The following is a 115,343-nucleotide window of genomic DNA, read 5'->3' as shown; positions in this document are numbered from 1 at the left end:
ATGGGCGTTTTCACTGGTGACGCCGCCGTGCGTTGCCCAGCGAGTATGACCGATCCCGCAGTGGGACACGACCGGATTTTCCTCGCACACCTTGCGGAGAGCGGCAACTTTTCCGACTTTTTTGATAAAATGGATCTTTGAGTTCTCATCAAACAGGGCGATCCCGGCGCTGTCATAACCACGGTATTCGAGCTGGGTAAGGCCGTCTAGCAATACTGTCTGCGCATCTAAAGGACCGCAGTATCCGATAATTCCACACATATATATCATCTCCATTTCCTGATGGTTGAACCGGTATTGGCAGAATCCTGTTACCGTGCACGGATCATGTGTGCCCGTGTGCGGTAAATTTATTCAAATGAATTTGCTAGGATTATAATAGTAAATGTCCGGAAAGTCAATCGGTGACTGACTTTAATGTCTTTGAGAAAGGAGTGTGACCGTGACGGATACGCCGGTATATGCAAAAAAATGGCAGGTCTCTGCCCGTTTAACTATGGCCGGATCAACGGCTCACATAGCGGCTGCAGAAACCTGTCCGGACACTGTCCCGTTCTACTACGGAAAAGCAAGAGCTTCATCACATAGCGGCCACAATGTCCTTATATTGCTCAGTATATGGGAAAAGATGAAGAATGTCAACAAGGACCGGATCGTGCCATATATTTGCCGAAAAAAATGCCGGAATTCCGGGGCTGTAAGAACCTGCTGATTTTGGAAAATTAAAAAAATCTTAAACAATTTTCCTTCCTCTATATGTTATACTTACACCGTTATATTTACATAATGCAGGAGATGTACGCTCGAAAATGAAGTTCAAAGACCATTTAGATTTTCATAAATTACCTTTCGATAAAGAAAAGATCCGTGAACAGGTCGAAAAGATCGCGGCGGACTGTATGCGCTGGGTGACGCGCAGACAGAATGCAAGACCGCTTCTGGCGATGGCTTTGTGCACCTGTATCGCGTTTTCCGCGATGGTGCCATATATTCCGGTGGCCGCCCCGGCTGAGATCAGTACAGAGAGGATCACAGAACCGGAGACCTTTGATATCCTCGAGGATCCGACGGAGAGAGAGACTGAGGAGACCACAGCGGAGATCGACCCGGATGCTCCGGCCCCGTATAAATTAAATCTCGCAAATATGTACGCAGAGGGATCGGAGACAAGCTATGCGGAGATCCTGATGAAGGAGCTGATCCAGAAGGATTCCAAATGGTTTGCTGCGATCTACGATATGGCAAATACGGCACCGGTAAAGCTGGCGCCTGCCTTTGGACGCAAGGCATCCTCCGTTCTCGGACAGTACAATCCGACATCAAAGACCCAGAATAAAAATGATCCGTCCACCTGGTATGTGGAACATTTTAAGAATGTAAAGATCACGTTCTACAACGGAGACGGAGAGGTCACATCCGCGGTCTCCAATGCCCAGGACATTCTTTCCATGGCGAGTGTATATGCTTATTACAATGGGATCACGGACCTTGATTCGATCCGTGCCTACGTCAATGATCTCTGGACAAAATCACATTCCTACCAGGCAGTTTTGGGAAACGTCTACTACTGTGATGGCTGTGTGGATCCGAACGCGTCCGCGGAAGAGGGAGATTCTGAGCTGGAAGGAGAGGATACATTCGTATCCGGGCGGAATATCGATACCGAGATCCGGACAGATGTGGGAGATGAGGTCATCGACCAGGCCGGAGACACGGTTTCCGTGAACGGGGAGAGCTACAGCGGCAGCTCTTCGTCCGCCTCCTCCGCGCAGGGGGCGTCGGAAGGCACCACAACGGCAGCTGAGACAATAACGGTACCGCCGTCAGCTGCAAACCACACAGAAGGAGCTGAGACAAAGGAGTCGACCACGAGTGCCCTGGATTCCCTGGCTGAGACAGCGGAGAGCGTGATCCAGGAGACGAAGAAGAAGACGACGATCGTCCGTGTGGAAGATTCCACTACAGCGGCTGAGACGACAAAAGCTCCGGAGACAACACCGCAGACAGCGGCACCTTCGGCGCAGGCGGAGACAGCGCCGCAGACAACAGCACCTTCTTCTGAGGCAGCGGAAGAGACCACGGTAAAGGTCATCCGTGTCAGTGACAACGGAGATTCCGATGCAAGCTCCGATTATATCGTCCATGCGGCCGCGGAAACTGCAGCACCTGCGGAGATAACAGCATCCGCGGAAAGTGAGGAGCCGGAAACCGATCCGGAGTTCATCCCTGTTTCTGATGAACAAGCTGAAACAGTGGAGCAGTACACCGTCCATGCGGCCGCCTCCCATGCGCTGATCTGCCCGGGACATGTCGATCTTAAGATCACGGCGATCATCCGGACCCTCAGCGAGAGCGCAAACCTTTACAGCATCGATGATGCGGGAAATGCGGTGGGAGAGACTGCATCAGTAACCGCAGACGGAACCGGCTGGGAAGGCTGGAACCGCAGAATGATGTCCTTTGTAAGCCATATCAACCGCCAGGACTGGACAGAGACATATGGGCTCAATGTAGTCGTGGAGGGCACAAGAGCGCCGCTCTCAACGACGGAGATTGACTCCTACATGAGCAGACTTCCAAAAGATACTTCAGAGACGAGAAAGAATATTATCCGGTACGCCCTTCAATCTGTCGGAAAAGTTCCGTATTACTGGGGTGGAAAGGCCAGCGCCCAGAATTATACTGGCAACAATTTCGGTTCCGTCACGATCCCGGACCACAAGGGACGTATCTTAAAGGGACTCGACTGTTCCGGATGGGTCAACTGGGTATACTGGTCCGTCACAGGAACGCATCTGCCGTATGAGGGCACAGAGGGCTTAAGGACTCTTGGACGGCAGGTAAAACGTCAGGATTTGAAGCCGGGCGATATCGTGGTAATCACGGGATCCACGCCGCATGTTATCATGTTCCTCGGATTTACCTCAAACGGACAGATCCAGTGTGTCCATGAGACGGGTTCCGCGAACAATGTCACAATTGGCGTGATGAACGCGAACTGGCCGTATTATAGAAATCTGCTGGATTAATGGAATGTAGTTCTGGGAATTAACCGATTTGTCTGGTTCTGGGGACTAAAAAGTAATTTTAAATAATTTGATCTGTATGAAATTGATTTGATGATTGTGATGAACATTTTTGTGCGGATCATGTGCAGCACCTTCTTTACAGCACATCAGGGGTCTAGAAAGACTGGAATGTGGCTGGAGAGAAGGTGCTTGCTTTAGTTGCCGATAACGAAAGTGAAGAAAAAGAATTAATAAAAATTGAATCGAGGCAGTTCTGCGCTGATAATTGGATACGCTGAAGATTTTTTGGATGCTTATAAGAGAAAAAATTATAGATAATTAACTAAAATATAAACAATATATTACGAATTATGAAGATATGAAGAAGTGTATTGAAAACAGTACAATTCGATAATATAATTCAAAAAAAGGAAAGAGTAACGCGGACTGCACCAAGACAGGAGGCAGTATGGGCAAGGAGAAAATTAAAATAAGATATATCATTTTCGTGCTGATAACCATGGGCGTAATATTTTTTGGAAAAATAACTAGACTTGATAATTTAAACGCAGAAAAAATCGCCGGGATCATACTCGTGTCCCCACCTTATAAAAAGAGAATAACAGGTCAGCAAAAGATTGAAGAATTTACAATCCTGTTTAATGACAGAAAAAAGAAACCTGTATTCTCAATCACTCCACCCAAATGGCCGGGACAAAGGAGCCATTATATCAATGGAAACATACCAATATAATATTATTTTTTGCGGGAAGAACATTACGGTGAACAGACCAAAATATGTCATGGACAAATCGATAGATTTTGAGTTGGATCAGTTCCTGAAAAATATAATTAATAAAGCCCCATTAAGATGGATGCCTCCCGGATAAGGAGGTCGCTATGATGAATAAATCCGTAAAAACATGGTTTCTGTGGCAAAGAGCTATATGGCAGTAACATATGAATGTGAATAGGAAAGTTTGTTTCATATAACATATGAAAACAAAAGGATTAACGAATATTGAAAAGGAGATGATTCCAATGGATATGTCCCATGTAGATAACTAGCACTGCACACTAAGTAACGAGACATGCTAAACAATGAAAAGGAGAGCACTCTATGAAAAAAAGATTTCTGGTACTCTGCAGCATGACACTATTCCTCTTGTCTGCCTATTCATCCACCTCTTTTGCAGATCAAAAGGCGGGGGAATCTAAAACCTATACGGTAGATGATATCAATAATGGCTTCACCAATTATTTAGTATAAATTAAACATAACTTTGAACTTCACAGCAAGAGGGAAAAATGAAAAAAACAAAGTTTGAGATTTTGATTTTTATATGTATGATACTTTTGGGATTAGGGTGTTTTCTTATTGCCACGAAAAATAACCAATATAATTTTTTCGAGGATATTTTATCACGTTATCCCGAAGAGAATATTGCAGGAACTCTTATGGTAGATTTAACACATGATGGTAATGATGAGTTACTTGTTATAAGCCAGGATGCCTTGGAAATCACATTGGAAATATATGCTATAATAGATGGCAATCCTATTGTAATATATAAAGACAATGCCTCTGATAACCATGCTGGATGGCGTTGGTACTATTTAACTGTTGTTGACCATAAAAACTATATCCTACAGTATACACCTGAGATATGGAATGGCATAGGAAATTACCATTTTGAAATATTTTCCTTTAATCAGAAGGGCCAGAAAGAAATATTAGAGACACGGGAACTGCCATATGATTCGATACATACTTCAGAGGATAATAAGCAGGATTTATTAATCAAAACACAGAATTTTAAAGCTATCTATGAAAAATGGCAAACCAACAGCATACCATTGATTACCATAGGCAGCGATCCGCTAACCGGTGATAATGATAATTATGTCCTGGAGAAAAAAAGTAATATTGAATAATTCCTATATAATTCCGAAAAAATAGTAGAAAAGCGGGATTTCCATGTGATTGTGATAAGTGTCCTACATCTTTGTGACATGTTTACCTACATCGACAATATATTATGGCATTTTTTGTTTTGAAAGCCGGAATATTGACATTGGGGATGGAATAGGGTATGATATGGATAGATTTCCAACTATTCGTGAAAGAACAGTTTATCGAATAGTTCCGCGCAAAAGCACCCATATTTCCAATATATTCCATGAAATGAGGTTTTTTATGAAATTACAACGTCTTTTAAGTCTGGTCCGTCAGGCCGTTGATGACTACGATCTCATCGATGATCAAGACCATATTGCTGTCGGTGTCTCCGGCGGTAAGGACAGTCTGGCTCTTCTCTATGCGCTCCATGAACTGCAGCGCTTTTACCCGAAACATTTTACGCTTCATGCATTCACAGTCGATCTCGGATTCGGAATTCAGGATTTCAGCGGCATAAAGGCCTTTTGCAAAGGTTTTCAGGTACCGCTCACGATAATCCCCACCGAGATCGGGAAAATCGTTTTTGAGACCCGTAAAGAGTCCAATCCATGCTCTCTGTGTGCGAAAATGCGCAAAGGAGCCCTAAACCTTGAGGCAAAGGCCGCCGGATGCAATAAGATCGCTTACGCGCATCATAAGGATGATATTATTGAGACAATGCTGTTGTCTTTAATGTTCGAAGGACGTTTTTATACATTCCCGCCAAAGACATTTTTGGACCGCACAGAGCTTACTGTGATCCGCCCTCTCATGTATGTCTCTGAAGCTGATGTGATCGGATTTAAGAATAAGTATAATCTTCCTGTGTGCAAAAATCCATGCCCTGCGGATGGACATACGAAACGCGAATATGTTAAAAATTTAACCAGGCAGTTAAATAAAGAAAATCCGGGAATTAAGGAACGGCTGTTTCATGCGGTAATTTCCGGAAATATTGAAGGCTGGAATTCTGGGAATATCGGAATGGCTGGAACATCTGATGAGGTGGATGATAAAGCCTGTCGATCGGAGACATCTGTGAAAATGCAGAGAGACCAGACCGGTGCGGAAGAACAACTTTCCGAATCACATAATTGCCATGAAAATGACCGTGAACGCAAGAATAAAAAGGAGGAATTTTGATGGCCACACTCTCCTACCATGAACAGAAAGATATTGAAAATATCAAGAAACTTCGGGAGCTGCAGAAGGAACTCCCTTCGTTCTGTTCCGATTTTTTCCGCGGAATCGAGACAAGCACGTCCACAAGAACCAGGATTGCCTACGCATATGATCTGAAAATATTTTTTCAGTTCTTAAAGACCGCCAATCCCGGCACCTTTGATAATCCGTCCCATACTCTCACACCGTCCGATCTTGAAAAGCTGACGGTGACAGATCTGGAGGAATATATTGATTATCTGAAATGTCATCCGAGTGATACAAATGAAGATGTTATAAATACAGAACGTGGACTCATGCGGAAGGTCTCTTCTCTTCGCAGCTTTTACAGCTATTTCTTCCGAAATGAGCGGATCGAGAAGAACCCCGCCGCCCTCGTGCGCATGCCGAAGCTCCACGAAAAGGAAATTATCCGTCTGGAGATCGATGAGGTGGCAAAGCTCCTCGATGAGGTTGAGGAAGGTGATAAACTGACCGAGAAACAGAAACTTTACCATGAACGAACAAAGGTTCGAGACCTTGCAATGATGTCACTCCTCCTCGGAACCGGTATCCGTGTTTCTGAATGCGTTGGATTAAATATCAATGATATCGACCTTGATACCTGCGGTGCCAGAGTTTACCGGAAAGGCGGAAAGGAATCCGTTATCTACTTCAGTGATGAAGTCCGCGATGTACTGGAAGACTATCTGGATGAGCGTGAAATGATCGATGCCGTCCCGGGAAATGAGGATGCCCTCTTTCTCTCCATGCAGCGGAAACGGATCAATGTGCGCAGCGTGGAAAATCTCGTAAAAAAATACGCGAAACTTGTCACACCGCTGAAAAAGATCACTCCACACAAGCTCCGCAGCACCTACGGTACAAGCCTTTACCGGGAAACCGGAGATATTTACCTCGTCGCCTCCGTCTTAGGCCATAATGATGTCAATACGACAAGAAAACATTATGCTGCCCAAGAGGAAGAACGCAGACGGTCGGCGCGGAATGTTGTAAAGCTGCGCGAAGATTGACATAATTATATTATGTAAACTATCTAAGTAAAAATTTAATTTTCGTACAAAAGTAAAAAAATTTTTTAGGTAAAAAAGGCTAATTTCGTACTTTATTTCCGTGTAAAGTGAAAATAGTATTTTGCTAAAATAAAGTTCAAAATTCATATTTGCCAAGTAAAAAGTAAAACTGTATAAAGTATAAAGATTTTTAAATTATACTTTATAATAGTTTCTAATACATGATTCCCCTTAAATAAAAGATAATATAAAAAGGTCACTTTACCCATTTTGAGGGATGTAAAGTGACCTTCTCTTAGTCTATACGGATTTCCCTTATGTTTTGATTAAGAATGCCCTCTCAATGTATGGAAGGCCGGTTCAATTATATGTGTCTATTTTAATTCTGGAAACAGTTTCTCCAATTCTTCATGCAATGTCCCATTCCTTAATGGTTTGCCGCAGCGTCTCGATGGTCTGCTTTTTCTGCTCATTAATGTTCCGGTTTACAGCCTGTATTTCTTCCTCGGTTGTAGTAGATTCCTGCCAGCCTCTGTTCATGATCATTTTTCTGGATCTTCTGTTGGTTCTGGAAGTCTCCGGCTGCTTTTCCTATAACGGTATGGGTTTCCGCCTGCAACTTCCGTTCCGGATTTTTCTTTGTGGATACAGTAAGCTCTTTTCCATTAATAGAACCGTTTATAACAACATATCTTTCACGCATTTACTCCGATAGTCACTCGGCGATATTTTGTATCTTTCTTTAAATGTTCGGTTAAACGTTCTTTGACTTTCAAATCCACTATCCAGACAAATATTTGTAATAGAATCCCTCGTATTTTCCAGACGATAACATGCGTAGTTTAACCTTGCATCATTAAGATATTGATTGAAATTTCTATGGAATATTTGAGAAAAAAGCCTAGATAAGACATATTTGCTTACCCCCAGATCTTTTGCCATCTCTTCCAGCGAAAACTTTTTTTTGAAATTTGCTGATATATAGGAAACCGTCTGGTAAATCAGATCCCTGCTCCCCACATTACTCTTTTCTACCAAATTCAATTTTCCCATGCAACGTGCTAACACAATCTGAAGATATGCCTGTGCAACAGTTATATCTGGCTGTTCTGTCTCTAAAATTGCATTTATAACTCTATATACCTCTTGTTCAACCTTTTCCGCTCTGATAATCGGATATTCGGGAGCCATGGATTGCATGATATCTGCAAATTTACTAATCACAAATGGCGATGCAATCAGATAAATGGCCGTATTTACACCGGGTGTCAGTACCTGATAGTGATGAATGATATCTGGAAATACAAATCCAATATCTCCTTTTTCCATATGGTAAAGTTCCTGTCCGACACCAAGCTCTAATGCTCCATTTGTTACACATACAATCTCCAGTGCATTATGAAGATGAGGTTCAATATGTTTTGACTTCTTATTGACCGCTATAATTTCCTCTTTTGTGTCAACATATTTTAACTGCATGAAATACTCTCCTTTGCAACATTTGTCTATATCTTCTTTCGATTTGGCAAGCAATCCTTTTTTATCTATCCTATAATCGACTTGTAAACAAGGAAAGGAGGAATTGCAAATGAGCAACCTTAAAAAATACCTGAATGACCTTTTACTATTCTACACAGAATATTTTGCGCATCCATACCATGTATAAATACTAAACAGACTGTTTTGTGAAAACTGAATATTTTGCTTAAGACCATTTCACAAAAGGATGTGGTCTTTTTTATAGACTTTCTATAAATCTTTTGAATACAACTTTTCCTTCCTCTGTTCTCTTATATCTGGATCATCTATTTAATCCACTTTGCAATCCATAAGCGACCAATTCAGGAATCAGCTGATCAATCATTTTACTGCCCTTATATTATGCTTCATAACCATTCGGATGATTTCTATGCCATTTCCATGCAGTTGTAATAATCGTCTCAAGATCATCAAATGTCCTGAAGATATTTATATAGAAAAAGCATTGCCTTATTGAATAATGTTCAAACAATGCTTTTTCCCTGTCAAATGCTAATTCATGTCTGATGCATCTGTTATTTCATCTGCAGCAATTCCTTTTTCTGCTTTCAGTTTTTTATTTGCATCTTCAACATTCATTCTTGAAAGTGCAAACATAATCAATACATCAAAGATTAACGGAAGCCAAAGATACATGAACTGCATCATATCAAGTGCAGACTGTGGCTGAGTTGCATTTTTTCCGACATATCCACTAAGCTCAAGCATCCATCCAACAACAGCGGTTCCAATACCTCCACCGATTTTTACACCAAGAGAAGTACAAGAGTACATCGTTCCATCAATTCTCTTTCCCTGTGTAAGATAAGTGTATTCAGAGCAGGATGCAATAACAGCATTCATATCTCCCTGCCATGGTCCCTGACCTAAAGCTGCAAGAGCTGTAAACGCCATCATCAGCGGAACACTACCCATATATCCGGCAACAACAACAAGTGCTCTACCGATGACTGCTAAGATATAACCTCTCAAGTTCAGTTTATACATACCCTTCCACTTACCAACTAATGTCGGTGTGAAAATCAGGGCAATGATCAGTGGAATGTTTACCGCCCATGCAAATTGTCCAAACAAATTCTTATTTTTCAGTACCCATGTCATGTAATAAATGCCAGCTCCAATCATGGCACCATATAACTGCTGTAAAATATATGTTCCACAAATCATCATGTAATATTTGTTTTTGACAAGAAGCTTGAATGCCTGTACCATTCCGTACTTTTCATTATCATTCTTTACTTCTCCTTCATTAAGTTCCTCCTCCGGAAGTTCCTTAACAGAAAGTGCTGAAATCGTATTTACGACAAGGCCGATAATTGCATAGATAATAGCAACCGTTCTCCATGCCGCAGCATCTCCACCGCATTTATCTACAAATCCAACTGTAATCGCCTGAATCAGAAGACTTGTTGAAAATGCAAAAATAAAACGGTAAGATCCCATCTGTACACGCTCTTTGCTGTTCTTTGTAATCAGTGACGTAAGTGCTGAGTACGCAATATTGTTTGCTGTATAAAACACACCATTTAACAGTGTATAAGAGATAAAGAACCATGCATATTTAGCAGTCGTCCCCAAGCTGACTGGTACCGCAAAACAGCAGACTAATGTAATGGCGCAGCCAATATATCCATACAGCATCCAAGGCTTTGCTTTTCCCATTTTACTGTGTGTTTTGTCGATCATTGATCCAAAAAATATATCCGTGAAACCATCAAATAGTTTTGATACGGCAATCAGGGTACCTACGACACCTGCAGCAAGTCCTACTGAGTCTGTCAGATAGGGCATCATGAAGGATGTCAGGAACGCATAGACTACATTACCTGCAATATCACCCGAACCATATCCAATTTTGTTATACCATTTTAAATACTTTTTTTCTCCCATAAGACAACCATACTCTCCTTCCTTGTTTACAGGTCACCTGAAATTTTATTACCCCTTTACATACGGTACCAGAGTAAACTGGAACCGGAACAATACATCATCAAATCGGTACTGATCCAATACAACCGGGCCACAACTATTAGAGCCAATTCCATTTAATGCATAATCAACACAAAATACTACACTATCTGATTCTGTCAATTCATAATTATGCGTTTTCTTCTCAAGTTCTTCCTGTGTATAATAAGAAGCATTAAATGAGAAAGCGTTTTCCGCAGATACCACAATGCCATATCGGCTGTTGTTAAGTTCTACGTATTCACAATCATAATGACTACCATTTTCCTGTGGGCGGATATAATCCTCATGCAGGTCACCTACATTTGCCCGATACAGGCCATGACTCGCAGCCTGATGCTTATCTCGATAGCTTTCCTGTGGTCCCAATCCAAAGTATCTGGCATCTGTAAGTTTCTTGTCCAGAAACATTCTCACACCAAATCTCGGCAGATCCGGGAACTCATCATCTTTTGTTACTGCAATATCTGCATCAATCCGTCCAATGTCATCAATTTTCCATGCAATCATCACGTCAAGAATCTTCTGTACTGTTTTTGCCACAACAGAAGCATGGCTTATAATCTTTACCCCATGTCTTCCCTGCACGACCTCTGTCGTATAGGCTCTTGTATAAGCCCTATCATAATGTGCTTTCTTCCATTCAGACTTAATGTACATATCGTTATCTGTTGGAGCTCTCCAAATATTTAATTCCATCGGATGGTTCAGGTATTCCCGCCCTGCGAATTTCATCTCTGTAAAGAGTGCAGTACGTTTGTCTATGGTATAAGCAAATTCACGCCCCTTGATATGAATCTGTGTATCATTTTCATTTACCTGTAGTTCAGAGTCCACTGCTGTTTTTTGTAGCCATTTCTCTGCAAGTTTACATTTTGCATCATCTTTGCTTACCTCAATTTCATCAAATCCAAGAATATAGTTTTCATCCAGCAGTGGCAATTTCTTTTTCAGATGGTAAATAAATTTTAAATAACATTTTCCACTCTCTGGCACATTGATTTTAAGGTCTATTTTTCCTTCACTGTGTGGTGCCGCTGAAACCTCTGGAAGTTTACCTTTGCTGATTACAAGCCCGTCCTGTGTCAGTTCATAATTGATCTTCACATAATCTTTCAAGTCATCAAAATCCATGTAGTTATGAAGTACCAGTTCTCCGCTTTCTTTGTTATAGGAAATAACTCTTGCCGGACGATAAACATTCTTGTATTCCAAAAGCCCTGTGTGCACCGTTCTGTCCGGATATACTAATCCATCCATGCAGAAATTACCATCATGGATTTCTTCGCCATGATCACCTCCGTAAGCGTAGATTGCCTTTCCATTCTCAGCAGTCCCATGAGCAATCGCATGGTCACACCATTCCCAAACAAAGCCGCCGCACATTTTATCGTTATTCTGGATCATCTGGAAATAATCTTCAAAATCTCCAGGACCATTTCCCATACTGTGACAGTACTCTACCAAAAGGAATGGTTTGCTTCCATCCTTGTCCAGATATTCCTGAATCTCAGAAAGAGCTGGATACATACGGCTGTACACATCCAGATTGCTGTAATCATATGTTTTATCGTAATTACGATATCTTGCACTCTCATATTGGGTGATACGGTCTGGATCAAATTTTTTTGTCCATTCCAATGCTTTTTCAAAGTTACAACCATATGCGCTCTCATTTCCCATTGACCACATGACAATACAAAAACGGTTTTTATCACGTTCCACCATGAGTTTCACACGATCAACGATTGACTCTTCCCATACCGGGTCATCAGCAATCTTTTCATTCCACCGTTTGAACCGGTTATAATCGGTGTCTTCTTTTCTGTAGAGCATAAATGGTCCATGAGCCTCAATATCTGCTTCATCTATCACCATAAATCCATACTTGTCACACATTTCATAGAAAAATGGTACATTCGGATAGTGGCTGGAACGGATCGCATTAAAATTATGCTGTTTCATTAACGTAAGATCCGTTATAATCTGTTCCCGGCTGATCGTAAACCCAGTAACCGGATCAGAATCATGACGATTGACTCCACGGAATTTAATCTTCTGTCCATTTAAGTAAATAACCTGATCTTTAATCTCTATCTTTCTGAGTGCAATATGATCTACGATTACTTCATTTTCTGTCTCAAGAATCAATTTATACAGATATGGATTTTCTGTATTCCAAAGTTCCGGACTTGCAATTTCTAAAACAGCAGCTCCTTCTTCGGCAATACTTCCTACTGCTACAACTGCTCCGTTTCTGTCTTCTATCGAAATCTTTACATTTATTGGGAAGTAAAACTTCATGTCAAGTTCTACTTTTGCAATCATATCCTCAATTTTTGTTTTTATATGGTAATCGCTGATTGCCTGCTCCGGACGTTTTAAAATGTACACATCCCGGAAAATACCACTCATACGGAATTTGTCCTGGTCTTCCAGATAAGAACCATCACACCACTTCATTACTAAAACTGCCACGGTATTCGTTCCATCCTGAAGTACATCGGTAATATCAAACTCACTGGTCATATGTGAAACCTGACTGTATCCTACGTAAGAGCCATTGATCCATACATAAAAGCAACTGTCTACCCCTTCAAAGTTCAAAAAGGCTCTTGATGCTTTCTCATCTCTGCTGTAATCAAAAGTATGCACATAAGCTCCACACGGAATATCCTGCGGCACGTATGGCGGATCAAATGGAAACGGATACCGGATGTTTGTATACTGATGCATATCATATCCTGCCATCTGCCATACACTCGGAACCTGAATCCCATCAAAGTGTTCCGTATCATAATCCTTTTCAAAGAAAGCATCCTGAATGTCATAAATGCTGTTAAAATACTGGAATTTCCAAGTTCCATTCAATAACTGCATACGATCTGATTCTTCTCTGTGTTCCACCAGGTTATCCATTCTTTTGGATGCCGGAATATAATAGGCTCTGGCTGGCATTGTGTTTTCATGCAATACACTTAAATTCTCATAATAACGCGGTACAATCATAAATAGCTCTCCTCCAATACATATACTTTTTTGCTCTTTGTTCTCCCACAGAAAATCTTATCCTTTTCTTTTATCCTTACGTTTCTTTGTTTTCTAAATATAGATTATCCTAATCCGCAAAATATGTCTATGAATTAGATTGGACAAAATATGCACTAAATGATACAATAATAAAAAGTATGAAAAGAGGTGCCGTCCTATGTATATGAACGCCGGTTATTTGAACCACTCACATATGGATTTTAAAGACAAAAGTCGTCCACTGATTGTAGGAAGCTGTGGTACTTATCGTCTTTCCAGCCTTCCCAAGCTTCCCACCTACCGTCCAAGAGGACGTCTGGATTATCAGATTATATATATCACTGCTGGTTGTGGACATTTCCATTTTGATAATGTAGATAACGAAACGATTGTTCCTGCCGGTAACCTTGTACTTTACAGACCGAAAGAACTTCAGAAATATGAATATTATGGAGAAGATAAGACAGAAGCATACTGGATTCACTTCACAGGAAGCGATGTGAAAAAAATCTTACGCCAATATGGATTTCCAGATAAAGAACGTATCTTTCAAGTTGGTTCATCTAACGAATATGAACGGATTTTCAAACGTATTATCATCGAACTCCAACGCTGTCAGGATAATTATGAGGAAATGCTTGTCCTTTTGCTACGCCATCTTTTAATTAGCTTTCACCGGGAACTGACTAGAGAGCACATATCAAAAAATGAATATCTTGATCATGAGATGGATATCGCTGTTACCTTTTTCAGTGAAAACTACCATCAGAATATCAATATTGACGATTATGCTGCCTCACGAGGGATGAGTGTCAGCTGGTTTATCCGAAATTTCAAAAAATTCACTGGTTCCACACCAATGCAATTTATTGTAGGAATCCGAATCACCAATGCTCAGATTTTACTTGAAACAACAACTTATTCCATCAATGAGATTTCTAAGATTGTCGGGTATGATAACCAGCTTTATTTCAGCCGACTCTTCCACAAGCTAAAAGGATATTCACCTAGAGAATACCAAAAGATAAGAAATAAGTTCTGAAAACCATAATATTATAAGAATCCAATTTATCTAAATTGCTTATCGGGCTTCGGGTGCCGATCAGTTGGCGGACAACAGAAAAATCAATCATTAAAGGAAGGTGTCATCTGCTACGGCAAAGGAACCTTCCTTTTAAATTTGCCAAAATGCAATAGATATAAGGATTTCAATTATGACTAAAAACAGGCAATAGTGATCATTACAAAATGAGCCAAACAGTATCAACATCTTGACATGTTCTGAAATCATCGGCATCTCTATTTTCCACTATTTATGAAATTTCCAAAATGGAGCGATTTGAAAATGTACTTTATTTTCTCCCCTAAAACCACTCCCCCACTACATCCGGACAATAAAAAATGTACTTTATTCTGTTTCGAAATAAAGTACATTCTGAAATAAAGTACATTTTGAAATTTTTGTACTTTATGCTATAATCCTTGTATCTAAGCCATTTATTAACCCCTAACTATAAAGTACAAAATTTTTTACTGTTGACTGACATATCAGCCTCCGTACTGTTCCATCAGCCGGGAAGCTTCTCTCTTCATGGTTTCCACAACATCCTCCGGTCCGAGAATTTTTACATTTGGGCCCAGTGAAAATACCCAGGCCAGGAACTGCCGGCTGACACGGACATCTACATTGGCGGTGACATGATCTGCATCTGCCGGGAACAGCATGATATCTCTCCCAAATCGGTCAATGATAACCCCGACCAGATCATTATGGATCAAAAGCTTAACCTTTTCTTCCTTACCGCCATACATGCCAAAACTTTTTTTGGTATAATCTGCCATATTGAGTTTTGAGAAAGCTTCTTTTCCATCACGGGGCTCTTCTGATAAATTGATTTTCAGCATTTTGTCCACACGGTAATGCTTTATCTTTTGAGCCTCTGAATCAAAACCGATCATATAATAATTCTCATCATCCCACAGGAGTCCCCATGGGCTGATATGATACCATTTCCCATTATGCCGCAATTCCATTTCCTTTTTCGCGTTCCACTGGTAATATTGAAATTTGATCTTCCGGTTTTCAGAAATAGCGGCATGAATCGTATTGACCGAATAATAGATGCTTTCATTCATCGTTTTGATCCGGCCGGATACATAAACCTGACGCTGCAGCTTCTGGGCATCATATTTGCTTACCAGTTTCTCGAGCTTTTTGATCAGAATATTCGTTTTCTTTTCTGTAATAAATTTAGATGATTGAATGGCATCTACAAGCAGCTTCAGTTCCGGCAGTTCAAATGGTCTGCTGACCACATGATAATGGTAACGATTGCCGACAGACTCACCCTCAACCTCGATTCCAAAAGAGGACAGGTCACGCAGATCATTATAAAGGCTTTTTCGATCCGCAGTGATGTCGTATCGTCTTAGCGCCTCCATGATCTCTGCCATCGTGATATAATGCTCGTCATCTGTCTGTTCCAGCATAATTTGAGCCAGACGATATAATTTTAATTTCTGATTGGTTCCTTTTGGCATAATCATACTTCCCTTTTCTTTGCAAGCTATTTCATACTATATAGTGATAGTATACAATAAATTCTTAAATTTGCCAGAATGAAAATCCGACTGGCGGAACTGATACCTGTATCATAGCATAGATGGTGTCCTATAAAATCACCAGCCATCATGAAAAAGCAATTTTCTGCTACTCATTTTCTCAGTTTTATGTTAATATAAGGACAGTGTTTCGGGATGGAGCAGAATCATGGAGGAATGAGCAAATGGAACCAATGTATCTGTCAATCCGGCCAGTAGAAACCGGGAAGCGGATCAAACAGTTACTCTCGGAGCAGAACTATACGATCCGTGAAATCCAGGGAGCTTTTGGTTTTGAAAACCCGCAGGCGATCTATAAATGGATCTCCGGAAAATCTCTGCCGAGCCTGGATAACTTTATCATCCTCAGCAGACTGTTACATACCAGTATCGAAGATATCCTCGTCATTGACGGGGATATTTCTTTTTCACGGATCTTCTTAAACTACAGGTTCAATGACATTCCGGCTCGTCTCTCTTATAATCATACTATAAGAAAACGATACGGAAAAAGTGTAAGGAGAGAAAAAATTATGAAAAATTTTTTGAAACTGGGCGGACTTTCCATCCTCTCTTGCCAGTACATGTACGTCGACCATGAAGACTATCTTGCAGATGCTCTGTTTGCGCAGAATCAGGTTCCCGTACGATTCGGTCATGAATTTAAACGAAATGGTTCTCCGTACTGCATTATTACCTGCCGGGTATGGAAGAAGGACATCGCCGGTTTTGAGAGGACCATGGAATCACTGTATAACAAGATGCTCCTGCTCGGTCATAGCGATTATGCGGAATTCTGTGAAGAACTTATGGGAATGATCGAAAAGGAACGAGGTGCTGCATGATAAAAATTTACGAGTCCTTTTTAATTCTAAAACAATTGTGGATGGACTTTTTTAAAGAAAATATCTCTCAATTTAAGAAAATAGTGTTCTATAGCAAACTTTAAACTGCTTTTTGTATTCGATAGGACTATTTCACAATATTAACTCTACTATTACAATGCAATCGGCTATTTTTCTTTGAATTGACGCTCTATTTCAATAAAAGTATAGTCAACTTGCATCTTCCATTGTTCTGTATCTCTCACCCCATATTATTGCGTAAAACTCGGGTTTTACGAAATAATATGGGCCGTTTCGGCGGGTTCTGAGCCAAATTGTTTTAATTGTGTGCGCACACTTTTGAATTTTCTGACGTTTTATCTGCTTTTTTACACCTTTTCCCTGTATTCAACTCTGTTCTCTCCGCTTTTGCCTGCTTTTTCTCTGACTTTTGTCCCTTAATAGCTATGTATAGCAATATCTATGTATAACATGTATATCATTCGCACGATCAAGTTGACTCCTCTCCCATGCCATGCTATACTAAGAACAATTCAGGAGGCACGGTAAAATGAGCACAGAAAAGAATGAAAAAGAGATCCGGCAGGTCAATTTTCGTATCGACCAGGCATCTGCGGACGCGTTCAGGTCGTTCTGCACTGCAAATGGAATGAATCAGGCACAGGGATTCGATCATCTGATCCAGGTGTTGGAGTTAAATAACGCAAAGGCAGCGACCCCGGGGCGTGCCGTTGAGATAGAAAATTTTGAGCGGTTGACAAAAGATCTTCTTGCCGCATATCTCACAAGTCTTGAACTTGGAAACACGACGGAGGCCCGCGTGGCGGAGCGTTTTAAAACGGATCTGCAGCGGAAAGACCGGACGATCGATGAACTGCGGGAAAAGGCCGATCAGGCTGTGGACGAAAAAGAGAAACTTGCCGGATCGTTTGAGACGTTGACCGAGGAGAAAAAACAAATCGAAGAAAATGCTCTCAGTATGAAACAGGCGATGGAGGCTGCCCGGAAGTCGGCCAATGATCTGGAAGAACTGAACCATGTGCTGAGAGACCAGGTGGAACAGCTTCAGAAAAAGGCGGCCCATTATGACGAGATCGTTAAGATCAGTGCGGCGATCAAATCAGAAAATGAACAGCTGAGCAGGCAGCAGGAAGAACTCTCTCGTCAGCTCGCGAATGAAACTGCGGCAAAAAAGGATTACGAAGAGCAGATCGGGAAACTTACAGCCATGGTCCGGGATCTGGAACATGCGGCTGCTGAAAATAAAATGCAGCTTGCCGGGTTAAACAGCCAGTTAAAGGAACAAGAGACGGACTGCCAGAACCGTTTAAAGCAGGCACAGATGCAGGCGGATCTTGCGATGGAACGGGCTGTTGCAGCCAAAGAACGGGAAATGCAGGAAGAATTCCGCAAGCTTGACCGGGAAAATGCCCGCCTCATCGCGGAACTTGAACATTTCCGGGCATCTGCTGATGCTTCTTCCGGCAAAAATTCAGGGAATATTAAGGAGCAGACAGTATGAGTGAGTCGCAGTACTTTGCACAGCGGGATCAGAAAAATGAAGAAAAGCTGAAGGCAATGCTCTCTGCTCTCCCATCCTGCTGTACAGACTTTTTTCGCGGGATCGAGCCGTCGACATCTTCCATGACCCGGCTGTCCTATGCGTATGATCTGACGATGTTTTTTCATTTTCTGAAGGAGATAAAGGAGGAATGGAAAGAAATTCCGTTGGAGCAGCTGCAGACGGAAGCTCTCTCGCAGATTTCCGTGCAGGATATCGAGCGTTACCTGGAAGATCTCAAATACCGCCCGAATGATCCGGAACACAAGAATATGAACAGGGAACAGGGGATCAAACGGAAGTTCTTTTCACTGAAGAGTTTCTTTGGATATCTTTGCCGCGTGGGACTTTTAACGGTAAATCCGACACTTTCCATGCAGATGCCGCGGACTCATGCCAAAGAGATCGTCCGGCTCAATTCGGAGGAAATGAAGGAGCTGCTGGCGGAAGTTGACAGCGGATCCGGCCTGTCAGGCAGACAGAAAGCGTTTCATGAACGGACCAGACTCCGCGACAGCGCTCTCCTGGCACTGATGCTGGGAACCGGGATCCGCGTATCGGAATGTGTCGGACTGAATCTGGATGATGTGGACATGAAAGAAAGCGGGATCCATATCCGCAGAAAAGGCGGCAAGGAGACGACCGTGTATTTCAATGCGGAGGTGGCAAGGCGCCTGAATGAGTACCTGTCGGTCCGGACCGGCATCGAGACATTGCCGGAACACAAAAATGCCCTGTTTCTCTCCCTGCGCAATCAGCGGATCACGGTGCGGAGCGTGGAATACCTTGTAAAGAAATACGCATCGATCATCGCACCGAAAAAGAAAATAACGCCGCACAAGCTGCGGAGCAGCTATGGCAGCGCTGTTTATAAGGAGACCAACGATATCTACCTGGTTGCAGATATTCTTGGCCATAATGATGTAAATATTACAAGAAAATTCTATGCGGCGATCGAGGAAGACCGGAGAAAGAGTGTGAAGAACCTGGATATTCTGTGAGTATCCGGGTTTTCCGTATTTCTGATCATTACGTCGTCTTTTAGATTTCTGTCTTTTTCGAGACCATTTCAAAAATCGAAAAGCGTCTTCGAGACGCATTTCAGAAATTGAAAAACGTCTTCAAGACGCATTTCAGAAATTGATACCGTTTTTCGGATATTCTCTACGCATCCTATACCAATGCCCCCTGCTTTTTCAAAACCTCCTGAACGTGTTTTATCTCTGCCGTTCCCTCCAGGGCATGACATGCGGCGGCAACTCCGGCAGCGTGTCCGGTTGCAAAGCAGGTTCCCATGACGCGGACTGCCGCAAATGCTGCTTCATCGGAAGAAATCATACGGCCTGCACCGTATAGGTTTTCGATGTTTTCTGACTGCAGTGCACCAAGTGGAATGTCGAAATAGCTTCCTTCCTTCACATCCAGATAAGTTGCCATCTTGTCAACATCTTTATGGATCTCCGGTTTCCACCCACAGCGGGCTACACTGTTCTGGCACTTTTTTCCGGTAAGCACATCATCCACGGTAAGGGTTTCTTTTCCGACCATTCTTCTCGTTTCCCGAAAACCGATGGACGGTCCGATGACCGCTAACTCTGCGTGCTCCATGCCAGGCATGTAGGTTTTTAAGGCCTGTACATAACTGAGCACCTGTTTTCTGGTTTCCCGCTCCATATGGGTAAGGTCTGCGGCTGTCAGTCCCTCCGGAATTACACTTGGAAGAAGAACACTGACAATATCAGAATGCTCTTTTTTCAGGATAAATCCCTTTTCTCTTGTAAGGTTCGGGATTCCTGCCTCCTTGGCCTTTCTTACTGCACGCCCCACAGCTTCAGGTGACATGTCACAGTTCGTGTTGACACCGCTTAACCGGAATGGCATGGTTGCCGCCTGCGGGTGTCCGTCGTCTCCGCCCCATATCAGTTTTGCCCCGGAGCGATGAGCGAGATTCGCATCTCCGGATGCATCCACAAAGTTTTTTGCCATTACGGTAAAGCTTCCCTCATCATCGGAACACTGAATAGAAACAATGGATCCAAGTTCCACCTTCGCACTGGTCATGTATGTATGCAAAAAGTAATCCACATGTTCTTTTTCCAACAGATTGTCCATCGCACATTTTAAGTATTCGGGCTGGAAATTGACATTGTAGTTTCCGGTCGCGGAAATGACATAGTCCACGGTCGGCCCAAGTGCCTCCATCTCATCTAACACGAGCTGCCCTACGCCCTCAACGACACGAACCGGATTCTTTCCGCAGGTAAAAAAGCCGCAGAAGGTGCTGACCCCGGAATGGGTCGCCTCTCCGCCAAGATAAGCATTTCTCTCGATCAAAAGTGTTTTCGCTCCGGTTTTCGCAGCGCCGACCGCAGCAGACACACCGGCTGTCCCGCCTCCAACAACAACGACATCATACTGATATAAACGTTCCATAGTAAACTGTACTCCTTTTTCTGTCAATATCCTAATATTACATTGAAACATGCGATCATGCAGGGATTTGAAATCAGCGGATAAAAAATGTGCCGCAGCACCATGAAAAGGTATCTGCGGCTTTTTTGAGCTGCCGGCGGCAGTTATACGTTTGGGTTCTTTTCTAATAAAAGCCGGTAAAGCGTCGGCTCCGCATGGATCGCCTCCAGGATCGCTTCGATCTCCTTCCTGTTCTCCTTCTTCTTTCCCTGCTTTACAGCCCGGATCAGGAGGTTCTTTGGCGTGTGTTCCATGTCGATGAATTCCAGGATCTGGACCCGGTACCCCATGGCCTCGAGGATCTCCGCGCGCAGGGCGTCTGTGTAGAGGGCGGCCATGCGCTCTTTGATGATCCCGTAGCGGAATACCGGGGCAAAGAGATCGCTCTTCATCTGCTTATTGACCTCATGCTGGCAGCAGGGAACAGATAAGATCACCTTTGCGTTCCAGCGGACTGCCTTTTCCAGCGCGTAGTCCGTCGCTGTGTCACAGGCGTGCAGTGTCACGACCATATCCACCTGGTCAGTGCCCTCGTAGGAAGCGATATCGCCGTGAAGGAATTCCAGGGAGTCATAGCCGAACTTCTTTGCAAGCTGCGAGCAGTGCTCGATCACGTCTGTTTTCAGATCCAGACCGGTGATCCGCACCGGGTATCCCTTTAAGACCTTGAGGTAATAATACATCGCGAACGTCAGATAAGACTTTCCACAGCCGAAATCGATGATCCTCGTCTCTTTATTCTTATCAAGCTTCGGGAGCACGTCCTCGATAAATTCGAGGAAACGGTTGATCTGGCGGAATTTGTCGTACTTCGCATGGACGATCGCCCCGTCCTTCGTCTGGACACCGAGCTCCACGAGGAACGGGACCGGGATCCCCTCTTCGAGGATGTAGCGCTTCTTCCGGTTATGGGAAAGTCCGTTCGCCCAGGCAGCCTGAAGAGCCGCGTCGGAAGCGTCGGAACCATTCGTTCCGGAAGCTGATGCCCCATTTCCGGAGGTATTCCCGGAAACCGGCTTTTTCTTTACCTTAACAGTCACCTTTCCCTTTTTGCTCACAAGAACGGAACCGCTCTTATCTCTCGCCTCGAGCTGGAGCTGGCGGAAACTTGTTTCCATGAGACCTTCCAGATAGGCAGCCGCTTCTTCGGCTGTCAGATTTTTGTGGAAAGCCTGTTTTCCGATAAATTCCTCCGCCTGAAAATGCAGGACGCCCTTTGCCAGTACCGGGCGGATCCGTGCCTTCAGAAAATCATTTTTCTCCGCCTGACCGCTGGCAGTCGCCTGGATCAGGTTTTCATTTAAAAAATCAGTGAGTACACTGTGAAGTTCTCTCTTTTCCATCACTTTTTCTCTCCCCAGCCGCCGCGCAAAAGTTCCGGATGATCCGTCAGATGGGCAAAATCGTTAAAACGGTTTAACAGCATTTCGCCGTCGGATTCCCGGTAATAAAATTCCGTGATGCCGCAGTTTTCCAGATGTCTCGCAAGAAGCGGAACATACGCCCCGTCCATGTGAAGATAGTGGGTCACAAGACTCCGGATCACGCCTCCGTGGGTGACGACAGCGACCGTCTCCGCGCCGGACTTTGCGATTTCGTCCATGACCGGAACGGCACGACGGATCACATCCGCCGCACTCTCTCCGCCCGGATATGGAAGATCCTGTTTCATGGACGCTCTCGCGGCGAAAAAGTCCGCGTAGCGCTCCATGATCACATCGTCCGAAAGTCCCTCAAGATCACCGAAAGAGATCTCGCGGAGTCCTTCCCGGATGATCCTCGGTGCACGGATCTTCTCATTGATGATATCAGCAGTCTCGCGGGCACGGATCAGGTCACTGGACCAGACGGCGTCGATGGATTCCTTTTTCAGTCTCTTGCCGAGGAGCTCGGCCTGCCGCCTTCCTGCATCGGAAAGCGGCACATTTACGTTGCAAAGCGGGCTGTTCTGCCTGCCGTGACGGATCAGATAGATTCTCATAGTTTCTCCTGTTTAGTTCTTAAAGCTGTGGATCGGTGCCGGGATCCTTCCGGTCCTGTTCACAAATTTCTCACAGCTGAATGAGTTGACCGGCATGATCGGCGCATGTCCTAAAAGACCGCCGAACTCGACCGTCTCGCCGACGCCCTTTCCAATCACCGGGATCAGGCGGACTGCTGTCGTTTTCTGGTTGACCATACCGATCGCCGCCTCGTCTGCGATGATGCCGGAGATCGTCGCTGCGCTCGTATCTCCAGGAACTGCGATCATGTCAAGACCTACAGAGCATACGCAGGTCATCGCTTCCAGTTTTTCGATCGTAAGAGCGCCCTCGTTGACCGCATCGATCATTCCCTGGTCCTCGCTGACCGGGATGAAGGCGCCGGAAAGTCCGCCGACGTAGGAGGAAGCCATAACGCCGCCTTTCTTTACCTGGTCATTTAACATGGCGAGAGCGGCTGTTGTACCCGGGGCACCTGCGCGTTCCAGACCGATCTCCTCCAGGATCTCAGCGACAGAATCGCCGACAGCCGGTGTCGGAGCCAGGGACAGGTCGATGATGCCGAACGGGATCCCGAGACGCGCGGATGCCTCTTTCGCTACGAGCTGGCCGACACGGGTGATCTTGAATGCCGTCTTTTTGATCGTCTCACATAAAGTTTCGAAATCAGCGCCGCGAACAGACTGGAGAGCCGTCTTTACAACGCCCGGTCCGGAGACGCCGACGTTGATGATCGCGTCTGCCTCTGTAACGCCGTGGAATGCTCCCGCCATGAACGGGTTGTCGTCCGGTGCGTTGCAGAAAATAACAAGCTTTGCGCAGCCTAAGCAGTCGTTGTCTTTCGTGTACTCTGCGGTTCTTACGACCATCTCGCCCATTAAGCGGACTGCATCCATATTTAAACCGGTCTTTGTGGAGCCGACATTGATGGAGCTGCAGACAAAATCGGTCTCTTTTAACGCCTGCGGGATGGAGCGCATCAGGTTCTCATCAGCTGTTGTCATGCCCTTGGATACAAGAGCGGAATATCCGCCGATAAAGTTGACGCCTACAGTCTTTGCCGCACGGTCCAGGGTCTTTGCAATCGTCACAAAGTCCTCCGGGCTCTTGCAGGCTGCTCCGCCGACAAGGGCGATCGGTGTCACGGAGATCCTCTTGTTGACGATCGGGATCCCGAAATCGCGCTCGATCTGTTTTCCGGTCGGGACCAGGTCCTTTGCGAGTGTCGTGATCTTGTTGTAGATCTTTTCGTTTAATTTTTCGAGATCGGAGTCACAGCAGTCCAAAAGGCTGATGCCAAGAGTGATGGTGCGGACATCCAGGTTCTCGTGCTCGATCATATTGTTAGTCTCGTTGACTTCCAGATGTGTAATCATAATTGTTTCCCTCTCCTCAAGCTGTCATTAGATACGATGCATTTTTGTAAAAATCTCTTCACGCTGGCACTTGATGTTGACGCCTATCCCGGCACCGATCTCATCGAGTCCGGAAGACATTTCATCGAAGGAAACGTTTGCTCCGCTTCCGTCCACGATCATCATCATGTTGAAGTATTCCTGGACGATGGTCTGGGAAATATCAAGGATGTTAATTTTATGGTCCGCAAGATATGTACATACCTTTGCGATGATGCCTACGGTGTCTTTTCCTACTACGGTGATAATAACTTTATCCATGGAAATTTTCCTCCTTGTGTTGTGCCTTCCGCGTATTGTGATCCGGATCCGTCCGGACTGAGATCGTTGCCGGAACATATGGATCCCGGGGAAAGGTAGCTTTATGCAGTGATAAAGCGTAAAATTTTCTTAAAATATATCATTATAGCCGGTATGATGCAAGTGTTTTTTCGCAGCATCAGCAAAATCTGCTACAGACTGATGATCTCCGACATCTCATCTCTCTTTGCGACTGCCAGGTGAAAATCATCCGCATGGTATGGGCAGCCTCCCATGTCGATCTCCAGCCGGACGGTCTCATAGGCCAGCTCCGGCATGTTGTTCTCCTTGCTCAGATGTCCCAGCAGGATGTGCTTTAATCGGCCGCTCAGGATGCAGTTTAAGAGGCGTCCGGCGTTCTCGTTGGAGAGATGGCCGAAATCTCCCATGATCCGGCGTTTTAAGTAGTATGGGTACGGTCCCGTCTCCAGCATCCGAAGGTCATGGTTGGACTCTAAGAGCACCGCGTCGAGATCGAGGAGATGGTCGATCGTGTACTGGTTGAAATGTCCAAGGTCCGTTGCGACTGCCACAGACTTATTTCCCGACTGGATCCGGTAAGCGACCGGGTCGGCCGCATCATGGTCGATGTGGAACGGCTTGATCGTCAGATCCCCGAGGGAAAATTCGGTGTCCGGCAGGATCGGGTGCAGCAGCTCCTCCGGGTATTCGCCGAGGCCTTTGATCTTCCGGATCTCGTCGAGTGTCCCTTCTGTGGCGTAGATCGGGACTTCATATTTTCGCGCAAGGACGCCCAGCCCCTTTACATGGTCGGAATGTTCATGGGTGATGCAGATGCCGTCCAGTTCGCTCGTCTTTAAGCCGACCTCGTTAAGACCCTGCTCGATCCGCTTTGCGCTGATGCCGGCGTCGATCAGGACGTGGCTCTCCTCCGTCCCTGTGTAGATGCAGTTTCCGCTGCTTCCGCTGGCAATACTAACAAATCTCATGGTCAAGGATCTCCTTCAGCTGTCGTTTGATATCGGATTCGTCCCCGTTGTTGTCGATGACACGGCTGCAGAGCGCGCGGTATTCCTCCTCCGACGCCTGCCTTCCGATGATGTCCTCGCATTTTTCACGGCTGTAGCCGCGGTTTTCCATCAGGCGGACGATCCGGTTCTCTTTTGTCGTGTAGACGTACCAGAGCTCGTCAAAGAAGTTCTTCGGTGCAGTGTCAAAGACCGCTGCCTCGATGATCACGAGGTTTTCACTGGCGGCCTCCGCCTCTTCCTTCATCGTCTTCCAGACTAACGGATGGATGATGGAGTTCATCGTCTTTAATGCTTCTTTATCCCGGAAGATCAGGTCCGCCAGCGCTTTTCGGTCCACGGCTCCGTCCGGGGTGAGAAATGACGTTCCAAGCGCCTCTGTGACCTTTCTGAGTCCCAGACTTCCCGGCTCCATGAGATCGTGGGCCACAAGATCCGCGAGAATGATCTTCGCCCCGAAATCGTTCTTCAGTACCGCGAGCACACTGCTCTTTCCGGCTCCGACTCCGCCGGTGATCCCAATAATTTTCTTCTGTTTCATCTATTTCGCCTCAAACCAGTTTTTTCCGTCATGCATGTCGATCTCCAGCTCCACTTTTAAGGATGCCGCATGGTGCATTTCTTCGGAGAGGATCTTCATGACGATCTCTTTTTCGTCCTCCGCCGTCTCGACGAGGAGTTCATCGTGCACCTGCAGGATCAGTCTGGAACGGAGATTTTCCCTTCTTAACCGCTCGTCCACCCGGATCATCGCGATCTTGATGATGTCGGCAGCCGTTCCCTGGATCGGGGAGTTCATGGCTACACGTTCTCCGAAAGAACGCTGCATGAAGTTCGAGGACTTTAATTCCGGTACCGGGCGGCGTCGTCCGAACATCGTGGTGACATATCCCTGCTCCTTCGCGTGGGCAACAAGGCTGTCGAGGAAGGTTTTTACCTGCGGATATGTCTCAAAATAGCGAGCGATGTAATCCATGGCCTCTTTTCTGGAGATGCTCAGGTCCTCGCTGAGTCCGAAGGCGCTGATCCCGTACACGATCCCGAAATTCACGGCCTTCGCGTTGCGTCGCTGTAACGGTGTGACCTCATCAAGCGGGATGTGGAATACCTGGGAAGCTGTGATTGCGTGGATATCCTGGGCGGTCTTATACGCCTCGATCAGGCGCTCATCGCCGGACATGTGGGCAAGGACGCGCAGCTCGATCTGGGAGTAGTCGGCATCCAGGAAGATAAATCCATCGCGCGGGACAAAGACTTTCCGGATCTCTCTTCCGAGTTCCATGCGGATCGGGATGTTCTGGAGATTCGGCTCCGTGCTGGAAATCCGGCCGGTCGCCGTGATCGTCTGGTTGAACCGGCTGTGGATCCGTCCGTCTTCCCGGATATAGGTTCCGAGACCGTCCGCGTAGGTGGAATTCAGCTTTGTATACTGTCTGTAGTCCAGGATCTTCTGAATCACCGGATAATCCGGGGCAAGTTTCTCCAGAACATCGGCCGCTGTGGAGTAGCCGGTCTTCGTCTTCTTTCCACCTTTGATCTGCATTTTTTCGAACAGGATCTCGCCGAGCTGTTTCGGGGAGTTGATGTTAAACTCCTGTCCGGTCATCTCCCAGATCTCCTTCTCGAGGACTGCAATCTGTTTCTTTAACTTTTCTCCGTAAGCGGCAAGTTCTTCCCTGCGGACTGCGATCCCCTCCGCTTCCATATGGAACAGGGTATAGATCAGAGGAAGCTCGATCGTGCGGTACAGCTCTTCCATTCCATCTGCCGTCAGACGCTCCAGGAGCGGTTTCCCGGCCGCAAAGGCTGTGTAGGCCATAAGTCCCGCCATACGGGTGAAATTCTCCGGTTCCTTCGCGTATGCGTCTTCACAGGACAGCTTTTTGATCAGGTCTGCCCTGGACGGGACCGTCATCCCGAGAAGATCTCTCGCAATGTCGTCATAGCCGTAGGAATCCTTTAACGGGTTTAAGAGATATGCCGCAACCCCGGCGTCATAGACCGTGTCCCCGTAGGAAAGATCCGCGAACGGCAGGGAGTGCTTGAGATCCAGGACCCAGGCATGACCCGTTCGGCAGAGTTCCTCATATTTTCCGGCGATATAGCTCTCCGTCATAAAGCCGCCGACCGGGAAGATATAGCTTCCGGTCTCCTCAAAACATAAGGCGAGGGCTGTCACGGAACCGTTTTCTGTAAGAAGTTCCATTCCGATGCGGTCCGCCTTTTTTGCTTTTTCAAAGAGCGCATCCGCCTCGGAAAAATCCTCCACAAGAACAAACTGTTTCTCCGGTCCGCTTTCATGTTTGATCTCCTCGCCGAATCTCGCCGCGATCGACTTGAATTCCAGGCGTTTCATATATTCATACGCTTCCGGCGTGTAGAGATTTTCCAGTTTCGCATCCGCCATGGAAAATTCGATCGGGGCGTCAATGCAGATCCTTGCGAGCTTTAAGGAAAGATCTGCGAGATCCTTATACTCTTCCAGCGCCTTTTTCGCGCGCGGCGGTTTCACTTCGTCGAGATGGGCGTAGATGTTTTCCAGGTTCTGGTACTGGACAATGAGGTTTGTCGCCGTCTTCTCACCGATGGACGGGACGCCCGGGATATTGTCGGACTGGTCGCCCATCAGGGCTTTCACCTCGATAAACTGTTCCGGCGTCACCTGGTACTCCCGGATCACGTCCTCCGGGTAATAATTGTGGACCTCCGTCGTTCCGCGGCTCGTCTTCGGAAGACAGATCCTGATATGGGTGTCGGAAAGCTGCAGAAGGTCCCGGTCTCCGGAGAGGATCGTCACCTCATAGCCCTCTTTCTGCTCCCGCTTTGCGATCGTTCCGAGGATATCATCCGCCTCATAGCCTTCTTTTGTGAGGATCGGGACACCCATGGCGGTCAGGACCTCCTTCATGAGCGGTACCTGTTCATGAAGTTCCTCCGGCATTGGTTTTCTTGTTCCCTTGTAGGCATCAAACATTTTGTGGCGGAACGTCGGGGCTTTCAGGTCAAAAGCCACCGCAAGGTAGTCCGCTTTCTCCTCATCGAGAACTTTAAATAAAATATTTAAAAAGCCATAGACCGCGTTCGTGTGGAGACCTTCCGAATTTGTCAGGTTCGGCACACCGTAGAATGCGCGGTTTAAGATACTGTGACCGTCGATCAATACGAGTTTTTCCATGTTCACTCCTCTAAAATCTATAGATATCCCATCGTTGTCCAGATGCGGAGCTGCAAAAGGATCATGACGATGAGTGCCATTCCGCACAGAGTCGAGATCGCGTAGGATGCGATCTGGAATGTGGAGATATGGCGCAGGGACCGGTAGGATTCCGCTACCTTTCGTTTCAGATCCCCCACGATGTCATATGTTCCATCCGCTTCATCCAGCTTTTTTAACCCCACATCCACCATGTAGTGGATCTCCAGTTCTTCCCTGCAGTTTTCACACGTTTTGATATGGTCCAGGAAATCTTCCAGCTCCGTCGGGGACAGTTCGTCCTTCATATACGGAACTACCATCTTTTCTGCTTCCATACAGGTCATGGAACACACTCCTTTCAGCCTGAATATACGCGGATCCCGGTTCATTGTCCGCGTAAACGCAAAAAGACACGACCATCTAATGAGAGTCATGTCTTTTCGTTTCTGCCGGCGGCCGGACTTGAACCGGCACGAAGTTACCCCCGTCAGATTTTGAGTCTGATGCGTCTGCCATTCCGCCACGCCGGCATATCTTCGCGGCTGTATATTTCAACAGCCGCATATAAGTTTATCATAAGAACATGAAAATTGCAAGCAGTTTTAGTGATGGAACAGACGGATGCCTGTGAATGCCATCGCCATTCCGTACTTATTGCAGACTTCGATCACATTGTCGTCACGGACAGATCCGCCCGGCTGTGCGATATATTTTACGCCGCTCTTGTGTGCGCGCTCGATATTGTCGCCGAACGGGAAGAAGGCGTCAGATCCGAGAGCCACATCCTGCATCTTGTCGAGCCATGCGCGCTTCTCTTCTTTCGTGAATACCGGCGGCTTCTCCGTGAAGACTTTCTGCCATTCGCCGTCAGCAAGAACATCCATGTACTCGTCTCCGATGTAAACGTCGATCGCATTGTCGCGGTCCGCACGTTTGATCTTGTCGATAAACGGAAGATTTAATACCTGCGGTGCCTGGCGGAGGAACCAGTTGTCCGCCTTCTGGCCTGCAAGGCGTGTGCAGTGGACACGGGACTGCTGGCCGGCGCCGATACCGATCGCCTGTCCGCCCTTTACATAGCAGACGGAGTTGGACTGGGTGTATTTTAAGGTGATCAGGGAGATCATAAGGTCGATCTTTGCGGAATCCGGGATCTCCTTGTTTTCTGTCACAACATTGGATAAAAGATCTTTGTCGATCTTTAAGTTGTTTCTTCCCTGCTCGAAGGTCACGCCGAATACCTGCTTGTGCTCGATCGGAGCCGGAACATAGGACGGATCGATCTGGATCACGTTGTATTTGCCGTTCTTTTTCTGTTTTAAGATCTCAAGAGCTTCCGGCTCATAGCCAGGAGCGATCACACCGTCGGAAACCTCACGCTTGATGAGTTTTGCGGTGTCAACGTCGCAGACATCGGAGAGGGAGATAAAATCGCCGAAGGAAGACATACGGTCTGCGCCTCTTGCTCTCGCGTAAGCACTTGCAAGCGGGGAAAGCTCACCGAGATCGTCCACCCAGTAAATCTTTCTTAAAACTGCATCCATCGGAAGACCTACTGCGGCACCTGCCGGGGAAACATGCTTGAAGGAAGTAGCTGCCGGAAGACCTGTCGCTTCCTTTAATTCCTTAACGAGCTGCCAGCCGTTCAACGCATCGAGAAGGTTGATGTAGCCAGGTTTTCCGTTTAATACGGTGATCGGGAGATCACTTCCGTCTTCCATGTACACACGGGACGGCTTCTGGTTCGGGTTGCAGCCGTATTTTAATTCCATTTCATTCATGATTTCTTTTGCTCCTTTGATATGGAAATGATTTCGTTTTATGGGATCAGTGATTTTTATTTACGATTCTTGTCTCGTACTTTCCTGTCTCGATATCGATGAATCGTACAAAAAGGGAAACCTTGTTGTCTTCGTTCAGGTTCTCCCATACATTCGCTGTGAAGCTGTCGATATCGCCTTCGATCGCCACGCGCTTCGGCTCGCCCTCAAAGCTCGGGAGCGGGTTTCCGTCGTTCATGTAGGTGTGGATAAAACGTCCTTCTCCATTTACCGGTTTTTCATACGCGTAGGTAAAGCGGCTGCAGCTCTCCGGATTTCCGTCACTGCTCTTTAAGATGGACATTGCAAAGTTGTACTTTCCGTTTTCGATGTGCATGATCCCGGAGATGCGCGGAGTGTAGTTCGGGCCGTCCGGCTCAAACTCGCGGCAGCGCAAGGACTGCTCGAAGGTCTGCTGGCGGTCCATTCCCTCGTAGATCGTATCGGTCTGGTCGCCGTTTGTCACGATGGTCTTATTTCCGAGAACGCGCACCGGGGCGTAGATAATGAGGCTCGGGTCCTCGAGCTTTGACGGATCAAACGCCTGGGTACGGATCCCCTCACCGTCCTTCACAAAGACACGGTTGCGGCTGTTGCTGCTTCTGCCCATGATAAAATATGCGGTCACAGCTGTTTTTCCATCGGCTGATTTTCCGATCACGATTCCTCTTCCCGGATAAGAATTGTTTTTTAACTCCTCTGAAAGTGATAATAACTTCATGGAAGTACTCCTCCTGTTTTCGTATAAGATCACCGGAATTTGTACCGGCGACGGGTTTTAATTTTATGATAACATACTTCCTGCAGATTGAGTATTTAAAATTACTTATCAACGATCCCGGCGTTTCCTTATGAAATGCTTTCATTTATTTAACAAAATCGTAATGTGGCGTTCATGTACAAGAGGCAGGTCTTCATGATATAATATAACTGTCTTAGAAAGATAAACCTGGTACCGGACAAGCTTTCTTCCATTCGCCTATTCCGGTGCCGCATTAAAATACGATAAAAGGAGCTGATCTTCTTATGAGAAAAAATCTTTATAAATTTGCCGCTTTAACAATGTTTGCCGCATTATCCATCACCGCATGCAAAAAACACGAGGCTGTGGACATCTCTGGAATTCATACGTCCGCTGCGGAGACCATGGCGGAAACTACTTCCAATGAAACAAAGGCTGATCCGGCAGCAGACAATTCAAAAAGTGACTCCTCAAAAACTGATGCTTCAAAAGCCGGATCTTCTGAGATCGAGACGCAAAAGGATTCCAACGCCTCCGACGCGTTAAGCGTGAAATCGAAGATCGCGACCGAAAAGACCGGAAAGGTCTCCATCGAATACCCGATCCTCTCCAATCTCCGTGATGCATCCATGACCCAGGCCGTCAATGAGCTTTTAAAGAAAGAGGCGACCTCGATCATCACTGCCTGGGAACTGGACACCGAAAAGGATGAGGTTTCCATCAACTGTGATCTGGTATCCCTCGATAAAAACAAGGCGGTATTTACATTCCACGGAATGGTAAACGTTGCAGAAACAGCCCATCCGTCAAATGTGCGCTATGCCGTCTCTGTGAACTTAAATACAGGATCACCAATCGGTCTGACTGCGTATGCAGATGCGGATTCCATCGCGGAATATCTTTCTTCCGATGACGTTGTGGTGGTAGAACCGGCGGACACAGCAGCTGAAGTAAAGGATTCCATCAAGTCCAGCGGAAAAGAACTCTGGCAGACGGTGTTTGCAGAATGTGATTTTACTTCCGTAAAGGACGGGACATTCCCGCAGGCGTTTTCCTACGAAAAAGACGGAGATATCTACCTGATCGTTCCAGTGAGCCATGCGGCGGGTGATTATGCTCTTGTAAAATATTCACCGGAAACAAAATAACAATAGATGATCTGAGAAACGATCCGGTTGATTTCTATCCTGCGTTTTGGTATGATAAAGGGAAGGAAAAAACATGATCTGCCAATCGGTCTATAGGCTTTGGCAGATCACAGAAAGGCTGGTATCTATTAATGGAAAATGTAACGTATATTGACCACCCGCTGGTTCAGCACAAGATCTCCATGTTAAGAAAGAAGACCACAGGAACAAATGAGTTCCGTACTCTTGTTGAGGAGATCGCAACCCTGATGGGTTATGAGGCGCTCCGCGATCTTCCGCTTGAGGACGTTGAGGTCGAGACTCCGATCGAGACCTGTATGACTTCGATGCTTGCCGGTAAGAAACTTGCGATCGTTCCGATCCTGCGCGCAGGTCTTGGAATGGTAAACGGTGTCCTTTCCCTCGTTCCGTCCGCAAAGATCGGTCATATCGGTCTCTACCGCGACGAGGAGACTCATGAGCCGCACGAATATTTCTGCAAACTTCCGAATCCGATCGAGCAGAGAACGATCGTTGTCACAGATCCGATGCTCGCGACCGGCGGTTCCGCAGTCGCTGCGATCGACTTTATCAAGCAGCACGGCGGAAAACACATCAAATTTATGTGCATCATCGCCGCTCCGGAAGGAGTAAAGAAGCTTCATGAGGCACATCCGGACGTGCAGATCTATGTCGGCCATCTCGACCGTGAATTAAACGAGAACGCGTACATCTGCCCGGGTCTTGGCGATGCCGGCGACCGTATCTTCGGAACAAAGTAATTGATCCGTGAATATCCGGAACATTCCGGTCTTTTCTCCTGAGAAGATCGCGAATGCCAGGCTTTAAACAGATAAAAGACAAAAACCACGATACCTGTTTTTTTGGCAGGCATCGTGGTTTTTCTTTTACCTTTTTTATTTACGCGAACAACGAGCCAAAGTCTGCGCTTGCGCATGACCTTGGCGACTGTTGCGATAACAAGGGGAAACTCGCGAAGCGTGTTTTCACTTGTTTGCCGGGACTTGTTCTTTTTATCTGTTTTCAGAGAAAACAGTTATTCCTGTACTTTCTTTGCGATCTCGCCCTGTTTTTTATAGATAGAGTTCTCATCCACACATCCGCGGACGCTGGACAGCGGGTAGATATTGCAGTTTCTGCCGATCACAGTGCCGGGATTCAGGACGGATCCGCATCCAACTTCCACGCAATCGCCGAGCATGGCGCCGAATTTCTTGATCCCGGTCTCGATATCGCCGTCCTCCGCATGGACTTTGACAAGCAGTTTATCGGACTTTACGTTTGAAGTGATGGAACCGGCTCCCATGTGGGCGCGGTATCCGAGGATCGAATCCCCCACATAGTTATAGTGAGGAACCTGCACCTTATCGAACAGGATCACATTTTTGAGTTCTGTGGAGTTTCCGACAACAGCGCCCTCTCCGACCAACGCATTTCCGCGAAGGAATGCACAGTGGCGAACTTCCGTGTCCTTTCCGATGATGATATTCTCACCGAGATATGCGCTCGGCATCACCTTTGCAGACTTGTGGACCCAGACGGTCTCTCCGCGCTTTTCATATTCATCTTCCGGGAGTGTCTTTCCAAGCTCAAGGATGAACTCTTTGATACGGGCCAGTGCCTCCCACGGATAGGTGAACTGGCGAAGGAAGTCTGCAGCCTGGGTGTGGGAAAGATCATAGAGATCCACGATTTTTGTTTCTTCTTTTTTCATATCATTCTCCAATCTGCCGTCTGATCAGACGACGCAAGCGACCGTACCCGGCGCGAGAATGTGCCAAAGCACATTTTTTACAGGCATGTTCCTGCTACTTTTTATAAAATTGTGCCGCAGCGTCAAAGTAAGGGCGCAGCATATAGGCATTGTTCGTCTGTTTGACGCCGTTTGTCCGGAGTGTCACAAAGCGCTCCAGTTTTTCCATGTATTCATCCGGCGTGATCGTTCCCTCCGCCACATACGTCAGGCCTTTTTCCCAGCTTGCCGTGAGTTCCGGATTTAAGAGCTGCCTCATGGATGCCTGACAGACATCAAAGACGATCTCTCCGAGGAGTGTCGGCGTGATGACCTGGGTCTTCTTTGCCAACGCCAGATATTTGATGTTGAACAGCTTTTTCAGGATCTCCGCGCGGGTGGCGCTTGTTCCGATCCCGCTTCCCTTGATCTGGGCGCGCAGATCTTCATCCTCGATGAGCTGACCTGCGTTTTCCATTGCAAGGATCATGGAACCGGACGTATAGCGCTTTGGCGGGGAAGTCTCGCCTTCTTTTATCTCAAGCTTTAGGAGCTTTAATTTCTGTCCCTTTTTCAACCCGGAGAGCATGGCAAGAAGATCCTTTGCTTTTTCATCATGACCCGGATCCAGCTCCTCCGCCTGGGAATCCTGGGACACACCGGAATTTTCCGCTTTGCTGTTACCGCTGCTTTCCGCCTTCTTTTTTGACGGGACATTCGCAACTTCCAGATATCCCGCTTCCGCGAGGACCTTGTAGGCTGCAAAGAACTGTTCCCCCTGTTTTTCGATCCGCAGGGAAAACTTCTGGTAGACGGCCGGCGGATAAAAAATGCTCAAAAACCGGCGTCCGATCAGCTCATACACCTTTGCAGCCAGCGGATTCAGGCTTCGCAGCGCTCCGAATCCCTGACCGGTTGGGATGATCGCATAGTGGTCAGTGATCTGTTTATCATTCACATATTTTGTCTTCGCGATCTGCTTCCATGTTCCGCTGTCAAGTGCCTTCGCGGCAAAATCCGCGAGAGGAGCAAAATTCCGGAGACCGCCGATATTCTTATAGATCTCCTTCGATACTGCGGTGGAGAGGACTCGTGCATCGGTTCTCGGGTATGTCACCAGCTTTTTCTCGTAGAGTTCCTGAATGATCTTTAGAGTCTCATCCGGACTGATCTTGAACATTTTCGAACAATCGTTCTGGATCTCGGCGAGATTGTATAAGAGCGGCGGATTTTTCGTCTCTTTTTTCCGGTCCAAAGCGAGAAGTGTTCCCTCCATCGGATCGGCACTCAGGAACCGGATCAGCTCTTCCGCCGTCTTTTTCTCCTTAAATCCATTTTCCTTGTAGAGCGCCGGTGTTCCAAAATATCGGGAACCTTCCACGGCTCTCCACTCTGCCTCGATGACTGCTGTCTCGTGATCCGGGACATCGAAGGAGCCGATGACGCGGTAGAACGGAGTCTTTACGAATTCACGGATTTCCCGTTCCCTGCGGACGACCATGCCGAGAACGCAGGTCATCACGCGTCCCACAGAGAGCACCGCCCGCTTTTCCCGGAGATAGGACGCCACGGACGGACCGTATTTCAGGGTGAGCACCCTGGAAAAATTGATGCCCATGAGGTAATCCTCTTTTGCCCTGAGATATGCGGACGCTGCGAGATTGTCATACTCTGCGAGGTCCTTTGCCTCTCTCACTCCGCGCAGGATCTCCTCCTCCGTCTGGGAGTCGATCCAGACACGGCGACGTTTTTTTCCTTTTACTCCGGCCATCTGCTCCACCAGGCGGTAGATATATTCTCCCTCACGCCCGGAGTCAGTGCAGACATAGATCGTGTCCACGTCCGCCCGGTTTAAGAGCCCGCTCACGATCGTAAATTGTTTCTTCACATCGTCGATCACCTGGTATTTGAATGTTTTTGGAAGAAACGGCAGAGTTTCCATGCTCCAGCGTTTCAGGGCCGGATCATACGCATCCGGGTAACTCATGGTCACCAGATGTCCGACACACCAGGTCACGATCGCCTGATCGGACTCGATATATCCGTCTCCTTTTCTCCCGGAAACCTTTAAGGCCTTCGCAAATTCCTGGGCAACGCTCGGTTTTTCGGCGATAAATAATGCTTTTCCCATGAAACCTCTTTCCTAGTTATCTTATTCTCTCCCACCCCGGACCGCAATTCTCCGGGATGAAAGGATCGTTATTTTTTTCTTCTGCGGAAGCTCCGACAGGATTAGTGCCGCAAACATCAGGGCGCATCCGACTAACATCTTTCCGGTCAGCACATCCTTTAAGAAGATCACGGAAAACAGTGTCCCAAACACAGATTCCAGGGAAAGAAGGATCGCCGATGTGGAGGCGCTTAAATATTTCTGACCGATATTCTGTAAGAGATACGATACGGTCGTCGAGAAAACTGCAAGGTACAGCAGGCCTACGATCAGAGACTGATTCGCCAGGACCGCGAAATCAAAGGATCCGTCGAGAAACGGCGCGCAGATCCAGTTGATGATGGCAGCCGCAAGGATCTGGATCACGGTCAGTGCGATCGGATCATGGTGCTCCGTGAATTTGTCGATAAATACCATATGGACTGCGAACATCAGACCGCACACCAGTGTCAGAAAATCTCCGAAATTGATCGTGAGGTCGCCCTGCAGAGATAAAAGTGCGAGACCGATGACTGCGATAAACGCTGCAGCGATATTTCGCCCTGTCGGTCTCTTTTTGCTGACGATCCAGTAGAAAAACGGTACAATGATCACATACAGGGTCGTGATAAAGGCGTTTTTGCTGGCCGTCGTGTATTTCAGACCGTAAGTCTGGAACTGGTAGGACAGGCAGAGGAATATTCCCAGGATCGCGCCGCAGAGGATCGTCTGGCGGTCCGCTGCGAACAGATTTTTATGAAATAACAGGGCAAGCAGGACCGCAGACATGGAAAAACGGATCGCCAGAAGATACGTCGGCGGGATCAGATCCACGGAATTCTTCATCACAACGAAGGCAAAACCCCAGATCATGGTCGTCAGGATCAGCCCCAGTGATGCCAGGATCCTGACGCTGCGTTCATTTAAATTTTTCATTTTTGGTCCTTTACTCATGAATATAGAAATGGTATCCTGTCACGGATTTCCACTCTTTTCCAGCTTTTACGATCGGTGACGGGAAATGAGGCTTGTTGACTGCATCCGGGAAGTTCTGGGTCTCAAAGCAGAAAGCAGTTCTCGCATGGTAGAAAGCACCTGATTTTCCGTTCCCCTGCTCCAGCCAGTTTGCCGTATAGAACTGGCCCCCCGGCTGATCCGTATAGACATCCATGGCTCTTCCGCTTTCCTCGGAGAAGATCTGCGCGGAGAGGGCAAAATCACCGCGGACGTGGGAGAGGCACCAGTTATGATCATAGCCATGTCCCTGAACAAGCTGGTCGAAATCTTCATCGATCCGCTCTCCGATCACATGAAAGTCCGTAAAGTCCATCGGAGTTCCCTTTACCGGAAGAATCTCACCGGTCGGGATCGACGTCTCATCGGACGGAGTATAAAAATCGGCAAGGATCCGCGCCTGGTGCTCCAGGACAGAACCGCCATTGTTTCCAAGAAGGTTAAAGTATCCGTGATTTGTCAGGTTCACAGGCGTATCCGCATCGGAAAGAACGCGGTAAGTCAGTGTCAGCATATCCTCGTCAGTCAGCGTGTAGGTGACGGATACGATGGCGTTTCCCGGATAGCCCTGATCCCCGTCCGGACTTAAGAGTGTAAAAGTGACGCTGTTTTCCGACTCTTCCTTCGCATTCCAGAGTCTTGCGTCGTAGTAATCAAGACCGCTGTGGAGATTATTCGGACCGTTATTGATCGCCAGTGTGTATTCGGTCCCGTTCAGGGAAAATCTTCCTTTTCCGGTGCGGTTTGCGATACGACCGACGACGGAACCGAAGTGCGGACCGTTCTTTAAATAACCGGCAGCATCGTCAAACCCCAGCATCACATCGTCCATAACCCCGTTTTTGTCCGGAACGATCATGCGGACCCAGACAGCCCCCAGATCTGTGACGGATGCCATCAGCCCGTTTTTATTTTTGATCGTGTAGAGGCTTACTTCTCTTCCATCCGGCATCTCCCCAAAATGCTCTTTTGTTACTGACATGATAATACCTCCTCTGCGTAAAAAGAGCCCGCGAAAAAGCGGGCCCCTTGTTTTTATTTTGCTGTGATATATCCCTGCTTTGTGAGAAGCTCTGCGCAGAGGACTGCTCCGCCTGCAGCGCCGCGGACTGTATTGTGGGACAGACCGATGAACTTCCAGTCGTAGACGGTATCTTCTCTTAAACGTCCGATGGATACGCCCATTCCGTTCTCGAAATCGACATCCAGCTTAACCTGCGGACGATTGTCCTCTTCCATGTACTGGATGAACTGCTTCGGTGCGCTCGGAAGCTCTAACTCCTGCGGAAGTCCCTTGAAGCTTACGAGTTTTTCGATGAGCTGTTCTTTAGATGCTTTCTTTCTGAACTTTACAAATACAGCAGCTGTATGACCGTTTAATACCGGCACACGGACGCACTGGCATGTGATCACCGGCTCTTTTGCCTTTACGATCACGCCGCCCTCTAAGTGGCCCCAGATCCTGAGCGGCTCCTGCTCGCTCTTCTCTTCCTCGCCGCCGATGTACGGGATCACGTTCTCGACCATCTCAGGCCAGTCCTTGAAGGTCTTTCCTGCTCCGGAGATCGCCTGGTATGTAGTAGCGACTACTTCATACGGCTCAAACTCTCTCCATGCACTGAGGGCCGGAGTGTAGCTCTGGATCGAGCAGTTCGGTTTTACCGCGATGAATCCGCGTGTTGTGCCGAGTCTCTGCTTCTGGAATTTGATCACGTCAAAGTGCTCCGGGTTGATCTCCGGGATCACCATCGGAACATCCGGTGTCCAGCGGTGAGCGCTGTTGTTGGATACAACCGGTGTCTCTGTCTTTGCGTAAGCTTCCTCGATCGCACGGATCTCTTCTTTTGTCATATCAACGGCGCTGAATACGAAATCAACGGTCCTTGATACGGCATCAACGTCGTTTACATTCATAACGACTAAATTTTTTACTTTTTCCGGCATCGGAGTCGTCATTTTCCAACGGCCTCCAACAGCCTCCTCATATGTCTTTCCTGCAGAACGCGGGCTGGCAGCCACGGTCGTCACTTCAAACCATGGGTGGTTTTCAAGGAGAGAGATAAATCTCTGTCCTACCATACCTGTTGCTCCAAGGATACCAACTCTAAGTTTCTTTTCCATCACACATATCTCCTCATCTTTGCCTGACAGTCATCTTCAGTTGACGGCTTGCCATTTTTCCACCCGTCACGGACATATGTCTCCATGTACGCAACATTCGTGTTGATGTCTATCCTAACTCAAAATGACAAAAAATGCAAGCATTAAATGACCTCAAGCGCTACGCGGATCATATCTGCAAAGGAAGTCTCGCGTTCCTCGGCGGTCGTCTTCTCTCCTGTCACCATGGAATCGGATACGGTCATGATGGAGAGGGCCCGCGCTTTTCCGAGGGCAGCGTTCGCGTAGAGAGCAGCTGTCTCCATCTCCACTGCGAGAACTCCCATATCGGCGAACTGGAGTCCGTCATGCTTTTTCTTTTCCGGCTCATAGAAAAGATCCGATGTGAGGACATTTCCTACATGGTAAGGAAGATTTTCCTGCTCCGCATTGAAGACTGCCTTGATCAGAAGACCAAAGTCTGCGATCGGAGCGAAGTCTCCCGGAAGTCCGAATTCCTTCACATAGTTTGTCTGTGTGCACGCGCCCATGGCGAATACGAGATCACGGATATGAACATCTTCGGAGATCGCTCCTGTCGTGCCTACACGGATCAGTTTCTTTACTCCGTATCCCTCGATGAGCTCGTGGGTGTAAATTCCGATCGACGGGCATCCCATTCCCGTTCCCATGACGGAAACAGGTTTATCACGGTAAAATCCGGTATAACCGAACATATTTCTTGTGGCATTAAACTGTCTTGCTCCTGCAAGGAAATTCTCAGCGATAAATTTTGCACGGAGCGGATCGCCCGGAAGTAAGATGGAAGGTGCGATCTCGCCTTCTTTTGCTGCGATATGAGGTGTTGGTACGTTCATGGTAGTTCCTCCTTTTTTTATCGAATGCTATTCCTATATATTATATTATAACCGAACTTTCGTCCCTTTTCCATCCCTCTTTGCGGCTTTTAACCGTCCGAGGGCAACTTCTTTTCCTTTATAGTGAGCAGTTCCGTCGACATCCGGCAGATAGACATGTTCCAGCGTATCTTCCTTTTCGAGACGGATCCCGCGAACGCCGCGGCTGTTCTTTTTAAGTTCCGGGATCTCCGCGAGCGGGAATTTTAAGAACATTCCATCCACAGTCTGGAGAACCACATCTCGCTCCCCGTCGACTTCCGTGCCGATTTCCCGGATCTCCACAAGTTTATCATCTTCGGCGAGCTTCGTTGCGACAACGGTCTTGTTTGCCGTCATAAACTCCTCACCGGGAACGATCTTTACGGATGCCTGGGATGTCGCGAACAGGAACTTTTTCCCTGCAAGGCCGGAAGCCGGAAGCATAAAGAGAAGTGTCTCCGTCTTGCCGTCAAATTTGCTGACATTCTCGATAGGGATTCCTTTATCCTTCATTTTGAGCGCAGGGAACTCGGCGACTTTCACCTGATACATGGTTCCGGTATCAGAGAACATGCAGAGTTTATCATCTGTCATCACCGGGAGGACGCGGACATTCTCGCTGTCCACCGTTTCCTGGTTTCTCTCATAGATGGAGCGGTCCATCGTCTTGCAGTAGCCGAAGCGGTCCATAACGAAGATCACTTCCTTCGCTGCTTCCTTCGCCTCCACATAGACCATCTCCTCGCCGTCCTCGATGAGTGTTCTTCTCGGCTCTGCGAACTCTGCCTTGATCGCATCGAGATCTTCCTTGATGACAACGTCCATGTTTTTCTGGTTGGAGAGGATATGCTGATATTCCCGGATCTTCCGCAGGGTCTCTTTATACGATTTCTGGAGTGCAAGGATCTCGAGGCCGATCAGCTTATAGAGGCGCATCTCGAGGATCGCTGTCGCCTGGCGCTCGGTAAAGTGAAGATTCTTTGCATCCTCCTCAAAGCCCGGCACACGGAATCTGATCTTTTCGGTATTTCCCGTCATCAGGCATTCCTTCGCGTCCTTCATGTTCTTTGAGCCGCGGAGTACGGCGATGATCAGGTCGATCACGTCGCAGGCCTCGATGAGACCTTCCTGAACCTCTTTCTTCTCCAGTTCCTTTTCGAGGAGCACATTGTACTTCTTCGTCATATTCCGGTACTGGAATTCCAGGAACGTATTTAAGATCTGTTTGAGGTTCATCGTCTCCGGGCGTCCCTCATCGATCGCCAGCATATTGACGCCGTAAGTGTCCTCCAGCTTCGTCTTCTTGTAGAGGATCGCCTTGATCTTATTGACATCGGCGTCCTTCTTGAGCTCCAGGACGATTCGGATGCCTTCTTTGTTTGACTGGTTCGAGATGTCCACCACATCGGTGAGTTTTCTCGTCTCCACGAGATCGGCGATATCGACGAGCAGTTTGTTGATCCCGGCGCCGATCATCGTGTATGGGATCTCTGTGATCACGAGCTTGTCGCGGTCCGCTTTTCTTCTTCCGAGCTCCACCTCGATCTTTCCGCGGAGCTTGATCTTTCCGGTCCCGGTTTCATAGATCTGTAAAAGATCGCTCTTGTTCGCGATAATACCTCCGGTCGGGAAATCCGGTCCCGGCATATATTCCATCAGTTCTTCCACGGTGAGAAGGCGGTTGTCGATATACGCCTTCACCGCATCGATCACTTCGCCCAGATTGTGGGTTGGGATGCTGGTGCTCATTCCGACTGCGATTCCCTCCGCGCCGTTTACGAGAAGGTTCGGCACACGGACCGGAAGGACTTCCGGCTCTTTTTCCGTCTCATCGTAGTTCGAGACGAAATCCACGGTCTTATCAAGATCTTTTAAATAAACTTCTTCCGCGAACTTCTTTAAGCGCGCCTCAGTGTATCGCATGGCTGCAGCGCCGTCACCTTCGATCGAGCCGAAGTTTCCGTGACCATCCACCAGCGCCATTCCTTTTTTGAAATCCTGGGATAATACGACTAACGTCTCATAGATCGAGCTGTCACCGTGCGGATGATATTTACCCATCGTATCGCCGACGATACGGGCCGATTTCCGGTGCGGCTTGTCGTGGTCCAGATGGAGCTCGCTCATATCATAGAGAACTCGGCGCTGTACCGGCTTTAAACCGTCCCTGGCATCCGGGATCGCTCGTGAGGTGATGACGCTCATGGAGTAGTCCAGATAGCTCTTCTGCATCTCCTCCGAATATTCAGTTCGCAATATTTTTTCAGACATGGTAACTTCTCCTTTTATGCGTCGATCTCCGCCTCATCGGCATGATCATAGATAAATTTCTTTCTCGGCGGGACATCGCTTCCCATCAGAAGCTCCGTCACCTCACTCGCCATACGGGCATCTTCGATCTCCACCCGCTTTAAGACACGGTTTTCCGGGTTTAAAGTCGTCTCCCAGAGCTGATCCGCGTCCATCTCACCGAGACCTTTGTAGCGTTGAAGCGTAAAGTCCCCGGAATGGCTCCTTCTGTACTCTTCTAACGCCTTGTCATCGTACAGATAGCGCTCTTCCCCGCGCTTCGGAACGACCTTGTAGAGCGGCGGCATCGCGATATAAACGTGACCGTCGTAGATCAGCTCCGGCATAAAGCGGTAGAGGAACGTCAGGAGCAGGGTGTCGATATGGCTTCCGTCCACATCGGCATCGGTCATCAGGACGATCTTATCATATTTCAGTTTTGTGATATCAAAGTCATTTCCATAACCTTCAGAAAATCCGCAGCCGAACGCGTTGATCATCGTCTTGATCTCGGCGTTTGCCAGAACCTTGTCCATCGATGCCTTTTCCACGTTTAAGATCTTTCCGCGGATCGGCAGGATCGCCTGAAACTGACGGTTTCTTCCCATCTTTGCGGAACCGCCGGCGGAATCTCCCTCGACGATGAAGATCTCACATTTCGACGGATCACGGCTCTCGCAGTTTGCAAGTTTTCCGTTGCTGTCGAAGGAGAACTTTGACTTGGAGAGCATGTTTGTCTTTGCTTTTTCCTCCGCTTTCCGGATCTTCGCGGATTTTTCTGCACAGGCGATGATCGCTTTTAAGGTGTCAAGGTTACGGTCAAAGAAGCGCTCCAGCTCCTCCCCTGTCATCGTGAACACGGCCTTTGTCGCATCGGCACTGGCAAGTTTTGTCTTTGTCTGTCCCTCAAAGATCGGATCCGGGTGTTTTACGGCGACAACGGCCGTCATGCCGTTTCTCGTGTCAGCACCGGTAAAGTTGCTGTCTTTCTCCTTTAAGATGCCGAGTTCCCTCGCGTAGGAGTTGATCAGCTGGGTAAATTTCGTCTTAAAGCCCACCAGGTGGGACCCGCCCTCCTGGGTAAAGATGTTGTTGCAGAATCCGAGGATATTCTCCTCAAAGGCGTCCACAAACTGGAATGCGACTTCCACTTCGATCTGGTCTACACTGCCCTTAAAATATACCGGCTCGTGGATCGGTTCTTTTCCGTTGTTCAGTTCACGGACATAAGCGACGATCCCGTCAGGCTCATGGTAAGTTACGCTTTCCTCTTCGCCCGCACGTTTATTTACATAGTGAAGGATCAGCTTCGGGTTTAAGTATGCAGATTCATGAAGGCGGCTCTTCAGCCACTCCGCCTTGAATTTTGTCTTCTCAAAGATCGTTGGATCCGGCAGGAAGTTGATCTCCGTTCCCGTCTCCTTCGATTTTCCTATCACCGGAAGAAGACCGTCCTTCAGCTCAACGACCGGATGCCCTTTCTCATATTCATCATAATATACTTTTCCATCTCTGGAAATTTTGACCTTCATCCGTTCCGACAGAGCGTTTACAACAGAAGAACCGACGCCGTGAAGTCCGCCGCTGGTCTTATAGGAATTATTGTCGAATTTTCCGCCCGCGTGAAGAGTTGAGAGGACCACGCGCTCTGCGGAGACGCCTTTTTTGTGCATTTCCACCGGGATCCCGCGGCCGTTGTCTTTTACGGTACAGGATCCGTCCGCCTCCAGCGTTACCGTGATCTCTGTACAGAATCCGGCCAGGTGCTCGTCCACCGCATTGTCGACGATTTCGTATATCAAATGGTTTAAGCCCTTAGTTCCAACGCCTCCGATGTACATTCCGGGACGTTTGCGGACTGCCTCCAGTCCTTCCAGTACGGTGATACTGTCAGCATTATACTGTGCTTTCGCCATGTAAAGACCTCCAATTATAAGTCATAAACTGCGGCAGAGAGCATTTCCCCGCCGCAGTTTCATTTTTATTTTCGTGGCCGCTGCATAATGCTCCGGCCATGTTTTGTAGTCAGCTTTTCCTATTATACACTCAAAACTTCCAGAATTGCAAGTGTTTTCTATCGAACATATATTCGAAAAACAGATGAAAACACGCTTCGCGGGTTTCCCCTTGTTATCGCGACAGTCGCCAGGGTCTCGCGCAAGCGCGGACTTTGGCTCGCTGTTCGCGTAAATAAAAAGCCTGCGGAAGATCCCCCACAGGCTGATGTACTGAAATTTATACTCCACCGAACCGGAGTACGATCCCGATCACAGCGGAAGCCGCGATGAACGCTACCGGGTGAAGTCCTTTTGTTTTTTTACAGATCGCGGTGAAATAGTAGAGCACCACGAGAAGGACGATGCTGCGGATACTGATCAGGTCTGTGATCTTTCCGCTCGCCGCGAAGGCGTCTTTATGAAGAAGGACCAAGGAAAGGACGGAAAGTCCTGCCGCCGCGATCAGGCCTGTGGAGGCCGGGCGGAGACCGTAAAAGGCGTTCTGGACATATTTGTTTGTCTTAAATGCCTTTAAGAAGCCGGCAATGATCAGGATCACGATGATCGACGGTGTGATCAGACCGAGTGTGGCAATGACTGCGCCGACCGGTCCGGCCGTTGTAAAGCCGACATAGGTTGCCATGTTGACGCCCATCGGTCCCGGTGTGGACTCGGAGATCGCCACCATATCGGCAAGCTGTCCGTAAGTGAACCATCCGGTCTTGTCGGAGATATTATAGAGGAACGGCAGTGTCGCCATTCCGCCGCCGATCGCGAAGAGTCCGGCTTTGAAAAATTCGAAGAATAATCGGATCAGGATCATCATTTGGAAGCCACCTCCTTATTCTTCAGGATAATTCCAACAACCGCCGCAAAAATTACAAATACGATCGGGGAAAGATCTGTCAGCGCGGAGCCGAGGATCACGAGCACGCAGATCACAAGTGTCGGCTTATCGACGACCGCTTTTTTCCAGAGCTTTACGACCGCATTGAAGATCAGGACGCAGACACAGACACGGATCCCCGCGAAAGCGTTCTGGACGATCGCAAGGTGTGCGAAGTTCTGGATAAACGCTGCGATGACCGTGATGATGATCAGGGACGGGAATACAACTCCCAGGGTTGCAACAATACCGCCGATCGGACCTGCGAGTCCCTGACCGACGAAAGTCGCTGTATTTACCGCGATAACGCCCGGAGTACACTGTCCGATCGCGTAATAGTCCATAAGTTCTTCTTCCGTTGTCCATTTTTTTTTCTCAACGACTTCTCTCTGGAGGATTGGAAGCATCGCATATCCGCCGCCAAAGGTAAGACCGCCGATTCTGGCAAACGTAAGGAAGAGATCGAGTAATCGATTCATGTTTTTCTCTCCTTTATTTTCAAAGTTATGTATTATAATAGCTCAAACAAGAAAAAAAGGCAAGGAAAAGGTAGATTCTCTCTCCTTTTCCTTGCCTTCTGACCTGAAAAATTCTCAGAAACTTTGCAAAACAAGTCTCTTCCGCATTACTGAAGATCTTTTTCCGGGATCATTCCGTTTAAAAGATTCAAAACGACATTATTGTCGACCACCATGATCATGTTGGAACCGTCAAGCTGGATATAACGGTATGTCTGATCTGGATTTGCATAGGTTCCGACATAGACTGTGAGAGATTTCTTCTCTCCGTTTACCGTAAGCTCTGCCTGGAAGGTGTTGCGCGTATCCGTCGTCAGGTCTGCATTTGTAAGTTCCTGACTCAGGATATGATAGCTCGCATAATCAAATGCCTTGAGGTTGTTGATCCCGTCTGCGATCTTCGTCATCGCTTCCGTATCGGAGCTGCTGATGGTCGTTGTCTTTCCATCCATTGTGATGGAGACACTCTGAATATCCGATGGGGAGATCTGAAGATCAAGACCGTCACGGACAACAAGTGTAGAGTAATCGAATACCAGGGAATCCACGGTGGCAGCCTTTATCGTGTAGATCTTCTTTTCATCGGAAAGGTAATAATTGCCATCGGCGTCCTGATTTCCGATATCCATGGTGATTGCTCCTTTTTCTCCATCTGTGATCGTAACCGTATATGCCGGTTCGCTCAGCCCGTAAGAAGAAAGATCACTGCCGTCTGCATCCGCGATCTCGGAAACTGCGTGGAGATTTAAGAAGTTCCGGGCCATCGCATCAAATTTATCCTGATTGATCGGGATCGCGGAATCCATGGCATCCAGCCATACTCCGTCCTTCTTTTTAAAGATCATGTCGGTGTCCGCACTGGAATAATCGAAGTCGATCGGTGCATTTAAGGAATATACCTCGATATCAGCGCCGGAAAAGTCAGGTTCCACGGTCTCATCACGGATCTCAGCGATTTCCACCTTTGGAGAGCCGGATTCTTTTGTGCCGGAAGAAGAACAGCCGGTAATGCTTGCAGAAAGTGCTGCAGTCAGGAGCAGTGCTCCTAATAATACATGTTTTTTCATATTTTGTAATCCTCTCATCGTTAATTGTTGGCAAAGCTTTATTTGTGCCAACTATAGCACACCACTGTGTACTTTTTGTGAATTTGCCATACCTTTTCTTTCCACAGCGGCAATATCCCTGATCACGCGGTCCCATGCGGATCATTTCTGCTCTATCTGTGATCAGATTTCCTCCGCCGCCGGAACCTCCCGCAAAAAGTGGATCCGGTCCGAGACCTCTTCCCCGAACGCAGTCGTGTAGATATCCAGATATTCCTCATAGGAGCACGGCATTCCGTTCGACAGCATCTCCATCTCGGTTCCCCAGAGATCGATATCGTAGGGCAGCATCGTGAACCCATTCCGGAGATAGAACTTCTTCCGGCGTGTACGAAGGAAAAGTTCCTCCTCATCCACACATTTTGTACTCTCGATCTCAATGATGAGCCGCATGCCCTGATATTTCCCGCGAAGTGCCCTAAGTGCTGCGGATCCCACGCCATGTCCGCGCGCCTGATCAGCGATCGCAAAATAATCGAGCAGGACGCGGTCTCCCGCTTTCGCCATGATGGCGAGACCGAGAAATCCGTTATTCTCCTCGATCGCCAGGATCTCGACAAGTCCTGTCTCCTGACCGGCGGTGATCATGGAAAACGGCTTTTTCTCACATGCCGGGAAGGCGGTCTCATAGAGTGCATGGACCTCCTCCAGGCGCTTTCCTGAAAATACCTGTTTCAGTTCGATCATCATAGATTCTTTCCTCTTACTTTCAATCGTCGTTGCCGCCCGGCACCATTGGGTCCAGGCGGTTTATTTTTCGTTTTCTCCGCTCTCGAACATCAGGCGGAACAGGCGTTTTCCGCCCTCCGTCCGGAAATTCCGGATAAATACGTTTTTCTGCATATCCGGCGTGGAGCCGTCCTCAAAGAGATTGACAAGGAAGTCCGCCTCCACGAGGATCTGGTAATCCATTCCGTCAATGTTGTCGTAGGTATGGTGGTGTCCCACGAGATAGCAGACGCGGTCAATGACCTCCTGCGGCCAGGAAAGCGCCGTGAGCATCGTCCGTGCCTCTCCCGGACCTTCCATCTCCTGATATTTTCCGGTATTCCGTCCATATTTCTCTTCTGCCTTGTGAATTCCGATATCATGAACGATCGCTGCGGCCTCCAGGACCTCCTGGGTGTATGGATCGAGGTTCTCCGCGAGACCGATCAGTCTCGCAAACTCATGCACCTTTAAAAAGTGCTGGATCCGTCGTACATCCTTATCGTCATAGCGTGTCATTTCATATAAGAGTTCATCAAGTCTCGTCATGTGTGTCATTCTCCTCTTTTTCTATAAATTCAGCTTCTCGTACTTCTCTTCCATAAACCGGTCAAGCCGCTTTCTCAGTTCCCGGTTTTCTTCCTCTTCCAGGTTCTCATCCCTCGCCAGAAGCCGGTTCACATCCTCGGACACCTTTTTCAGTGTCACGGCATCCGTATAGATATCCGCCAGCTGGAATTCGAGATCGCCGCTCTGGCGGATCCCGAAGAGATCCCCCGGACCCCTGAGTTTGAGATCCTCGGAAGCGATGTAAAAGCCGTCGTTGGATTTATTTAGGACCTCCAGACGCCGGTTCTTCTCCTTGTTTCCGGACGCGTTGACCATGATGCAGTAGGACTGCTTGTCTCCGCGCCCGACGCGCCCCCTAAGCTGGTGGAGCTGTGCAAGACCGAACCGTTCGGCATTCTCGATCATCATCACCGTTGCGTTCGGCACATTGACGCCGACCTCGATAACGGTGGTGGAGACTAGGACCTGGATATTCCCTGCGGCAAATTCTTCCATGATCTTATTCTTCTCTTTTCCCTTCATCTTTCCGTGGAGGTATTCGACCCGGATCCCCGGCAGATTTTCCCTTAAAATCTTCGTGTAGTCCAGGACATTCTCCGCCTCGATCATCTCGCTCTCCTCCACCATCGGGCAGATCACGTATGCCTGGCGCCCATTTTTTACCTCGTTTTCGATAAAACGGTAGGCGCGCGGGCGGTAGCTCTTGTCGACCACGCAGTTTTTGATCGGGAGACGGTTCGCCGGAAGTTCATCAATTACAGAAATGTCGAGATCCCCGTACAGGATGATCGCCAGGGTCCTCGGGATTGGCGTCGCGCTCATGACGAGCACATGCGGCAACTGTCCCTTGCTTCCAAACATTTCCCGCTGGGCGACGCCGAAACGGTGCTGCTCATCCGTGATGACGAGCGCCAGATTGTCATAGACGACCTTCTCCTGGATCAGGGCATGCGTGCCGATGATGATATCTGCTTCGTGCGAAGCAACCTTTTCGTAGGCAAGCCGTTTTTCCTTTGCCGTCATGGATCCGGTGATGAGCACCACTTCCTTTTCGACTCCATGTGCGGCAAACAATTCCGCCACAGACTCATAGTGCTGTCTCGCGAGGACTTCAGTCGGGACCATCAGCGCGCCCTGATACCCATTTTCACAGACCGCCAGGAGTGCCAGGACCGCGATGATCGTCTTGCCGGAACCAACGTCTCCCTGGATCAGGCGGTTCATGACGGAGCCGCTCTTTAAGTCTCCCAGCACCTCCTCCAGGGTCCTCAGCTGAGCATTCGTGAGCCTGTACGGCAGATCTTTCAGGAGTCTTCTGCATTCTTCCTGCTTTTCTACATGAAACGGGCTCCGGATGTTCTGGCGTTTTTCCTTTAAATGGCGCACAGCCAGAAGAAAGAAGAAGAACTCGTCATAGACGAGCCGCTTTCTCGCAAATCTCAGGTCTTCCTCGTTTGCCGGAAAGTGGATGTGCTCGATCGCAAAATTATACTCCGCAAGTTCGTTGGAGATCCTTAAGCTGGCCGGAAGATAATCCCTCTCCAGGGTGCGGATCGCGAGCGCCTGTTCGACTGCGGAGGTGATCGTCTTATTTCCAAGACCTTTTGTCTGTGCATAGACCGGGCGCATGCTGGATAAAAGTTCCTCATATGCCTCCGGTTTAAACATCTGGGGCTGTTCCATTGTGAGACCGTTCTTCTTCCGGATCACACGTCCGCGGAAAATAAAGTGACTGTCCGGACGGAGCGTATTTTTCAGGTACGGCATATGATACCAGACAAGGCGCAGTTTCCCTGTCATGTCGCTGATCGTCGCCTGGACGATCGAGAGCCCATTGATATGGACGCCGGTCGCTCCGCTCTTTAAAAAGCCCTCTACAGCGCCGGTCTCATCCTCGGAGAGCTCGCCGATCGCCTTCGGCTCCCCGTACGTGTCATATCCCTTCGGATAGTAATGGAGCAGGTCATCGATGGTGCGGATCCCGACTTTCTCAAAAAGTTTTGCTGTTTTTTCTCCGATCCCTTTTAAGGTCTCTATGGACTGGTCGTTTGCCATCGGTTTCATGCTCCTTTCTCATTTCTTCTGGCCTCATATCTGCATGCCAGGATCCGCCGCGGACTATTCCTTTCAACCGGGCGGCAACGGAAAAAGCTGCCTCGTCAGGTCTCTTGACCAAAAGGAGCAGCTTTTTCTGTCGTTGTACATATGTCGGGAAATACAGGATCGTACAGAAACACTCTGAGCGGTTCCTGCAATTTCCGGGACACTTTTCTGCTTACTCTACAGAGAGCAGGTAATAATAGATCGGCTGACCGCCGTCGTTTAATTCCACTTCACAGTTCGGGAATGCTTCCTGCGCCTTCTTTACGAGCGCTTCGGCCTTCTCTTCCGTTACATCTTCGCCGTAGTAGACGCTGATGAGTTCTGATTCATCATCCACCATGCGTTTTAAGGTTTCAAGAACCGTCTCCTCCACATCCTGACCGACTGCCAGCATGCCGGAATCGCCGATTCCCATGATATCGCCCTCGTGGATCTCCATTCCGTCAATGTTTGTATTACGGACTGCGTAGGTGATCTGGCCGGTACGGATATGTCCCATCTCAGCAGTCATGTTCTCAAGGTTCTCTTCCGGAGAAAGATCCGGGAGGAAGTTGATGAGAGCTGCGATTCCCTGCGGTACGGTCTTTGACGGAACGACGAAGATCTTCTTATCTTCCACAAGACTCTTTGCCTGCTCTGCGGCAAGAATGATGTTCTTGTTGTTCGGAAGGATATAGATCACGTCAGCGTTGACCTTATCGATGGCATTTAACATATCTTCGGTACTCGGGTTCATCGTCTGGCCGCCCTCGATCAGATAGTCGGCACCGATCCCCTTAAAGATCTCGCCGAGACCTTCGCCGATGGAGACAGCGATAAATCCGTATGGCTTTCTCGGCTCATCGGCAGCCGGAGCTTCTTCTTTTGCCTCCGCCGGGGCATCCGGTGTCTGGGCAACGTTCGACGCGTTCTGGATCAGACGCTCGTGGTGTTCCTCGCGCATATTGTCGATTTTCATTCTGGAAAGGGAACCGTAGGTTAAGCCTTTCTCGAACGCGAGACCCGGATGGTTCGTGTGAACATGGACTTTGATGATATCGTCATCGGAGACAACGACAACACAGTCACCGATGGATTCCAGATATCCTTTAAACTTCTGCTCTTCCTCCATATCGTACGGTTTTTCCACGTTTACGATGAACTCAGTGCAGTAGCCGTATTTAATATCCGATGTGGAAAGATCATCACTTCCTGCAGCCACCTTCGGCTTTGCGGATCCTTCATTTCCGGAGGCCGGAGCGACCGCATCAAACGGGATCCCTTTTCCTAAAAGACCGTCAAGACCGCCTTTCATGACCTGCATCAGACCCTGTCCGCCGGAGTCAACTACACCCGCCTGTTTTAATACCGGGAGCATCTCCGGAGTCTGGCTTAATACATAGTCACCTTCCTCGATCACCTGGGTCAGGAAGTCGATCACATCGTCAGTCTGTGTCGCAAGATCAACGGCCTTTTCTGCCATTCCCTTTGCAACTGTTAAGATCGTACCTTCCTTCGGCTTCATAACTGCTTTATAAGCAGTCTCAGTCGCGCGGGTAAACGCGTTTGCCAGAGTTGTCACGGTAATCTCATTGGATTCCTTGATCTCCTTTGTAAAGCCGCGGAATAACTGGGATAAGATAACGCCGGAGTTACCGCGGGCGCCTCTTAAGGAACCGGATGAGAGGGCTTTCGCGATGGATTCCATTGTCGGATTTTCGATCGCTGCCACTTCTCTCGCAGCCGCCATGATCGTCATGGTCATATTCGTGCCCGTATCTCCGTCCGGAACCGGGAATACGTTTAATTCGTTAATCCATTCTTTTTTTGCCTCAAGGCCTTTCGCTGCGGCCAGAACCGCTTTCTGTAAGAGAGCGGCATCTACGGACTTTAATTCCATGGATTTTACTTCCTCCTTAATCTATCACTCGAACGCCTTCAACAAAGATATTGATCTTTTCAACCGGCATTCCCGTGAACTCTTCTACTTTGTATTTCACACTCTCGATCAGGTTATCCGCTACGGTCGAGATGCTGACGCCATAGGATACGATTACGTGGAAGTCGATTTCAATTGCATTATCATTGATCGTAACATTGATTCCGTGAGTCAGGCTTTCTCTCTTTAAAAGCTTTACCAGACCGTCTTTCATACTTACTGCAGCCATTCCCACGATTCCAAAGCATTCTACCGCTGTCGTGCCGGCATAAAGAGCGATAACATCGGTGTCGATCTGGATCTGTCCCATTTTATTGTTAATACATCCCTTCATACGCTAAGCCTCCATTCCTACTGATTATAAGCGCCGTATCCTGATATCAAGGCGCAAAAGTTCCTTTCTTATTGAACTTTGATAACCTTAATATACCATATCCCGTTTTCTCTGTCCATGGGATTCCACCTATTTTTCAAAAAAATGTGAAATTTTTAAAAATTTTGCTTGCAAAATACGCAATCTTCTGCTATGATATCCATGTTATGGATTTTTGCATCCAACCGTATGAATGATTAAGGAGGTGGAATCATGGCTAAATGTGCTATTTGCGAAAAGGCGGCTCACTTTGGTAATGGAGTAAGCCATTCCCATAGAAGATCCAATAAAATCTGGAACGCGAATGTAAAATCTGTAAAGGTTAAGGTTAACGGCGGCTCCCGCAAGATGTATGTATGCACTTCCTGCTTAAGATCCGGTCTCGTTGAGAGAGCTTAATCCTCCTTTTACAAGATAGGGAAATGAAATGAAGGCATCCTCATGTGAGGGTGCCTTTTTCATGTGCCCGCATATTTTTTTATTCAGATCTGAATTCCCAACAGAACGATTCAGATACCTTTTCCAATAAAATTCCCGACCAGCTCTCCAAGCAGCGAAGCGACCATAAGGGCCACTACTCCTCCCACGAAAATTTTTTTCGAGATCCGCTTTGGTTCCGGCCCGTAAAACAGGGCAAAAATCAGTGAGATCATCACGATTCCCGGGAGTCTCAGTTGATCTGACAGCCAGGGAATATCCGCTAAAAGCTTCGAAACAATGATCGCTATCACGCAGAACCATCCATCACCCTCAAAAATTGGTCCCATAAAAGTCCTCCTCTCCATCTTTATACTTCCGTGTTGTAACTATTCAGTACCTTCATAGTTACACGCAAAAATCCATTCCAAATCAGCTTCGCTGATGGGATTTTTGCCCTCCAGCCTATGTTTTCTTACGGTCAGCGCAGCAAGTGCGCAGACCTACTGAACAGTTACTCCGTGTTTACATTATATCAAAAACATTCCTATATATCAAACGTCTGCTCTGCGTCTTGATAAAAAATTTTGGCACACCTGCTCATCACGAAAGTAACAAGAATGCGGTGTGCCGTTTTTTCGACTCCTTTGCCCGAAAAATCAGAATTGAAGATCCGGCATCACTCATCTGTCCTGTTTTACCCGCAAAACAGATTATATCCCACGATCATAAGCGCTGCCGCCGTAATCACAAGAAAAAAGGTTGTCGGCAATATCAAGGCCCAGGTCATACCGAAACCTACGCAGAACAGCATAAGACCGCATAATCGCTTCATACCCATTCTCCCTAAACAAGATAGGGAATCGAAATAAAGGCATTCTCAAATGAGGGTGCCTTTATTTTTCGTATCTATAAAACTTCTGTGAGCATCTATTATTAGTAGCTCGATCTTTTTATTCATTCTTTACCAGTATTCGCGACTTTCCATCGCAAAACCTATTATATTATCCGAAGGATATATGATATACTCTTGTTTCTGCACTCATATCCGAGTTATTGTCAGGCATTCCCTTACTTTTCTTTTTTTGCTTGGAGCATTAACGGAAATATTTCTATGCAGTATACTAATAACGGAAATATTTCACACATTTTCGTTGGAAATCCTTTATAATATAATAATAAACATGCTATCGATACACCAAAAGTGAAAAACAGAAGTTTTCTTTGATATTGTAGAAGTTCTATCCATAAAAAAAGCGCTATTATTATTATAGTTGCCATATAACCACTAGGAATATCCTTATCTAAATATAGCATATATGGAATTATTGTACCAAATAATATTAGAAAATACGAAAACCATTTAGTACGATTTGCATATATCCGTTTCCATATCATCGTCTGTATAATTTCTTGAAGCAATACAATTATAATTCTCGTTATTGTGAACTTTGTTTTTGCAAGCAAGAAATGGACAATGGGTGTGATTATTAATAAAAAAAGCATGTATCTCCTTCTTAATTAGATTTAGAAAAACTGATTTTTGCTTTAATAGCCTTCATAGAAAACTAATATCATATCAGCAAAACAGATCTCAATAGGAATAAATAATTTTGCGATATTAGCAGTTAGCATAAGCGTTTTAATTAATAGTATATTTAAAATATGAAGAGTCTGTCACATATCCCAAAAACCAAAATCCACCATCAGAATAAGATGGATCAGACTCCCACACCTCTTTGCATTTATAACGAAAAGTCATTGTAACCACGTCATCACTAGCAGCTACGTCAATCAGTGCTTTTATAGATGCCGCACATTTGCTGTTGTGTCTTTTCATAAACACGTCCTCCTTTATCTTTTTCATCTATATAACGGTCAAATGAGACTTTAGGGACATGTCAATTACAATAATTTATATTTTCCACAATTTTGAATACTTCATTAAATGGAAGTTCTGTGACAACGCTTATCAGCCATTCCCCTTCCTTAATCACACACATTCGGACTCCATCTTTTTCCCAATATAATACATTTTTCTCTCCGATCATACATGACTTTATTTCTGAATTCTCCGTATTATAATTATTTGACCCATTCCCAGGTGAAACTTGTATTGTAATACTGGTATTTTCTGAATTTTTATATCTGAATTTTTTCATTAATGGGAGATTGCTCTGATATACCAATTGATATCCATCTGGAATATAGTTAATCTGGAAAGAACCTAAATTATTCCCTTCCTCTATGACATGCTTATTTTGTATACCTTCCAACCCGATTTTAGAATACTTCGGATATGTCTCCACGATCCATTCCAAAATTTTTCCACGAAATTCCGCATTTGTGACCATTGCTGTTGAAAATCCGAGAGAAATCGCAAGAAAAACAGCTGCAGCCCGCAAAATTCCACGAAATAAATGATCTGTCGGTTGTTGTGTAATATGAATTTTCCGTAATTGTTTTCTGAAACGTCTAGAATACACATGTTGGATATCCTCTGTTGTATTTATCTCAGCCATTAGCTTTGTCAGTGATATTGTGCATATCTGAGAAATGCTTTCTGGACATGCAAATATTTCTGGAGTACTTGTCCATTTTTGAAGGTAATTCAACATACTAATCCGCATTCCATGAGCATACGGAATCATGAGAATTTCATTAATCTGCGAGTCATCTAAGTGAAAAGCATAATAAAGATGAAATACAGCCTGTTCCGGGAATGGGAGTGCAAGAATTTTATTTGCTGCCTTATCCAAAATGTTTTTTCTAATTTCCCCTTCGTCAATCAATTTACTTTCTTTTGACATCACATTTTTGTAATTATCTAGACTCTTATCAGCTTGTGCCCACTCTTGATTCAATCTTTCTCGACAAACTTCTCTTAAAATACTTGTCACTTTTTACCTCTCAATTTCTTCCAGTTTTTTCTTCAGTTTTTTTATTGCCCGCTGGCTCCTCTTTTTAGCTGTCTCTTCCGAGATTCCCATCAGCACTGCGATATCTTTTAATGACATGTTACGACCAAATCGAAACATAAGAAGTGTTCGATCATTTTCTTCTAAATGTTCTAATGCCACCGCCAACTGCTCCTTCTTGAATTTTTCAAAGAAAGCTTCTTCTACTCCAGAATCCGTCCTTGTTTCATAAAACTCTTCCACCGGAATCATCTTTTTCTTCTTACGAAGAATATCATAGGATGCATTCTTTGCAATAATAACACTATAGGGAATCTGGTCGCGGCGTGGTAACTGGCTGATTTTTTCAAAATGTTCCATTATATTTAAAAATGCCTGTGCAACAGCGTCTTCCGCGTCTGTTTCTGATTGAAGCAACTGATAAGAAACTTTATATAAAAGGGTGTGATTTTCATTAAATAATTGTTCGATCCAAACCTGCTCATCTTCTGAAAAGGTGCATAATACTAAGAATAGCATAAATCCATCTCCTGTGCTTCTTGTTATTTATTTAATATATAAGGTGCAGTGCATTCAACAAGGGACAATATTTTGTTTGGTTTTTATGTCGACAAAAATAAGAATCTAATACTAACGGGCTTAATATTTTTACCCACAAAACAGATTATACCCCACGATCATCAGCGCCGCCGCCGTGAGTACAAGGAAAAATGTCGTCGGCAGCACTAACGCCCAGGTCATACCGAAACCTACGCAGAACAGCATAAGACCGCATAATCGCTTCATACCCATTCTCCCAAAAAGGAATGTCTATGACAGATTATGCGGTCTTTTAGATAATGATTCGCAACAGTTCTGTATCTTTCCAGTAATCATGAATTTCACGAGTTCACGAGTGAATTTTCTTTACCAGACAGCGTTTCTTATAGAAAGAAATTCCATAGCAGAGAACCTGATCATAGCTGTCTTCAAACTCTTTTGCATACATGCGTTCATCGATCTGGCGCAATGCCGTTTCACAGCTTTCTTCCATTTTCTCAAGTGCGGCAGAACACTTAACCTCAAAGACAGCGAGCCGTCCGTTTTCCGAATCGCATACGATCACATCACTCCGTCCCTCACCGTGTTCTCGGTTGGATTCCACCATATACCCCGCACCGGCGAAGATTCCAGCAAGGAATGCATGATAAAAATCTTCTTTATAATCATGATAGCTGATGGTCATTCTCAACAGCGTGCTCATCTCACGCGTCAAAAGTTCACTGTCACCATTCCATACTGCATGGAACAGAGTTCTTCGGTCAGTTCCTTTCGCTTTGTCCTGAAACCACTTTACGACAGTCGACTCGAAGATCTCCCGGATCTCCGCGTTCGGAATCATAAGGCTTCTTTGTCATAATCATTTACATTTTTGCTGTCCAGAAGGTCTGTATATTTTCGAAATAATTCAGCAATCGTTGCTTCCAACATTCCGTAGGCACTATCGAAAGTCAGGCCATCCACATCTTTAAACGAAAGGAAGATCGTCGGACACTGATTCATCCATTTCTGACAGAGCGCCGAAGCATTCATGATCCCCAGTCCCTGAAACAATACCGCACTGTCTTTTCGGATACTAAAGAAATTTTCCAGAGTACTCATCCCCAATGTCTTTCCGAATCTCCTTGGACGGGTAATCAGTGTCACTTTTACTGCCTGAGCTTTTAATACCTCGGCAATAAGGCCTGTCTTATCGACATAATAATATCCATTCTGCCGGATCTCAGCAAAATCAGAAATTCCTACCGGGATATTTAAATGTGTCACGCTTATTCCCTCCTCTCATACCCCGAAATCGTTAAAACCATTTTATCATAAATGGCGTTCAGATACAACAATTCCCCGGATCGCTCCGAGGAATCCTAAAATGAAAATTAAAATTCCACTTCTCCAAAGGGCGGTGGAGTTTACTCTTGCACAGTTGATATTTACTCATGCATACTGATATGATACTTTAATCGTCCTTCTGACAGCAGTAGAAGGAGTTTGACTATGAGTAAATATATCCCAGGCAACCAGAAGCATCTCACCATAGAGGATCGTATCTATATCCAGAATGAACTGGATAAGGGTACATCCTTTAAAGATATTGCCCGCTTTCTCTGTAAGGACCCTACTACGATTTCAAAAGAAGTGAAGGCCAGAAGAGCCTCCGATTGGTTTCACAAAGGGACTTTTCTTAATGCGAAGAACTTCTGTACCAAGCGTTTCCGTTGTAAGAAAACGAATGCCTGCAATAAGATCCTTCTTTGCGGCGTTAAATGTGCTTCCTGTCCCACCTGTAACCAGACCTGTCCGGATTTTCAAAAAGAATGCTGCAGCAAACTTGATCGGGCTCCCTACGTCTGCAATGGATGCAGTAAAAAGATCAATCATTGTACGATTGCCCACAAATATACCTACAATGCCAGGTTCGCTGATCGGAAATACCGGGAGTGTCTCAAGGATTCCAGGTCCGGAATCGCTATGACCAGACAGGAACTCCACAAAAAGGATAAGATCATCACTCCTCTGATCGATCAGGGCCAGTCTCCTTACCAGATCGTTGCAAACCATCCGGAATTGAATCTTTCCGTCCGCAGCGTTTACAACTACCTTGATATGGGACTTCTGACTGCCAGAAACGTTGATCTGAAACGTAAAGTGAAGTTTAAACCCAGAAAAGTCCATAAATCACAGATATCTGACCGCCGTGTCTTTAATGGCAGAACTTACGCTGATTTTCAACAGTTGCACCTGGAATCTTTTGTAGAGATGGACACCGTCCACTCCGCTGTTGGTTCCTCTAAAACACTGCTTACCTTCTTTTTTACAAGGGAAAAGCTGTTTCTTGCGTTCCTCATGAACCGGAATACGGAAGGATCTGTACGACTCGTTTTGGACCGTTTAGAAAAGCGTTTTGGTACCTTCGATTTCCTGACTCTGTTTGAATATATCCTCACCGACAGAGGCGCTGAATTCGGTGATCCTGATTCTCTCGAAACCGGTGTTACCGGTATCCAGAGAACCAACATTTATTACTGTGATCCCATGAGAAGCGGACAGAAAGGCGGCATTGAACAGGCACACACCATGCTCCGCATGATACTGCCGAAACGAACTACCTTTGAATTCCTGACTCAATGGGATGTGAATCTAATCACCAGCCACATCAACTCAACACCGCGGGAGAGTTTGAATGGGCGTACACCGTATGATGTCGCCCTGGAGGCTTTTGGGGAAGACGTCTTAAAAGCATTTCAGCTTAGGCGTATTGACCCTGACAAAGTCATCTTAACACCTAAGCTGATCCGCTATAACCACTAACCCATGAAGAAATCTGCTGTCAGACTGGAAGTAAACTTTTCACATTTTTCAAATGTGGCTGGTGGAATTTAGTCGTGCACACCGACCTCCAGCAGCTTGTTTGCCATACAGAAAAACAGAAAATTTCGCCATAGATTACTTGTATTATAGCATAGATTCCGCTTTTCTTCTTAAAAATCACTAGATTATAAGCAACTTTTAAAAGAGCGGTGGAATTTACTTTTGCACTGGAATTTACTTTTTCAAGTCAGCCGCTCCGAGGAATTGTGTTCATTTCTCTTTCTCCATCTCAGCTGCCATCTTCTCCGCTTTTGCCGCCGCGTCCGGAGTAATATCATTGCCGCCGGTGAAGCGGTTTACGATATCCGGGACCATGTCGAGGACTTTGGTGACTGCATCCTGATGTTTGATATTTACGAGCTTTGTCATGCCGTTCTGGATCACGAGGATGGCACTGGGGCTCATCTTCGCGCTCATACCGCCGCCGCCATTTGTCTTTGCGGACTGGGCAAAGGAACCGGCTGCCATGCCGCAGGTCACGTCCACAAGCGGAATGATCGTCGTGTTCTCATCCACCTTCACAGGCTCGCCCACAACGGTTTTCGATGTAATGAAATGATCCATCCCCTTAAACAGTGCGTCCACGGTAGATGGAAACTGATTTTCTGCCATACCGATTCCTCCTAAATCTATGCTTTTTTCGTCCCAGAATCTCTTTTCCTCAAGAAACGAAGTAATCTTCTGAAATCTTTACTGATAAACAGTCTTGCTGCCGTCCAGAGCGGATACCACAGGGCGATCCGCCCCTTAAAATGAAGTTCTCCGTCAAGCGCCGTTCCGGTGAAATCCGGCTCCAGAGTCAGTGTTCTCGCGTATAAGCCATAAAACGGACTGACCACCGTAAGAACCTGCCCCGTATCGTAGGGATCATCGAAACCGAAGTGAATCCGTCCCTGCACCTTTTTCGGAAGAACGTAGCGGACAAGTTTTTTTGCGCGCTTCCAGACAAGGCGAAACGCCTTCTGGTTCTGCCCGTCGTGCCAGAACATCGAGATGCTGTTCCAGGTCTTTTCCAGAGAAATTTTCTTCTTTGATATCCCGTCAGCCAGCTTTCGGATCTTTCCGGGCAGTTCCCGGATTCTATTCCAAAGAGTTCTGGCTTTTTTTATAAGTCGAGCCAATTTTTCTTTGATCTTCGCACCGAAACAGTTCTTAACCTCCTCCACGCGCTCCTCTTTCACAACGGGTTCCTTAAAATTTTCCTTTGAGGAGTTTTTTAAAGCATCCGCCGGCAGTACGCTGGGAGAAGAAGATTCATTCGATTCTGAAATAAGCTCCGTTGCATGGACAACAAGTTCATCATCTTCCGCAGGGACAGCCGTCCTGTCATCCCCGGCAGTTTTTTTCTCTTCCGCTTTCGATGTCTCCGCAACTGTTTCCAAAGGTATTTCCTGCTGCTCGTTTTCAGTTAAAACAGATACCTCTGTGTTTCTGATTTCAGAATCATTTTCTGACAGTACCGGTGTTTTTTCAAATTCCGCAAAAACCGGCTCCGTTTCTGATTTTGTTTTTTGTTCTTCCTCATCCTCCGGCGGCCACAATCTCACATCAAACAGCTTAAACCACAGCACCCGCCCGGATACATCCGCGTGTTCGTGATAACTCACCCGGATCCGCACGAGATGTAGAAGCCAGCTCACTGCCGCCTCCCCGTCCGGTTTTCCTTCGAAGGAGACATCCGCCCGGTATCGCACCGGGACGAACAGGATCAGCAATACCGCAGCGAGGATCAGTCCAAGGATCACTAACAGGATGACTCCGATGACCTTTAAGATCATCAGCAAAATATGGATCACTCGCAGCACCCCTTTCCGAAAAGAAAGGAGTTCACATCATACCCGCCGGTCTTTTTGTAGACCTCACAGATGATCCGCCCCGCAAGCGCCGCCGCATCCTCAAAATCCGCAGCGATCCCTACGATCAGAAGATCCTGCTTTTCATAGTAAGGAAGCTTTAATGTCAGCGCCGGATAGATATCTAAAAGGTTCCGCTCCCCAGCCGCCGGAGTCAGGACATAAAAGCCCATTGGTCTTCCATTTCGGACCGCCTGGATCGTTTCGTATCTGTGCTTTTTCGCTTGTTCCCCGACATACAGTTTTTCATACCAGCGCATGATTCACCTGCTCATCCCTTAATATTTATGACCAGGTCACGCCTGGACCCGGTCTACTGTCTAGATCTGATGATCATTCTTCTCAAAAGGTCCAGCGCCGTGACCGCGGCATGTTCCCGGATCTCCTGTCTTGTACCGTTGAAGTGGCATTCCTCCACAATCACTTCGTCCTTCATGCAGCAGGAAACGTATACGAGTCCCACCGGCTTCTCCTCTGTTCCACCGTCCGGACCAGCAAGCCCCGTTACAGCAACGCAGGCATCCGCATCAGCCGCGAGAACACCGCCGAGTGCCATCTCCCTTGCGGTCTGCTCACTGACTGCCCCGTATTTTTTTAAAGTTGCCTTGCTGACATCGAGGATCTTTCTCTTTGATTTGTTCGAATATGTGATATAACCCTGATCAAATACGTCAGATGCACCTGGCACATTGATGATCTTTGCAGCCACCATGCCGCCGGTGCAGGACTCCGCCGTTGTCACCGTGAGTCCGTACTTTGTGAGGAGGCGCACAACGGTCTCTTCCATCGTCTCATTCTCTTTCGTGGAATAATACATGTCGCCCAGTGCCTTTTTTATCTCCTTGGCAACAGGTTTTAACGCCGCCTTGGCGGACTCCTCATCCTCCGCCTGTGTCTCCGCGAGAACATGGACATCTTTTCCGCGGCGTCTCGTGTAGATCACGACAGCGCCGCCGCACTTTAAGAGGTCCTGAAGCTTTTCCTTTACTTCCGTCTCGCTTTTTCCGTAAATTTTAAATATCTGGGCATAACCCTGTTCTGTTCGAATCATCACATTTTTCCTTCCGTAAGAACGCCGGCGTTCTTCACAATGTAGTCAACAAGTGAAATTACTGTCAATGCAAGAGCGATCCAGACAATGATCGTCGTCAAAGTTGACAACGCCGGAATATTAAAGATCAGAAGAACCACACCGATCATCTGGAATGTGGTCTTAAATTTTCCCCAGTAGCTCGCCGCGATGACAACACCGTTGTCGGATGCCACCAGACGGAAGCCGCTGATAATGAACTCACGGCTGATAATGATGATGACCATCCAGGCCGGAAGCTCACGAAGCTCGATCATACAGATCAGTGCGGAGCAGACAAGCAGTTTATCCGCCAACGGATCCATAAATTTTCCAAAATTTGTTACCAGATTATACTTTCTCGCGATCTTTCCGTCCAGCATATCGGTCAGGCTCGCGATGATAAAGAGCGCCGCCGCCACATAACGCATGTTCTGGTTTGCGCCGCCGTCATAAAGAAGCGCAGCTACGAAAAACGGGATCATGATCACTCGTAATATTGTCAGTTTATTCGGTAAATTCATTCTCTGCCTCCCCAATCAGATCATATTCGGACGCGCCTGTGACGCGTACCTTAAGGAAATCTCCGGACATCAGGGAAAGTCCGGTGTTTACAAAGATAAGTCCATCCACGTTCGGGCTGTCCATGTAGGTACGTCCGACGTAGGCGTTCTCATCAGCAACCTTGCCCTCGATCATGACTTCAAGGGTGCGTCCCTTCATTGCCTCAGACTTCTCAAAAGCGATCTCCTGCTGGAGTTCCATGATCTCATCGCGGCGATCCTGTTTTACCTCCTCCGGAACCTGATTTTCAAAGCTGAATGCCGGGGTATCTTCCTCCGGGGAATATGCGAATACGCCGAGACGGTCAAATTCCATATCATCGACAAACTGCATCAGGATCTCGTGGTCTTCCTCCGTCTCACCCGGAAATCCGGAGATCAGAGTGGTGCGGAGCGCGATGTCCGGAATCTCTTTTCTGAGTTTCGCAATCAGTCCGCGGATCTCTTTGTTGTTGGTTCTTCTGCCCATCCGTTTTAACACGGCATCGCTTGCGTGCTGGATCGGGATGTCCAGATAGTTACAGACTTTTTCTTCAGTTTTGATCGTCTCGATCAGCTCATCGGTGATCTCCTCCGGGTAGCAGTACTGGAGGCGGATCCACTGGATACCGGATACAGCTGCCAGACGTCTTAAGAGCTCCGGAAGCTTCTTCTCGCCGTAGAGGTCTTTTCCGTAAAGAGTTGTCTCCTGGGCTACCAGGATCAGCTCCTTCACGCCTTTTTCTGCAAGCTCCTCCGCTTCCTTCACAAGCTGCTCCATCGGAACGCTGCGGTATTTTCCGCGAAGATACGGAATGATGCAGTACGTGCAGCGCTTGTCACAGCCCTCCGCGATCTTTAAGAACGCATAATGTCCGCCTGTCGTCACAAGACGGTCTGTAGTCTTGCTCACCGGCGCATCGATGCTCTCGAAGACCTCCGGTGTTTCTCCGTGCATGACTTCTTTGATCGCCTCCCCGACTGCCTCATAGGAAGTCGTTCCAAGGATCGCATCTACCTCCGGGATCTCATCAATGATCTCCTGCTTGTAGCGCTGTGCGAGACATCCGGTTACGATCAGCGCCTTTAAGCGGCCTGTTTTCTTTAACTCCGCCATCTGAAGGATCGTGTTGATGCTCTCTTCTTTTGCATCGCCGATAAAGCAGCAGGTATTGACAACGACGATATCTGCCTCATTTTCATCATCCACGAAGGAATAGCCCTCTTTCCCGAGGATTCCCAGCATTTTTTCCGTATCGACAAGGTTCTTATCACAGCCCAGTGATATGAAAAGTAAATTCATTCTGTTTGTTTTTCCTTTCTCTGTATAACTTCGCGGTCCGCAGCTGTATCCGGCATTTTTGGAACCGCCAGCGAAAAAAAGAGGAAACTAAAGCCAGATTCAGCCGTTTTCCTCCCCTTTCCAACATATTTCTCCGGTTCGTCCGTCCGTGGCTTGGCATCACACGGCCGGGCGGATCGCTTTTATTCTTCCGCGTACTCTTCTTCTTTTTTGATCTCTTCCGGAGTTCTCTCCTTCACCTCGAAATCAGTCTCGATCTCCGGCTCCTCGTCCTCTGTGAGGATCTTTACTTTCTGCTCATAAAGCTCCTGGACAGCGGTGGACAGCGGTTTCTTTCCGGCAGCGCCTGCTACGAGCGGTTTGTCACCAGCGATCAGCTGTCTCGCACGCTTGGATGCTGCGATGACGATGGAATAACGGCTCTGAACGACCGGCTGCTCGCCCGGCTCAACGTCGCTGTTTACGGCTTCGATTAAGTCTGTATAAGACGGATGTAACATAAAATATACCCCTTTCAGATCATGAGTTTCCTGGTTGCAGCTTTCCTCTCCATCTGTAAAGATGCGAGAAGTTTTGCTGTTTTTTGTTATAAATTTTAAATATCTGAAGTATCCGGTTTTGCATGTAGCATTTTTACGGATACATTCTTTATTTTGTCATATCGTGCAGCTCCTGCTTCATTCTCGCCACAAGATCCGTATTCGCGGACTCTTTAAAGTGGCTGGAGCGGATCAGGCTGTGGAGATCTTCCACGCAGGTATCAATATCGTCATTGACTACGATATAGTCATAGGAATCCATTCCGTCGGACTCCTCCGCGGCACGGCGGAGACGTTTTTCGATCACTTCCGCGCTCTCAGTTCCGCGGCCGGTAAGACGTTTTTTCAGGTCCTCCGCAGTCGGCGGTACGATAAATACGAGAAGCGCGTCTGGGAATTTCTTCTTGATATTGAGTGCTCCCTGGATCTCGATCTCAAGGATCACGTCTTTTCCTGCAGCCATCTTTTCTTCCACATATTTTTTCGGTGTTCCATAATAATGATCTACATAACGTGCATGTTCGATCAGCTCGTCATTTTTGATCATATCCTCGAACTGGGATTCGGTCAGGAAAAAGTACTCTCTTCCATTTTCCTCCCCCGGTCTCGGATTTCTCGTGGTCGCCGATACAGAAAGCGCGTAATTATCATATTTATTCAAGAGCGCCTTCATCACGGTTCCTTTTCCTGCTCCGGAAAATCCGGAAACTACAACGAGGACTCCTTTTGTCTGCATTACAAATGCCTCCTGATTACTCAATCATGTATTCTGCTGGTTTCGCGGACCGCGGATTGCTCCGCATTCCGTACTAACACAATCTTTATTCGATGTTCTGGATCTGCTCTCTTACCTTCTCGACCTCTGTCTTTAAGAGGATCGCGCGGTCGGAGATCTCGAGATCCGTTGATTTTGAGAGGATCGTGTTTGCCTCACGGTTCATCTCCTGGGCGATAAAGTCGAGCTTTCTTCCGACACTTCCGCCGGCTAAAAGTTCCTTCTTCATTCCCTCAATGTGGCTTCTTAAGCGGACGGTCTCCTCATCCACACAGATCTTATCTGCAAAGATCGTAACTTCCGTTGCGATCCGGGACTCGTCCACGGATGCAGTCGCGAGAAGTTCTTTTACCTTGTCTTCCAGCTTCTGGCGGTACTCCGCGATCACCTTCGGGGAGCGCTCCTCGATAAAGTCGACAAGTGTCAGCATATATTCGAGCTTTCCTACGAGATCGTTCTTTAAATTCTCGCCCTCGCGGATCCTGGACTCCACGAATCCCTCACAGGCTCTTGAGAGCGCATCTTTCAGGAGCTCCCACATATGGTCTTCATCTTCCGGAACTTCCTCCATCGTGAGGACTTCCGGGCATCTTGCCAGCATGGACACTTTCACATCATTGTCGATATCAAAGTCATCAGCCATCTTTTTAAAGCTGTCCATATATTCCTGTGCAAGAGACTTGTTATATTTGAGGAATACCTTTGCGTCGGTATAATCCTCGTATGTCACAAATATATCTACTTTTCCTCTCTGGATATAATCCTTTAAGAGGGTACGCATGGATGCTTCGAAGTAATTGAATTTCTTCGGCATCTTAATTCCCAGATCAAGATACCGGTGGTTTACCGCCTTTATCTCTACTGAAATCTTACACTCGTCCGTCACTAACTCGTGGCGGCCGAATCCGGTCATGCTCTTAATCATCAGACATGCCTCGCTTTCCCATAGATAACCATTATTATACGGCAAATAAAAATTACAGTCAACCAGATTTCTGTGCAAATATTCTGTTATATGCGTTTATTCCTACTGCAGACCAGATATAACGGATTGGATCCTTCATGAAAAGTAAGCGTTTGCTATCACAAAATGCAGGACTGCATGAATGTAAAAGGGACCCGGAATTCTGTTTTAAATCCCAGGCCCCTTTCTTTACACGGTATGTCTCCATACAGTTTTCTTTCCTTTATTCCGCATCCTTCACCAGCAGCAGTGCCATCTTGAATCTTCCGTCTGCCGCCACGCTGTGAAGCCCGTTCTTCTCAAAACGGAAATTCTCTCCTTCCTGAATCGGATACTGTTTTCCCTCATATCCGATAACTGCTTTGCCTTCCAGTGCAAATAAGAGGGCATCTCCGGGTGCGCGGTGTTCGGAAAGAGCGCAGCCTTCGTCAAAGGAAAGGATCATGAATTTCAGATTTTTCTCCGCGACCAGGTCGATGTTTGCAATGCTGTCCTTCTCATAATCGATCATGTCTTTTAAGCGGAACACCTCCGCTGCTTTCAGTAAATTGTTCATTGAAATCTCCTTTTCTCCATTTAATAAGATTTCTGTATACACGAATCCGTTCTCCCCTCCGGCGGAGCCGCAGAGTGTCCCGGGCGCCACATAAAGGATCTCGTTTTTCCGGACTGTGACATGTTTCTCCTGCTCTCCGAGGAGAAATTCCCCGGATCCGCCTGCTCCGATATAAAGGATCGGGCAGTCGTATGTCTCCGCACTGATCGTTGTGGCGGGACCAAGCGTAAAATAGTGAACGGGATCCGCCTTCCCCATGTGAGCGGTGGTGGACACCGTCATTGCCTCTTTCGGAATATGTTCATTCGCGATCACAAATACACACGGTTTCAAATCCTGACCTCCTGTCATATGATTCAGCAGTTTCATGGCTGCGCGCAGAAATTCTCCTGTCGACCGCCAGCTGCCTCCGGCAGCCGTTTTGTAAGCTCATAGATATCCATATAACTCAGGTCATTTCCCTTCGGCAGCGCGTCGAAAGTTGCATTCAGATACTCCTCTTTATTTCTGACGGAAGCGCTGAAAATATAGTTGTACCCGAGATCAAACAGATAATCCGGGCTGAGTTCGGAACTTGGTCCGTAGATCCCGCGGATCTCAGCGTTTCTGCATGCATTCAAAATCCCGCGGTACGTGTCGTTCACGATGGTACAGCCGGTCATAATGACAATATCCAGTGTTTCCAGCACATCAATGTGTTCCAGGGCATTCTCCCCGAGATGCCAGTGAATGTTCTGCGGATAGAATGTCTCCTCTTTTCCGACCCGGATGCTCAGGAGATCCTTTTCCTTCCGGAAATCAAATGCGTGAAATTCGGCGCATTTTCCGAGAAAAAAGTTATTGTAAAGGCCGTATCCGATGATCCCGACCTTCTTTCCTGCGACATCGTAAGGAAATTTCTGCCCTTCTGTGCGGAGAATCCCGCGGTCCACAAGCCGTTTCGTTGTATTAAACGGCTTGCTCATCAGATTTGACAGGGCTACCGCTATGGTTCTCTTTTCCGGATCATTCTCATCAATGATCTCTTCCAGAACTTCATCGGCCGGACGATCCAGAAATTTCTTTAAGATTGCTGCCTGCTCTCTTGCCGGTTTCTCCTCGCCGACCCGCAGGGCCAGGGAAATCCGCTCATCCTGATCTGCTGCCATGAGCCAGCGATAACCCATGACAAATTCCGAGAGATACGGCATTTTTTCATGATATTTTTCATACAATGCCCGGTTGCGTTTTAATACCTCTCTTAAGTCTTCCATATTTCGTCTCCTTCTATTCCGAAATTCTGCCTTTTTATGCGCTCTGCCCGGTAATCGACACCGGAATAATGCTCTTTACGATCCGGTCTCCGAATCGAGCCTGATTGACGACCACATTCACGTCAAAGGATCTGGAAATATTCTGCTCTGTCAATACCTCTTCCGTGTTTCCGTAAATATAGCTGCCCTCCCGGTTCAGCATGAAAGCGTCGTCCGAGATCGAGAGTACATTTGTCGGATAATGCGTGTTCATGACCGCACAGATCCCCTCTTCATGCGCCAGCCGTCCGATCAGATCCAGAACCAGGATCTGGTTGTGGAAATCAAGTCCGGTCTCCGGCTCATCGAGAATGATGAGCTTCGGCTCATTGATCAGCGCTCTTGCGATCAGGACCATCTGCAGTTCCCCGCCGCTCATCCGGTTGCAGTCTTTTTTCGCAAGTCTCGTAATGCCGATGCGCTCCATCATCTCCTCCGCCATCTCCAGCTCTTTCTTTCCCGGCTGTTCAAAGGTTCCCAGATGGGCGCTGCGCCCTAACATTACCATCTCAAGACCGGTAAACGAAAAGACAAAGCTGTGGGTCTGCGGAATATAGGATAGGGAGGACCAGATCTCTTTTGAGGAGAGTTCCCGGACATTTTTCCCGTATAAAAAGCTGTCCCCGCTTCGCCAGGATAAAAGCCCGGTCATGCACTTCAACATGGTTGTCTTTCCGACACCATTCGGTCCGAGGATCGCAAGGATCCGTCCCTCTTCCAGACTGAGGTTCGCATTTTTTAAGAGATCCGGCTGCTTCGGATATCCAAAACAGCCGTTTTTCACTTCCAGGATCATTTGAGAGTCCCCCTGTTCTTCTTTAATAATGAGATGAACACCGGTGCACCGATGATGGCTGTCAGAACAAAAAGCGGCAGTTCGATAACACTGATACTCCGTGATAAGGTATCGATCACGATCATGAAGCTGGCGCCGAGGCTGATGCTTACTGGGATCACAAACCGGTTGTTGCTTCCCGTGAGCATTCTTGCGCAGTGCGGGATCAAAAGCCCGATCCAGCCAACCTGTCCGCACATGGACACGCTGGAGGCCGTGATCACGGTAGCAGCCAGGATAAATGCAAGTCTGGTCTTTTTCAGGTCGATCCCGCTGGCTCTCGCCTCATCTTCGCTCAGCGAAAGGATGTTTAACTTCCAGCGGAGCAGATAGATCATAATGATCCCGGCAAAGATCAGCGGGGAGCCAATCATGATCTTCTGATAGGAAGCGCTCGTGAAGCTTCCCATGAGCCAGTAGGTGATCTCCGGCAGCTTATCCGACGGATCTGCGGTGTACTTTAAAAGAGAGCCGATCGCGTTGAAAAGTGAAGAAATGATCACACCGGACAGGACCAGAAATACGATCGATTGTCCGTCCTTATTGCCTGCGAGGCGGATCGTCACCCAGACAGAGACAAGACCGAAGATCAGGGCAATGATCTGTGTCTCTAGAATTCCTTTCGACAGTAAGATCGCCAGGATCGCACCCACGCAGGTCCCGCTTGTGACTCCTAAGATGTCAGGAGTCGCAAGTGGATTGGAAAACAGGGACTGGAACGTGTCGCCGGCACAGGTAAGACCCGCGACGACGATCACCGCCATCAGGATCCTCGGAAGTCTCAGGTTTACAACAATGGAATAATTCTGGCTGCTCCTGTCTCCGCGAAGAAACACCCGGATCAGTGTATCCGCGACATCACCAACCGAGAGATTCATTCTTCCGATGCAGAGGCAGATGAGCGCTGTCGCAAGCGGAAGAACGATCATCATGATCATCGCAAGCGGGGTAAAATGATTGTTTCGAATCCAGATCGTATTTTTCATCGTAAGTGAATCATTTCCTCCAGTTCCTCATCGGTCACCTCGTATCCGTAGCACTCTTTGTAGTAATCGCGGATCGTGTCCTCGAGCGGATAATCTACAAACTGCTCCGGGTAGGTGTTGCATGCCAGCCATGCGAGGACAAGCGGGGCATCCGGATTCGGTGTAAACCAGTTCCACATACCGAGTGTCGTGTCATAGACGCGTCCGTCTTTCACAGCCTGGATCGTCGAGAGATCCACACCTTCGATCTTATTTTCAAGAATATCCGTCTCTGTGACCTTGAAGAGTCCAGGTCCGTTCACGAACATGACTTCCGGATTCCAGTCATAGATCTGCTCAAAGCTTACCTGCGCGAATCCCTGCGCCTCTTCTGCCACGTTTTTGACGCCGAGATGCTGGAGCCAGTAATCACCGAAAATTCCTTTTCCGGCTACCTGCGGAACGCCGTCGTTGACTTTATATAAGATCATGGCTGTCGGCCGCTCATCCTCCGGGATTTTGGCGATCCGTCCTTCCACATCAGCAACGATCGCATCCCCTTTTTCAAAAAAGGCATCCATCTTTCCGTCTTCCCCGAACACGTCTTCCAAAAGGGAAAGCCACTGTTTGTAGCGCTCCAGCGGATCAGCCGGACTGTCGGAACCTACTGTTGCGAAAGCGACCGCCGGGATCCCGCTTGATTCCAGGACTTTCGCGTGTTCTTTGTTGTTTGCATTGTAGAGGATTACATCCGGCTGAAGCCTCATGATCTCCTCAATATTCAAGTCCGACTGCGCATACACGGTCTCGGATGACTCCATAAGTTCCGGGGCGATGTTTTTCAGTACCGTCTCGGAGATTGTGTCCTTGAATGATCCGCAGTAGCCGACGATATTCGGCGCGGAACCTTCAAAATATGCCATGTACGTGGAAAGGATCGGAATCTGGTCGATTACGACGCGGTGGATCTGGATCTCATTTGGGACCTGAACATGATTGCCTGCGTGGTCGACCACCTCATGGGTCCCTTCTGCGTCCGCCTGTTCCGTGTCTGCTGCTTCCGTGCCGGCTGCCGCACTGCTCTCTGTCTCTGCAGCCTGAGTCTGTACGTTTTCTGCTGCCGTTGTCTCTTTTGCTCCTGCGTTGCTTCCGCATGCGGAAATTGCCAGGGATGCAGCAAGGATCACTGCTGCACTTGTCCATTTATTATGTCTCATCATAACTCCTCTTGATTTGGTTAGCTATATCTAACCTTCGGGTAGTATAGACTAACTTGCTTCAAAAATCAGTTGCATCTGCAACGGAATCTATCTTTTTTAAGAATATATTCCCAGCTGCATTCCCGCCCGCTGCTTCCCTACGTTTCGCACGACGGTATATCAGGAAATGCCTGTCAAACGTCCCCGAAATATAAAAAGTCCGCAGGATGTCTGCACCGATGATCGGATCTGCACACATTCCTGCGGACTTTTTATGCTGTTTGATAAAGGATCGTGATCTCATTTTTCCGGTAATCGATCAGTCCCTCTTTTTTCATGCGCGCCATCTCGCGGGACAGTGCGCTGCGCTCTACCCCCCAGATAATCCGCAAGTTCCTGCCGATTCATCGAAAGCACGGCACTTTTTCCATCTGTGGAAAACTGTGCCAGCATAAGCTTTAGTTTGTCGCGGATCGATTTCTGGCTCATGATATGGATTCTGCGACTCTGGGTCAAGTTTTCTGCTGCAGTCTGTTTTAAAAGGTTTACGGTAACCAGTCCCGCATAAGCACAGCCCAACGCTTCTCTGCGAAAAAGTTTTGAAAGATTTACAAACAGGAGCTTCGTTTTCTTTTTTGCCATAACCATCATAAGCGCCGGTTGTTCTGCCAGGCAGGAATTGGAACAGCCGAAAGACTCCGACGGTCCAACGAGCCGGATATGGGACTCCTCCCCGTCTTTTCCCGGTGCCACCAGGGCCACTTTTCCATCCAGAACAATCCCTCCCCACGAGATTCTTTCCCCATAGTGATAAATGATCTCTCCTTTTCCATAGCTGCAGACGTGAGCTTCCATACATCGTAATATGTGCTCCAGAGCACTCCTATCAACTCCCGAAAACAGGTAGGATTTTTTTAGAATTTCATAATATTCCAACATTTTGCAATCCCCTTAATTTTATATGTTAGTTTAAGCTAACTTATCATAAATGATTCATAATGTCAACAAACCGCCCTGAATTGCCAAATTCCGGCAAATACAGGACGGTTCGTTTTTTTATGGATCTTATTTATTACTTTTGTGACGCGATCTTGACGGTTTCGTACAACAGGCTTACACCATATCCGGAACCTCCATGGACGCAATACGCATTTCCATCCGCAAGCCAATTGACCGGAGCCATATCAATATGACACCACGAGTGGTTCTCCGTGAATTCCTGGATGAAAAGCGCTGCAACGATCGTTCCTCCTCCCATGGTATTTCCCGGACAACTGCTCTTTAAATCTGCCACTTCAGAACGCAGAATGTCAAAGAGTTCCCTGTCTGCCGGAAGTCTCCACACTTTCTCGCAGGAACTTACCGACGCCTGTCTGACTTTCTCAAACAATGCATCATCATTTGCAATAACTGCGGCACTTCTTCCACCGACTGCGCCCTTCGCAGCGCCTGTCAAAGTTGCAATATCAATGAGCGTTCCCGCATTTTCCTTTCGGATCGCGTAAGTGATCGCATCCACCAAAGTCAAACGGCCTTCGGCGTCCGCATTCAGCATCTCGATCGTTTTTCCGTTCATGGAAAACAGGATATCTCCCGGAACATACGCTTCACCGGATACCATGTTTTCGCAGGCTGCAACGATTGCTACGATATTCACCGGGAGTTTCCGGACCGCAATGGCGCGGATTGCACCAATAACTGCGGCAGCACCTCCCATGTCATCATGCATCGTAGCCATCTTGGATTTTAAGCTGTATCCGCCGCTGTCAAACATGACGCCTTTCCCGATCAGACCGATCGGTTTCTCTTCTCCGCCGCCGTGATAGCGCATGACGAGGACCTGGGGTTTTGCGGCAGCACCTTTTGCTACGGAAAGAAACGCCCCCATTCCGAGTTCTTTTGCCTGATCTTCGCCAAAAGCCTCCACTTCGATCGGAAGTCCTTCCTTTGCAAACCGCCCCGTTACTGTCTCAACCAGCTTCTGCGGCGTCATATACATGGACGGATGATTGACCAGATCTCTCGCGAACATTGTGCTCTCCGCAACACATGCCGCCTCATCTGCGATCTCCTCCATCCCGTCAATCTTTGAGACGATCACGGTCTCCTCCATACAATTGGAGATCGGTGCTGTCTTATATGCATGAAACTCATATGCCACAAGGTGCGGAAGCTCCGCAAATTTTTCTGCCAGATCCGGGCGGTCCCCCAGTTCAGGGACATTGTCAAAAAGGACGCCGATCACCGGAGTTTTTGATTCCTTACAGCTCTTGAACGCCTTTGCCATGGCAAGAAAGCTTTCCCGGTTTGTGTTCGACTCACCGCCAAGATATACAAGTACGATCTTTAAAAATTTTTCCCCGACAAACAGGTTCATGGAATACTGGCTTCCGTAAACAGCCTTTAATTTTTCATTCTGCAGAGCACTCCGGATTGCATCCGAAGCGACCGGATCAAGGCCGGAAAGAGAGGTTTTGAGTGCTGTGTCCCTCATAAACGGAATGATCAGCGCGTCATATTTACCCTGAATTTCTTTTGTTATCGATACCTTCATGATTTACCCAGCCTTTCTCTGTATTTTTCCTGTTCCTCTTTGTTTGCGAGAACATAATGCCCTGTCTCCATCTCCACCCATTCCGGCTTATCCGTCTCGTAATGATGACAGGACGGATCGTACACTTCCACCGTGCGCGTCCTCTCTGTGATCGGGTCGGGCTGCGGGATTGCAGACAACAGTGCTTTCGTATACGGATGAAGCGGATGACTGTAAAGTTTTTCGGTTTCCGCGAGCTCTACGATTTTTCCTTTGTGGATGACGGCTACACGATCAGAAATAAACCGCACGATCGACAGATCATGAGCGATAAAAAGATACGTGAAGCCCTTTTTCTGCTGAAGGTCCATTAAAAGGTTTAACACCTGTGCGCGGATAGAGACATCCAGAGCAGAGATCGGTTCGTCCGCAATGATCAGTTTCGGTTCCATGACTAAAGCTCTCGCGATCCCGATCCTCTGGCGCTGTCCTCCTGAGAACTCATGAGGGAAACGGCTCGCAAATTCGGGAAGCAGTCCTACCTCCAAAAGTGCTTCCGCGACGATCTTCTTTCGCTCTGTTTCATCTTTAAATTTATGCAGATTATAAAGACCTTCCGAAACAATATAATCAACTTTCGCACGCTCATTTAGAGAAGCCATCGGATCCTGGAAAATCATCTGAATGTTTTCGATGACTTTCCGGTCCATCTCCTCACTGATCTTTCCGCTGATTCGTTCTCCGTCGTACAAAATCTCTCCGCCGGCAGCCTCATTGATACGGATAATCGCGCGGCCAATCGTAGTCTTTCCGGAGCCGGATTCACCGACAAGGCCTAACGTCTCACCTTCATAAATGTCAAAGCTGACATTGTCGATGGCTTTAAATTCCTTTTTGCCGGAGCCGAATACTACGTCCAGATTTTTAACTTCCAGAAGCTTCTTTCTGCTCAAGGACCTCGCCTCCTTTCCATTTTTCGAACATGCGCCTTACAAGCGGCGGCGGATCGATCTTCGGTGCTCTCGGGTCGAGCAGCCATGTTTTTGCCTTGTGAGTCGGACTGACCTCGAAATACGGCGGCCGGATCTCAAAATCGATCTTTAACGCATGCGGATTTCTCGGGGCAAACGCATCTCCCTTGATCTCATTGAAGAGGTTCGGCGGCGTGCCCTTGATGGAATATAACGGCTGACCTTTAATGCCGAGCTGCGGCAGGGATGACAGCAGCGCCCAGGTATACGGGTGTTTTGCATTGTAGAAAATCTCTTCACATAAGCCGACTTCTACGATATCTCCCGCATACATCACTGCGATCCGGTCCGCAACATTCGCAACAACACCCAGATCATGGGTAATATAGATGATAGTCAGGCTGTACTTTTCCTGCAGCTCGTGGAGAAGTTTTAAAATCTGTGCCTGGATCGTTACATCCAATGCCGTTGTCGGCTCATCGCAGATCAGGACTTCCGGATTGCACGCCACCGCGATTGCGATGACAACTCTCTGGCGCATACCGCCGGAAAATTCATGCGGATACTGTTTGTATCGTCTCTCCGGCATTGTAATTCCGACATCCTTTAAAATTTCGATGGTCTTTTCTTTCGCAGCGTTTCCTCTCAACCCCTGGTGAAGTTCTACCGTTTCCTGGATCTGCTTTCCAACCGTCTTTAACGGATTTAAGCTTGTCATCGGATCCTGAAAAACCATAGCGATCTCTTTTCCGCGGATTCCGAGCCATTCTTTTTCTGTCTTATATCCGGCCAGGTCTGCCGGGTGATTGCGGAATGTCCCGCCGGAATACAGAATGGAGCCGGAATCGATCCAGCCATTCTGATCAAGAAGACCCATAAAAGTCTTTGTAAATACGGATTTACCGGATCCGGACTCTCCTACGATCGCAAGGCTTTCTCCTTTGTAGAGTTCCATGGAAATGCCGCGGATCGCAGTCAGTGTCTTTCCCCTCAGGTTGAATTTAACTCTTACATCCTGGGCGTCCAGGATCTTTTCGGCGTTTTTGTAATCAAACATATCCTTTCCCTCCCTAGACGTGATTTCGCGGATCAGCCGCGTCAGCAAAGGAATTTCCCATTACATAGAAGGAGATCGTGATCATGGAAAGGATGATCGATGGGAAGATCAGCTGATAGCGCAGGGACGGGCTCATCATAACGATACGGCCTTCATTGATCAGGTTTCCAAGGGATGGAACACTTAACGGAAGTCCGAGACCGATATAGGTAAGGAATACTTCCTGTCCGATCGCTAACGGAATCGCTAATGCAACACGCATCATAATGACAGATACCACCTGCGGAAGGAGGTTCTTTGTGATCACGCGGCCGGTCGGAGTTCCAAGACATCGGGAAGCAAGATTAAATTCCCGGTCACGGATAATAACGATCTGGTTGCGGATGAATCGCGCCGTCGGAAGCCATCCGGTAAGACACATTGCAAGAATGATTGTGCTGACACTCGGCTTTAACAGATAAGATGCCAGGATCAGAATGATCGAACTGGGAATGTTATGTACGACGTTATACACTTCCGTTATGAGCGGATCCAGCTTTCTTACATATCCCCAGAGAGAACCGATCAGAATCCCCATAAATGCATCCCATAAACCGACTGCAAGGCCAATAAAGAGAGAGGTTCTTGTCCCGCTCCAGATTCTCGCCCACAAATCCTGTCCGATGGAATTGGTACCGAACCAGTATTCACTGCCAGGCGCCTGATTTCTGTCCTGCTTTCCTGTCTCCTGGTTGATATAAACTTCGATCGGGTCCTTCTGGGACGGGAGGTACGGCTGGATGAAGGTAAATGTCATCAGTCCGATCAGAAGCACGAGGAAAAACATCGCCACCCTGTTTTTCGTAAATACTCTCCAGGTGGAAGCCCAGTATGAGTAATTGGAGTAACCGGTTCTTTCTGCTGCTTCTGCATCATATTCTGCAAATTCGAACATGTCCTGGGTGATCTTTCCCACTTCCTGTTCCAGCGCATCGATTTTTTTCTTTGCTCCCATTATCTTCCACCGCCTTTCTTTCCAAGCTTGATTCTCGGATCACAAAGGGCCATCAGAAGATCTCCCAAGAACAATCCCATAATTCCGACGCAGGAATAGATCAGAACAAGCGCCTGTACTAGGGTATTATCCTGTCTCTGGATCGCGGAAACCAGAAGACCGCCCATTCCCGGAATCGAGAACAGAGATTCTACATAGATGGATCCGGAGATTGTCATCAGCATCTGTGTCGGAAGCTGCTGCGCCATCGGGACAAAGGCATTCCGGATGACATGTCTGGACATCACAAGAGAATTTTTTAGTCCTTTGGCTCTTGCAAGCTTGATATAATCTTTATTCAGTTCGTCGACCATGTAGCGGCGGATCCACATTGCATAAGTCGCTGTGCCGCCCAGGGACATACAGATCGCCGGCAGGATCCAGCTCACCGGTTTTCTCTCATCAAACAGCATCGGTACATGAAACGCTCCCGATACATAAAGCTGAAGGAAGAGATAATAAACGGCAGCAGGAACTGCCTTGATGAGCACTACATATCCTGTCCCGAGATGATCAAAAAAACTGCCCTTAAACCTTGCCATCATCATTCCGAGAGGAATTCCGACAACGAGAGAAATCACAATGGATGCAAGTCCAAAATATACGGAATACGGAACTTTCGGTCCAATGATCTTTGTGATCGGGACCTTCGGACGGAAAACGATCGATTTGCCAAGATCCCCATGCATAAGCCCGACAAAGAAATTTTTCAGCTGTACCGGCAGTGGATCCCGAAGTCCCATCTCAGTCAGGGCCGCTTCGATCTGTACTTCGTCCATTTTATCATATCCCTCAGCGAAGTATCCTTCCTCCGGCATAAGCCGGAGGAGTAAGAATACTACAGTTGCTACAACAACCAACGTCACGAGGGACTGAAGAATTCGTTTACAGATGTATTTTGCCATCTACTTCTTCATCCTTTCCGCTCTGTCTTTTTCATACTGCTCTTCTGCTGCCTCATACTCCGACATTCCCATCGGTTTATCCATGATCACAGCTCCTTTTAACTTGATCGCCGCATTTCGTCCCATCTGGCTGGTATAGCCGGAGAATGGATCCAGGTAGGAAGCACGGTATCCGCCGCCTGATGTATAGAACGGGATCAGGATTGCTTTATCGAGAAGCATGCATTCTGCATCTGCAAACAGCTCATATCTCTTTTTCAAATCTTTTGTCTCCGCATTCGCCTTATCTAAAGCCGCTTCAAAGAGACTGCTGCCATTTTCATCCTGAAGATCTTTCGCCATGCTGACACGCATATACTTGCCATCCAGAGAACCTGTATGTACCGGATTCATCATTCCGAGCGGATCCGCAAAGTCCGGTCCCCAGCCCATCTCCATCATGGAATAAGCACCCGGTGTACGAACCTGTTTTGTGAAGCCTGTAGACGGATGAGATTCCAGAACGATATTAATATAATCCGTTCCGAGAAGTTTCTCGAGCTGCTGCTCCATAACCTGCATACGGTTTGCGGTATCAACTTTTGCGGTGCTGAACGGAACAAGGATCTGAATCGGAAATGTCACCTGTCCCTCTAACTCCGCCATGGCCTTTTCCTTATATTCGAGCGCCTTGTCGGGATCAAAAGAATCTCCCTCTGTGTAGGCAGCCAGTCCGCCCATCATGGTATAATCCACACCGTCTGCCTGAACAAGATTTCTTCTTGTAAAGGTATTTAACAGTTTCTCTTTTGGATTATACGGCTCAACCGTCAGGATTGCGGCTTCACGATCGAATCCATGGAAAATCGATTGTCTGAAGTTCTCATTATTGACTGCGATTTTCCAGTCTTCCGGCTTATAAGTTTCATCGTAATTCGGATCAAAGTTGAAGCCGATAAAGTAAGACATGTTTGTCAGGTTGTTCGGACGAATCATCTCTTTCTTTTCCGGATCTTCCATCCACTCATCGAGAATGCTGCCCGGAAGCAGGAAATCATTGATCTCTCCGCGGGTGAATAACTCTGCACCGATGGAGTTTGCCTCGGAATTATATTTATAGTTGAGGCGGCCGATGGAAATCACATCGTAATTCCAATAATCCGGGTTTGCCTCAAGGACACGCTCGCTCTGCGGTTCATAACTGGTCAGGAGGTAAGCGCCGCAATACAGGATCGACTCTTTGTCAAGACCGAACATTTCCCCCTGTTCTTCAAGGAAGTCTCCGTCAACCGGGAAGAAACACGGGAAGGAGAGTTCTTTGATAAAGTACGGAGTCGGCTGATATAAGGTATACTCCACCGTTGTATCGTCGATTGCCTTGACTCCGACCTGGGAAAAATCAGTAATATCTCCTTCGTAGAACTCTTTCGCGTTTTTGATGACATCATAAACCGTTTTACTGTTGCTGGACGCATGATCCGGATTCAAAATCCATTTGATGCCGTCCACAAAGTTCTGCGCCTTTACGGTTCCGACTGCATTTCCTTTCCAGTCATACCATTTTACATCATCACGGAGATGGAACGTGTAAGTCAGTTCATCATTAGAAACCGTCCAGTCCGCTGCAATGCATGGGATCATCTCTCCGAACCGATCAAATTCGATCAGTCCGTCCATAATGCTGTAGAACAAAGCGATGCCGTCGCTGTTTGTGCTTTTTAAGTAATTCACGGAATCAATTTCAGACGTATACACGGTGGAATACTCCGTTAGAGTCTTTTCTTTCTTCTCTTCCTGAGCTTCCTGAGTTCCCTGGGATCCACTGCCCTGGGACGGAGTGTCAGATTTCTGACACCCTGCAAGCTCCATGAGCAGAGAGATGGCACATGCCGTACTGACGATTCTCAACATTGTTTTCTTCATACACCATTCCTCCGTTCTTTGCATTCTGCGTATTCAGGTTTTACTGATTTTTTAAAGCTGCGATCCTCTCTTCCTGATACTGGGCCTCTGCCGCTTTATATTCTTCCTGGCTCATCGGCTGATCAAGAACCTTTGCCCCTTTGTACTTATCAAGGTTTCTGCCGAACTGTGTGCAGTGTGCGGAGAACGGATCCAGGTAAGTTGCGCGGTATCCTCCGCCGGATGCGTAAAGCGGGATTACCAGAGCATGTTCGATCAGATATGCCTCTGCCTCAGCAAAGAGTTCATAACGTTTTCCGATATCAGTTGTCTCAGCTTTTGCTTCTTTGATCATGTTCTCATAAATGCTGTTTCCGTCGGCATCCTTTAAATCTTCTGCCAGATACGGTCTGCTGTACTTTGTCCCGATCGAAGTATCGCTCGTCATAACCTCTGTATATCCTGCCGGATCTGCATAGTCCGGTCCCCAGCCCATTTCCATGAGAGAGAATTTGCCGGAGCTTCTGGATTCCTTCAGGTAGTTGGTCGGCGGGTACGGAACCAGCTCAATACTGATATAATCACTTCCAAGAAGATTTTCCAGCTGCTGTTTTTCGACTTGAACCCGGTTTGTCAATGCAAGTGTGCTTGTATTGTACGGCATGACAATTGTTACCGGGAATGTCACGGTTCCCTGGAGTTCTTCAAGCGCCTTTTCCTTATATTCAAGAGCCTTATCTTCCTGGAACTGATCCGTGTTCGTGATCTCCTTTAACGGTTCAAGTTCCGTGTAATCAACCCCGTCCACATTTACGAAATTCTTTGTCGTGATGGTATTTAACATCTGTTCTTCGTATCCATACGGATAGCTTGTCATCACCGCCGCTTCACGGTCCACTGCGTAGTAGATGGACTTACGGAAGTTTTCGTTGTTGACTGCCTTGCTCCAGTTATCCGGATCATACTCCTCCTCGTAAAGCGGTTCAAAGTTGAATCCCAGGAAGTTGCTGCTTGTGCTGGATGGTTTTTCGATCAGCATGTTCTTTCTGGTATCATCGTTGATCCACTCATCTAAGATCTCTGCCGGGATATCAGCCTCAGATACCTCGCCTCTTAAGAAAAGTTCCGGTGCCAGAGTCTTTGCCTCTTTATTGTAGTTGTAGTTGATCCTGGAAATGTAAATCTCATCCTTATCCCAGTAATCCTCGTTCATCTCAAGGACTCTGCGGTTCTCCGGCTCAAATGTTGTGAGGATGTATGCGCCGCAGCTTAAAACCGTCTCGGCACCTGTTCCGAAGGACTCCCCGCACTCTTCTAAGAACTTGCCGTTCGCCGGGAGGAAGCAGCTGTACGCGGTCATCTTCAGGAAATATGGAGTCGGTTTCACAAGTGTATATTCCAGTGTATGCTCGTCAATGGCATGAATGCCGACCTGATCAAAATCCGTGATATCTCCGTTAAAATAATCTTCTGCATTTGCGATGACATTATAAAAGATATTGGCCGTTGTAGACGCATTGTCCTTTGTTAAGAGCCATTTTGCCGCATCCACAAAATCCTGTGCCGTAACCGGTGCATAAACCTTTTTATCGCTTGTATACCAGTTTACTCCATCTCGTAAATGGAACGTGTAGGTCAGCCCATCGTCGGATACCTCCCAGCTCTCCGCCAGACACGGAATCGTAACTCCATATTTGTCGAAATCCACCAGGGCATCCACGTAGTTCTCTGTGAATCTCGTACAGGTACTCAGCGATGATTTCAGGTAGTTGATATGGGCGAGTTCGGCAGCATACACAACCGTATATTCTTTCCTTTCGATCGGCTGTTCGCTCTCCTGCGCCTGTGAGGTCCCATTGGTACCGGATCCGCCGTCTCCGGCAGGCTGACCGGACTGCCCCGCGCAACCGGTAAACAGACAGGCTGTCATTACTAATGCTGCCATTCGTGTCATTTGTTTTTTCATACGCTCTCTCCTTTTTCGACTTACTTGTTTTTGGCTTTTATATCTTCAGACCGGCGATCAGTCTGCCCCATAACGTTTTCGTACTTTCGGTTAGTCGTTTATACGTTTAACCATTGATAAAAAAAGAAATTTATGATAAAGTTAGTTGTCGCTTTTATGATCAGGGGTCAAACTTCGGATCGTTTCTTAAATTAACAAGCGAAAACACGCTTCGCGAGTTTCCCCTTGTTATCGCGGCAGCCGCCAGGGCCTCGCGCAAGCGCGGACTTTGGCTCGTTGTTCGCGTAAATTAAACAGGCGGTGTATCCGCCTCTACAGGGATTTCATCATGAAAAAGAATCAACAAGTTACTGCGAAAGATATCGCAAACGCCTGTCATGTTTCTCAGGCAACCGTTTCCTATGTGATCAATAACACTGCGGGGAAACGGATTAGTGAAGAAAAACGTCAGGAAATTTTGGAAACTGCCAGACGTCTCAACTATTTTCCGAATGCCTCTGCCAGGAATATCCGTCAGAAAAATTGTTTTTCCATCGGACTTCTTCCCGGAAACAACTATGGAAACTCCGGTTTCGGCAATACGCTGAATGGGATCAAAAAGTATCTGGACAGTGTCGGTTATACGCTCACGCTGTTAAGCGATCATCGGGATCCTGCAAACGAGGAGATCGTCCGCTATTACTATTCCGGGATCATATCCGGAGTGATCCTGATCGTCTTTGACAAACAGACAATCTATACGGACTCTCTGGAAGCAAATAAAATCCCCTATGTCGTCATCAGTGAAAACGGTGTCTCCGGTTCCGGACTTGCCGGGGGGAAGGCGTTTGAGCATGTCATTGAGGACTGTGTCCGTTTCTGCAGGGAGCAGAATTTTCAGCGCATCCGGTATTTTACGAGGTCCATCAACGGCCGCCAGCCTCACAATAAATATGACCTGATCATTCATGCAGTCCGGACCATTTATCCATCCTGTGATTTTGAACGAATCGTCTGCGACACAACCTCTAACGGCCCTGATTCAGAGATTATGGAACCAATCTCCTCCTATCTGGCTCAAAATACTTTCGATATCGCCCTGACATCAAACCAGCGATTCGGACTATTGATGCAGCGATGTATCCTGGAGCAGAATTTTGAGATTCCTCAGCGCATCAAACATATCTGCCTTGCGTCGTCTCCGTTTCTGTTAAATGTGTATCCTCAGATCTCTTCTCTCTATATCCCGCTTTATGATATGGGATATTATGCAGCTGAGACTCTGATGCACATGATCAAGGACGAACCTTTTGAGAGAAAAGACTTTGAATGCCTCTTGATTCACGGGGATACAACAAAGGTCTGATTTAAGTTAATCGTATAACCACAAGATAAAAGAGAAGCACGGATTATATTCCGTGTTTTCTTTTTCTTTACCAAAAGTATATGCCGTATTTACATTTCTGTCAAGCAAAAGTGCGTATTTTATCTGAATTATTGATAATTATTGCGTTTTTATAGTTTTTACTTTCATTTATTCAGATCATTTTCTGATGTTCTTTTTATTCTCGTATGATTTCTTGCTTTTTGTCCTTCTGTAAAAATTTTCATATTCCATCACTTCTTCTCTTCTTCCTGTTTTATGCGGATAGCCCGGATCTGTCATCAGAAAAAGTCCCGAAAACCAAGTCATTGATCTCCGGGACTTTTCCTATGGGGTTCTATCTGAATTTTAAAAGAAATTGTCGAATTTACAAATATTCCTACACCGGAATGATCCCAAACAGGATCGCGGCGATCATGCAGATAAAGGAGAATCCCCATACCCACAAGAAGTTGCTCTTGATGTGCTGGTTGATGTCCACATCCGCAAGGCCGACTCCGAGGAGTGTTGCCGGTACCATCGGGCTGATGAAGGTCGCGCAGTTTCTGCAGACTGCCATCGCTGCGGCGATCGGGAGCGCCGGGATCCCGAAGCCCTCTCCGATGCCGATCATGACCGGAAGCATTCCGTAGAAGTAGCTGTCGGTGTCGAACGCGAGTGCGAGCGGCACGGAAAGGATACCGATGACGAGCGGCAGATGACGGCCGAGGACTGCCGGGAGGAAGGTACTGATCAGTCCGGACATGCAGGTGATGACGCTCGTGGTCCCTTCGACCTCTTTTACAAGGACACCCATGAGGACAGCCGCCGCCATCAGAGTCGAACACATGGTCAGTGCCGGACCCGCATGATTGTTGATGATGACATCAAACATTCCGGCATCTGTCATGATCCCGAAGTACAGGACGCTGAATACGAACAGTGCCGCTGTCGGGCCGGTGCTGGAAAAGCCGCTCTTGATGAGTTTTGCAAGGTTGTCCCAGGTGTAGTATCCGGAAAGAACGAGGATCACACCGAGGATCATCGGGAATGTGATAAAAGCAATACTGGGGAGTGTCTTGCTCTTAAAAAGGGTAATGACGATGGCAATGATACATACAAAACCAAGAATACCGACTAACATTTCAGACATACTCAAAACCTCCTTTATCTAAGGGGGTATACGCTGCGAAAACATGTCTGGGGAAACTGTTTTCGCAGCACCGGGACGGGCAGATTACTGTTCATCCTCAAATTCATAGTCTTTGATCTTTCTGACCACATCGATGATGGTGCCGTCGCGGGCCTCGATCACGCCGACCACGCGGTCGTCAAACTGCACCGGATCCGGAGTTCCGACCATGGCGTACGCCTTATCGCGGAGCTCTTCGATCGTACAGAACGGAAGGTCAACGCCTTTCATGCACTCGATGAGGTCCTGTCTTCTCGGGTTAATGGCGATTCCGTAGTCTGTGATGACAACGTCAACGGACTCACCGGGAGTCGTTACCGTTGTAACATTTGTACAGATTGCCGGGATTCTTCCCTGAAGCAGCGGAGCAATGACGATCGTACACTTCGCTCCTGCTGCCGTATCCGGATGTCCGCCCTGGGCACCTGTGATCATGCCGTCGGAACCGACAACGACGTTACAGTTAAAGTTTACGTCAACCTCAAGAGATGCAAGGATCACGAAATCCAGCTTATTGACATAAGCGCCCTTGTTGAACGGGTTCGCGTACTCGGACGCAGAGATCTCGAAGTGGTTCGGGTTTGTCTTGATGGACTCGATGGCACCCTGATCGAAATCCTGGGTATCAACGAGCTTGTTTACGAGGCCTTTCGCCAACAGCTCACACATCGGAGTTGTGATTCCGCCGAGGCCAAGTCCCATATGGATGCCTCTCTCTTCCATGATCTTTCCAAGGGAGATCGTGGAGGCGATGGAAGCTCCGCCGACACCTGTCTGGTAGGAGAAACCTTCCTTAAAATACGGGGTGTTGACAACAAACTTTGTGCAGTAATCTGCCATCATGATCTTTCTGACATCCGTCGTCGGTTTTGCAGCACCTGTCGCGATCTTTGCCGGATTTCCAATCTCATCTACGACACAAACGTAATCCACATCTACCATGGAGATGCTTGCCGGAATGTTCGGGAACGGAACGAGACAGTCTGTCACGGCAACAACCTTATCTGCATACTGGGCGTCGACCGTCGCGTAGGATAATACGCCGCAGTCGCTCTTTCCGCCGTTTGCGCGCATGTTTCCATATTCATCACATGTCGGAGCACCGATGAAGGCGATATCGATATGGACTTCGCCGGACTCGATGGCGCGGACACGTCCGCCGTGGGAGCGCATGATCGCAAGGTTTTTTAACCGTCCTGTGGAGATCGCCTCACCGATCTTTCCGCGGACACCGGAGGACTGGATTCCTGTGATGGTGCCATCCTCGATGTACGGAACGATCGGATCGTGAGCTTTTCCTAAGGAGCTTGCACAGATCGTGATGTCCTTGATGCCCATCTTATGGACCTCTTCCATGACCATGTTTACCACATAGTCACCCTCGCGGAAATGATGATGGAAGGAAAGGACCATGCCGTCCTTAATGCCGCATTTTACGAGGGCATCATGGATGTTCTCGACAAGCTTGCTTCTTGTCGGATCGTTTAATGTACGGACGGTCGGAGCCGCCTTTGTATATTCGTAATTATCGTAGGCATAGACGCCCTTAAACGGCTCCTTGCCTGTTGCTTTTAAGACCTCTTCGGGAATTTCTCTTCCAACTGCATTGATCATCTTATAAATCCCCCTTATAAACGCCTGCTGCTTTCGCCATGGCGAGTGTTCTCTTTGCTCCGTCGTAGAATGCGATGTCGATCATCTTTCCGTCAACGGTGAAGACTCCGATTCCCTTTGCCTTCTTGTCATCGATCTCGCGGACAACCTTCTCCGCAAAGATGATCTCTTTTTCCGACGGTGTGAAGACCTTATGGACGATGGCGATCTGTCTCGGGTTTACGAGAGACTTTCCGTCGAAGCCCATCATCTTGATCATTCTTGTCTCATTCTCGAAACCTTCCATGTCGTCAAGGTTTGTGAACACTGTATCCCAGCACTGAACGCCTGCCGCTCTCGCCGCCATGATCATGTGCTGTCTCGCTCCCATGAGCTCCACTCCGGTTCCTGTGATCGTTGTCTGGAGGTCCTTTGTGTAATCTCCGCCGGATAAAGCGATTCCGATAAGTCTGTCAGAAGACTGACATACCTCCAAGGCATTTAAAACACCTTTGCAGGACTCTAAGGCTGCCATTAAGAGCGTGCTTCCCTCCGGGCGTCCAAACTCTTTCTCTGCCGCAAGGACATGCTCCTCAACGGTCTTAACATCCTGTGCTGTCTCGGTCTTTGCGATACGGATCGTGTCGGCTCCGCCCGCGACACAGACGCGGATATCTTCTTTCCAGTGCGGAGTGTCAAGACCATTGATCCGGACGACCCGCTCTACGCCGCGGTAATCGATCTCCTGAAGCGCATGATATAAGGAATATCTCGCTGCGTCCTTCTGGTTCTCCGCGACCGCGTCCTCGAGGTCTAACATGATGGAATCCGGTTTGTAGATGTACGGATCCTTGATGAGACCCGGTTTCTGGCAGTTTAAAAACATCATGGATCTTCTTAAGCGTTTTTTATTCGGATGCATTATCGGATGACACCTCCCCACGGAAGATTTTCGGTGATGCCGTTGGAACGGTAGACCGCACACTCCACTCTCGCCTTTAATGTACAGTCGAGCGCTCCTTTGTCAAAGATCGTGACCTTTGCACTGTCCACGCCGAGACGCTCCAGGGTCTCCAGTGTGACTTTCCGGATCTGTCTGCCGTACTGGTGGATCACGCTGCTCTCGATCGTGAGCTCGATCTTTCCTTCACCCGGCTCCACGGTTACCTGGGCGTCACTGGATTCCAGTGTGCCGGCCATAGCTGTCTTCTTGATTTCCATATATTCCCTCCGTTTCTCATTATGCAGGATGCACAAATTTCGTTTGTTTTCCCACCTGAGTTCTATAACTTTCAATTGCATTACTATATCACTTGTATTTTTTTTAATCCAATACATATCCCTCTATAGCGAATATAGGGAAATTCTTATGGGGCATCGGCTCGGTCCGGCGGCAGGAACGCTCCGGTTTCCCCGCGTTGTCTTTTCCGACCGGATGTGATAGAATAGAAAGGAAAAACAGGAGTTTTATCTAACTGAGATAAAAAGTCAGGGGAGGACGCCTCTATGAATGAAAAACACATGCAGTATGTTCTGACCGTCCTGAAGGAAGGCAGCTTTACAAACGCGGCAAAAAAGCTCTACGTTTCCCAGCCCTCTCTGAGCCAGATCATAAAGACCGCCGAGAGCAATCTCGGCGCCCCGATCTTTGACCGCTCCACCGATCCGATCACCCTGACGCCGGCCGGACAGCTCTACGTGGAGGCGGCGAGGCAGGTGACAACGATCTCCACAAACTTGAGAAAACAGGTCGAGGAGCTGAGCAAGGAAGAATTCGGGACCATCCGCCTCGGGATTTCGGTCCAGCGCGGTATGGAGCTGTTACCGGAATTATACCCGCGTTTTAAGAAACGATTCCCCCATGTGGGGCTGGAACTCCATGAGCAGGGATCTGCGACCATGGAAAAAAGCGTCCTGGAGGGGGAAGTCGGGATCGCACTTCTCACGACATTCCCGCGCCACGAGGAACTGGTCTACGACCTGATCCAGGAGGAAAAGCTTGTCCTCATCGTGAACCGCGAATGCGAACTTGCGAAACGGATCGCGCCCGGGACACCGATCGATATCCTGGAGGCGCGCGATGAGACCTTCATCTCCAGCCAGTCCGGTCACTCCGTCCGGACGATCCAGGACTCCCTCTTTATCACGAGGGACATGAAGCCGAAGATCGACCTTGTCACGATCAGCATCGAGGTCGGAAAACATGTCGTTGCGGCGAGTCCTGTCGTGATGGCCTGTCCGGATTCCTATGTCGAGACTGATAACTCGCCGGATTCCGCCTACTTCTCCTATCCGATCCTCGGTGTGGAGAATCCAAGACATTTTTACGCCTGCTACCGGAAGGACATGTATCTCACAAAATATATGAAAGGATTTCTTGAGATCCTGCATGAGATCTGAGGTTTTTATGGAAAAATTTTTATGGAATGATCCAGAAATAGAACAGTTATTATTAAATGACGCAGAAAAAGAAACATTAGAAAAATTCATCGGTGCCGATGCCGAGCTTCCGGATATGTTAAACGCCAGGGAACGGCGCGTCTGGATGCAGGAACAGCTTCTCTCCGAATTTCCCGGCGTTCTCGTCTCCTTCACCTTAAATATTCCGGGGCCGGTCAAGGTCCTGCCGCTTGTTCCGGAGGCATTTGCCTTTGCACTTTCGGAGATCGTTTCCGCGTTGGATACCGCAAAGATCCCGGTCTTAAAGCGCAGCCTAATCCTCGATAAGACCGGTCCGGAGGCATTTCTCTGCGTGGATGCGGATGCGCTCGCTGTAAAACGCCTTCTCGTGCCGTTAGAGGACGCGTCCGATCTCGGAAGACTCTACGACATCGATATCATCGGGCGGGATGGAAAAAAGATCTCAAGAAGTGACATCGGGCAGCCGGGCCGGACCTGTCTCCTCTGCGGCCGCCCTGCGCGGGAATGTTCCAGAAGCCGGGCCCACTCGGTCGCGGAGCTGACGGAACGGATCAACGCGATCTTTCATGAACACTTTTCATGAAGCAGATCCGATCCGCCCATTCCCACACTCGGGAGATACTCTTAGAGAGTCTCCCGAGCGTATACATATCAGACAATCTTAGAATTTATGATCGATAAAATGAAAGGAACTCATACACCATGGCATTTGACGGAATCGTGATCGCGAACCTTGTCCGCGACCTGAACGAAAAGATCGTCTCCGGCAGGATTTCAAAGATCGCCCAGCCGGAAAAGGACGAATTACTCTTTACCATTAAAGGAAACCGGGAGAACGTGCGTCTGCTCGTATCGGCGAACGCCAGTCTCCCGCTTCTCTATTTTACATCAAACAACAAACCGAGCCCGATGACGGCTCCGAACTTCTGCATGCTTTTAAGAAAGCATATCGCAAACGGCAGGATCATCTCCGTGACCCAGCCGGGACTGGAGCGGATCGTCCGGATCGAGGTCGAGCATCTCGATGAGATGGGCGATCTCCGGAGAAAATTCATCGTGATCGAGCTCATGGGAAAACACAGCAACATCATCTTCTGCGATGAGAACAACGTGATCCTCGACAGCATCATACATATCTCCGCACAGGTAAGCTCTGTCCGAGAGGTACTCCCGGGACGCGATTACTTTATCCCGCACTCCGGGGAGAAGAAAGATCCGCTGACGATCACGGAGACAGAATTTAAGGAACTCCTGCACAACACCCCGCAGAACCTCTCAAAGGCCCTCTACATGGATCTCACCGGTTTAAGCCCGGTCGTTGCCGCCGAGATCTGCCACCTTGCATCACTCGACGGGGATGTCTCCGCGAAGGAATTTTCCGATGCGGAACTCACACATCTCTTCCACGCGTTCACCTGGATCATGGACGATGTCCGCGAAGGCAATTTTACGCCGAATATCATCTATGAAGGCGAGAAACCGGTCGAATTCGCATCGGTACCGCTCACGATGATGGAAGGCGGCAATTATAAGACCGTGAACTTTTCCTCCATCAGTGAACTTTTAGAGCGCTACTATGCGGAAAAGAACATGGTATCCAGGATCCACCAGAAATCCACGGACCTCAGAAAGATCATCTCCAACGCTTTGGAGCGCAGCGTCCGGAAGCTGGATCTGCAGACTAAGCAGTTAAAGGATACGGAAAAGCGGGAAAAATACAGGATCTACGGAGAACTTTTAAATACCTACGGGTACGGTCTCTCCGGCGGAGAAAAGAGTTTTAAGTGTCTGAATTATTACGACAATACAGAGATCACGATCCCGCTGGATCCGACGATGACGGCTCAGGAGAACGCGAAGCGGTATTTTGACAAGTACAATAAACAGAAGCGGACTTATGAGGCCGTCACCGAGCAGCTCGCACAGACGAAGGCGGAGATCGCCCACCTGGAATCCATCAGCACATCGATGGACATCGCAAGACTCGAGGAGGACCTTGTCCAGATCAAGGAAGAGCTCACGGAGTATGGCTATATCAAGCGCCACTACACAGGCGGCAAAAAGGTGAAGATCACAAGCCGCCCGTTCCACTACCTTTCCAGCGACGGATTCCACATCTATGTTGGAAAAAACAACTACCAGAATGAAGAACTCGACTTCAAGTTTGCCAACGGCGGTGACTGGTGGTTCCACGCAAAAGGAATCCCGGGCTCCCATGTCATCGTAAAGACTGAGGGAAAAGAGCTCCCGGACCGCGTGTTTGAGGAAGCCGGTGCGCTGGCTGCCTACTACTCCAAAGGCCGCGGGAATGAGAAGGTCGAAGTCGACTATATCCAGCGGAAGAACTTAAAAAAAGTTCCCGGAGCCGCACCAGGTTTCGTTGTCTATCACACCAACTACTCTCTGATGGCAGTTCCGGGAATCCCGGTGCAGGAAGTAAAGTAGCGAACCGCTATCGTCCTCCCGCCTCATATAACAGTGCGTTGCAGATCGCCGCGGCGATATTGCTCCCGCCTTTTCGTCCTCTGGCGACGATCGCCGGGACATCCGTCCGAAGGATCAGTTCCTTTGCCTCGACTACGTTCACGAATCCGACCGGTACTCCGATGATGAGCGCCGGCCGGATCTTTTTTTCTTCGATCAGCTCATAGAGGCGCATTAACGCCGTCGGCGCGTTTCCGACTGCATAGATACACTCCGGATAAAGTCGCGCCGCCTTTTCGGCGCTGACCGCGGATCTCGTCATCCCGCTCGCCTTTGCAGCTTCCTTCACATCCTCATCCCCGATAAAGCAGTGCACATCGATCCCGAATTTTCTGGCCGCCGTCTTGTTGATCCCGGATGCCGCCATCGTCGTATCGGTGATGATCGGAAGCCCCCGGTGGATCGCCTCTTTTGCCAGTCCGATCGCGCCTTCTGTGATCGTGAGGGTGTCGCGGTAGGAGAAATCGGCGGTGGTATGGATCACACGGCAGAGAACCGGAAGTGCATCAGCCGGATACCGGGAAACAAATTCCTCGCCCAGCTCTCCTTTTATGATCTCAAAACTCTTTTTTTCGATCTCCATCGGGCGGGTTGTCAAGAAATCGATCCCCGTCCGCTTTTTTAATTCTTCGGTCCAGTCAAGTCCACTCATCATCTCACATCCTTTCGTTCCAGGATCCGGTAGATCATATCCATATCCAGATTTTCCCGGATAATCTTAGCCATCTTGTCATACTGCTCTTCTTTATACTTTGCCATCGAGAATGTTTCCCCGTTTTCATATGTCTCCGGACGAACACCTTTTCTCTCTGCGAGGAAATAGCGGATCGCATGCTGCATCTCTTCTGTGTCGAATACTCCGTGGACATAGGTTCCGAATACGTTTCCGCTGATACAGCCGTCTTCTTTCCCACCGGCCGGAGCTCCATTCGGATTCGAATCCGTTTTATATCCTGAACGCGCATCGGAATCCGTCGCCATCGCTGCGATATTTTCCCCATTTTCGTACTGGATCCACGAAAACGGCTGTCCGCCGTCCCGGATCGTCTCTCCCATATGAATCTCATATCCGTTGATCTTTACCGGTACTCCATCGTTTGAAAACCCGGCTGCCGTTCCATTTACTCTCGTCCTCGTCTTCTTCTCCGCAAAGATCGTGCGGATCGGCAGGAGCTCCATGCCGCGCATCGTTCCGCCTTCTTCCACACCATGCGGATCGGAAAGACTCGTTCCCAGCATCTGGAACCCGCCGCAGACGCCGATGACCGGGATCCCTTTTCCCGCCATCCGCGTGATTACAGCTTCCAGCCCGTTCTGGCGGAGCCACTTGAGATCTCCCATGGTGTTCTTTGTCCCAGGGAGGATGATGAGATCCGATCCGGTCAGTTCCTCCGGACGGCTCACATAAGAAAGCGCGATCCCCGGCAGTCGCTCCAGTGCATTAAAGTCCGTGAAATTCGAGATCCTCGGAAGCCGGATCACGGAGATCTTCGCAAAAGCCGCATGGCTGGAGCGGTCAAGAAGAGGTCCGGTTCCATGTTTTTCTGTCAGGCGCTCCGAGAGGCTGTCCTCATCGTCCACGTCCACATCCATGTACGGGATCACACCCGCAAACGGGATCCGGATCCGCTCATAGAGCATGGAAAGACCCGGTTTTAAGATCTCTTTATCCCCGCGGAACTTATTGATCACGAAGGCGCGGATCCGCTTCCGCTCCGCTTCTGTGAGCAGGGCCGCTGTCCCGTAGAGCTGGGCGAAAACACCGCCCCGGTCGATGTCCCCGGCGAGAAGTACCGGCGCATCCAGCATCTCGGCGAGTCCCATGTTCACGATATCGTTTTCCCTCAAGTTGATCTCGGCCGGACTTCCCGCGCCTTCCACAACGATCACATCGAAGCGGGATGCCAGGGAATTGTAGGCATCCATGATGTCCGGGATCAGACTCTTTTTCATCTTAAAATACTCCGCCGCCGGATAATTACCGCGGACCTCGCCGTTCACGATGAGCTGGGATCCCATGTTCGAGGTCGGCTTTAAAAGGATCGGGTTCATCGCCGCCTCCGGCTCGATTCCGGCTGCCTCCGCCTGCATGACCTGGGCCCGTCCCATCTCAAGCCCGTCCCGCGTAATATAAGAATTCAGGGCCATATTCTGGGACTTAAACGGTGCAGTCCTGAGCCCGTCCTGCTTAAAGATCCGGCAGAGCCCCGCCGCAAGAAAACTCTTCCCCGCATTCGACATGGTCCCCTGGATCATGATCACTTTTGCCATTTTGATTCCTCCACTGTGTGGTGTTTCACTTTTTCAGTCATGTTGTCTTCCTGCGTGAATTTGCATCCACTCGGGAATATTATTTTAGCTCTCTCCCAACAAAGCTCCCCGAATTGACCACTTTTCATTTTCAGTCAGCTCACCTGCCAGTGATTTCATAACACGCTCTGTTGAAAACCTTTTAAATCCAGCTAAATACTGTAATGTTTTTTCGTCTTTAATTTCTGCCAGGTTGATCCTATGATTTTCCACTGCTGCAAGAATCTCTTCCCGCATCGCAATCTTATCCTTCTTCCCTGTACCTGTCCAGGAAATTAATTGATCGAATGCCAATATCAGATATTCAAAACAAATCATATCCAGGATTATGACATGACCAGCTGACCGATCAGCGAATGATCTCAGAATACGATATTTATTCCGGATATCCTGATTATCTACTACATAATCAAATACAATATAATAGATATCTCCTGTATCCGGCTGCAGCTGATAGATTGCATCCAGAATTCCTTGATTGCTCTCTTTACTTTCGACAATAAGTTTACCCTCGAAGAAAAGCTGATTTACTAATTGCCAGAAATGAAGACCTGCACCAGTGTCCTCTGTCCATAAATACTTCATATCAAACTTCCTCTTCTAGAGTTATCTTATTATCTGCCAGTTCCAATACCTTAAAGCTCTTATCCGAAACATTCAGGCCATCACAGTTCCTTAAGAAAAGCATATATTGATTTGAAAACTCAAAGTTAATAAATCTTCGGATCTCGTCATTGATCAGAATATCAGCATTATCGATCACAATAAAATTATTTCTGCACGTTTCAAGATCCTCCTGGATATTTTCCGACCGATAATTAAATAATTTTATAGCATGATATGCGTCAGTTTGTCTCAAGTCCTCAAGCATTTCATAAAGGACTGTTTTTCCGGTTCCGCTGTCGCCTCCGACAAGAGTAATGCGATCGTCAAAAGACAGATCATAGGAAAAAGGAGCTGCCTGAAAAGTAATATTTTTATAAATCATTTTTCTCTCTCCTTTCATACTCTCTGGTCCACCAGGTCTGATATCCAGCATTTCCTGTCACCACATCTTTCTCATTAAAACGAATTTCTGCATTGTCCGGAATTTCAACAAAACTTGGACGTGACATATAAATCTTTATGTGATCCAGCTGAAATATCATCTTCAAAACATTGGGACCACACTCTTCAACACATACCACTTTTTCTGGATGTTTTACAATATTCAGCAAGGTTTTACACCCAGAAGATAAGTTTCGGATTGTTCCCAGTCCATACTTTGTTTCTATGTGCTTATCAGGTGTCAGGATTGCATCATCCGCTTGAAAAATCAGATTTTTATCCTGTTCTGTCATTTCTTCATTGCTTGTGTTTAAATTAAAATAGAGATCATTTTTCAGGATCCAATTGGAAGATTCTTTTTTTTCTGTATAAATATCGATCATGTCAATCCTAGCTCCTTACTTATAATTTCGATAAAATCTCCATAGCTGCTTCCCACACCGCACAGATCCCCATCAGGATCCACGACGTCCGGTAAAGAAGTCTGTTTGCCCGGCGGATATCCTCCGGTTCCACCGGCCGCAGATCATCTCCGATATATTTCTTCTTTACGAGTTTTCCAAAGTACCACGCGTCCCCGGCAAGGCGCACCCGTAGCGCTCCGGCACAGACCGACTCTGTCTGCGCGGAATTCGGGCTCGCATGGTTGAAACGGTCCCTCAGGAAGATCTTTTTCGCATTTTTTCCGTCAAATTCGTGCCCTTTGGACGGCAGATACGCCGCAAAGATCATGATCCAGGCGCAGAGTCTCGATGGAATAAAATTCAAGACATCGTCCAGTTTCGCAGCCGCCCGTCCAAGGTACAGATATTTGTCATTCTTATACCCGACCATTGAATCCATCGTATTGACTGCCTTGTATACCCAGCCGAGGACCGGTCCGCCGATCGCCATGTAAAAGAGCGGTGCCGCAACACCGTCTGACGTATTTTCCGCGACTGTCTCCACCGCCGCCTTCGTGACACCAGTCATATCGAGCACTTTAGTATCCCGCCCAACGATCATCGACACCGCATACCGCGCCGCTTCAAGGTCGTCCTTTTTCAATTCCCGGTACACCTTCATGCTCTCATCCTTCAGGGATTTTACCGCAAAAAGCTGATAACACAGGATCACAGATGCCAGAAACCGGAGCCACGGGGAGATCCTGCCGCAGGTGTATAAGATCCCGCCGGATACGACCGCCGTTGTCCCGGTCACGAGAATAACAAGTACCACACCGCCAGCTAAGAGCGCACTCTCTCCCTCTCCAAAAAGCTTCCGGATCCCTTTCTCCAGAAATGAAATATAAGCCCCGATGAGCCGCACCGGATGATATAACCAGTGCGGATCCCCGAGGACCTGATCGAGCAGAAATCCGAGTGCGACCACTGCAAGTAATTCGAGTCTGTCTGTCATAAAAATCTTCCTTTAATGTTTGTTCCGTTCGTTGTCTATCATACCGCAAAACCGGCATTCCTCATATAGTGAACTGGTCTGATTTTTCTGCGTCATTTTAAATATTTTCCATTATTCTTATAAGCCATGATGATGATCACGATCGTCAGCACAAGAAACAGTCCAAGCCATAAAAATGCCGGAAAAACACGGCAAAGATACATTACCAAAAACGCAAGATCCAGCCCCCAGAGCATCTTTGTGACGCCCTCCGTATGGCACCATTTCGCCCGTTCCTCGTCCTCAACCAGAATTTTCGAGCTGATCGGCGTATAGATCCCACTGACAACAAGTGCACCGTAGATCAGAAATCCGATGCTGCATACCGATAATAAAAGAATCATGATTTTACACCCCCTATGATATTGGATTGTTCCGAAGAAACCGCACCTGACCGATCCGTCCATCCGGCGTTTCGATCTCCCCAAAGATCCCCTCGCCGTTCCCGACCTGCCAGTCATAGTAACTCTTCCGTTCTTTTGCAAGCGCCTCCATGACGGCCATGATCGTTCCCCCGTGGACGACGAAGACGAGTGTTTTGTCCGGATCCTCTGTCTCCCAGAAGAATCTCGCAAGGATCTCCCGGAACGCCTTCACAGTCCGCGCTTTAAACGTTTCCGTGCTCTCCCCGCCCGGGAATCCCTCAGCTCCCATCGTGTCAATAAAATGCTGATATTCCATGTCCCCTGAGAGTTCCAGATAGTTTTTATATTCAAACTTTCCAAAATCACACTCGGAAAGATCTTCGACCCGAACCCTCGGGACCTGCGGATAATCATGTTCCGGAAATAGTGTTTCCGCAGTCTCAAGGCAGCGTTTCATCGGGCTTGTGATGATCGCCGCAGGTTTTCCGGCAAGTTTCCGGATTTTTTTTGCCTCTTTGCCAAGCGTTTCGAGGGATTCCTGCGTCAGACTCTCATCCGTCCTGCCCACATATCGTTTCTCCAGGTTCCCCGGCGTTGCCCCATGCCGGATCAGTAAAAGTTTCACTTAAAACACCGCCTTTCCGATCACCGCCGCGAGCAGGATCCCAAGCTCACAGATCTGCAGGAAGAAACCGGCAAGATCTCCGGTCACACCACCGAATTCCTGTACTGCCATGTGGCGATACCAAAGGAAGATCAAAACCGTTGTAATTACAACAACACCGCCGCAGATACCGCCAAAGAGCAGTTCCAGAAATGCCGTCAGGAAAAAGATCACGAGCATGCAGACTGCCACGGTCTTCTTTCTCGCATCCTTCATAAAATCTGCCAGCATCCCATGTTTTCGCGCCTCCGGAAATGTTGCGGTGGAAAGACCGCTGAGCGCCCTGGAAAGAATAAACCCGATCGCTGTGAGGAGCGCACTTTCCTCATCAAGTTCCGTGCACGCCGCCGCGTAGAGGATCAGATACAGTCCTCCGAAGATCACCGCAAACGCTCCTGTGTGCGTGTCCTTTAAGATTCCCAGCTTCTTCTCCCGGTCGCCATATGACGCTCTTGCATCGCAGGTGTCCATAAATCCGTCCATGTGGATCCCGCCCGTGATAAAAAGCGGCACTGCGAGGAGGATCCCCGCTGCCAGGATCTTTCCCGTCAGGATCCTGTCAAGCAGCAGATACATTCCAAAAAACACCGCTCCGATCACTGCCCCGATCGCGGGAAAAAAGCACATGGCGTATTTCATGTCCTCTTCCTTCCACTCAAACATCGGCATCGGGATCCTGGAATACATCGAAAACGCTATGATCGCCGCTCTCATGTCCGGACCTCCTTCTCATAATCCACGTACTGCTCGACGGAAATGTCGGAAAATGTGCTCATCTCTTCGTAAACACTCGCCCCCATCTTTAAGAGCGGGATCATCGCCACAGCCCCGCTTCCCTCGCCGAGATGCATCCCAAGATGGAGCGGCGCCGGAAGTCCAAGCATTTCAAGAACCGCTTTTCCGGCCGGTTCCCTGGAAATGTGCGAGGCAAAGAGATAATCTTTCGCCTCCCGGCGGATCAGGACCGCGAGAAGTGCCGATACAGTCGAGAGGAACCCGTCCATGAGGACCGGAAGTCCGGCCGCCGCCCCGCCTAAAAAGAGCCCGGTCATTCCCGCAAGGTCAAAACCGCCAAGCTCCGAAAGGACCGTCACAGCCGAGAGCGCCCCATTCTCATAATCTTCCTTCGTTCCGCCCTGGTACTGCGGATATGTTTCATAAAAGCGGCCGACCGCCATCGAAACCGCCCGTTTTTTCTTTTCCAGCCCGGCATCCGAAAGTCCGGCTCCCCGTCCGGTCGCTTCCTCCGGGGAAAGTCCCGTGAGCACTGCGCTCATCGCGGCAGCAGGCGTCGTATTTCCGATTCCCATCTCACCTGCAGCGAGAAGCTCATATCCCATATCCCGGAACGTAAACGCAAGTTCGATCCCGGAAACAAGCGCCTGCAGGCAGTCCCCTCTGCTCATCGCAGGTTCTCTCACGATATTTCCGGAACCTCTCGCAATCTTTCGGTCCAGGATCCGGTGCGGATCCGGCTGTTTTACTCCGATCACTTCACAGTCCATTCCCATGTCCACCGGATAAAGATCTGTTCCGGCAATCCGGCACATTTTGGAAGTTGAAGTCTCCCCCCGCGTGAAATTCTCCGCCACGATCCGGGTCACTTCCTTCCCGGTCTGGGTCACGCCTTCCGAAACGACGCCATGATCCGCGCACATGACTGCAAGTGCGGACTTATCAAGCGTGATCCCGGACGCACTCCGCCTGATCCCGGCAATCCTTATAATATCGTCCTCCAGGATCCCGAGACTGCCGATCGGCTTTGCAACGGAATCCCATCGCTTTTTTGCGAGTTCCATCGCATGGCGGTCGGCTGGGACGATCTGTTTCAGATAGCTTTGAAATTTTTCTTCGATTGTCTCTGTTGTCATCGTGTTGTCACTCATTATCTTTCCTTATGTCATTCTTTTTGGATTTCCCAAATGGCTTCTCTCCAGCTTTGTGCCTGCTTTACAAAATGCTCCGCGATCTCCAGATTGCTGTAAAAATACAGATGTGGGAAACCGGCATAGAAGCTTTCTGTTGTGTATCCGCACTCCCAGCCGCGGGTCCCGACCGGTTTCTTCGCCTGAAAATCAGTTCCATTTTCCGGTGAATCCCAGTGGTGGAATTCATGGGCGCGAAACTGAGTTTCCTCCGGTCCGAGAAGTCCGTCCTTTTTCGCTGTCACGGTAATGTAGCCGAATCTTCCAAGTTTCCCTGTATCCTGGCTGTTTCCCGGAAGAACACCGGCCATTTCCCAGCACTTTCCAGCCGGATCTTCGATCGACTCCTTCAAATAGAGATACCCGCCGCACTCTGCGATACAGGGCATCCCATTCCTGATCGCCTCCCGAATCGAAGAAAGCATCATTTTATTCTCTGAAAGTGCCTTCACATGAAGCTCCGGATATCCGCCACCAAGATACAGCGCAGATGCCTCCGGCGGGATCTCCTGATCCCGGATCGGGGAAAAATATTGGATCCTGGCTCCAAGTTTTTTTAAAAGATCCAGGTTGTCCTCATAGTAAAAACAGAACGCCTCGTCTCTTGCAGCTGCGATCACGGGGATGCAGGAGTTTTTATTATCTGCTACAGGCGCTTCCAATTCTCTTTTTCCCTGAAAAATTGCTCTGCTTCCATCAAAAACCGCATGACACGCAGTATGGACAGCTGCTGCTCCTGATATTGTTTTTCCTTCCTGTTTTTTTATGATTTCCGGAATCTTAATTAGAAGTTCCGGAGCTTCCTCCGCTGCTTCCAGTATCCCATCCAGATCGATCCCCGCACGGATCTTCTCCTTTACAAGCTCCAGCTTTTCCCTGAGCCCCGGGATCTCCTCCGGCATGACAAGCCCCAGATGGCGTGATTCCAGAGTCAGATCCCTGAGTTCCGGAATATATCCGAACACGCGGATCCCCAGCTCCTGCTCTGCCTTTTTCTTAAGTCCCGGATATATCATCGAAGACAGCCGGTTAAAGATCACGCCTGCAACATGGCTCCTCTCCTGATACTCCATAAAGCCCTTGATCGAGGCAAGTGCCGAAAGACTCCGTCCCTTCATGTCAACGATCAGGATCACCGGTGTATCCGTAAGATCCGCCACTTCCCATGCGCTGGCGCGCTCCGAAACACCGCCGAGACCATCATAAAATCCCATCACACCCTCAAGGACCGCGATCCGGCTCGACGGAAGCCCCTTATTCTCCAGAACTTCCCGTCCCAGCAGATACCGCAGTGTATCCGCCCCCACAAAAAAGCTGTCCAGATTTCGCGATGGAATCTCCAGCACCGTCCGGTGAAACATCGGGTCGATATAATCGGGGCCACACTTAAAGGCGCGCACCGCCTCAATCCGCTCCTTTAGGAGTGAAAGAAGCACACAGGTGAAAAATGTCTTCCCACCACCGCTCTTTTCGGCGGCGATCATGATGCGGGGGAGACGGATGGAAGTTGGAGTGCTCTCTTCTGATAATCCATTTTTTAACATATTCATCATTCCAGATCTTGCCTCTCTAGTCTAAAAAGAGCTATTCTCAATCAAAATTTTCCAATATCCTTTTTGACTGGTTCCAATGCGCTGAATAATATTCTGGCTTTTCATTTTATCAATCTGATATTTTACACGATTAATTTTCCACCCCAATTGAGCTGCAATCTCTCTCTGTAATATCAGGCTGTTCTTTAATCAATGCCAGAACCGCTTTGCTCTTGTCTGTCAGGTTGTATTCCGTATACACGGAAATTTTCACAGCATCGTCGGTAAGCTTTTGAATATCTTGGTCGACTTTCTGAACATCTTGGTCGGTTCCAATTCTTGTCTCTTCCATATTACGATAGAGATTAATGCGAAATCCAATCTCCATATCGCGAAACTCCGGCTCGCGTAATCCGTATTCCTGCATTGCTTCCATCAATTTCGGAATGCCGCTGCCCCACGCCTCAATCAGATTCATATAAGAAAACGCATGTGCAAGCGCACGATTACGTATTTTCGAGTATCCCTCTTTCATCTTATCCAAAGTCACACCTGGCATAAAACCGCCCGGCGATGTAATTTCCAAACGGTCATCATAAATTGCTACCTGAATGTGCGAATTCTGCAAGAAACTACAATTCATCACAGCATTAATAATTAGCTCCCGGATACTGTCCGGCGGAAGTTCATAAATATCTTTCCGATATGCCAATGTCTGATTGTAAACAAAACGGCAACAGCCAAATGTTTTTGCAATCTGAATTCTTTGTTCGCTATTAGGATATATCCTGTATTTATATGCTTTTAACACCCACTGTCGCCACCTTCCTACCCTTGATTTTCTATATATTTTCTCAACATCTCTTCTGATACATTTCCTACACTGCAGACAAAATATCCGTCCGTCCAAAAAGTATGTTCTTTCCAGAAATGTTTTCGTAGATAATCCGGATATCTTTTCCAAATATGATATGTTGTATAACTCTTCATCAGATTTACTATTTTACTGATAGACATTGTTGGTTCTGTTTCTATCATGTAATGAATATGATCTTTATCTGTCTCCATATATTTGATAATGATTTTAAGCTTTTGACATATCTCATAAGAAAACTGCTTTATATCATCTGATATTTGTTTTGACATCAGCAATTTCTTTCTATACTTGCATACGAAAATAATATGATACTGTAACAAATATTTGTGTCTGTTTTTGATTTCCACGTTTCCATAACGCAAGTATAGCACAAACCTCCGCTTCCGGCTACCTTAACCCACCGTCTAAAGCCAGTGGGATTGCGGTAGCCCTATTTCAATCCACGGGCTCTTACGAGCCCTGACTTCTTGTCCCATGCCTGTCTGGTGGTCTTCTTCTGTTTCAATCCACGGGCTCTTACGAGCCCTGACAGTGCAGAAAATTTCTTTCCGGCAATTTCATAGTTTCAATCCACGGGCTCTTACGAGCCCTGACGCAGACGTATAAAGTCACAGACGTGCATGATATGTTTCAATCCACGGGCTCTTACGAGCCCTGACAAAGATCCGGATGCAGAGACTCCTCCTCCAAGCGGTTTCAATCCGCGGGCTCTTACGAGCCCTGACGCCGGGATCTTCGGAAATAAGGGTCAGCTGTATGTTTCAATCCGCGGGCTCTTACGAGCCCTGACAACTGAGATTTGCATGAGGAAAAAGCCCCGGAGGTTTCAATCCGCGGGCTCTTACGAGCCCTGACAGTTCATTCGCACAATTCCGCTGCTGATCTACGTTTCAATCCGCGGGCTCTTACGAGCCCTGACAGACATCCGGTGCTGTAGATGATCCCCTTGCAAGTTTCAATCCGCGGGCTCTTACGAGCCCTGACAGCTTGGTTCGGATTGCTTCCAGCCCCAGTGTAGTTTCAATCCGCGGGCTCTTACGAGCCCTGACCCGGGCTCGCTCGCTTGTGGTATTGATCTCCAGGTTTCAATCCGCGGGCTCTTACGAGCCCTGACGAGTTCAACTGGTCAGTAACATCTCCCTTGCTGTTTCAATCCGCGGGCTCTTACGAGCCCTGACATATTTCATTTTTAATTGCGAGCAACTTATCCGTGTTTCAATCCGCGGGCTCTTACGAGCCCTGACTGGATCTTCCAACGCCAGATGAACGATTCGTAAAGTTTCAATCCGCGGGCTCTTACGAGCCCTGACGGATGCAGAAAGTGCAAGATCCTTGTATGTATTGTTTCAATCCGCGGGCTCTTACGAGCCCTGACCTTTCCACATCCATGCAGCAACTTCCGTAAACGGTTTCAATCCGCGGGCTCTTACGAGCCCTGACCAAAATGCCAACAAGCAGTTAACTGCTTAAGCAGTTTCAATCCGCGGGCTCTTACGAGCCCTGACAGTGGAAACCCTGATAAAGAAGGAAACAATTAGTTTCAATCCGCGGGCTCTTACGAGCCCTGACAAAGAGTCTTTCCGGATCCCTGTTCCCCGCAGGTTTCAATCCGCGGGCTCTTACGAGCCCTGACGACAGAAGTCCGCTAGGTAATACTATACTAGCGGTTTCAATCCGCGGGCTCTTACGAGCCCTGACAGACGGAGCAGTGCCCGGAGATGAAACATTCGGTTTCAATCCGCGGGCTCTTACGAGCCCTGACGCTTGTTTGTTTGCGTAGCGGCAGGGAAGAACGTTTCAATCCGCGGGCTCTTACGAGCCCTGACAAATTCCAGATGAATTTCATCGATCAAATAGATGTTTCAATCCGCGGGCTCTTACGAGCCCTGACCTGTTCGCGGAAGGGTTTTGCAAGCCTTCCATAGTTTCAATCCGCGGGCTCTTACGAGCCCTGACTAGGTACTTCTCAGGTTTATGGAAGGCTTGCAAGTTTCAATCCGCGGGCTCTTACGAGCCCTGACAGCAATTTCAAACAAACTATTTGCTAAAAATTGCCGCATATTTTATATCATTCACAATTCAAACCACAATCGTAAATAACATGCTTATTTCAATATTAAATCATGCACAATCTGTACGCTGAACTTTTGTGCATGTTGTTTAATTCATCTCTTCTTTTTTATGTGCACCTCCCTTTTTCCACTATAAAATAATGGAATTATCCTGGCTAAGTTCAATGTCCTCACGTTTTCCAATCACCTCTATCTGATTTTTATAATTCTTCCCTAAGCGATAAAATCTGATCGTATCGGCGTTTCTGTCAACAAGGCGGGATAACTCGGCCTTTAATTGCACAAAATTTGCCATGCTGATATCGAGTTCAAAAACAGATTTCTGAACACGCACCCCATAATTTTCACATATTTTTGCAACTTTTCTAAGTCGTTCCGGACTATCTGCGATATCATATGAAAGCAAAATAAACACTGTCAATCCCCCTCCCAAATGTATGGCGGATATTCCGGAATATCTCCACGAATATATTGCGCGAGTAACTGCGCCTGCAAATACGGGATCAGCTTTCTCTGCACATCTTTTTTATACAGTGGAAATGGAACCTTTTCATTTTTAGAATTTTCCCATTCTGTTAATATTTTCCTTTTCGCCATCTCCTTCAATTGTATATTTCCACTCACACTTTCAAAGTCTTTTTGAGTAACCTGTTTGCGGTTGATCAACGTAAGTACAAAACGGTCTACAAATGGCGCTCTAAACTCCTCGATCAGATCACAGGAAAGGGAATCTCTTCCCGGATGAAGTTCATGTAAATATCCTACTGCTGAATCCAAGCCGAAAGATTCTAAAGCTGCCGTACAGTTGAGTGTAAGCATTGTATACAAAAATGAAAGCAGTGCATTGCAGTTATTTTCCGGCGGTTTCTTACTTCTCTTTTCAAACTCCATCCCGGTCGACTTTTGCTTGATCATATTGTCAAACTGGTCAAAATAATTAGAAGCGATACTCCCCTCCAATCCTCTGATCTCATCAACTGTTTTTGCAGCAGCAATGTCTCCCAACATCCCGGATATGGTCTGCGAAGCCTGAGACAATTTTTGATATTTTTTCTCTTCTATGCTTTTTGCCATATATTCAAGCAGATTCTTTTGATTGATTGCTTTGCCCAGAACAATATTTTTAGCAACTGCCAGCTTTTCAGAAGAGTCATAAATCTGATACTGTTTTCTTCGCAGAAGCACATTTCCCACATTCTTTCCGCACATTCTTCCGTAGTATACGCCATATTGAGATACATAAGAAATCGGTATCTTATGTTTTGAACAATATCCCACCAGGAAATCCGAAACTGTTGCCGGACCGAATATTACAATCTGCTCGATTGTCAATGCAGGAACATTTACTATCTTTTTTGATTCCACACCGTCTGAATCTATCATCTTTGTGATAACTTCAAACACATCATTTTCACAATGAATATATGTGTTTGGATTCAGGATATATAAGACTTTTTTTACCTGTATCACATCACCACTTCTTCCATAAATATTATACGATATACTTCTTTCGTATACATTCCATGTAATCCTGAACAAGTATTTTTCGCGGATTGCAGAGATCGTTTAAAGAACAGCCATTGCATCTCTTTCTCAGTTCCGGTTTGATTGGATGTGGATTTTCCAGATAACTGCTGATCTCTCTTATAAACTTTACTGCATCCGCCCGGACTTTATCGGAAATGTTTACTTCAAATCGTTCTTTCGATCCTGTGTAATAAATATAGCCGGTTGTAATCGTTGTATGGAACATCTCCTCCAAACACAGTGTCTGCGCCGCCATTTGAAGATTATACTCTTCCTCATCACGTTTTTTTCCATGTTTGTATTCAACGGGGTATATTCTGCATGTTTCCTCGAGGAAAGGAATATAACAGCCATCCGAAATAACTTCGAACTCAACCGAATCACAAATTCCAAATAAATGATATTTCTCAGAAACCACTTGAAGTCCTGTCACTTTTATGTGAGTCCCACGTCTTTCGATCTTGCATTCATGAGCCCGCTTGTGATCGCGGGCTCCTTCTGCCGTAAAAACATTTTCAATAAAGTTCTGCTCTGCGATTTGGAGATAAAATCTTCGTTTGCAGAACACCCATTGCGATATCCAGGATAATAAGATGGGTTCATCATCCATGATCATTTTACCTGTATGCCATTATTTTCGAGTGTCTGTGAAAATTCATCTGTCGATTCATTTCTCCAGATAATATCGCCGAATGGATTTTCCTTGACTCCGATATTGATCCCACGCATTGTTTCCGGAATCTGCATAGCGATGTCGTAATCCTCCAGCTTTCTCGGATATTCAACCCCTTCTTTTTTTGTTATCCGAAGCATGTTATACAATTTATGCGCCGGCATGCAACCGAGCAGTGCCTCTTTCTCATTCTGCTCCGGATTTTCCGGATGGGTACCAATATGTTTAAAAATAATTAATGGAGAGGCTGCCCGCATACCCTGCTTTGATGCTGAATTGTCGAATTCATACATCTGCAACAGTGCTTCGAAAAGTTTGTTCAGATCATCTTCCGAAAAACCTGTGCGGATTGCCAAACTGGGACTGATCGTTCCCTGAACAACATATAAACCATATGATACAACTTTCTTTTCACCCATGGTTCTCTTCGTCTGTTCATCATGTTCAGCTTCTTCTCGTTCGTAATCCTCAATGGTTGAAAAATCATTTCCATCTGTATAACACATTCTTGTAATCGTCATGTCTTCGATATGTATCGGATCTACCGATTCAGCCATTCCAAGCTGTACTGGTCCTGTGATCTGACCTGCATTTCGTCCTGTTGACAGAACTCCTCCAAAAGTTCTTACATCCCAAAATCTTTTGCAAAATGCAGCGGCAGACTCAGGAACTTTTTTATTCTTAAAGGGCTCTGCGAATTTTTCTTCCCCATTTACTTCCAATACAATTTTAGCGATTTCCTTATTGATGCTGACCCCATTGCGCATCAGAATGTCCATTCCATCTTCTCCCGCATACGCCACATCAATATAATTTCTTATGCGCCGCTTAAATGCTACATCAGTTATAATCCCAATTTCTGTTTCAATGTCCTGTCTTGGCAGATTTCCCATATCTGGATCTCCATTTGGATTTGCGAGTTTGGCTTCAACAAGCATCGTAAATGTATAGGTATTTTTTACAACTTCTTTTGCTTCCGCAAGCTTCACAACATTACTCATTCTCATTTTCCTCCTTGTTTTCTGCAGTTTTATTCTTAGTAGACATAAAGACCATACGCTGCTGCGCATAACCCAGGTCAAATGCCGCCTGTTCTTCAATGGAGAAATGCGCAGGGATATCTCCATTGAGTGAATTAGAAATTTCCCCGAAAATTTTATCAAACATACTGCGGGATTTTAATTTACCCAGATAATGTTCTTTATTGTCGTTAACCATTGTAAAAATCTTAGCCGGGCTTTTTTTCATCGCTTTGTAATACTTTTTTGCTATAGATACATTGACGCCTTTCTGTGCCGAAAGGAACTGAATATAATCCATACATGCAAGCCACCGTCCACATTGATATCCTTTACTATATATCCCATTGTACTCTTTATTGAGCTTCATTGCATTTTCCATCTCAACATCTCCTTTTCTTATCAGGTATGCTTTTATAAGTTGCAGATAAAAAATATCAGGAATGATTTTCCCCTCTAATATATCCCTGTCCACGCGATGAGACACCTTATGTAAGATCCTTACAGGGATTTCTTGATCAGAAATTACAGCGTTGAGCAGATTTTTAATATCCATACCCAGCTCTTTTTTTGCCTGATTGAACTTGTCCTTGACGTCCTTTTTTTCAAGCAGTCCCAATAAAATTGCATACAGATTTGTGATCCGATATTCAAAATTCGATCGGCTATCAATGATCGTCGTGTCTTTATACCATTTTTTTATACTTGCCTTAAGGTTCTGATATGTATCTTTATGATAATCAGATAAATAAAGCCTGCCTTTTGCCGGAACATCAAAGCTCATAATATAGTAATTTCCGCTGACTTTTCCTAACTCTATTTCTTTTTCTTTTGTTATTAATGTCTGAAGAGCTGCGGAATATTTTTCTTCTTTTCCCTGAGATCTCTCTGTGGTTTCCTCCAGTTCATCCATCAATTTAGCAAAATCTGTATCCCCGATCGAAATAGCTTTTTTGATCAGATCGAATGCATCCGGATTATCAAACCAGTACATGATTTCAAAATTGTTATCATGATTGTTTTCTGAGGTCAGCAGATATTCAATTCCTGCTTTAATGATCTCGGTCTCTTCCTTTGACATTGGACACGCCGTGCTTCCGCTGTCTCCAAATGAATGGAACGAGCACCTTTCCCCCGTTACAGAACTCTGATCGTTCGAAAAGACCGGAACTCCGCTTCCTGTTTGAGGAGCCATTATCTTTGGAAATTTTCCCACGATCGGATCCACTTTCTGTCCGGTAATACAGGAAACTATTTTCTTTCCAGGCATTTTTTCATCCGATCCCGAACGTATAATATCATCACAATATTCTTCAAACCATTCTTTCCAATCCGTTTCGTTTTCAAGATTTTTTCCGTCAATCCGAAAAGATACAAATTCTCCCGGTTTGATCTTGAAGCTTTCCAGTTTGATCCACAATTCCTGTGCCATTTCCGGACTATCTTCAATTTTATTTAGGAATTTATAAGCAATCGCTATCGACTCAGACCGTTCTGCACCTTTTTTCATGCATGAAATCCACTCTTCATGTTTGATCTTCTCCGTTTTTCCCTGAATGTTTCCTGCACATTCCGGCCATATATATTTGAGTTTTTCACAGACAGGGGAAATTGCAAGGTGCTTCGGGGTTTTGGGGCATAATACTTTTTGCTTCCGTTCATCTTTACTGCGCGCTTCCAGAACACGATAATTTCCCTCACGATCCAATTCTATGTAAGCGGCAACATCTCTTTTTTCTGTATTTCCGGCAGATCCAATTCCCCGACTTATGGCAAAATCATATATTTCTTTATACATCCTCCTTCCACACCTCCCTGCTTGCAAAGTCCGGAACATTGATCACTCCATTACAGATATAAGGATGATAAAAGGTACGATACACGTTTCCTTCTCCTTTCGCTGTATCCAATGGGGTATGGGTTTTAATGTCAAAATTATCATAGAGCATAATTCCAAGGTCTTCTGACTCACTGATTGGATGTATGTCAGGATCTGGCGGTGTAAAGAACGCCATGCATTCTCTCAATCCCAGATACGGCTGATGAAAACATTTTCCGCTTTTCACTCTCCTGTTAAACTGGTCGATCAATGACTGCTGCGTGACTCTTTCTTCACATCCTTTTTCTTTTATGATCTCTGCATGGATCCTGTAGTATACATCCCGAAGATAGATATTATTTCTTTGCGTCCGCGACTCCTCTACAATGATCGGTTCTCCATCCAATACAGCCTTCTTATTTACCTCGTTTCGCTTAATGTTAATATAGCGAATTGGTTTCATGATCTCGATCTTTTTAATCTGATAATGAAACTCACCGGGTTTAAAATAAATTGCTTCCAATGCACCGCGACATGCTGATGGAGTCGGTGCATCGTAGCTCACTCGTTCTACCTTGGCATTGCTTCTGGTAAAACATGCAAATTTTCCGTAAATGTCTACAACAACATTCTCAGGCATTTTCTCACCTCCGTTTATGTCTAATTAAATATATACATCTTATTATGCTTTTTGTCAATACAACATTACTTATATCTTTATAATTTGTTCATCATGCACATGTTTCAATTGATTATAAACAGTGCTTATCTCAGTCAGATAGGACTTCTGTCTTTTTTAAAGCAGTACGTAATCATAAGATATCTCCATCAGTGACAAACATCACACGCTAAGCACTATGTTTATTCAACTTGAATTTTTTCATTGACACTTTATCATTATAAAGAAATTGGCCAGGAGCACAAAGCATCCTGGCCACTGACGTAAATCTTAAATTAATTTCAATCCACGGGATATAAAACCCCAGGACTTCATTATATCTAAAACCTTTAAATATGACAATACAAAATTTTACATCGTCATATTATTTTCCGTCTTCCAACCAGCCGTCTCCATACTCTGTACACTCTATGTACAAATATTTTCTGATCCTTTTAGAGCATATACGCCTCGCTCATCTCCTCTCTCTGCAGTCCGGTCTTCTCATCATAAATTTCATCGATATCTGCAATATACCAATCGATTCCTACCTTCTCCCGATTTCTTCCAAGCCGTACATGCAGCTGATGACAATGCATTTTTATAAATTCTGCTTTCTTTCCATTCATATATCGGTTGACGCGGAAATCCGGGCATAATGCCATTTGTTTCCTGGTAATGCAGTAATCCTGCGCTCTGATTGTTTTGAGCAAAGACTCAAATTCTTCCCTTTTTGCAGCGTATGGCACAATTACCGTGCATTGGCCGGTCGAATCGATCAGTTTATATTCATCGCACATTTTCTTTACATCAAGCTTTTTGCAGGCCTCTCTGATTTCACTCCTGTCAGCTCCCGTACTTGTGTCCTGACCGTAAAGCTCCGAATAATATTCATCCATTAGCTCAATATCATTCAGATTCAATTCTTGATGACGCTCTGCAAGCGCTCTTGTTCGACATGCCTCTGTATAATAAGCACTGCTAGGAAATCCATATACATTCGTATCTTTCAGCATAAAGATCACAAATTCACCATACCTTTTTCCGTTTCGATTGATTCTTCCCGCCGTCTGTATTATGGATGACAGAGGTGCATACTCACGTACTCCTGTCGGAAAATCAATATCAACACCTGCCTCAATACATTGTGTACTTACCAGATAGCATTCCTGTCCCTGATCCAGCATTGCTTTAACTTTCCGGATCACCGTCTTTTTGTGTTCCGTACATAAATCCGAGGACAAATAAAACACTGTTGATCCTTCCTTTACATCTTTCAATATTTTATACATAGAAAGCGCTTTTCCAACGGTGTTGAAAACAAAAAGTACTTGCTTTTTATCCTGCGCATACTCACGCAGATCCTGAAAGTCTATCTCTTCTTTTCTCACGATTATTTTCGTTTTTTTGATCTTGTCATAATCACAGTAGAGTGTTTTTACATTCTTTATGACCTCTGTCATTTGAAATCCATCCGGTATTTCCCTTCGATACTGATATTTGGGGAAGGTCGCAGTCGATAATAAAACGCTCACATTAAAATGATCAACTAATGCCTTCAATGTCATGATCGTGCAACTTGTCAGATCGTGTGGAAGGACCTGACATTCGTCAAAAACCACAGCAGAATTTGCTATCTGATGTAATTTTCTGGACGGAGCTGCATAGTCTGTAAACAGTGTTTCAAAGAATTTTACACTTGTTGTGATAATAATCGGCGCGTTCCAACGATCAACCATTCGCTGCGCCGCTTCATTATATTTTGTGTCGCTGTCATCTTCAAAAACAATGTTATCACCAAATGCTTTTCGATAGACGTCCGCATTTTGTGAGATGATCGAAAGATACGGCAAAACAACAAAAATCCGTTTATATCCGTTCACTTTTGCCTGTTCCAACGCAAAGCGCATTAACGCTAATGTCTTAGCGGTTCCTGTAGGAGCCGTCATCGAATAAAATCCCCTCCCGAGTTTCCCTGCTGCTTCAGCATCATTATAAACTTTATTTCTAAGGCGATTGATTTCAAGAGAAGGATCCGCATTTGCAAGGATCTTGTTCCGATAGGCATTCAAATCTCCAATACACTTATCAGCGTTCAATATTTTATCTTCTTCCAGTTCAATATCATCACAAAACTTAGCTGTTGCTGTATAATCAGCATCGACCAGACTGGAAAAAATCATTCTGGCATACAACATCTTTGCATATTCGTCCATTGTCTCTAACGGGAGATAGTCCGTTTTTTCAATATGACCTACCAATTTATTATCTTCCGCATATTGCGCGACAGCTTCATACTCCTTCAAAGATGACAACGCGTTTACCTTTCCATCTCCGTCCGGCATATCAAATTCATCCGCTTCCGGAAGCTGGTACATCTCTTCCAGATCATATTTTCGCGAAAACGATTCCCCCATTCTCGAATGATGCCCCTTGATCGCAGCGCATATGATCAAATGCATCATTCGATCTTCAATATATCGTCTTTTTTCATTTTCCAAAAAACACTCATTATGCAGATATTCAGCGCCAACAATCGCATGGTTAACCTTACTTTCCATTCTTTCCAATACTCTGGAAAATTTTACTGTCCGCTTTCCTATGTCATGAACGTTTCCAATTGTTTTTGTGATTTTGGAACTTTCAAAGTCAGCTCCAAATGTTTCCGCCAGATCTCCAACCAAGCGAAGGTGATCTTCCAATGGCTCATTGCCATGTGACGATGTGTGAGCATAAAATACTTTTTCCTCACGTTTGTTCTCTTTTTCCATGTTCTTCACCCCTCAGATAATATATCTATGCTTTACAATGACCTTCTGCATCACCCCACCACAAACCCCGAGAAATCAATCATACTCCCCAGCGTATTCCCCAGCGGCGTCGGGTCCATCGCTTCTTTGACTTTGCGGAGAGTCTTCTCGAAGAGATCACGGTCGCGGAAGACGTGGAGGAGGTCGGCGGTGTTTCTGGCGTCGTCGAGGGCGTCGTGCTGTCTGCCGGAGAAATCGATTCCGGCCATGTCGAGGGCGAGTTCCAGGGAGATCCGTCTTTCGAATCCGATGTGCGCATCGAATTCATTCTGGAAATCGGTCCACTCGGTGTCGATCAGGCCGTGTTCTTCGTCGGAAAGCTCGTATTCTTTTAAGAGGATCTCTTTTACGACCTGGTTGTAGTCAGAGTCACTCCAAGCATAGATCGTGACCTCGTCTCCGGTTCCCAGGCACCAATTTGTGAACATCCGGAATGCTTCCCTGAATACCGGTGCATTCGCTACCATCACGTCTGTGATCCCGGTCAGATTCCGGATCTCCGCCGCGATCTTATCGTTGTATTCCGGTTTTACATATGTACGGAAGTTCCCGATCTCCTGCAGGTTTTCATCCAGCATAACGGCTCCGATCTCTATGATCTCGCTTTTGCAGATTTTTCTCGCTTCTGAGTTACGCGCGATCTTGTTCATCTCCAGGTCGATTACAATATGTTTCATAAACGTTTCCTCCTGTACTCTGTATTTTCATTCCATTTGTTTCTATATACCATCAGTAATTTCATAGCGCCAGACATGGTTTGCAATCTTCTCCGCTGTTTTTCTAATCATCCCCCAGCTCATCCAGTGCATCATCGACGCCATCCGCGTAGTCGCTGTCTCTGGCATAACGGTCATCGTCGTAATCCCCGTCCATATAGACGTCATCGTATCCGTCGTCGTAGGAATCCGCTGTGCTTTTTCTGTAGCTGCTGGTTCCATAAGAACTTTTCGGCTTGCTGTAGGAAGAAGAGCTTCTGGATGCTGCAGAGCTGCTGCCGGAAGTACTGCTGCTTTTATAGCTGGATGATCCGGATGAGCTGCTTCCCGATGACTTTCCGTAGGACGAGGACGAACTGCTGCCCGAACTCCCCGACGAGTAAGAACTTGTATAAGATCTTCGGTACGGTTTGTGGAGATAACAGTAACTGCTCTCCGGTGCCCGCTTGTTGCTGCACCCGGTCACGATACATTTCGGTTCTGCTGCGTCGCTGACAGCTCCGATAAGACAGAGAAGTCCAATGATCGTACACAAGCCTGCTAAAAATCCTCCAAATGTCATATTTCTCATATAGATCCCCCTTTTCCTAATTCCGGATATCCCTGTGGATGATGCCGCAACCTGTTCCATGTGTTTTTTTCTTCAGTTTAAGTATTCTGCCTACATGTTTCCTGTTTGATATTTTTATTATATCATTTCACCTGTCCTTTAAATATCCCACGTGTCCTGAATTTTCGTTCTCACCTCTCTGCTCCTGCCCCATTCCTTATCTTCACTCTCCATCTGAAGTATGATTTTATTATATCTGTCTGTCCTCACATTTTTTGGACAGGTCCTCCTGGATAAAAATTTCATCGCTATTTCCTCTGCATCAAAAAAAGCAGGAGCCGCCAAGTGCCCCTGCTTCCCATCTTTTATATTCTGTTTTTATGACTGATTTCCCTGGTACTGGTCGCTTCCGAATCCGAGGATCATTGAGAAGATCGGCTGGAGGAGGAAAAGTCCTACGCCAAAGCCGAAACCGTGTCCAAATGCTTTGGAAACATGCTGTTTTTCCTTGAAATCAATTACAAGGTAAGCAATCGTGCAAATCAGACCACCGAGGAACATCAGGGCGCTTGTCCCTGTGTTTTCGAGAAAGATATCTGCGAGAACTCCCAGTCCGATGTAAGTCCACGCGAGCTGCGGTTTCCACATCAGCTTATACTCCGTATAAACATTGTAGAACGGGATCAGGGATTTCCAGCCCGGTTCTCCGGCCTTTGAAAAGATCTTCCAGTTTGCGATCATATAGAAGATATAATAGATCAGCCGTAAGGTTGAATAGATTCCCAGGATCCCTCCGATCACGGTTGTACCTGCTAACATTGTCATATCTGTTTCCATGTGTCATCCACTTTTCTTCTTTTGAAGATTTAATATTTGCCGTTCGCAGGAAATCCGCAAGTAGATTTCTGACTCTTTTTTTATGATATCATACAGATGGATACAAAACGGACACTGTCAGAAATTATATATACCACACATCTTCATTCGTCGCAGAGATCGCATCGACACCGGCCTCGAATGCCGCCATCACATCCTTTTTATCAGACAGAAGCCCGCCGGCAATCAGAGGAATATCGGTATACTCCCGCATGATCTTTAAGATCTTCGGCATTACACCCGGCATGATCTCGACCGCGTCCGGGTGGAACAGCTCGATCTGTTTTTTCAGGGTATTTAAGGCGATGGAATCCACCACAAAGGTTCTCTGAATCGCAAACAGACCAATCTCCTTCGCGTATTCCACAAGCACGTTCTTCGTGCTGATGATTCCATCCGCCTTCGTATTGTGGGCAATAAAATCAACCGCCACCTTTTTTGTGCTGAGTCCTTGGATCATATCTACATGGACGATCGCGATCTTTCCGGCAGCTTTGATCTTCGCCACGATCGCATCGATGTCGCAGATCGTCCCAAACAGTACGAATACGACCTTACATTCTGATTTCAGGCTGTGTTCCAGTCCTTCCTGGCTCTTGACCGCCGCAATGATCGGAGATTCCTCCAATAATTCTAGCATTGTCATTTCTTCTCCTCCGGCTTTCTTCTACAGATTCAGAAAGCCTTTTCCTCCCTCATTTTTCTGAGCAGTTCTCCCATCTCTTTTAACCCTGTAAAAATGGCATCCGGAACGACGTCGGATTTCGGCACATCTTCCAGCTTTGTTTCTCCGGTCAGAACCAGGATCCCGTGTGCACCGTTTACCACGCCGGTCTTTACATCCGTATAGATCCGGTCTCCGACAAAGGAAACTTCCTCACGATTCGCACCAGTCAGCTCCAGGACCATGTCCACCGTCTCGCGGAACGGTTTTCCGACGTACTTCGGCTCCTTTCCCGTCGACAGAGAAATCGCCGCGCACATGGCGCCGCAGTCCGGGATAAATCCATCCTTTGTCGGACAGTTGATATCCAGATGGGTTGCAAGGAATACTGCGCCGTTCCGGATATATGTGCAGGCTCGTTCCAGCTTCTCATACGTCAATGTCATATCAAAGCCGAACACTACCACGTCCGGCATTTCTTTCGTCAGATGGATCCCGTTTTCAAGGAAATTTGCCTCAAGGTCCGGCGTTCCCACAAGGTAGACTTTTTGTCCGGGATAATACTCTTTCAGATACTGGATCATCACATCTCCGGACGTGATGATCTGATCTCTGCTAATATAACACCCCATTTTTGCAAGTTTGTCAATATATGTTTTCGGTGATTTTGATGAATTATT

110 protein-coding genes, 1 tRNA gene, 2 pseudogenes and 1 CRISPR repeat array (2 of these 114 running past the window's edge) are annotated in these 115,343 nt (G+C 47.1%); of the genes and pseudogenes, 18 read left to right on the top strand and 95 right to left on the bottom strand.

The window, feature by feature from the left end; all coding sequences use genetic code 11:
• Window positions 1–261: the beginning of a glutamine--fructose-6-phosphate transaminase (isomerizing) gene (gene glmS, locus ACI3EW_RS08495; RefSeq protein ID WP_329752519.1), read on the bottom strand. The gene continues 1,557 nt to the left of window position 1, outside the view; the window shows 261 of its 1,818 coding nt (coding positions 1–261); it begins with the start codon at window positions 259–261; its stop codon lies beyond the left edge, outside the window.
• A 548-nt stretch (window positions 262–809) separates the two neighbouring features.
• Here glmS and ACI3EW_RS08490 point away from each other — a divergent pair.
• The 6 genes from ACI3EW_RS08490 (at window position 810) to ACI3EW_RS08465 (ending at window position 7,142) form a co-directional block, all read left to right on the top strand.
• Window positions 810–3,029, top strand: coding sequence for an NlpC/P60 family protein (locus ACI3EW_RS08490; RefSeq protein ID WP_405579329.1), 2,220 nt, complete (start codon window positions 810–812; stop codon window positions 3,027–3,029).
• A gap of 448 nt (window positions 3,030–3,477) precedes the next feature.
• Window positions 3,478–3,762, top strand: coding sequence for a hypothetical protein (locus ACI3EW_RS08485; RefSeq protein ID WP_021905074.1), 285 nt, complete (start codon window positions 3,478–3,480; stop codon window positions 3,760–3,762).
• A 366-nt stretch (window positions 3,763–4,128) separates the two neighbouring features.
• Window positions 4,129–4,278, top strand: coding sequence for a hypothetical protein (locus tag ACI3EW_RS08480; protein WP_158553069.1), 150 nt, complete (start codon window positions 4,129–4,131; stop codon window positions 4,276–4,278).
• Between the two features lie 38 nt (window positions 4,279–4,316).
• Window positions 4,317–4,943: a hypothetical protein gene (locus ACI3EW_RS08475; RefSeq protein ID WP_405579325.1), complete on the top strand. Its 627-nt coding sequence runs from the start codon at window positions 4,317–4,319 to the stop codon at window positions 4,941–4,943.
• A gap of 262 nt (window positions 4,944–5,205) precedes the next feature.
• Entirely contained in the window at window positions 5,206–6,090 is an 885-nt protein-coding gene (locus tag ACI3EW_RS08470; protein ID WP_405579322.1) for a tRNA lysidine(34) synthetase, read from the top strand.
• A complete protein-coding gene (locus tag ACI3EW_RS08465) occupies window positions 6,090–7,142 on the top strand; it encodes a tyrosine-type recombinase/integrase (RefSeq protein WP_405579371.1) in 1,053 nt (350 codons plus the stop codon). The genes ACI3EW_RS08470 and ACI3EW_RS08465 overlap by 1 nt, the downstream gene beginning before the upstream one ends.
• Window positions 7,143–7,550: 408 nt before the next feature.
• On the opposite strand, the gene ACI3EW_RS08460 is transcribed toward ACI3EW_RS08465, so the two are convergent.
• From ACI3EW_RS08460 to ACI3EW_RS08445, 4 genes are all read right to left on the bottom strand, one after another.
• A complete protein-coding gene (locus tag ACI3EW_RS08460; RefSeq protein ID WP_405579319.1) occupies window positions 7,551–7,688 on the bottom strand; it encodes a hypothetical protein in 138 nt (45 codons plus the stop codon).
• A gap of 132 nt (window positions 7,689–7,820) precedes the next feature.
• On the bottom strand, window positions 7,821–8,621 hold the full coding sequence (locus ACI3EW_RS08455) for a helix-turn-helix transcriptional regulator (protein ID WP_317297457.1): 801 nt from the start codon (window positions 8,619–8,621) through the stop codon (window positions 7,821–7,823).
• Between the two features lie 552 nt (window positions 8,622–9,173).
• Complete coding sequence (locus ACI3EW_RS08450) at window positions 9,174–10,571, bottom strand: MFS transporter (protein ID WP_329752534.1); 1,398 nt, start codon at window positions 10,569–10,571, stop codon at window positions 9,174–9,176.
• 48 nt (window positions 10,572–10,619) lie between these two features.
• Window positions 10,620–13,658 carry a glycoside hydrolase family 2 TIM barrel-domain containing protein gene (locus tag ACI3EW_RS08445; RefSeq protein ID WP_405579314.1) on the bottom strand — a complete coding sequence of 1,013 codons (3,039 nt, stop codon included), beginning with the start codon at window positions 13,656–13,658 and terminating at the stop codon, window positions 10,620–10,622.
• A 199-nt stretch (window positions 13,659–13,857) separates the two neighbouring features.
• Between ACI3EW_RS08445 and ACI3EW_RS08440 the strand changes: the two genes are divergently transcribed.
• Window positions 13,858–14,721, top strand: coding sequence for a helix-turn-helix transcriptional regulator (locus ACI3EW_RS08440; protein ID WP_405579311.1), 864 nt, complete (start codon window positions 13,858–13,860; stop codon window positions 14,719–14,721).
• A gap of 506 nt (window positions 14,722–15,227) precedes the next feature.
• Here the strand turns inward: ACI3EW_RS08440 and ACI3EW_RS08435 are convergent.
• Window positions 15,228–16,220, bottom strand: coding sequence for a helix-turn-helix transcriptional regulator (locus ACI3EW_RS08435; protein WP_118321049.1), 993 nt, complete (start codon window positions 16,218–16,220; stop codon window positions 15,228–15,230).
• A 245-nt stretch (window positions 16,221–16,465) separates the two neighbouring features.
• Between ACI3EW_RS08435 and ACI3EW_RS08430 the strand changes: the two genes are divergently transcribed.
• The 3 genes from ACI3EW_RS08430 (at window position 16,466) to ACI3EW_RS08420 (ending at window position 19,687) form a co-directional block, all read left to right on the top strand.
• Window positions 16,466–17,125, top strand: a complete 660-nt coding sequence (locus ACI3EW_RS08430) for a helix-turn-helix domain-containing protein (protein ID WP_252197360.1) — start codon at window positions 16,466–16,468, stop codon at window positions 17,123–17,125.
• A gap of 550 nt (window positions 17,126–17,675) precedes the next feature.
• Window positions 17,676–18,647, top strand: coding sequence for a coiled-coil domain-containing protein (locus ACI3EW_RS08425; protein WP_405579307.1), 972 nt, complete (start codon window positions 17,676–17,678; stop codon window positions 18,645–18,647).
• Entirely contained in the window at window positions 18,644–19,687 is a 1,044-nt protein-coding gene (locus tag ACI3EW_RS08420; protein WP_405579304.1) for a tyrosine-type recombinase/integrase, read from the top strand. Before ACI3EW_RS08425 ends, ACI3EW_RS08420 begins: the two co-directional genes overlap by 4 nt.
• Window positions 19,688–19,859: 172 nt before the next feature.
• Here ACI3EW_RS08420 and ACI3EW_RS08415 read toward each other — a convergent pair whose 3' ends face one another.
• From ACI3EW_RS08415 to ACI3EW_RS08360, 12 genes are all read right to left on the bottom strand, one after another.
• Window positions 19,860–21,119, bottom strand: a complete 1,260-nt coding sequence (locus ACI3EW_RS08415; protein WP_118532705.1) for an FAD-dependent oxidoreductase — start codon at window positions 21,117–21,119, stop codon at window positions 19,860–19,862.
• A gap of 143 nt (window positions 21,120–21,262) precedes the next feature.
• Window positions 21,263–22,501 carry a class I SAM-dependent methyltransferase gene (locus ACI3EW_RS08410; protein WP_118514101.1) on the bottom strand — a complete coding sequence of 413 codons (1,239 nt, stop codon included), beginning with the start codon at window positions 22,499–22,501 and terminating at the stop codon, window positions 21,263–21,265.
• On the bottom strand, window positions 22,501–23,139 hold the full coding sequence (locus ACI3EW_RS08405) for a histidine phosphatase family protein (RefSeq protein WP_118532709.1): 639 nt from the start codon (window positions 23,137–23,139) through the stop codon (window positions 22,501–22,503). Before ACI3EW_RS08405 ends, ACI3EW_RS08410 begins: the two co-directional genes overlap by 1 nt.
• A gap of 12 nt (window positions 23,140–23,151) precedes the next feature.
• On the bottom strand, window positions 23,152–24,516 hold the full coding sequence (locus ACI3EW_RS08400) for a PFL family protein (protein WP_118532711.1): 1,365 nt from the start codon (window positions 24,514–24,516) through the stop codon (window positions 23,152–23,154).
• 27 nt (window positions 24,517–24,543) lie between these two features.
• Window positions 24,544–24,816, bottom strand: a complete 273-nt coding sequence (locus tag ACI3EW_RS08395; RefSeq protein WP_118298173.1) for an ACT domain-containing protein — start codon at window positions 24,814–24,816, stop codon at window positions 24,544–24,546.
• 191 nt (window positions 24,817–25,007) lie between these two features.
• Window positions 25,008–25,805 (bottom strand): MBL fold metallo-hydrolase, encoded by a 798-nt coding sequence (locus tag ACI3EW_RS08390; RefSeq protein ID WP_405579296.1) that lies wholly within the window; start codon window positions 25,803–25,805, stop codon window positions 25,008–25,010.
• Window positions 25,792–26,385, bottom strand: a complete 594-nt coding sequence (gene coaE, locus ACI3EW_RS08385) for a dephospho-CoA kinase (RefSeq protein ID WP_118298171.1) — start codon at window positions 26,383–26,385, stop codon at window positions 25,792–25,794. Before coaE ends, ACI3EW_RS08390 begins: the two co-directional genes overlap by 14 nt.
• Window positions 26,386–29,019 carry a DNA polymerase I gene (polA, locus tag ACI3EW_RS08380; RefSeq protein WP_405579292.1) on the bottom strand — a complete coding sequence of 878 codons (2,634 nt, stop codon included), beginning with the start codon at window positions 29,017–29,019 and terminating at the stop codon, window positions 26,386–26,388.
• Between the two features lie 17 nt (window positions 29,020–29,036).
• The gene (locus tag ACI3EW_RS08375; protein ID WP_118532717.1) at window positions 29,037–29,384 is read right to left on the bottom strand and encodes an anti-sigma factor family protein; all 348 of its coding nucleotides are present in this window, start codon (window positions 29,382–29,384) and stop codon (window positions 29,037–29,039) included.
• Window positions 29,385–29,487: 103 nt separating this feature from the next.
• Window positions 29,488–29,570, bottom strand: a tRNA-Leu gene (locus ACI3EW_RS08370).
• 72 nt (window positions 29,571–29,642) lie between these two features.
• A complete protein-coding gene (locus ACI3EW_RS08365; protein ID WP_329752606.1) occupies window positions 29,643–30,821 on the bottom strand; it encodes a phosphoribosylaminoimidazolecarboxamide formyltransferase in 1,179 nt (392 codons plus the stop codon).
• A 46-nt stretch (window positions 30,822–30,867) separates the two neighbouring features.
• The gene (locus ACI3EW_RS08360; protein WP_343221250.1) at window positions 30,868–31,581 is read right to left on the bottom strand and encodes an IMP cyclohydrolase; all 714 of its coding nucleotides are present in this window, start codon (window positions 31,579–31,581) and stop codon (window positions 30,868–30,870) included.
• A gap of 305 nt (window positions 31,582–31,886) precedes the next feature.
• Here ACI3EW_RS08360 and ACI3EW_RS08355 point away from each other — a divergent pair, with 305 nt between their 5' ends.
• Entirely contained in the window at window positions 31,887–32,750 is an 864-nt protein-coding gene (locus ACI3EW_RS08355; protein WP_405579287.1) for a hypothetical protein, read from the top strand.
• Between the two features lie 131 nt (window positions 32,751–32,881).
• Window positions 32,882–33,511, top strand: coding sequence for a uracil phosphoribosyltransferase (upp, locus tag ACI3EW_RS08350; RefSeq protein ID WP_405579284.1), 630 nt, complete (start codon window positions 32,882–32,884; stop codon window positions 33,509–33,511).
• Window positions 33,512–33,786: 275 nt separating this feature from the next.
• Here upp and ACI3EW_RS08345 read toward each other — a convergent pair whose 3' ends face one another.
• The 16 genes from ACI3EW_RS08345 to ACI3EW_RS08270 all read right to left on the bottom strand — a co-directional run bounded on the left by ACI3EW_RS08345 (window position 33,787) and on the right by ACI3EW_RS08270 (window position 53,073).
• Complete coding sequence (locus ACI3EW_RS08345) at window positions 33,787–34,464, bottom strand: acyltransferase (RefSeq protein ID WP_118532721.1); 678 nt, start codon at window positions 34,462–34,464, stop codon at window positions 33,787–33,789.
• Window positions 34,465–34,558: 94 nt separating this feature from the next.
• Window positions 34,559–36,613 carry a DNA topoisomerase gene (locus tag ACI3EW_RS08340; protein ID WP_118727559.1) on the bottom strand — a complete coding sequence of 685 codons (2,055 nt, stop codon included), beginning with the start codon at window positions 36,611–36,613 and terminating at the stop codon, window positions 34,559–34,561.
• A gap of 21 nt (window positions 36,614–36,634) precedes the next feature.
• Window positions 36,635–37,567 (bottom strand): DMT family transporter, encoded by a 933-nt coding sequence (locus tag ACI3EW_RS08335; protein ID WP_118532803.1) that lies wholly within the window; start codon window positions 37,565–37,567, stop codon window positions 36,635–36,637.
• Window positions 37,568–37,577: 10 nt separating this feature from the next.
• Window positions 37,578–38,627 (bottom strand): aldose epimerase family protein, encoded by a 1,050-nt coding sequence (locus ACI3EW_RS08330; protein WP_405579279.1) that lies wholly within the window; start codon window positions 38,625–38,627, stop codon window positions 37,578–37,580.
• Between the two features lie 53 nt (window positions 38,628–38,680).
• Window positions 38,681–39,766, bottom strand: a complete 1,086-nt coding sequence (asd, locus tag ACI3EW_RS08325; RefSeq protein WP_118532727.1) for an aspartate-semialdehyde dehydrogenase — start codon at window positions 39,764–39,766, stop codon at window positions 38,681–38,683.
• A 143-nt stretch (window positions 39,767–39,909) separates the two neighbouring features.
• Window positions 39,910–40,623, bottom strand: coding sequence for a purine-nucleoside phosphorylase (deoD, locus tag ACI3EW_RS08320; RefSeq protein ID WP_118298161.1), 714 nt, complete (start codon window positions 40,621–40,623; stop codon window positions 39,910–39,912).
• Window positions 40,624–40,668: 45 nt separating this feature from the next.
• The gene (locus ACI3EW_RS08315) at window positions 40,669–42,915 is read right to left on the bottom strand and encodes a DNA gyrase/topoisomerase IV subunit A (RefSeq protein ID WP_118532731.1); all 2,247 of its coding nucleotides are present in this window, start codon (window positions 42,913–42,915) and stop codon (window positions 40,669–40,671) included.
• Window positions 42,916–42,929: 14 nt separating this feature from the next.
• Window positions 42,930–44,849: a DNA gyrase/topoisomerase IV subunit B gene (locus tag ACI3EW_RS08310; protein ID WP_118298159.1), complete on the bottom strand. Its 1,920-nt coding sequence runs from the start codon at window positions 44,847–44,849 to the stop codon at window positions 42,930–42,932.
• Between the two features lie 319 nt (window positions 44,850–45,168).
• A complete protein-coding gene (locus tag ACI3EW_RS08305) occupies window positions 45,169–45,753 on the bottom strand; it encodes a chromate transporter (RefSeq protein WP_118321109.1) in 585 nt (194 codons plus the stop codon).
• The gene (locus ACI3EW_RS08300; RefSeq protein WP_118298157.1) at window positions 45,753–46,295 is read right to left on the bottom strand and encodes a chromate transporter; all 543 of its coding nucleotides are present in this window, start codon (window positions 46,293–46,295) and stop codon (window positions 45,753–45,755) included. The genes ACI3EW_RS08305 and ACI3EW_RS08300 overlap by 1 nt, the downstream gene beginning before the upstream one ends.
• Before the next feature lie 146 nt (window positions 46,296–46,441).
• Window positions 46,442–47,401, bottom strand: coding sequence for a DUF4340 domain-containing protein (locus ACI3EW_RS08295; RefSeq protein WP_182426842.1), 960 nt, complete (start codon window positions 47,399–47,401; stop codon window positions 46,442–46,444).
• A 162-nt stretch (window positions 47,402–47,563) separates the two neighbouring features.
• Window positions 47,564–48,130 (bottom strand): GNAT family N-acetyltransferase, encoded by a 567-nt coding sequence (locus ACI3EW_RS08290; RefSeq protein ID WP_118532735.1) that lies wholly within the window; start codon window positions 48,128–48,130, stop codon window positions 47,564–47,566.
• A gap of 60 nt (window positions 48,131–48,190) precedes the next feature.
• Complete coding sequence (locus ACI3EW_RS08285) at window positions 48,191–48,697, bottom strand: HD domain-containing protein (protein ID WP_118298154.1); 507 nt, start codon at window positions 48,695–48,697, stop codon at window positions 48,191–48,193.
• Window positions 48,698–48,718: 21 nt separating this feature from the next.
• Window positions 48,719–50,782 (bottom strand): ATP-dependent DNA helicase RecG, encoded by a 2,064-nt coding sequence (gene recG / locus ACI3EW_RS08280; RefSeq protein ID WP_483879999.1) that lies wholly within the window; start codon window positions 50,780–50,782, stop codon window positions 48,719–48,721.
• Between the two features lie 211 nt (window positions 50,783–50,993).
• A complete protein-coding gene (locus ACI3EW_RS08275; protein ID WP_118514091.1) occupies window positions 50,994–52,700 on the bottom strand; it encodes a DAK2 domain-containing protein in 1,707 nt (568 codons plus the stop codon).
• Between the two features lie 16 nt (window positions 52,701–52,716).
• On the bottom strand, window positions 52,717–53,073 hold the full coding sequence (locus tag ACI3EW_RS08270; RefSeq protein ID WP_015554579.1) for an Asp23/Gls24 family envelope stress response protein: 357 nt from the start codon (window positions 53,071–53,073) through the stop codon (window positions 52,717–52,719).
• A gap of 252 nt (window positions 53,074–53,325) precedes the next feature.
• On the opposite strand from ACI3EW_RS08270, the gene rpmB reads away from it, so the two are divergent.
• Window positions 53,326–53,511, top strand: coding sequence for a 50S ribosomal protein L28 (gene rpmB / locus ACI3EW_RS08265; RefSeq protein WP_015554580.1), 186 nt, complete (start codon window positions 53,326–53,328; stop codon window positions 53,509–53,511).
• Between the two features lie 110 nt (window positions 53,512–53,621).
• Here the strand turns inward: rpmB and ACI3EW_RS08260 are convergent, their stop codons facing one another.
• From ACI3EW_RS08260 to ACI3EW_RS08225, 8 genes are all read right to left on the bottom strand, one after another.
• Window positions 53,622–53,879 carry a hypothetical protein gene (locus tag ACI3EW_RS08260; RefSeq protein WP_118532737.1) on the bottom strand — a complete coding sequence of 86 codons (258 nt, stop codon included), beginning with the start codon at window positions 53,877–53,879 and terminating at the stop codon, window positions 53,622–53,624.
• A gap of 347 nt (window positions 53,880–54,226) precedes the next feature.
• Window positions 54,227–54,364, bottom strand: coding sequence for a hypothetical protein (locus ACI3EW_RS08255; protein ID WP_021904979.1), 138 nt, complete (start codon window positions 54,362–54,364; stop codon window positions 54,227–54,229).
• 807 nt (window positions 54,365–55,171) lie between these two features.
• Window positions 55,172–55,369: a hypothetical protein gene (locus tag ACI3EW_RS08250; RefSeq protein WP_118532741.1), complete on the bottom strand. Its 198-nt coding sequence runs from the start codon at window positions 55,367–55,369 to the stop codon at window positions 55,172–55,174.
• 61 nt (window positions 55,370–55,430) lie between these two features.
• A complete protein-coding gene (locus ACI3EW_RS08245; protein ID WP_147352741.1) occupies window positions 55,431–56,429 on the bottom strand; it encodes a DUF4367 domain-containing protein in 999 nt (332 codons plus the stop codon).
• A 3-nt stretch (window positions 56,430–56,432) separates the two neighbouring features.
• On the bottom strand, window positions 56,433–56,966 hold the full coding sequence (locus ACI3EW_RS08240) for an RNA polymerase sigma factor (RefSeq protein ID WP_117469642.1): 534 nt from the start codon (window positions 56,964–56,966) through the stop codon (window positions 56,433–56,435).
• Window positions 56,967–57,095: 129 nt separating this feature from the next.
• Entirely contained in the window at window positions 57,096–57,233 is a 138-nt protein-coding gene (locus ACI3EW_RS08235) for a hypothetical protein (protein ID WP_166462275.1), read from the bottom strand.
• 103 nt (window positions 57,234–57,336) lie between these two features.
• Window positions 57,337–57,828: a PD-(D/E)XK nuclease domain-containing protein gene (locus ACI3EW_RS08230; protein WP_346011214.1), complete on the bottom strand. Its 492-nt coding sequence runs from the start codon at window positions 57,826–57,828 to the stop codon at window positions 57,337–57,339.
• Complete coding sequence (locus ACI3EW_RS08225) at window positions 57,825–58,253, bottom strand: AAA family ATPase (RefSeq protein WP_346011213.1); 429 nt, start codon at window positions 58,251–58,253, stop codon at window positions 57,825–57,827. Before ACI3EW_RS08225 ends, ACI3EW_RS08230 begins: the two co-directional genes overlap by 4 nt.
• A gap of 225 nt (window positions 58,254–58,478) precedes the next feature.
• Between ACI3EW_RS08225 and ACI3EW_RS08220 the strand changes: the two genes are divergently transcribed.
• The gene (locus ACI3EW_RS08220; RefSeq protein WP_405578622.1) at window positions 58,479–59,792 is read left to right on the top strand and encodes an IS30 family transposase; all 1,314 of its coding nucleotides are present in this window, start codon (window positions 58,479–58,481) and stop codon (window positions 59,790–59,792) included.
• A gap of 270 nt (window positions 59,793–60,062) precedes the next feature.
• Here ACI3EW_RS08220 and ACI3EW_RS08215 read toward each other — a convergent pair whose 3' ends face one another.
• The 22 genes from ACI3EW_RS08215 to ACI3EW_RS08110 form a co-directional block, all read right to left on the bottom strand.
• The gene (locus tag ACI3EW_RS08215; protein WP_015554583.1) at window positions 60,063–60,464 is read right to left on the bottom strand and encodes a GerW family sporulation protein; all 402 of its coding nucleotides are present in this window, start codon (window positions 60,462–60,464) and stop codon (window positions 60,063–60,065) included.
• Between the two features lie 17 nt (window positions 60,465–60,481).
• Window positions 60,482–61,648 (bottom strand): hypothetical protein, encoded by a 1,167-nt coding sequence (locus ACI3EW_RS08210; protein WP_118532745.1) that lies wholly within the window; start codon window positions 61,646–61,648, stop codon window positions 60,482–60,484.
• Window positions 61,645–61,965, bottom strand: a complete 321-nt coding sequence (locus tag ACI3EW_RS08205) for a hypothetical protein (RefSeq protein ID WP_118532747.1) — start codon at window positions 61,963–61,965, stop codon at window positions 61,645–61,647. Before ACI3EW_RS08205 ends, ACI3EW_RS08210 begins: the two co-directional genes overlap by 4 nt.
• A gap of 53 nt (window positions 61,966–62,018) precedes the next feature.
• The gene (locus ACI3EW_RS08200; RefSeq protein ID WP_021904975.1) at window positions 62,019–62,756 is read right to left on the bottom strand and encodes a nicotinamide-nucleotide amidohydrolase family protein; all 738 of its coding nucleotides are present in this window, start codon (window positions 62,754–62,756) and stop codon (window positions 62,019–62,021) included.
• Window positions 62,756–63,298, bottom strand: coding sequence for a CDP-diacylglycerol--glycerol-3-phosphate 3-phosphatidyltransferase (gene pgsA, locus ACI3EW_RS08195; protein WP_015554586.1), 543 nt, complete (start codon window positions 63,296–63,298; stop codon window positions 62,756–62,758). The genes ACI3EW_RS08200 and pgsA overlap by 1 nt, the downstream gene beginning before the upstream one ends.
• Window positions 63,282–64,619, bottom strand: a complete 1,338-nt coding sequence (gene rimO / locus ACI3EW_RS08190; RefSeq protein ID WP_118532749.1) for a 30S ribosomal protein S12 methylthiotransferase RimO — start codon at window positions 64,617–64,619, stop codon at window positions 63,282–63,284. Before rimO ends, pgsA begins: the two co-directional genes overlap by 17 nt.
• Window positions 64,620–64,801: 182 nt before the next feature.
• Window positions 64,802–65,119: a DNA-directed RNA polymerase subunit omega gene (rpoZ, locus tag ACI3EW_RS08185; RefSeq protein WP_118298144.1), complete on the bottom strand. Its 318-nt coding sequence runs from the start codon at window positions 65,117–65,119 to the stop codon at window positions 64,802–64,804.
• A 148-nt stretch (window positions 65,120–65,267) separates the two neighbouring features.
• Window positions 65,268–65,894: a guanylate kinase gene (gene gmk, locus ACI3EW_RS08180; RefSeq protein ID WP_118298143.1), complete on the bottom strand. Its 627-nt coding sequence runs from the start codon at window positions 65,892–65,894 to the stop codon at window positions 65,268–65,270.
• 85 nt (window positions 65,895–65,979) lie between these two features.
• Window positions 65,980–66,858 carry a YicC/YloC family endoribonuclease gene (locus ACI3EW_RS08175; protein ID WP_118298142.1) on the bottom strand — a complete coding sequence of 293 codons (879 nt, stop codon included), beginning with the start codon at window positions 66,856–66,858 and terminating at the stop codon, window positions 65,980–65,982.
• 262 nt (window positions 66,859–67,120) lie between these two features.
• On the bottom strand, window positions 67,121–67,786 hold the full coding sequence (locus tag ACI3EW_RS08170; protein ID WP_243022350.1) for a cupin domain-containing protein: 666 nt from the start codon (window positions 67,784–67,786) through the stop codon (window positions 67,121–67,123).
• 32 nt (window positions 67,787–67,818) lie between these two features.
• Window positions 67,819–68,706: a Rossmann-like domain-containing protein gene (locus ACI3EW_RS08165; RefSeq protein ID WP_118532753.1), complete on the bottom strand. Its 888-nt coding sequence runs from the start codon at window positions 68,704–68,706 to the stop codon at window positions 67,819–67,821.
• Window positions 68,707–68,740: 34 nt separating this feature from the next.
• Window positions 68,741–69,541: an ABC transporter ATP-binding protein gene (locus ACI3EW_RS08160; RefSeq protein WP_118532755.1), complete on the bottom strand. Its 801-nt coding sequence runs from the start codon at window positions 69,539–69,541 to the stop codon at window positions 68,741–68,743.
• Complete coding sequence (locus tag ACI3EW_RS08155; protein ID WP_118532757.1) at window positions 69,538–70,566, bottom strand: FecCD family ABC transporter permease; 1,029 nt, start codon at window positions 70,564–70,566, stop codon at window positions 69,538–69,540. Before ACI3EW_RS08155 ends, ACI3EW_RS08160 begins: the two co-directional genes overlap by 4 nt.
• A complete protein-coding gene (locus ACI3EW_RS08150) occupies window positions 70,563–71,765 on the bottom strand; it encodes an ABC transporter substrate-binding protein (protein ID WP_118532759.1) in 1,203 nt (400 codons plus the stop codon). The genes ACI3EW_RS08155 and ACI3EW_RS08150 overlap by 4 nt, the downstream gene beginning before the upstream one ends.
• A 279-nt stretch (window positions 71,766–72,044) precedes the next feature.
• A complete protein-coding gene (locus ACI3EW_RS08145; protein ID WP_118532763.1) occupies window positions 72,045–72,683 on the bottom strand; it encodes a Crp/Fnr family transcriptional regulator in 639 nt (212 codons plus the stop codon).
• 133 nt (window positions 72,684–72,816) lie between these two features.
• Complete coding sequence (locus tag ACI3EW_RS08140; RefSeq protein WP_118532765.1) at window positions 72,817–74,298, bottom strand: leucyl aminopeptidase family protein; 1,482 nt, start codon at window positions 74,296–74,298, stop codon at window positions 72,817–72,819.
• Window positions 74,295–75,230, bottom strand: coding sequence for an ABC transporter ATP-binding protein (locus ACI3EW_RS08135; RefSeq protein WP_118532767.1), 936 nt, complete (start codon window positions 75,228–75,230; stop codon window positions 74,295–74,297). Before ACI3EW_RS08135 ends, ACI3EW_RS08140 begins: the two co-directional genes overlap by 4 nt.
• The gene (locus ACI3EW_RS08130; protein WP_118532769.1) at window positions 75,202–76,305 is read right to left on the bottom strand and encodes an ABC transporter ATP-binding protein; all 1,104 of its coding nucleotides are present in this window, start codon (window positions 76,303–76,305) and stop codon (window positions 75,202–75,204) included. The genes ACI3EW_RS08135 and ACI3EW_RS08130 overlap by 29 nt, the downstream gene beginning before the upstream one ends.
• A 13-nt stretch (window positions 76,306–76,318) precedes the next feature.
• A complete protein-coding gene (locus ACI3EW_RS08125) occupies window positions 76,319–77,299 on the bottom strand; it encodes an ABC transporter permease (protein ID WP_118532771.1) in 981 nt (326 codons plus the stop codon).
• A complete protein-coding gene (locus tag ACI3EW_RS08120; protein ID WP_405579241.1) occupies window positions 77,299–78,243 on the bottom strand; it encodes an ABC transporter permease in 945 nt (314 codons plus the stop codon). Before ACI3EW_RS08120 ends, ACI3EW_RS08125 begins: the two co-directional genes overlap by 1 nt.
• Window positions 78,244–80,145, bottom strand: a complete 1,902-nt coding sequence (locus tag ACI3EW_RS08115) for a peptide ABC transporter substrate-binding protein (RefSeq protein ID WP_182426844.1) — start codon at window positions 80,143–80,145, stop codon at window positions 78,244–78,246.
• Between the two features lie 40 nt (window positions 80,146–80,185).
• A complete protein-coding gene (locus ACI3EW_RS08110) occupies window positions 80,186–82,090 on the bottom strand; it encodes a peptide ABC transporter substrate-binding protein (protein ID WP_207663840.1) in 1,905 nt (634 codons plus the stop codon).
• Window positions 82,091–82,418: 328 nt separating this feature from the next.
• Here ACI3EW_RS08110 and ACI3EW_RS08105 point away from each other — a divergent pair, with 328 nt between their 5' ends.
• Window positions 82,419–83,435 carry a LacI family DNA-binding transcriptional regulator gene (locus ACI3EW_RS08105; protein WP_118532777.1) on the top strand — a complete coding sequence of 339 codons (1,017 nt, stop codon included), beginning with the start codon at window positions 82,419–82,421 and terminating at the stop codon, window positions 83,433–83,435.
• Between the two features lie 397 nt (window positions 83,436–83,832).
• Here ACI3EW_RS08105 and ACI3EW_RS08100 read toward each other — a convergent pair whose 3' ends face one another.
• The 4 genes from ACI3EW_RS08100 to citD form a co-directional block, all read right to left on the bottom strand.
• Window positions 83,833–84,585 carry a hypothetical protein gene (locus ACI3EW_RS08100; RefSeq protein ID WP_118532779.1) on the bottom strand — a complete coding sequence of 251 codons (753 nt, stop codon included), beginning with the start codon at window positions 84,583–84,585 and terminating at the stop codon, window positions 83,833–83,835.
• A gap of 84 nt (window positions 84,586–84,669) precedes the next feature.
• Window positions 84,670–86,238, bottom strand: coding sequence for a citrate lyase subunit alpha (citF, locus tag ACI3EW_RS08095; RefSeq protein WP_215702525.1), 1,569 nt, complete (start codon window positions 86,236–86,238; stop codon window positions 84,670–84,672).
• A 1-nt stretch (window position 86,239) separates the two neighbouring features.
• Window positions 86,240–87,139, bottom strand: coding sequence for an aldolase/citrate lyase family protein (locus ACI3EW_RS08090; RefSeq protein WP_021904969.1), 900 nt, complete (start codon window positions 87,137–87,139; stop codon window positions 86,240–86,242).
• Window positions 87,139–87,438, bottom strand: a complete 300-nt coding sequence (gene citD / locus ACI3EW_RS08085; protein WP_118321028.1) for a citrate lyase acyl carrier protein — start codon at window positions 87,436–87,438, stop codon at window positions 87,139–87,141. The genes ACI3EW_RS08090 and citD overlap by 1 nt, the downstream gene beginning before the upstream one ends.
• 285 nt (window positions 87,439–87,723) lie before the next feature.
• Here citD and ACI3EW_RS08080 point away from each other — a divergent pair, with 285 nt between their 5' ends.
• The 3 genes from ACI3EW_RS08080 (at window position 87,724) to ACI3EW_RS08070 (ending at window position 91,083) form a co-directional block, all read left to right on the top strand.
• Window positions 87,724–88,617: a LysR family transcriptional regulator gene (locus ACI3EW_RS08080; RefSeq protein ID WP_118532785.1), complete on the top strand. Its 894-nt coding sequence runs from the start codon at window positions 87,724–87,726 to the stop codon at window positions 88,615–88,617.
• 7 nt (window positions 88,618–88,624) lie between these two features.
• Entirely contained in the window at window positions 88,625–89,221 is a 597-nt protein-coding gene (citX, locus tag ACI3EW_RS08075) for a citrate lyase holo-[acyl-carrier protein] synthase (protein WP_243021350.1), read from the top strand.
• A 119-nt stretch (window positions 89,222–89,340) separates the two neighbouring features.
• A complete protein-coding gene (locus ACI3EW_RS08070) occupies window positions 89,341–91,083 on the top strand; it encodes an Rqc2 family fibronectin-binding protein (RefSeq protein WP_405579232.1) in 1,743 nt (580 codons plus the stop codon).
• Window positions 91,084–91,090: 7 nt separating this feature from the next.
• On the opposite strand, the gene ACI3EW_RS08065 is transcribed toward ACI3EW_RS08070, so the two are convergent.
• From ACI3EW_RS08065 to ACI3EW_RS07935, 27 genes and pseudogenes are all read right to left on the bottom strand, one after another.
• Window positions 91,091–91,774 carry a precorrin-8X methylmutase gene (locus ACI3EW_RS08065; protein WP_243031222.1) on the bottom strand — a complete coding sequence of 228 codons (684 nt, stop codon included), beginning with the start codon at window positions 91,772–91,774 and terminating at the stop codon, window positions 91,091–91,093.
• The gene (locus tag ACI3EW_RS08060) at window positions 91,774–93,393 is read right to left on the bottom strand and encodes a cobyric acid synthase (RefSeq protein WP_118532789.1); all 1,620 of its coding nucleotides are present in this window, start codon (window positions 93,391–93,393) and stop codon (window positions 91,774–91,776) included. Before ACI3EW_RS08060 ends, ACI3EW_RS08065 begins: the two co-directional genes overlap by 1 nt.
• Window positions 93,394–93,477: 84 nt before the next feature.
• Window positions 93,478–94,017 (bottom strand): hypothetical protein, encoded by a 540-nt coding sequence (locus ACI3EW_RS08055; RefSeq protein WP_243022352.1) that lies wholly within the window; start codon window positions 94,015–94,017, stop codon window positions 93,478–93,480.
• A 1-nt stretch (window position 94,018) separates the two neighbouring features.
• Window positions 94,019–94,420, bottom strand: coding sequence for an ATPase (locus ACI3EW_RS08050; protein ID WP_118532791.1), 402 nt, complete (start codon window positions 94,418–94,420; stop codon window positions 94,019–94,021).
• A complete protein-coding gene (locus tag ACI3EW_RS08045) occupies window positions 94,410–94,862 on the bottom strand; it encodes a DUF4869 domain-containing protein (RefSeq protein WP_118532793.1) in 453 nt (150 codons plus the stop codon). The genes ACI3EW_RS08050 and ACI3EW_RS08045 overlap by 11 nt, the downstream gene beginning before the upstream one ends.
• 19 nt (window positions 94,863–94,881) lie before the next feature.
• Entirely contained in the window at window positions 94,882–95,877 is a 996-nt protein-coding gene (gene cbiB / locus ACI3EW_RS08040) for an adenosylcobinamide-phosphate synthase CbiB (protein WP_215702521.1), read from the bottom strand.
• A gap of 92 nt (window positions 95,878–95,969) precedes the next feature.
• Window positions 95,970–96,260 (bottom strand): hypothetical protein, encoded by a 291-nt coding sequence (locus ACI3EW_RS08035; protein WP_118298130.1) that lies wholly within the window; start codon window positions 96,258–96,260, stop codon window positions 95,970–95,972.
• Window positions 96,261–96,273: 13 nt separating this feature from the next.
• Window positions 96,274–96,906: a histidine phosphatase family protein gene (locus ACI3EW_RS08030; protein WP_118532797.1), complete on the bottom strand. Its 633-nt coding sequence runs from the start codon at window positions 96,904–96,906 to the stop codon at window positions 96,274–96,276.
• Complete coding sequence (locus ACI3EW_RS08025; RefSeq protein ID WP_118532799.1) at window positions 96,907–97,659, bottom strand: adenosylcobinamide-GDP ribazoletransferase; 753 nt, start codon at window positions 97,657–97,659, stop codon at window positions 96,907–96,909.
• Window positions 97,656–98,831, bottom strand: coding sequence for a nicotinate-nucleotide--dimethylbenzimidazole phosphoribosyltransferase (locus ACI3EW_RS08020; RefSeq protein WP_243022353.1), 1,176 nt, complete (start codon window positions 98,829–98,831; stop codon window positions 97,656–97,658). The genes ACI3EW_RS08025 and ACI3EW_RS08020 overlap by 4 nt, the downstream gene beginning before the upstream one ends.
• Window positions 98,832–98,845: 14 nt before the next feature.
• Window positions 98,846–100,423 carry a cobyrinic acid a,c-diamide synthase CobB gene (locus tag ACI3EW_RS08015; RefSeq protein ID WP_118532801.1) on the bottom strand — a complete coding sequence of 526 codons (1,578 nt, stop codon included), beginning with the start codon at window positions 100,421–100,423 and terminating at the stop codon, window positions 98,846–98,848.
• A gap of 130 nt (window positions 100,424–100,553) precedes the next feature.
• Window positions 100,554–101,045, bottom strand: coding sequence for an ATP-binding protein (locus ACI3EW_RS08010; RefSeq protein WP_485663368.1), 492 nt, complete (start codon window positions 101,043–101,045; stop codon window positions 100,554–100,556).
• Between the two features lie 42 nt (window positions 101,046–101,087).
• Window positions 101,088–101,213, bottom strand: a pseudogene (locus ACI3EW_RS08005) (helix-turn-helix domain-containing protein); the annotation flags it as partial.
• A gap of 17 nt (window positions 101,214–101,230) precedes the next feature.
• Window positions 101,231–101,634: pseudogene (gene tnpA / locus ACI3EW_RS08000) on the bottom strand (IS200/IS605 family transposase).
• A gap of 77 nt (window positions 101,635–101,711) precedes the next feature.
• Window positions 101,712–103,300: direct repeats of the CRISPR family, unit length 32 nt; unit sequence GTTTCAATCCGCGGGCTCTTACGAGCCCTGAC.
• A gap of 181 nt (window positions 103,301–103,481) precedes the next feature.
• Window positions 103,482–103,766: a CRISPR-associated endonuclease Cas2 gene (gene cas2, locus ACI3EW_RS07995; protein WP_118532111.1), complete on the bottom strand. Its 285-nt coding sequence runs from the start codon at window positions 103,764–103,766 to the stop codon at window positions 103,482–103,484.
• Between the two features lie 2 nt (window positions 103,767–103,768).
• Window positions 103,769–104,821, bottom strand: coding sequence for a CRISPR-associated endonuclease Cas1 (gene cas1, locus ACI3EW_RS07990; RefSeq protein WP_182426823.1), 1,053 nt, complete (start codon window positions 104,819–104,821; stop codon window positions 103,769–103,771).
• 22 nt (window positions 104,822–104,843) lie between these two features.
• Window positions 104,844–105,488 carry a CRISPR-associated protein Cas4 gene (cas4, locus tag ACI3EW_RS07985; protein ID WP_182426822.1) on the bottom strand — a complete coding sequence of 215 codons (645 nt, stop codon included), beginning with the start codon at window positions 105,486–105,488 and terminating at the stop codon, window positions 104,844–104,846.
• 2 nt (window positions 105,489–105,490) lie between these two features.
• Window positions 105,491–106,552 (bottom strand): type I-C CRISPR-associated protein Cas7/Csd2, encoded by a 1,062-nt coding sequence (gene cas7c / locus ACI3EW_RS07980; RefSeq protein ID WP_182426821.1) that lies wholly within the window; start codon window positions 106,550–106,552, stop codon window positions 105,491–105,493.
• Window positions 106,545–108,368, bottom strand: coding sequence for a type I-C CRISPR-associated protein Cas8c/Csd1 (locus ACI3EW_RS07975; RefSeq protein WP_182426820.1), 1,824 nt, complete (start codon window positions 108,366–108,368; stop codon window positions 106,545–106,547). Before ACI3EW_RS07975 ends, cas7c begins: the two co-directional genes overlap by 8 nt.
• A complete protein-coding gene (gene cas5c, locus ACI3EW_RS07970) occupies window positions 108,361–109,029 on the bottom strand; it encodes a type I-C CRISPR-associated protein Cas5c (RefSeq protein ID WP_118532101.1) in 669 nt (222 codons plus the stop codon). The genes ACI3EW_RS07975 and cas5c overlap by 8 nt, the downstream gene beginning before the upstream one ends.
• A gap of 473 nt (window positions 109,030–109,502) precedes the next feature.
• Window positions 109,503–111,818: a CRISPR-associated helicase Cas3' gene (gene cas3, locus ACI3EW_RS07965; RefSeq protein WP_118532099.1), complete on the bottom strand. Its 2,316-nt coding sequence runs from the start codon at window positions 111,816–111,818 to the stop codon at window positions 109,503–109,505.
• A gap of 50 nt (window positions 111,819–111,868) precedes the next feature.
• The gene (locus tag ACI3EW_RS07960; protein ID WP_118532097.1) at window positions 111,869–112,534 is read right to left on the bottom strand and encodes a 3'-5' exonuclease; all 666 of its coding nucleotides are present in this window, start codon (window positions 112,532–112,534) and stop codon (window positions 111,869–111,871) included.
• A 103-nt stretch (window positions 112,535–112,637) separates the two neighbouring features.
• A complete protein-coding gene (locus tag ACI3EW_RS07955; protein WP_182426819.1) occupies window positions 112,638–113,144 on the bottom strand; it encodes a hypothetical protein in 507 nt (168 codons plus the stop codon).
• A 138-nt stretch (window positions 113,145–113,282) separates the two neighbouring features.
• Window positions 113,283–113,429: a hypothetical protein gene (locus tag ACI3EW_RS07950; RefSeq protein WP_182426818.1), complete on the bottom strand. Its 147-nt coding sequence runs from the start codon at window positions 113,427–113,429 to the stop codon at window positions 113,283–113,285.
• A gap of 72 nt (window positions 113,430–113,501) precedes the next feature.
• On the bottom strand, window positions 113,502–113,960 hold the full coding sequence (locus tag ACI3EW_RS07945) for a DUF5684 domain-containing protein (protein ID WP_118532092.1): 459 nt from the start codon (window positions 113,958–113,960) through the stop codon (window positions 113,502–113,504).
• Window positions 113,961–114,084: 124 nt separating this feature from the next.
• The gene (locus ACI3EW_RS07940; RefSeq protein ID WP_405582185.1) at window positions 114,085–114,639 is read right to left on the bottom strand and encodes a glycerol-3-phosphate responsive antiterminator; all 555 of its coding nucleotides are present in this window, start codon (window positions 114,637–114,639) and stop codon (window positions 114,085–114,087) included.
• 35 nt (window positions 114,640–114,674) lie between these two features.
• Window positions 114,675–115,343: the 3' portion of an HAD-IIA family hydrolase gene (locus tag ACI3EW_RS07935; protein ID WP_118532088.1), read on the bottom strand. The gene runs 147 nt beyond the window's last position; the window shows 669 of its 816 coding nt (coding positions 148–816); its start codon lies off the right edge, out of view; the stop codon is at window positions 114,675–114,677.

The sequence above is a fragment of the Pilosibacter rotomagensis genome, assembly GCF_045062245.2.
Lineage (GTDB): Bacteria > Bacillota > Clostridia > Lachnospirales > Lachnospiraceae > Pilosibacter.
This window is presented reverse-complemented; position numbering and strand designations above follow the sequence as displayed.

What these genes read in the sequence shown, in the direction of transcription:
- ACI3EW_RS08345 (WP_118532721.1), bottom strand. Translation starts at nt 34,464, where the DNA reads ATGAAAAAAGAAGAAACAAAAATCGTGGATCTCTATGATCTTTCCCAC.
- ACI3EW_RS08230 (WP_346011214.1), bottom strand. Translation starts at nt 57,828, where the DNA reads ATGATTCCGAACGCGGAGATCCGGGAGATCTTCGAGTCGACTGTCGTA.
- ACI3EW_RS08020 (WP_243022353.1), bottom strand. Translation starts at nt 98,831, where the DNA reads ATGAGTGACAACACGATGACAACAGAGACAATCGAAGAAAAATTTCAA.
- citD (WP_118321028.1), bottom strand. Translation starts at nt 87,438, where the DNA reads ATGGAAATCAAGAAGACAGCTATGGCCGGCACACTGGAATCCAGTGAC.
- ACI3EW_RS08130 (WP_118532769.1), bottom strand. Translation starts at nt 76,305, where the DNA reads ATGTTTGATTACAAAAACGCCGAAAAGATCCTGGACGCCCAGGATGTA.
- cas5c (WP_118532101.1), bottom strand. Translation starts at nt 109,029, where the DNA reads ATGCCTGAGAATGTTGTTGTAGACATTTACGGAAAATTTGCATGTTTT.
- ACI3EW_RS08255 (WP_021904979.1), bottom strand. Translation starts at nt 54,364, where the DNA reads ATGAAGCGATTATGCGGTCTTATGCTGTTCTGCGTAGGTTTCGGTATG.
- ACI3EW_RS08395 (WP_118298173.1), bottom strand. Translation starts at nt 24,816, where the DNA reads ATGGATAAAGTTATTATCACCGTAGTAGGAAAAGACACCGTAGGCATC.
- ACI3EW_RS08105 (WP_118532777.1), top strand. Translation starts at nt 82,419, where the DNA reads ATGAAAAAGAATCAACAAGTTACTGCGAAAGATATCGCAAACGCCTGT.
- ACI3EW_RS08115 (WP_182426844.1), bottom strand. Translation starts at nt 80,145, where the DNA reads ATGAAGAAAACAATGTTGAGAATCGTCAGTACGGCATGTGCCATCTCT.
- ACI3EW_RS08055 (WP_243022352.1), bottom strand. Translation starts at nt 94,017, where the DNA reads ATGAAGTATTTATGGACAGAGGACACTGGTGCAGGTCTTCATTTCTGG.
- ACI3EW_RS08460 (WP_405579319.1), bottom strand. Translation starts at nt 7,688, where the DNA reads ATGATCATGAACAGAGGCTGGCAGGAATCTACTACAACCGAGGAAGAA.
- ACI3EW_RS08290 (WP_118532735.1), bottom strand. Translation starts at nt 48,130, where the DNA reads ATGATGATCGAACTGAAACAGGTATTTTCAGGAAAGCGCCTGGAGGAG.
- coaE (WP_118298171.1), bottom strand. Translation starts at nt 26,385, where the DNA reads ATGAAACAGAAGAAAATTATTGGGATCACCGGCGGAGTCGGAGCCGGA.
- ACI3EW_RS08205 (WP_118532747.1), bottom strand. Translation starts at nt 61,965, where the DNA reads ATGCGCTGGTATGAAAAACTGTATGTCGGGGAACAAGCGAAAAAGCAC.
- ACI3EW_RS08365 (WP_329752606.1), bottom strand. Translation starts at nt 30,821, where the DNA reads ATGAATGAAATGGAATTAAAATACGGCTGCAACCCGAACCAGAAGCCG.
- ACI3EW_RS08250 (WP_118532741.1), bottom strand. Translation starts at nt 55,369, where the DNA reads ATGAAAAGACACAACAGCAAATGTGCGGCATCTATAAAAGCACTGATT.
- ACI3EW_RS08335 (WP_118532803.1), bottom strand. Translation starts at nt 37,567, where the DNA reads ATGAAAAATTTAAATGAACGCAGCGTCAGGATCCTGGCATCACTGGGG.
- polA (WP_405579292.1), bottom strand. Translation starts at nt 29,019, where the DNA reads ATGGAAAAACTCGTATTGATCGACGGTCACAGTATCTTAAACCGCGCA.
- ACI3EW_RS08465 (WP_405579371.1), top strand. Translation starts at nt 6,090, where the DNA reads ATGGCCACACTCTCCTACCATGAACAGAAAGATATTGAAAATATCAAG.
- ACI3EW_RS08295 (WP_182426842.1), bottom strand. Translation starts at nt 47,401, where the DNA reads ATGAAAAAACATGTATTATTAGGAGCACTGCTCCTGACTGCAGCACTT.
- ACI3EW_RS08065 (WP_243031222.1), bottom strand. Translation starts at nt 91,774, where the DNA reads ATGAGTGGACTTGACTGGACCGAAGAATTAAAAAAGCGGACGGGGATC.
- ACI3EW_RS08355 (WP_405579287.1), top strand. Translation starts at nt 31,887, where the DNA reads ATGAGAAAAAATCTTTATAAATTTGCCGCTTTAACAATGTTTGCCGCA.
- ACI3EW_RS08420 (WP_405579304.1), top strand. Translation starts at nt 18,644, where the DNA reads ATGAGTGAGTCGCAGTACTTTGCACAGCGGGATCAGAAAAATGAAGAA.
- ACI3EW_RS07975 (WP_182426820.1), bottom strand. Translation starts at nt 108,368, where the DNA reads ATGTATAAAGAAATATATGATTTTGCCATAAGTCGGGGAATTGGATCT.
- ACI3EW_RS08215 (WP_015554583.1), bottom strand. Translation starts at nt 60,464, where the DNA reads ATGGCAGAAAATCAGTTTCCATCTACCGTGGACGCACTGTTTAAGGGG.
- ACI3EW_RS08220 (WP_405578622.1), top strand. Translation starts at nt 58,479, where the DNA reads ATGAGTAAATATATCCCAGGCAACCAGAAGCATCTCACCATAGAGGAT.
- ACI3EW_RS08305 (WP_118321109.1), bottom strand. Translation starts at nt 45,753, where the DNA reads ATGATCCTGATCCGATTATTCTTCGAATTTTTCAAAGCCGGACTCTTC.
- ACI3EW_RS08440 (WP_405579311.1), top strand. Translation starts at nt 13,858, where the DNA reads ATGTATATGAACGCCGGTTATTTGAACCACTCACATATGGATTTTAAA.
- ACI3EW_RS08235 (WP_166462275.1), bottom strand. Translation starts at nt 57,233, where the DNA reads ATGAAGCGATTATGCGGTCTTATGCTGTTCTGCGTAGGTTTCGGTATG.
- ACI3EW_RS08110 (WP_207663840.1), bottom strand. Translation starts at nt 82,090, where the DNA reads ATGAAAAAACAAATGACACGAATGGCAGCATTAGTAATGACAGCCTGT.
- deoD (WP_118298161.1), bottom strand. Translation starts at nt 40,623, where the DNA reads ATGAACGTACCAACACCTCATATCGCAGCAAAAGAAGGCGAGATCGCA.
- ACI3EW_RS08010 (WP_485663368.1), bottom strand. Translation starts at nt 101,045, where the DNA reads ATGAATTGTAGTTTCTTGCAGAATTCGCACATTCAGGTAGCAATTTAT.
- ACI3EW_RS07950 (WP_182426818.1), bottom strand. Translation starts at nt 113,429, where the DNA reads ATGAAATTTTTATCCAGGAGGACCTGTCCAAAAAATGTGAGGACAGAC.
- ACI3EW_RS08435 (WP_118321049.1), bottom strand. Translation starts at nt 16,220, where the DNA reads ATGCCAAAAGGAACCAATCAGAAATTAAAATTATATCGTCTGGCTCAA.
- cbiB (WP_215702521.1), bottom strand. Translation starts at nt 95,877, where the DNA reads ATGACAGACAGACTCGAATTACTTGCAGTGGTCGCACTCGGATTTCTG.
- pgsA (WP_015554586.1), bottom strand. Translation starts at nt 63,298, where the DNA reads ATGAATTTACCGAATAAACTGACAATATTACGAGTGATCATGATCCCG.
- ACI3EW_RS08070 (WP_405579232.1), top strand. Translation starts at nt 89,341, where the DNA reads ATGGCATTTGACGGAATCGTGATCGCGAACCTTGTCCGCGACCTGAAC.
- recG (WP_483879999.1), bottom strand. Translation starts at nt 50,782, where the DNA reads ATGAAACCGATGGCAAACGACCAGTCCATAGAGACCTTAAAAGGGATC.
- ACI3EW_RS07955 (WP_182426819.1), bottom strand. Translation starts at nt 113,144, where the DNA reads ATGAGAAATATGACATTTGGAGGATTTTTAGCAGGCTTGTGTACGATC.
- ACI3EW_RS08285 (WP_118298154.1), bottom strand. Translation starts at nt 48,697, where the DNA reads ATGACGAGACTTGATGAACTCTTATATGAAATGACACGCTATGACGAT.
- citX (WP_243021350.1), top strand. Translation starts at nt 88,625, where the DNA reads ATGGAAAAATTTTTATGGAATGATCCAGAAATAGAACAGTTATTATTA.
- ACI3EW_RS08300 (WP_118298157.1), bottom strand. Translation starts at nt 46,295, where the DNA reads ATGAATCGATTACTCGATCTCTTCCTTACGTTTGCCAGAATCGGCGGT.
- ACI3EW_RS08375 (WP_118532717.1), bottom strand. Translation starts at nt 29,384, where the DNA reads ATGACCTGTATGGAAGCAGAAAAGATGGTAGTTCCGTATATGAAGGAC.
- gmk (WP_118298143.1), bottom strand. Translation starts at nt 65,894, where the DNA reads ATGCAGACAAAAGGAGTCCTCGTTGTAGTTTCCGGATTTTCCGGAGCA.
- ACI3EW_RS08470 (WP_405579322.1), top strand. Translation starts at nt 5,206, where the DNA reads ATGAAATTACAACGTCTTTTAAGTCTGGTCCGTCAGGCCGTTGATGAC.
- ACI3EW_RS08090 (WP_021904969.1), bottom strand. Translation starts at nt 87,139, where the DNA reads ATGCATCCGAATAAAAAACGCTTAAGAAGATCCATGATGTTTTTAAAC.
- ACI3EW_RS08015 (WP_118532801.1), bottom strand. Translation starts at nt 100,423, where the DNA reads ATGATGAATATGTTAAAAAATGGATTATCAGAAGAGAGCACTCCAACT.
- ACI3EW_RS08125 (WP_118532771.1), bottom strand. Translation starts at nt 77,299, where the DNA reads ATGGGAGCAAAGAAAAAAATCGATGCGCTGGAACAGGAAGTGGGAAAG.
- ACI3EW_RS08360 (WP_343221250.1), bottom strand. Translation starts at nt 31,581, where the DNA reads ATGAAGTTATTATCACTTTCAGAGGAGTTAAAAAACAATTCTTATCCG.
- rpoZ (WP_118298144.1), bottom strand. Translation starts at nt 65,119, where the DNA reads ATGTTACATCCGTCTTATACAGACTTAATCGAAGCCGTAAACAGCGAC.
- ACI3EW_RS08315 (WP_118532731.1), bottom strand. Translation starts at nt 42,915, where the DNA reads ATGTCTGAAAAAATATTGCGAACTGAATATTCGGAGGAGATGCAGAAG.
- upp (WP_405579284.1), top strand. Translation starts at nt 32,882, where the DNA reads ATGGAAAATGTAACGTATATTGACCACCCGCTGGTTCAGCACAAGATC.
- ACI3EW_RS08475 (WP_405579325.1), top strand. Translation starts at nt 4,317, where the DNA reads ATGAAAAAAACAAAGTTTGAGATTTTGATTTTTATATGTATGATACTT.
- ACI3EW_RS08450 (WP_329752534.1), bottom strand. Translation starts at nt 10,571, where the DNA reads ATGGGAGAAAAAAAGTATTTAAAATGGTATAACAAAATTGGATATGGT.
- cas3 (WP_118532099.1), bottom strand. Translation starts at nt 111,818, where the DNA reads ATGGAAAAAGAGAACAAACGTGAGGAAAAAGTATTTTATGCTCACACA.
- ACI3EW_RS08445 (WP_405579314.1), bottom strand. Translation starts at nt 13,658, where the DNA reads ATGATTGTACCGCGTTATTATGAGAATTTAAGTGTATTGCATGAAAAC.
- ACI3EW_RS07960 (WP_118532097.1), bottom strand. Translation starts at nt 112,534, where the DNA reads ATGAAACATATTGTAATCGACCTGGAGATGAACAAGATCGCGCGTAAC.
- cas7c (WP_182426821.1), bottom strand. Translation starts at nt 106,552, where the DNA reads ATGAGTAATGTTGTGAAGCTTGCGGAAGCAAAAGAAGTTGTAAAAAAT.
- ACI3EW_RS08165 (WP_118532753.1), bottom strand. Translation starts at nt 68,706, where the DNA reads ATGGAAGACTTAAGAGAGGTATTAAAACGCAACCGGGCATTGTATGAA.
- ACI3EW_RS08100 (WP_118532779.1), bottom strand. Translation starts at nt 84,585, where the DNA reads ATGTCTGAAATGTTAGTCGGTATTCTTGGTTTTGTATGTATCATTGCC.
- ACI3EW_RS08260 (WP_118532737.1), bottom strand. Translation starts at nt 53,879, where the DNA reads ATGGGACCAATTTTTGAGGGTGATGGATGGTTCTGCGTGATAGCGATC.
- ACI3EW_RS08145 (WP_118532763.1), bottom strand. Translation starts at nt 72,683, where the DNA reads ATGTTGGAATATTATGAAATTCTAAAAAAATCCTACCTGTTTTCGGGA.
- ACI3EW_RS08035 (WP_118298130.1), bottom strand. Translation starts at nt 96,260, where the DNA reads ATGATTCTTTTATTATCGGTATGCAGCATCGGATTTCTGATCTACGGT.
- ACI3EW_RS08430 (WP_252197360.1), top strand. Translation starts at nt 16,466, where the DNA reads ATGGAACCAATGTATCTGTCAATCCGGCCAGTAGAAACCGGGAAGCGG.
- ACI3EW_RS08400 (WP_118532711.1), bottom strand. Translation starts at nt 24,516, where the DNA reads ATGATTACACATCTGGAAGTCAACGAGACTAACAATATGATCGAGCAC.
- ACI3EW_RS07940 (WP_405582185.1), bottom strand. Translation starts at nt 114,639, where the DNA reads ATGCTAGAATTATTGGAGGAATCTCCGATCATTGCGGCGGTCAAGAGC.
- rimO (WP_118532749.1), bottom strand. Translation starts at nt 64,619, where the DNA reads ATGAATTTACTTTTCATATCACTGGGCTGTGATAAGAACCTTGTCGAT.
- ACI3EW_RS08160 (WP_118532755.1), bottom strand. Translation starts at nt 69,541, where the DNA reads ATGATCCTGGAAGTGAAAAACGGCTGTTTTGGATATCCGAAGCAGCCG.
- asd (WP_118532727.1), bottom strand. Translation starts at nt 39,766, where the DNA reads ATGGAAAAGAAACTTAGAGTTGGTATCCTTGGAGCAACAGGTATGGTA.
- ACI3EW_RS08275 (WP_118514091.1), bottom strand. Translation starts at nt 52,700, where the DNA reads ATGGAATTAAAGTCCGTAGATGCCGCTCTCTTACAGAAAGCGGTTCTG.
- ACI3EW_RS08060 (WP_118532789.1), bottom strand. Translation starts at nt 93,393, where the DNA reads ATGGCAAAAGTGATCATGATCCAGGGGACCATGTCGAATGCGGGGAAG.
- ACI3EW_RS08050 (WP_118532791.1), bottom strand. Translation starts at nt 94,420, where the DNA reads ATGATTTATAAAAATATTACTTTTCAGGCAGCTCCTTTTTCCTATGAT.
- ACI3EW_RS08140 (WP_118532765.1), bottom strand. Translation starts at nt 74,298, where the DNA reads ATGAAGGTATCGATAACAAAAGAAATTCAGGGTAAATATGACGCGCTG.
- cas4 (WP_182426822.1), bottom strand. Translation starts at nt 105,488, where the DNA reads ATGGATGATGAACCCATCTTATTATCCTGGATATCGCAATGGGTGTTC.
- ACI3EW_RS08405 (WP_118532709.1), bottom strand. Translation starts at nt 23,139, where the DNA reads ATGAGAATCTATCTGATCCGTCACGGCAGGCAGAACAGCCCGCTTTGC.
- rpmB (WP_015554580.1), top strand. Translation starts at nt 53,326, where the DNA reads ATGGCTAAATGTGCTATTTGCGAAAAGGCGGCTCACTTTGGTAATGGA.
- ACI3EW_RS08455 (WP_317297457.1), bottom strand. Translation starts at nt 8,621, where the DNA reads ATGCAGTTAAAATATGTTGACACAAAAGAGGAAATTATAGCGGTCAAT.
- ACI3EW_RS08415 (WP_118532705.1), bottom strand. Translation starts at nt 21,119, where the DNA reads ATGGAACGTTTATATCAGTATGATGTCGTTGTTGTTGGAGGCGGGACA.
- ACI3EW_RS08490 (WP_405579329.1), top strand. Translation starts at nt 810, where the DNA reads ATGAAGTTCAAAGACCATTTAGATTTTCATAAATTACCTTTCGATAAA.
- ACI3EW_RS08340 (WP_118727559.1), bottom strand. Translation starts at nt 36,613, where the DNA reads ATGGGAAAAGCATTATTTATCGCCGAAAAACCGAGCGTTGCCCAGGAA.
- ACI3EW_RS08025 (WP_118532799.1), bottom strand. Translation starts at nt 97,659, where the DNA reads ATGAGAGCGGCGATCATAGCGTTTTCGATGTATTCCAGGATCCCGATG.
- ACI3EW_RS08240 (WP_117469642.1), bottom strand. Translation starts at nt 56,966, where the DNA reads ATGCTATTCTTAGTATTATGCACCTTTTCAGAAGATGAGCAGGTTTGG.
- ACI3EW_RS08410 (WP_118514101.1), bottom strand. Translation starts at nt 22,501, where the DNA reads ATGGAAAAGAGAGAACTTCACAGTGTACTCACTGATTTTTTAAATGAA.
- ACI3EW_RS08425 (WP_405579307.1), top strand. Translation starts at nt 17,676, where the DNA reads ATGAGCACAGAAAAGAATGAAAAAGAGATCCGGCAGGTCAATTTTCGT.
- ACI3EW_RS08480 (WP_158553069.1), top strand. Translation starts at nt 4,129, where the DNA reads ATGAAAAAAAGATTTCTGGTACTCTGCAGCATGACACTATTCCTCTTG.
- ACI3EW_RS08045 (WP_118532793.1), bottom strand. Translation starts at nt 94,862, where the DNA reads ATGATCGATATTTATACAGAAAAAAAAGAATCTTCCAATTGGATCCTG.
- ACI3EW_RS08175 (WP_118298142.1), bottom strand. Translation starts at nt 66,858, where the DNA reads ATGATTAAGAGCATGACCGGATTCGGCCGCCACGAGTTAGTGACGGAC.
- ACI3EW_RS08330 (WP_405579279.1), bottom strand. Translation starts at nt 38,627, where the DNA reads ATGTCAGTAACAAAAGAGCATTTTGGGGAGATGCCGGATGGAAGAGAA.
- ACI3EW_RS08080 (WP_118532785.1), top strand. Translation starts at nt 87,724, where the DNA reads ATGAATGAAAAACACATGCAGTATGTTCTGACCGTCCTGAAGGAAGGC.
- ACI3EW_RS08310 (WP_118298159.1), bottom strand. Translation starts at nt 44,849, where the DNA reads ATGGCGAAAGCACAGTATAATGCTGACAGTATCACCGTACTGGAAGGA.
- citF (WP_215702525.1), bottom strand. Translation starts at nt 86,238, where the DNA reads ATGATCAATGCAGTTGGAAGAGAAATTCCCGAAGAGGTCTTAAAAGCA.
- ACI3EW_RS08150 (WP_118532759.1), bottom strand. Translation starts at nt 71,765, where the DNA reads ATGATGAGACATAATAAATGGACAAGTGCAGCAGTGATCCTTGCTGCA.
- ACI3EW_RS08270 (WP_015554579.1), bottom strand. Translation starts at nt 53,073, where the DNA reads ATGAAGGGATGTATTAACAATAAAATGGGACAGATCCAGATCGACACC.
- ACI3EW_RS08120 (WP_405579241.1), bottom strand. Translation starts at nt 78,243, where the DNA reads ATGGCAAAATACATCTGTAAACGAATTCTTCAGTCCCTCGTGACGTTG.
- ACI3EW_RS08200 (WP_021904975.1), bottom strand. Translation starts at nt 62,756, where the DNA reads ATGATTCGAACAGAACAGGGTTATGCCCAGATATTTAAAATTTACGGA.
- ACI3EW_RS08155 (WP_118532757.1), bottom strand. Translation starts at nt 70,566, where the DNA reads ATGAAAAATACGATCTGGATTCGAAACAATCATTTTACCCCGCTTGCG.
- ACI3EW_RS08485 (WP_021905074.1), top strand. Translation starts at nt 3,478, where the DNA reads ATGGGCAAGGAGAAAATTAAAATAAGATATATCATTTTCGTGCTGATA.
- ACI3EW_RS07945 (WP_118532092.1), bottom strand. Translation starts at nt 113,960, where the DNA reads ATGGAAACAGATATGACAATGTTAGCAGGTACAACCGTGATCGGAGGG.
- ACI3EW_RS08390 (WP_405579296.1), bottom strand. Translation starts at nt 25,805, where the DNA reads ATGAGATTTGTTAGTATTGCCAGCGGAAGCAGCGGAAACTGCATCTAC.